Genomic DNA, 115,343 nt, shown 5'->3' with positions numbered 1-115,343 from the left:
GGAAGGATCCATAAGACGCTTAATCCTCAGCCTCTTTTTCTTACTTCTCTTAACTTCATCTAACCTTGTGATTAGTTGCTCTAAAAGTTCCCAAGGATCGTGGTATAGAAATGCTTCCCCTATTAAATCACCCAATGACCGTTCAAAGGAAAGGATGATGCTTTTTCCTTCTGACGATAAAACTCTCCCATCCTGTTTAATTCCTCCCCATTCCAGCCGTACAATCGACCCGACCGGAATTTTCACTGAAGAGCCCGTTTCGAAGAAATAGGTGAATGAGCCATCACTTGAAAGGAGATGGCCATTTGAAACTAAATATTTTGTACTTCCGTATTTCTTTAGATGCAGAATTTCAAGTTGAAGGGCCTGTTGCCATTCTTTTATATAATTTACCGTTGAATTCATTGTTCACGTTCCCTCACAATTTATGCTAATGAATGAAAAAGAAAGCTATACTAAAATACTTTTTTGAGTGAAATTCGACCACAAAAAAGTGTATACTCTCTCAACATACGGAATAAGACCCAATCAATGAAGATTGGGCCTCTCTTTTGCCAATAATCTTACTATAGCATCTTTTCATTCATCGTACCATGGGCTGTTTTGGAAGAAATGGGTACATTAGCCCTCGTTTAGCTCGGCAAATTGGTCAACCAAATCACTGAAAATTTTCATCGCATTTTCAATCGGTTCCGGTTTGGTTAAATCCACTCCGGTTTTCTTAAGCAATTCTAAAGGAAAATCCGAGCTGCCGCTTTTCAAGAACGTTAAATAGCTTTCAAGGGTCTCTTTGTCTCCAGAAAGGATTTTATCCGCAATGGTGATGGCAGATACATAGCCCGTAGCATACTTGTAGACGTAAAATGGACGATAGAAATGAGGGATGCGTGACCAACCATATTTCACTTCCTCATTGAAGATGATCTCCGGACCATTATACGTGCGAAAAATCTCTTCATAAGCTGTATTCAAAACCTCTACATTAAGAGGTTCATCATTTTCCGCCTTTTCATGGACGATCTTTTCAAATTCAGCAAACATGACTTGCGTGAAGAAGGTTCCTTTAAAGCTATCAATAAAATGATTGAGCAAATGCTTCTTCTTTTGAAGGTCCTCGGTCGTTTTAAGTAAATGACGTATCAGTAAAATCTCATTTACGGTTGAAGCTACCTCCGCAACAAAAATGGAATAACCAGCTGTGATTTTTGGTTGATATTTTGAGCTGAAGTACGAATGCATGCCATGCCCGGACTCATGAGCTAGTGTAAACACACTGTCAAGATCGTCACGGTGATTCAGCAATATGAATGGATGCACACCGTAAAGTCCCAAGTTATAGGCTCCAGACCGTTTTCCCGGTGTTTCCCTTACATCATAATAGCGGTTTTCCTTAAAGCTTTTTAGGATTTCCACATATTCCTCACCTAATGGCTTCAACGCATCGATCATTAATGCAAATCCATCATCATAGGTAATGTCTTCTTTAGCGCCTTCAACAAGTGGCACGCTTAAGTCATATGCACGCAATTCATCCACACCCAATACCTTTTTGCGCAAAGCGATATATTTATGCATGGGTTCGATATTTTCTTTTGTGGACGTGATCAGATTATCGTACACTTCTTTTGGCACTTTGTCCCCGAATAGGGATTTCTCTAAAGCGGATGGATAGTTCCGAAGCTTCGATAAGTTGACATTATTTCTTATTGCCGTTGAAAGAGTGGAAGCTATTGTATTTTTTAATTGTAGATAAGGTTGGTAATAAGCCAAATAGGCCTCTTTCCGCTTTTCCCTGTCATCATCTTCTATTAATTTTGAATACATTCCGCGGGTCAACTCTACTTTTTGACCTTTTTCATCTGTCACTTCACCGAATTTAATATCCGCATTGTTAATCATCCCGAAAGTTTTTTGCGGAGCTGAAAATGCTTCACCTATTTGGGAAAGTACTTCTTCTTGTTCCTTCGATAACACATGGGCTTTATAACGGTATGAATCAAGTAAATCTTCCTCAAAGTATTTTAATCCCTCTACTTCTGCTATGTATCTTTTAAGTGTTTTTTCATCTAAGCTTAGTAAGAATGGCATAAAGAAGGCAGATGCACTGCTAATCTTTCTGCCTAACTGACCTGCTCGGTCAAGTAGTGCCTGAGATGAGGTGACACGGGTATCCAAATCCGCTTGGAGCATGGCAAACACATAGAGTTTATTATAGGTATATCCGATTTCTTCACTTAAATGTAAGTAATCAAACAACTCTTGAGCTGTATGAATATGACCGTCAAAAGCCTTTAATGTATCAGTTACAGTAAGGACTTCTTGAAAATCCTTCTCCCAATCATCCTGGTTTTTATAAATATCAGTAAGATTCCACGTTTCTTCCTGTTTTACTTCTTCACGTGTCTTGAATGTTTTCATGATAACACTCCCTTTCATATCCCTTATCCTCTTATTATAAGCGACTTTCCGGAAAACCTGCACAGAAATGCATGGTTGAGGATTTTTTTTATTGTTATTTGGATTAAATCTCACTATCCATTTCAAGAAGCAGATAATGAAAAAACGAGAGCATCTTGCCCTCGTTTACTTGGAATCTTTATGATGAAACGGACATTTCCCAAGGATTGGTTCGCTATCATCACCTATGAAGAATTGTTTCCATTCATTGTGGTTGACATCTCCATAATGACTGATGTCTGGATGCGTGGGCAGGTTATCCCACTTTTCGACTCGTTCCCTTACCTTTTCACGTGACATGATTCCTCCCTTTTCCGTTCCTTCTAACCCTTCAAATATCATTCGAGGTTGAAATCCTAGGACGAGGCTATTACCCAAATCACGCGTTTTACGCTGTTTATATGCCGGTGCATTTCCAAAAATAAAGATGGGTTCCCCTGCAAAATGAAAGTCCCACAGATAATGTTCAGGATCCTTTGGCTTCTCTATCGGCCAAGGTGTATGATCATGGGCATGTAAATATTGAAGGATATCCCAAAATCGCTTACGATATAATTCCAAGTCACCTTCTTCTTTTTCCGGCTCCATGAAAACAAAAAGACCATGCCTAATATATGGAGGCTCCTGAAATAATTGCAGGAATTTTTCTACAGCCTTTGGGAGATTGGACCAATCTTCCTGAGTGATATATGCATAACGCAGTTCACCTTTATTTTCTGCCTTCATGCCAAAATAACAAGGAAAAGTCTTGTCTGTTACCGTATCATGGAAAGTTTGATATTCTTTAATCACCCATTGTGGTACTCTTTTTGGGTTCGTCATGTCTTCTTTCGTTAATAAACAAGAATTCGCAGTCAGCATTTCACTACTCCTCACAAATATTATTTATATTTATGTACCCGTTGCCTAAAAAGTAAAACGTCCGAGGTGACTGCAATTATTGACATTCCACGTTAAAATTTCCCTTTACCTTTCCTTTTGTTCGTTATTTGAAATGACAAATAGAAGAGTTCATATGAAAATTTTTCAATCGATCATTAGCATGAGCATATGATGTTTTTTTTACCTTTTGGACAGCCTAAAATAAAGGGGTGATAATCGGTGTCAAGAAGAAATAAAATCCTAGTAGAAGAAGCCCGAGCAGACCTTAATCAACTAAAAGCCAAAGTTGCTGGATCAAGAACCCATGAGGAGGCGAAATTTGAAGCTGCAAATGAAGTCGGCATTCCTTTAAAAAAAGGGTATAATGGCCAAATGACAGCAAAGCAAGCTGGTAAAATTGGCGGTCATTTGGGAGGTAATATGGTTAAGTCACTTGTTGAAATGGCCAAAGAAAACCTAAAAGTCCAAAAGTAATGTTATATAAAGTGTGGCTCCTCATTCCAGAATAAACATATCTTCCCCATTCTTAACTAAACTATATTGAACATGGTATCCTGTTATTCCAAAATTTTAAAAAGGGGTCTGGAAATAAATCATTCCAAACCCCTTTTGATGAAGGCAAAATGTTTTTTCCTAACATTCCGACTCATTTCTGTATAACTTCAAAATCTTAGAGAGTAACTTTTTCTTCAACTTTCGTAGTCCAACCCAATTCATCTTGAATTTTACCTGTTTGAATTCCAGTTAGCGTTTCATATAGTTTTTTGGATAGTTCACCCGTTTCACCATTTTGAACGACCATTTCTTCACCATTCCATAGGAATTCACCTATAGGAGAAATGACGGCTGCAGTTCCAGTACCGAATGCTTCTTCTAATTGACCTGATTTATAGGCATCATAGACATCCTGCATGGAAATTCGCTTTTCACTCACTGGAAGGTTCCAATGTTTTAACAATTCAATGATGGAATCGCGAGTGATGCCCGGAAGAATGCTACCATTTAAAGCTGGAGTAATAATTTCTCCATTGATTTTAAAGAAAACATTCATGCTTCCCACTTCTTCGATATATTTCTTCTCCACTCCATCAAGCCATAGAACTTGCGAATAACCAAGCTTTTCGGAAACCTCCTGAGCTTTAAGGCTCGAAGCATAGTTTCCTCCGGTTTTAGCTTCTCCAGTACCTCCATTCACTGCACGCGTAAAGGATGACTCAACCGCTATTTTCACTGGGTGAATACCTTCTTTATAATAAGAACCTACCGGCGACATAATGATGATGAATTTGTAACGGTCTGATGGAGAAACTCCTAAATAAGGTTCCGTCGCAATAATGAAAGGACGTATATATAATGATGTACCCTCTGCTCTAGGAATCCAGTCGTTATCAATACTAATTAACGTTTTTAACGCCTTCAATGCATAGTCGACATCTACATGAGGGATACATAAACGATCATTTGAATTATTTAAGCGTTGGAAATTCTTTTCCGGACGGAATAAGATAACTTCGTCTTCATCTGTTACATATGCTTTTAATCCTTCGAATACAGATTGTCCATAATGAAATATCATTGATGAAGGCTCTAATTCGAGCGGTTGATAAGGAACAATTCTTGGATCATGCCACCCTTGCCCTTGTGTATAGTCCATAATAAACATATGATCGGTAAATGTTTTACCGAACTCCAGCTGTTCAGCCTTTGGCTTTTCTTTCTTCGTTGTACTAAGCGTGATTTGCATGTCTTGTTCCTTCATTACCAAAACCCCTTGTTGAATATTTTTACAAGATTTCACTTCCATAAAACCTATCTTAATTAGTTTACTCCTATAAGGTTTCATAGTTCAAGCCCTTATAACTAAATTTTCCGAATTTTTTAAATAAAATTTCGTTTTCATCTAATTTTTTCGTCATTTAGAGGAAAATCCATTCTATTATGTAAGTTATTTGGTCATATCATTCCCTCCCATGCTATCGTTTATTGAATATTTATATGTTTTCAGCTAGCAAATTATCCAGTTTAATTGATTATTATCTCCTATCCCTACATATTAATTAAAAAAATTCTTTTCTCTCAAAATTTAATGGTGTGTATGTTTCTTCTATAAACTCTTTTACAAAAACACTCCCTTAATTAAGGCTTACTGTCATTTAATCTCATTTTTATTAAAAAAATTTAATTTAGTAGTTTACTAGTAAATAATAATCTTATATACTAAGGCAACGAGATAGATAAAATGCATATAACTTAACGAACCATAGATAAAACGCATGAATCTTTCTCATAACTGTGAAAAGGGGTACCAACATGACAAAAAACAGATGGTTAATCGCTTTATCAGCTATCGCTATCCACCTTTCTATAGGAGGGGCATATGCTTATAGTGTTTACAAAAAGCCCATAGTAGAAGCAATGGGCTGGTCAGAGACTGAAGTTACTTTAGCGTTTACTATAATGATGGCACTTGCAGGGACCTCTGCAGCTTTCTTTGGAAAGTTCGTAGAAAAAAATGGGCCAAGGAAGTCAGCCATGGTTGCCGCGGTACTATTTGGTTTAGGTCAAGCCGGATCTGGCGTGGCGATTATGATTGATTCGCTTCCACTTTACCTCCTTACCTATGGGTTTTTAAGCGGACTAGGAATGGGTATCGGTTACATATCACCAGTTTCGACCCTTGTTAAATGGTTCCCTGACAGAAGAGGACTTGCAACTGGGATGGCAGTGCTCGGTTTCGGTGCAGGTGCACTTATTACGGCGCCTGTTGCAGCTAGCCTTATGCAGTCTGTAGGAATATCTACTACCTATTATATTTTAGGCGCTGGATACTTCATCCTAATGTTTTTAGGTGCTTCTTATATTGCACCGCCCAAAGCAGGTTGGATTCCAGAAGGCATGAAACAAGACATCGAATCAGGAAAAAAGGAATTGAAAAAAGATTTAAGACAATCTACCGCGAAGGAAGCGGTTAGAACAAAACACTTTTGGATGTTATGGTTCATGAAATTGATCAACACTAGTGCAGGAATCATGATGATATCAGTAGCTTCTCCCATGGCTCAGGATGTAGTCGGGCTTTCAGTTGCTGGGGCGGCTACCCTAGTTGGTATCATGGGGATTTTCAATGGTGGTGGAAGACTTGGCTGGGCAGCCGCTTCCGATTATATCGGTCGTCCTAATGTTTTCGTCATTTTCTTCATCATCCAAATTGCGGCATTCCTATTACTTCCGACCACTACCAACTCCTTATTATTCCAAGGTCTGATTTTACTCGTTGTTAGTTGTTATGGAGGAGGGTTCTCTAACCTCCCTGCATTTGCCGGTGATTTATTCGGAACGAAAGAAATCGGTGCAATCCATGGTTACCTTTTAACAACTTGGTCTCTTGGTGGAGTTTGTGGACCTATGTTGGTAACTTATATCAGAGAAAGTACAAATAGCTACATTCCTGTGTTTTACGTTTTCGCAGTCTTGATTACGATTGCATTCGTCATCTCCATATGGCTTCGTTTAGATATCAAGAAAATGAGAAACGCACAGGAACAACAAGGATTCAAGGCTACAGTGGAAAAGATCTCCTGACATGAGCCTTGATTCATCAACTGAATAAGCTAAAAAAGGCATTATCGAAGCAGGCCCTTTGGGCAACATGCTTCTGATAATGCCTTTTTATCTGCCTGAGGATTACATCCTTTACCAAGGCACACTATGCATCTGGTTATTTTTTCATTATTTTATTTTTTCAATATATTTATTAATTTTTCTCAAAACCCCAAAAACCCCATTAAAATCTATCTTTTTTTTAAAAAAAATAAAAAAATGTTATTTTGTTATAGAAAAATCTAAATAGAAGTGTATAATAACTGATGGTATTGTTTATATGGTAAGTAAGTCCTTGCCTCTTAACTACTAAAAAATAAAAAATAGAGAAAGTATTTTTCAAGGGGGAGCAAAATGAGTTATAACAACCCGCAACAAATGGCGCAAATTGCAATCAATGCAGGGAAAAAGAAAGCCACGTTGCCACTAAGAAGCATTTTAATTTTAGGATTCCTTGGAGGCGCGTTTATTGCCTTAGGTTTTCTATTTTACATCCGCGTTACGGCCGGATTACCGCCAGAATGGGGTACACTGAATAATCTTATAGGCGGATTAGTTTTCCCGCTAGGATTAATCCTTACGGTCGTTGCAGGCGCAGAATTGCTAACAGGAAACATGATGGCAGTCTCAATGGCAGCACTAGCTAAAAAGGTCACTGTTAAACAATTGACGATTAACTGGATTTTAATTGCCGTTACAAACCTAATAGGCTCCGTCTTTGTAGCATACGTATTCGGACACCTTCTTGGTTTGACCGAAACAGGGGTTTTCCTGGATAAAACCATTGCAGCTGCCAACTCAAAGGTTGATGCAAGTTTTATTGAATCTTTCATCTCTGCAATAGGATGTAACTGGCTTGTAGCATTGGCTATTTGGATGAGCTATAGCGCAGAAGACACTACTGGTAAAATTGTTGGTTTGTTCTTACCAATTACAGCCTTCATCGCTATTGGATTCCAACACGTTGTAGCCAATATGTTCATCATTCCAGCTGGTATTTTCGCAGGTGCACTTACTTGGGGAGATTATATCATGAATTTCATTCCCGTATTTCTAGGTAACGCTGTCGGTGGGGGAATATTGGTAGGATGTCTTTACTACGGTGCTTTTGGACGTTCTGAAAAACAACCCGCAAAAGAAGTACAAAGTTTGAAAAAGTCATCATAAGGTTCGGATTAGATCTCCATTTTACATGGAGGTCTTTTTTATATAGGCTTTGTTATAGTTTAAGTTAAATTTTGATTTTAAAAAAGTAGAACTTCTTAAAAACGGAAGTTCTATTAAATTATTTATTTAGTTCTTCGGTAAGAATGTTGATGGCTTCCATAACTTCTTCAACATTTTCCTTGTCATTCATTTCATTTCTAGCGTGAAGTAATACTGGTCGAACTGACTCAACTGAACGCCCGAATATACATCCATTCATATCTTGGAACCATCCAAGTATGAAAATGATGGGTGGTGTCCTCATTGTAAAAATAATAGACATATTCAATTCCTAAAACGTCTCTTTGTGCTTTTCTTATCCTTGCTAAAATGTTTATATAGTCTAATCTTTCAGACTCGGTTAAATCATCTAGACATTTGATGTGTCTTTTAGAAGCTAAAATTATTAGCCCTCTAATTGGATATGCGACATCTTGATGGGCGTGAAAGAGCTCTGTTTCAATGATCACGCCGCCATCTGGTTCAACTACTCCACTTGTTAATGCACAACTAAGACACTCAACTTCTACCGTTCCTCCATTAGATAAGGTGATTTTTCTCAAGTGTTTTCCCCCGAGCAAAAAATATTTTACTTATTCCAGATATAACTCCATTTGGTTAAATATATAGTTTATATCTTAGGTGTAACCAAGCGAGGTAATTATTTAGACATTTGGTTGCTACACCGTTAAATCGCTGTATCCATCCTTTAAGGCTGCGGTGGTAGGCACAACCGATGCTTTTCTGCTGGATTACGTTTTTGGATGAATTTAAGGATTTCAGTTGCTCTCATAGTTGTCTCCATTCATATTTGATAATTCCATCATAGAACATTTAAAGTGAATATCAGACCTTTAACAAGCCTTTATATAAAATATTGAAGAATTTGTCCATTCATTTCTACTCTATCGAAAACCACTGAAAATGGCATAAAAGTTTAGTATAGCGTCATTCAAGGGAAATAGTGATAGTAAAAGTAGATGTAGAAGGGGGAATTCAATTGTGTGGATAAACAAACCTTTTTTTAAATATGCAACAGGGATTATTTTAACCATACTTATCATTGTATTACTTGGTAAGATAGAATATGTTTTTAGACCCATTCAAAATATCATTGCGGCCGTATTTTTCCCCATCCTATTAGCTGGATTGTTATATTACATATTAAGGCCGGTTGTTCAGTTTCTAAGCAAGTTCATTCCTAAAACTTTGAGTATTTCCTTAGTTTTTCTGATAATATTTAGTGCAATTGGTTATGGCAGTTACTTTGGAAGCCCAGTTCTCGTTGATCAATTCCAAAAATTATCGGATCAATTCCCAGGTAAAGTCAAGGAACTTTCTGAACAATCCGAAGATGTCGAACATGTGATAGAGAAAAATGATTTTGGCATGGTAAATATAAAAACCCTTAAAGAGAACTCCGTAACCTATTTTAAGAATTTTTCAGATAAGATCATGGTAAATATCAACACCATTTTCACTACAGTAACAAGTGTTCTAACTGTTATAGTCATAACCCCGTTCATTTTATTTTATTTTCTGAAAGATGGCGAAAAATTAAGGCCGTTCTTATTAAAGTTTATTCCAAAAGAAGTGGAGGCAGAGGGAAACACTATATTAAAAGACGTCGATAAGACTCTATCGACCTATATTATCGGCCAATTCATCGTATCAATCGTAATTGGGGTCTTATTATATATCGGATACCTCATCATTGGACTCGATTATGCATTAGTATTTGCCCTTATAGCTATGGTATTTACGATTGTACCCTTCCTAGGCCCACTGATAAGTGTACTTCCAGCTATATTCATCGCTTTGCAAACAGATGTTGGTTTGGCGATAAAAGTCATCGTTGTCTTTATAGTGGTTCAGCAAATCGAAGGTCACCTAATTACTCCAAACATTATGGGAAAGAGACTTAACATTCACCCATTAACGATTATCTTGCTGCTCCTCGTTGCCAGTTCAATATATGGATTCATCGGTATGTTAATTGCAATTCCTGTTTACTCAGTCCTAAAAACGACCATCGGTAACTTTAGGAAGTTTTATAGATTGAGAAAGAAACGAACATAAATATATATGTTCTAAGAAGTGAGGGCCCATTATTGGTCCCTCTTTCTGAGGTTTTTTTCCATACACTATTCCCATACCTTCGCTAGATTGCTCTTATCGTGATTTCTTTAGTACTTTTTTTACATATCTCTTAATCCTTGCTTTCAAACTATTCTTCTTAACAGTTTTAGGTTTACTCTTTTCTTTCTCTTTCTCAATATAAATATTCCCTTTATCAATAGCATTTTTTTCGGCCAATACCAGACCTAAATCGGAATTGTATTCCTTATTTAAAACAATCTTGTACGGAATCTTATATTGATTAGATAATTTAATGTATTTCCCTAAGTACTGATAATCCATTTGACCATTCAGAAGTAAATTAGCCCGTGGATATTGTTTCATCCTATTTTCTATTTCTGGATATAGATTGTTTTCAAAGACTTGTGATTTTGTTAATACGATAATGACTCTTTCCCGTAACGTCCCAAGAAACTCCCTGCGTTCACCCGGCTTGATTTCTTTTGTTCCATAAATTCCTTGTTCGAGGTAATCCTCCACTTTGCGAGACAAGCACTTTTCACCTCCTACATTCCTTCTTCATTATATGTCATTTGCCCTCTTACGGTGCCCAATTTCCTGTATGCTTCTAAATAAGTATGTATAAAAAACATGAAATTTAACCTCCATTCTTAAAGAGGCGTTAGAACTATGTAGAACTTTAAGAACAAAGAACTGTGAGGGATAAAAACTCTTAGCAGTGATAAACTAAAAATCCAATGACTAGTAGAATGATACATTTTTATACATTTAGACACTTTTCCCCAACTAAATTTATGAATTTCATGTTATAATTTACAAATAAACAGATGTTGATTTAAGCATGATCACACACTACATATAAGGAGGAAATACAGATGTATGATGGACTTCTCTTAACGATTATTGAATCAGTTTTTGTTGTCGGAACTATCTCCATGTTTGTTATTTTAGGATTTGTAAAGGGCCGCGTTTTTTAATTTCCACTACTATTCATTCTATTCTCACATGCCTGATTACTTACTCTTGTAATATTGGTAATCAGGTTAAACTTATTTACAAAAGAAAAAAGCATATCCATTGCGGCATGCTTTTCTTTACCAATTATCCGTCTTATCTAATAACTTATCAATGTCAAATGTATAGAGATGAACTGGAATTGATTCTTCGGCCATTTCTTCAGTAGCTAGTAATAACTTATCAATGTCTATAGTAGCCAAATAAACTTCCTCCCTTTTTTAGTAACCTATACCCGATATTTTTATATACTAAACATTACGTTTTGATTTTTATTTTTTTGGGGGTATATTCAACTGTTTATACAAAAGACATTATTAAGAATTCATAGGACTTGGATCATCTTGTTCTGCTGGGGCAAGTGATTGAATTAATTTCACCAACTTATATAAAGTCCCGCTGCAGATGATGGCACCAGGGATATTATGGAATATTGATTTTTTGTTAATATGATAATTCTCTTTTTCAGGCGAATACACAACTATTTTTTTATTTAAAGAAAGGGCATATCCTAGTTCATAAAGGTTTCCCTTTCCCGCAGTAAGAAAGATTAACATAAAATCCGCTTCATCTATTCCTTCCTTTTCATAATCCCCTAAACTATTAGTGGTTTCTTTATTACCATTCTTGTCAAAAAGATTCCACTCATTTACACATGAGAACCCCTTTGCATTCAATTTCTTTATTAATGATTTAACTTGCTTTATATTTTTTTCATCCGATGCTATATAATACTTCACTAATACACCTCCATATTATTGATACTTTTTACCTATATTATCTACACTATACATATTCGTTATAAAGAACTCAATATCCTTTCAAAAATAAAAATAATTGTTTCTATTCTCTATATAAATCGGCTAGTATCAATAACACCATTGATGCATCAAGTTAATATGACAAAACTAAGCTATAATTTCTTGGTCTCCCAGTGGAAATGAATACTTTTCTACCTAAGAATGATTAAACGAAGTAATTACCATTTTTCAATAAATTCGAAGAAAGACAGGCATGATAGCCTATTTAAATAACCCCTCATACATCTTATTCCTAAATGCTCGCCATTTGAAACCGTTAAAGTGCGAAGCTCTACTACCCTTTCGGAGGTACGTTCAAAAAGAACCTCTGCCATTCAAAATGAATTGTCATTATACTTTCCATAACCGTAGATTAAATACAGAAATCCCTTTTTCACACAGAAAAAAAGCCTTATCCTCTTCGTAGGGTAAGACTTTGTCTTTCTTTTTCATAAGTAATATGTTCAATTTCAATGCGAAATGGGTCAGCCTTGCAAATATTAATTCCTCGATCTACATTCACTTTTTCCATTTTAGTTGCATCAGGGATTAGTTTCTTTGAATGGATAAAATGTTCGACCATCGAACACAATAGTTCTTGAGCACAAGCTAGAGCGTCGCCCCTATCTCTTCCGCTAACGGAAGATGTGAAACCCTTTCTCTTAAAATCAGGAAAACACACTTGAATTGAAAATGAATCCATGATTAAAGGGTGCTTTTCATAATAAAAAACAGCAGGATACTTAAATATCTGATTGGACAAAAACAACATCCCCCCTTAATATTTAGTTCATGTCAATCATAACATATTTTCCCAAAATAATCCTTATGAAGTATTTCCTTTATCTTCATATTTTCAAATTAGATAAGTAGAATTATCGCTATTTTATGAAGGAATAGAAAATAAGAGGATAATAAGGACTATGATCATATTAAAAATGATCCCCATAATACTGCATACTTTTCCTGCTGTCGCCAAATTGATACCAGGCTCTCCCGAATGTACAATTTCTTTTGTACCATTTGAAGCAAAAATCAGACCTATTATCCCTAATATAACTCCGATAAAGGGAATGAGAAGGGATAGAATTCCTAGGATTAAAGAGGCTAGTGCTTTGCTATTGGTACGCTTAATTTCAGACAGCTTTTTCACCTTCTTTCCTCTTCATATATATACGATTTTGAAATGCATATGATTCAAATTATCGCTCATTACGAGTCCCCTCCTATGGAATAGAAAGAAAAAATAGCTGAGATATGATAAAAACTCCGACTCAAATATGAGTCGGAGGATTTAAGTACGTTTTAATTCTAGTCTCCTGGCCACTAAAGATAAGCTAAAATTAACGGCAAAATACATTAGGGCTACTAAAATTAAAATTGGAATCAAGAAATTTTGACCTTGCCCATAGATGATTTGCCCTTGATGGGTCAATTCTGGCAAAGAAATCACTACCGCTAATGAGGTGTCTTTCAATAGAGAGATGAATTGGCTCACTAGAGGTGGGACCATTCGGCGTAGTGCCTGTGGAAGTATGATATGTATCAAGGCTTGCACATAACTTAAACCAGATGAACGAGCTGCCTCCATTTGTCCTTTATCAACTGATTTCAACCCACTTCGTATTACTTCGGATATCATGGCTGATTCAAAAACGGTCAAAGCAACAATCGCAGCTGGAATAATTTCCAACTTAATTCCTACTTCAGGCAACGCTAAATATGTAAAAAGAATGATTAACAACAATGGTAAATTACGGATGGTTTCAACGCCGACAGCTAAAATTTGTGATACAACTGGTATCTTTGCATAACGTAAAATGCCGACTAGTCCCCCGATGATAAAACTTAAAATGATAGATACAAAAGCCACCTGAATCGTTACCCAAAAACCTTCTAATAAAAACTTTAAATGATCTGGTGTGTATGCTCCTAAAAAATCCATGTCTTATACCTCCCTTAATTAGCTAGACGTTTTTCTAAATAACCAACGCCAAGGCTTAAAGGAATGGTAAGAATTAAATAAAACGCTGCTACGAAAATGTAAACATCGAACACTACAAAGGTTCTTGAGGATATTAAATCACCGTGATACATAAGATCTAATCCAGCAACGACTGCTAAAATGGAAGAATTTTTAACGAGATTGATGAATTGGTTCCCAAGAGGGGGAATGACAATTTTCACGGCTTGTGGCAAGATGATGAATCTCATCGCCTGTCCATATGTCAGTCCTGAAGAACGGGCTGCTTCCATTTGTCCTTTCGATACCGAAAGAATGCCGGCTCTAATGGCTTCCGCAATAAATGATGATGTGTATATAGTCAAGGCTAACGTACCTGCATATAACCCACTTAATTTCAGGCCAAGGAAAAAGAAAAATGTGATGATCAATAAGGGTATATTCCGTATGAACTCCACATATGCGGTCCCAAGCCAATTCAGAGGCTTAATCGGAGCGATTCTCATGATAGCAATAAGCACACCAAGGATTAAGCTTGATACTAAAGCAATTAAACTAGATATGATTGTATTTTTAAAACCCATTAAATACATATCTAAATTCTCTGTCAAAATGGAGAAATCAAGCAAGACATCCACTCTCCTCTAACTAATCAGGATGAGCAAATTGCTCATCCTGACAGATCCAAATATTATTCTTTTAGTAGATAAGTAAAAATCCAATTTCTTCTTACCACATGTAAATGAATACGTTATTGCTTAATCCACTTATCATGAATTTCATCATATTTCCCGGAGTCTTTAATTGATTTAAGAGCTTTGTTCAATTCATCTACAAATTTTTCATTTCCTTTTTTAACTGCAATTCCATATGGCTCATCCGTAAATGTGCCGCCAACAAGTTCGTAATTTGGATCTTCATCAGCCATACCATAAAGTATGGAATCATCTGTCGTCAATGCATCACCTTGACCTGATTTAAGTGCTGCGAATGCTTCCGAATAATTTTCGAATTCCAAAACATTTGCTTCGGGAGCTTTTTCGCGGATATTTATGGCTGAGGTAGAGCCTTTTACAGCCAATACCTTTTTACCTTTTAAATTATCAATACCTTTGATGTCACTTCCTTTTTTAACAAGTAATGATTGTCCAGCATCGAAATAGACATCAGTAAAGTCAACTTCTTTTTTACGTTCTTCCGTAATGGTCATAGTCGCAACAATCGCATCGATATCCCCATTGTTCAATAAAGGCATTCTTGTTTTAGACGTTACTTCTTTGAATAATACTTTTTCTTCATCACCAAGGATCTCCGCTGCAAGTGCTTTCGCAATGTCGATGTCAAATCCTTCTACCTCTTTTGTATTTGGGTTTTTCAATCCAAACAGACGCGTATCATTCTTTACCCCGAATACGATTTTATCGTTATCCTTAATTTGAGTTAGAATATCTTTATCTTTGTTCCCGCTTCCACCATCTTTACCTTCATCAGAATCCTTTTCCCCGCCACAACCTGCTAATAGTATGACAGCCAGTACTGAAAGCAATGATAATTGTAACCATCTCTTTTTCTTCAACATGTAAATCCCCCCTATTTTTTATTTAATGATTTAATATACGGCTGAGAAATAGACGCGCCCTCTCTTCGTGAGGGTTTTCGTAAAAATCAGCCGGTATTGCCTCCTCCAAAATCCTGCCCTCATCCATGAATACGATTCGGTCCGCCACTTCACGGGCAAATCCCATTTCGTGTGTGACCACGACCATCGTCATTCCTTCTAGAGCAAGCTTTTTCATCACATCAAGTACCTCGCCGATCATTTCTGGATCCAAGGCTGAGGTAGGTTCATCAAACAACATGATTTCTGGTCCCATTGCCAGTCCTCTGGCAATGGCAACACGTTGCTGCTGTCCACCGGAAAGCTGTGAAGGATAAGAATTCGCCTTATCCGAGATCCCGACTTTTTCCAAATACTTTTGGGCAATTTTTTCCGCTTGCGCATTCGTTTGTCCTAAAACCTTCTTAGGTGCCAACATAATATTTTCCAATACGGTTTTATGAGGGTAAAGATGAAAATGTTGGAAAACCATACCGATGTTTTGGCGCAACTTATTAATGTCTGTTTTTTTATCCGCAACATTCATCTCATTGATGGACAGCGAACCTTCCGATATGGTTTCTAAGCGATTAATACAACGAAGAAGCGTACTTTTTCCTGATCCAGATGGACCGATTACTACGACCACTTCTCCCTTATTAATTGTTAGATTAATATCTTTCAATACATGAAAATCACCAAAATACTTATTAACCTGATCAAAAACTATCATAACTAATCCTCCCTAGCCTGCAACATTTTTCAAAAAAAAAACAAAAATAGTCCAAATAATCTGAATTAAAATGCGAAAAATGCAATAATTTTGATACCGGCCATCTTAGTTTACTTCATTCTATACCTATGTATAATTTTCTTAAGAGAGAACTCTTCTGAAAGTTATATCAAACTATTAATTCTAAAAAAATTCATTTACTATAACACTTTTTATTATATCCAATTCTTCATATAATTTCCATAAAAACTTATATTTGTTATTTTTTCTACCTTATTCATTTTTAATAAAGTCGAATTTTATCATATTTCGTACAGAACAACACGTTATTAGACTAAATGAAGGAGTGCTGCTCTAAATAGATCTTTTTCTAGTAAAGTAATGGAAAAAGAAGAGGCAGAAATAATAAATCGTTTCTGCCTCTCCTTTTTATACCCCTTCAGACTCCTTGTTCTCACCATTTATTCCTTTATAATAGAATCCTCAAATGGTGCTGAAAATAAACCCTTTGGACCTAGCATATCTGTTTCTGACTCTCGCTCATCACCTTTAACTTCATAAGAACCCGCAGGAAAGAAATCAAATAATTCACTATCCTTATGTAATTCCAGAAAGTACTCAGAAAGCTCATCCATAAGTTGCTGATATTCTTCGTGTTCGATGATTTCACCGGACTCATCAATTCGAAAATTCATATTAATCGCATCCTGTAGCCGTGCATGGTTCGAAGCTGCAATATATAAATCTACGTCTCCACATTCCATACATAACAATTCTCCTTCTTCCCTTGCCTCTTCATAAGAATTTCGAACCATTTGCTTAAGAATACTATCTATTTCATTAAGGTTATCTAGTTGTCGTATAGTCTTCATCACACAATCTCCCCCAAAATCTTAAAAATATTTTTTCGATTTATTACGTTTTATCTACTGCAAGGAAAATAGAACTAAAACTATGTTACTACCTTCAATTACAAAACGTTTTGTTGTTTTTTCAATTCATGTGCAACACGGAGATTAGCCTACCGGTATAATTGTATACCATAATAATAGCATGATAGGAGAAAAGAAGAAAAAAAACCTGTACTCAAGTACGTACAAGTTTCGAGATGCTTATTCATATCGCAAGGATTCAATCGGATTCATTTTGGAAGCCTTATTCGCCGGTAAAATTCCGAAAACAATGCCTATTGTCATGGAAAAGGCTACACCGCCAAGGACAACCTGCCAAGAAATAAGAGAGGGAAGCCCCGCAAAAAGAGAAATTAGCGTGACAACGATCCACCCTAAAACGATGCCCAACAATCCACCAATCAGTGTTAAGATGATCGATTCAATTAAAAATTGAGTTAGTATCTGTCTCCTTGTGGCTCCTAGCGCCAAACGAATGCCAATCTCTCTAGTCCGTTCCGTAACGGATACAAGCATGATATTCATTACACCAATCCCCCCCACGACGAGCGAAATGCCTGCAACAGAACCGATTATCAAAGTCATGATCCTGGTAATTTGACCAATTGCCGAAGCGATTTCTTCCATATTTATGACTTGATATGATTCCCCTGCATTGTGAATAGAATTAAGTTTGGCAGAGGCTTTTTTACCGATAGTGTTCAATTGATCAGTATTTTCTGCCTGCAACAGAATAGAGGTCACATCATTTTTACTGAAGACCGTCTTCCATGTATTAGATGGCATATACAATTGCACTGTATCAAAAGCAAGGAGCCCTGTTGATTTTTCCATTACTCCAATAATTTCAACGGGTTGCGTTCCAATCCGAATGACTTGTCCAATTGGTGATTTCCCATCAAATAAATCCTCTTGCATCGTATGGCTTGCAATGGCAACTCGCGCTCCACCCAAAAAGTCAGCAGAAGTGAAATTTCTTCCACTGGCCACATTAAGTCTATTTAAATCCAGAAAGGCATCATTTATGCCTACCACAGAACTATCGATGGATTCCTGTTTGTGGCTAACTTTTGTAAACTCTGAACTTGAAGCAACCACCCGTTTAACACCGTTAAGATTTTCAAGTATTCGGATATCTTCCTGATTAAAAGCAGCTTCATAGATAATATTCGGATTCGACTGCATTTCTTCCTCTGAGGGCTGATAAAATAATTCAACCGTATTACCCGGACCTACAATTTCCGATTTCAGCATCGCTTCCCCACCTTGCCCTATTGCAACTACGATAATGACAGCGGCTACTCCAATTATGATGCCCAACATCGTTAACATAGAACGCAATTTATGAGCTTTTAGAGAACTCAAAGCCATCGTGACATTTTCGAATACACTCATTAATCCTCCCCTCTTTCTATGAGGGTAGCAGGAAGAATTTCACCGTCGCGTACAAATATGGTCCTAGAAGCGTATTCGGCAATTTCGGCTTCATGTGTTACCACAACAATTGTGACTCCCTCTTCATTCAACTTCCTGAATTGTTCCATTATCGCCACACTTGTGATTGAATCTAGTGCACCAGTTGGTTCATCCGCTAAAATTAATTGGGGTTGTGTGACAATGGAGCGTGCAATAGCAACACGCTGTTTTTGCCCTCCAGAAAGAGCATTCGGTAGATGACTCATTCGGTCTTCAAGTCCCACCTTCTTTAATGCTTCTTCTGAACGGAATTGACGTTCTTTTTTTGAAACGCCGGCATAAATCATCGGTAACTCAACATTCTTCCAAGCAACTAGTCTTGGTAATAATTGAAATTGTTGAAAAACGAATCCTATGGAAGTATTTCGGACCCTAGCCAATTCGTCTTCTGAATAACCAGAGATATTTTGACCCGAAAGCCAATACTCTCCAGTTGTTGCTTGATCTAAACATCCGATTATATTCATCAATGTGGACTTTCCCGAGCCTGAAGGTCCCATAATCGCAACGAACTCTCCATTTTCAATGTAGACATTCACGTTTTTCAACACATGGACATCCTCTTTACCTAATTGATACGTTTTTGTTATTCCTTTTAACTCGATCATTCAACCGTCACTTCCATTCCTTCTTCAATCTTTTCCGAAGGATTGATAACAACTCGGTCATTTTTGTTTATGCCTTTGATTACTTCGATTTTTTCTCTGGAAATGATACCAGGCTTTATTTCCTTCCTTTTTACGAATTTCCCGTCCACCATATAGACGAACATACGGTCACCCTCATCGATAATCGCATCCATTGGGAGTACAAATGCCTTCTTTTTATCTGTTTCAATTTCCATGAAAAGCTGAAAACCAGGCTTTAAAACATCCGTTTCACTTATTAGTTTAGCCGTTACAGGATATTGGACAGCCTGGGAATTCCCTTGACTGAGATCTGTTTTCTGAGGAAGGGAATGTATATTCACAATTTCTCCTTTCCACTTCTCATCCTCAACGGCATCAGAACTAAAACTCACACTTTGCCCTTTCTTTATTTTCAATGTGTCGTATTCAGAAAGAACTCCTGAAACTAGCAAGTTACCAAGATTGCCGATTTGGATAAGAGGTTCAGCCGTACCTGTTACAGCTAAGGACTCTACCTGTTTACTTACGGTGAGCACGACACCATCCACCTTACTCTCCACTTTCAGATCCCGTATCTGTTCATTCAACTGTTTTTCCTTCAAAAGCACCTGTTTCAACTCAATATCTGCTAATTTTGTATCCGTATCAATTTGATCGAATTCTGGTTTTAATTGTTCTTCTGCTCTATCATCCCCAACTTGTTTACTTAGTTGTTTTTCCTTTTCTTCAAGTTGTTCCTTCTGCCTTTTTAACTGATTGATTTTCAAATAAGCAGATTCTTTTGATAGGTTGTTTTGTTCTAATTCAGATTCTAACTGAGGATTTTCATAAGTCAGCAGAAGATCACCTTTTTTCACTTTCTGACCTTCTTTGACTTCAACCTTTTTAAGTTCTCCCTTTTCTGTGGAGAAATAAACCGTCTGTTGATTTTCCATCGCTACACTACCTGGAATCATGATGGTGGAAGAAATATCCTCCATTTTGGGAACTATCACCGAGACCGATGGTCCTTTAGCCAAAACCTGCCGGTAAACGCTAACAGTGACCATTATTACAATGAGTAGACTGACTCCTATAATGATCCATATCTTTTTCATTACATGCCACTAATTCCCGAGAATAAACTACCGATGAACGCCATACCTATTTGAAATAGGAAAAAAATAATAGCTATCGTCACAGCTACTCCCTTAGAGAGGTTCGCCACTTTATTTAGACCAATGGCCATCAAAACAGTGGCCCAGATGGTAAAGACCTCAAAGACTCCCAAAATCTTAGAATCCGAGTTCAGTAAACCTGCCAAACTCGTAACATACACTTCAGGATTTCCACCAATCAGCAAACGTATAAGTCCGTTTAAAAAAAGTCCTATAGCTGTGATTAAATAAATAAACGTCTTCATTGAAAATATTTGTTTAAAACTCACTTCTGAATTTGCGATTTTAGCCACTGCTAGCAAAACAGCACTGGAAATTAGAACCGATATCACTGGTGAAAGAACACCGGTAATAACCATGGTAACTAAAGTAACCATCTTAACAATTTCAACTTGCCCTGAAGGAACTTCTTCCCCAATTAATTCATTGATGTCTAATGATAGACTTAAAAAATATGTACCAATTAAAAAAAGTAAAGTGATCAATAGCATTGGAACCCAAATCTTTGGCTTGCTTTTGATTCTTTCGAATTGTTCCACAGGACTTGTAATCATTCCAAACAAAGAAGGACCCTTTATCTGCTCCTGATTTAAATCTCCCAACCTTTTTTCCATATAAAAACACCTCTTCCTTAAATTCACTTACACTTATTCTACGAACAAATTTTCATTAAGTTTCAAAAAAGTATAAATGTAAACGGGGATGGACAACTTTTTAAAAAACTACAATGGAGAAGTTGATGAATTCACGATTTTACCGAGATGACTCGCAATACATAATCCTTTTTACCTCCCTTATTATTTCTTCCATAATAAATTTCTCAAGAATGAATCATTTAAAAAATTATTTTCAAAAATGCGTTCAACGATTTCCTAAATATGTTATATTATATATAAATTTCATGTTATGTAATATAACACAGATTTTAAATATAAGTCGAAGGGGTGTTTTAGATGAATATAAAATTTATGGAAATGGCAGTGCAACTGGCTACTGAAAATGTGAAGAAACAAAACGGTGGTCCTTTCGGAGCCGTGATCGTAAAAGATGGGGTCATTATAGGAAGAGGCTGCAATAATGTCACTACGGCGCTTGACCCCACTGCACATGCTGAAATCCAAGCTATTCGCGATGCTTGTAAAAACCTGAACAGCTTTCAGCTTACAGATTGTGAAATCTATACTAGTTGTGAGCCGTGCCCGATGTGTATTGGTGCTCTTTATTGGGCACGACCTAAAGCAATCTATTATTCTTGTACAAAACAAGATGCAGCTCAAATCGGGTTTGATGACGATTTTATTTATCAAGAGCTTGCGATCCCAATGGAAAACCGCTCCATCGCCATGCATCGTATAGATTTCACCGACCATGATTTACCATTCCGCACATGGGAATCTCAAGCAGTTAAAGTGGAATACTGACAATAAGCCTAAGTCCAGATGAGGAGGAGGTCTCTTTGAAATCACACTTAATGAAAAAGAGAATGGACGTTGCAGCAGGTAGAATACCTGCTGATTACGTCATTAAAAATGGGAAAATCATTGATGTATTCAATGGGGAAATTTATACTGGCGACGTTGCTATAGTAGATGGTTATATTGCAGGTATTGGGAATTACGAGGGAATCTCTGAAATAAATGCCGCAGGTAAATACGTATCACCTACATTTATCGACGGACATGTTCATATTGAATCATCCATGGTACGGCCTTCTGAACTGGCCAAAGTTCTACTTTTACATGGAGTAACTTGCGTCGTGGCGGACCCACACGAGATCGCCAATGTATCAGGAAGGAAAGGGATACAATATATGATTGAACAATCGGATCACCTCCCTTTCGACTTTTACTTTATGATGCCATCTTGTGTTCCGGCAACTGACTTCGAGGATGCGGGCGCTGTTTTAAAAAGTGAAGACTTATATTCTTTTTACAAAAATCCGCGGGTGCTTGGTTTAGCTGAAGTGATGAACTTCCCAGCCGTATCCAATGCAGATGATGATATGATTCAAAAAATCCTCGATGCATACAAGAATGAAAAAAAGATTGATGGTCACGCTGCCGGACTTACTGAACAGCAACTCAATGTATATATGGCTGCCGGTATCCAAACCGATCACGAATGCACCACCGCAAAGGAAGCAAGAGACCGACTACGGAAAGGAATGTATCTTATGATTCGGGAGGGAACTGTAGCAAAAGACTTACGAAATCTGCTCCCTGCCGTTACTGAACAAAATTCCCGCCGTTGTTTATTCGTCACCGATGATCGCCACCTAGATGATCTTGTAACTGAAGGTAGCATTGACCACAATGTCAGAATTGCCATAGAAGAAGGAATCCCCGCTCTGACCGCGATTCAGATGGCAACAATAAATGCCGCCGAATGCTTCGGGTTAAGAGAACATGGTGCCATTGCACCTGGATATAAAGCCGACTTTCTATTATTCGAAGATCTCCAATCCATCCAAATTCAATCCGTTTTTAAAGATGGCAAACTAATTTCTAAAGATGGCCAGTTAGTGAACTTCCCTGAAGCCCCGAAAAACAAGTTGGAGGAAGAATTAACACAGACGGTACACCTTCAAGATTTGTCAGATATAGATTTTCATATAACGTTACACAATGCCCTTGCCAACCTTATTGAAATCATACCGAACAGTCTAGTTACAAAACATATAATCGAACCGGTCGCTCTCAATCAAAATGGCCTATTTCAATTTTCCCCCTCCATGGATCACGTAAAGCTTGCTGTTATAGAACGGCATCAAAAGACAAAAAAAATCGGCCTTGGAATCGTCAAGGGTCTTGGCCTACAATCAGGTGCAATCGCCACAACGGTTTCCCATGACTCGCACAACTTAATTATCGCTGGTACGAATGACCAGGATATGCTGGTAGCTGCTGAGGAAATAAAAAGAATGCAGGGAGGATTAGTCATTATCCAAGATGGTAAAACTCTTGCCTCCCTACCTCTTCCGATTGCTGGACTAATGAGCACAGGGACGTATGCGGAAGTTTTACACAACTTAAAGGAAATGAATCACGCGTTATTGAAGATTGGTGCCAACAGACACTTTAATCCATTCCTGACGCTTGCTTTTTTAGCGCTTCCCGTTATACCTGAAATTAAATTAACAACACAAGGCTTATTTTTAGTTTCATCATTTCAACATATATCAAACCAAGCCAGTACATCTAAAAAAATCGAAACCATATAAAATCTTCAGTAAACGAGTACCTTTTTCTGTTTCAGCAAAATTTTATTGTTAATTAAGATTCAACTCCATTAAATTCGGGGAAAGATATATGAGTTCATCGTATGTTAAAATAAACTCATTATCTTTCTAGGAGGGAATCAATATGGAAAATCCGAAACAAACCTTTACCGGATACATCGGTACTTATACGAAAGGAGACAGTAAAGGCATTTATCGTTTCACACTTGATAGTAACGAAGGGAAGATTACAACGCCCGTCCTTGCTGCTGAATTAAAGGATCCTACTTATGTAACGATTAGTGAAGACAAACAACATTTGTACGCCATCTTAAAAGAGGCCGGCAGCGGCGGTGTTGCTGCATACTCTATTGATGAAGGATCAGGTGATCTTACTTACTTAGGTAAGGAGCTAACTCCTAATGGATCCTATTGCCACATTAGTATCGATAGCAAAAAAAATGTTTTGGTCACAGCCAATTACGGAGATGGGATTATCGAAGCTTACAAACTTAACCCCGACGCAACACCTGCTTCAGTATCATCCACGATACGCCATACCGGAATGGGACCTAACAAAGAGCGTCAGGAAAAGGCACATGCACATTATGCAGGCTTTTCACCTGATGAAAAATACATTGCCGTAGTTGATCTTGGAATCGATCAAATAAACACATATGGAATACATAATGGAGTATTGGAAAAAGTTAATAGTTTGGCAGTCACCCCTGGAAGCGGGCCAAGACACCTAACCTTCCACCCTAATGGAAAAATCGCTTATGTTATGACAGAACTTGCACCTGAAGTCATTGTATTGGCGTACGATTCCCAAAATGGAAGTTTTTCAGAATTGCAAACCATCCGGACAGTCCCAGAAAATTTCCGTGAAAACAATCAAGGAAGTGCGATTCACATATCTGCGGATGGGGAGTTCGTTTATGCAGCAAATCGTGGGCATGATAGCATCGCTGTCTTCCAAACCGATAAAAAAACCGGAAAACTAACCTTGGTTGAATTAGTTTCAACAGAAGGACACTGGCCACGTGACTTCGCCCTTGATCCTAGTGGGAAGTTCCTTGTTGCCTCTAATGAGGAATCAGGGACCTTGACGTTGTTTTCTCGAAATGATATAAATGGTAAATTAACGTTACTTCAAAAAGATATCCAAGTTCCATTCCCAGTTTGCGTGAAGTTTCTTTAAACCCTTTTCATACCATATAAAAAATAAAAGGATTGAGGCAGTGGAAGCTGCTCAATCCTTTTTGAGTTCATTATCCTGTAGGCTTCTTTCAATATAACATTCAAGAGAGACCCTAACATCAAGTCCATACATATTTTAGTTCGTAAAACAAACGTCTTTTTAAGTCCACTCACCTGCCATTTCGGGGAAATCGATAAATGGGTTGCGATTCCCTTGTACTTCGAATATGGCCTGATTACGATGTTTTTCATATAAGTTAACCGGAAAACGATGATGCCAGTCCAATAATAGATTGATATCGATATTCTCTTGATCAATAATCCCTTCATATCGCAGTAAAAAATACAAAGTGGCCCTCGCTACGATTCCTTTTCCATATTCAGGCTCAAATTTTCCTTTTTCAGCTTTGCCACATCCGGCTTTTATCCCTCGTACTTGAGGTTCTGGGGAATAGTCCACAAAGTCATGATAAGGGGAATTCCCGCGGCTACTATTACAAGTTGGCTCACAGGCAAATAAATGATGTAAGTCCCCCCTCATAGGTTCTTTTTTACTAAACCATGATTGTGGAACGACATGTTCACAATTAAGAGACATACTATTAACCTCAAAGGATTGACTTCCTTTCGTTAACAGTTCAAGAACTCGAAAATCTGCTTCTATGACTTCGACAGGATCCATACCTTTACCGGAATACAAGCTTTTCAGCTTTCCATCTTCCTGAAGATCAACCCATGGATATAAAAAACGATGGGGTGAGTAACTCGGCTGGTTTACATGAGAACTTCTTAACAAGGAGTTTAAGTGTTCCCTAGTCCGGGGACCGCCAAGATAATAAATTTCCCGACTTTTCAAATCTTTTATTTCATCATAGTACTCATGGCTCACTTTATATTTTTTAAGCTCTGCTATAGATTGTTCTCGTTCAATTTCCAATCGTCTCATCGTGTATCTCATCCCTCATCCCCCTCTTCATCAAAAACCGTTTTTTTACCATATATATAGTTTATTTGGATTTACTGACAAAGAAAAGGTGCTTTAGAAGGGTCTAACGTAGAATTTTAATAAAGTGGGTAAGTATGGTTGCCGTCATTCCCCAAATGACACGGCCTTCATATTGGTAGAAATATTCTTTCGTCTGTCTTGGTTGCCATTTATAATTCTCTCCACCAACAACTAAATCGTGTGGAAAGTTTTCTAATGGCTCGACTTTAAAATTCACATGATATATCTCTGGGGGCTTTTCCATGAAAAACGAAAGTGGAACAGTAAAGACCGTTTCGACTTCAGATGGGTTGGGTGCCAATGGTTGATCACCTCGGATAAATCCCACATATGGGTACACAATCATCCCAAAAGGGGATACAAGATAATCGATTGGAAATACATTATATATATCCTCTTTTGCCACACCTAGTTCTTCGTACGTTTCACGAAGGGCAGCCGTCTGCTCATCCATATCAAGATGATCAATTCTTCCACCAGGAAAACAAATATCCCCCGGTTGCCTTCTCAATTGATGTGAGCGCTCTTCAAACAGGACGTGTATGCCATCCTCCTTTTCGATAAGCGGTACTAAAACTGCATATTTTGCAAAGTCCCCACTGCCTAAAATAACAGGCGTATGTAAAGTTAATTTTTTCGTTATTTCTTCATTGTTCATGAACCACACCTCTTCTGAGAGTTAATCATTTTTCTAGTTCTTGTCTACATACTTTTATTATGTACCAAAAAGACCATTTTTTTAAACCAAAAAAGTTGATAGCCCCTTCCATTCAAATGAAGTGCTATGAAACTATCAATTTAATAAAGAAAAATGGCCTGTATCTCTTTACTTTACAAGAGAGCTAACTTAACGCTAAGCACCCTTAAACAAAATATTTTTTATAGTATATCATTTCCAATGGCTAATAAACAAAAAGAAAGAACAGAATGAGATATCTTCTGTTCCGCCTTAATACATTTCCGTTTCTATCTTTAAAACTCAGCTAAAGTTCGCTTTAAGGTTGTTACGATGAAAGAATAATCCTCTTCGGTGATACTTAACGGGGGTGCTAGTGTCAATACATTATTAAAACCTGCTACCGTATCGCCATTTTTGCCGATGATCAATCCATTTTCCTTGCAAGAAGCAATAATTTTATTGATTTTGGATAATTCAATCGGTTTTTTCGTTTGCTTATCTTCCACAAGTTCAATTCCGACTAACAAGCCTTTACCACGTACGTCACCAACATTAGGGTGGGATTTCATTTCATCTAAATCCTGCAAAAGGCGAAGGCCTAGTTCTTTCGAGCGTTCAATCAAATTTTCTTTTTCATAGATTTCCATATTTTTTAAGGCGAGTGCGCAAGAAGCAGGGTTACCACCGAATGTATTTACATGCCGAAAACGGTCATAATCTTCTGTACCTACATATGCCTCATATATTTCCCGTTTGACAGCCGTTGCGGATAAAGGAAGATAGGCACTTGTAATCCCTTTTGCCATCGTAATGATATCCGGCTGTACATCATAATTCATAAAACCGAACTTCTTACCCGTACGACCAAAACCACAAATCACCTCATCTGAAATCAGCAAAACGCCATTTTTATCGCAAATATCTTTAACCTTCTTCATATACCCCTCTGGAGGCATAAGAATACCTCCACCTGTAATGATTGGTTCCATAATAACTGCAGCAACAGTTTCACTCAATTCCCATGTGATGGCACGTTCAATTTCAGAGGCACTTTTCTCTCCACTTTCGTCCTCTGGATTTCGATATGAATCAGGAGGCGTCACATGAAGAAAACCTGGAGCAAGCGGTTCGTATTTATATTTTCTCTGTGCCTGACCTGTTGCTGCCAACGCCCCCATTGTATTCCCATGATAGGACCTGTAACGAGAAATGAATTTATAACGGCCATGTTCCCCTTTTTGCTGATGATACTGCCTTGCAATCTTAAATGCTGCTTCATTCGCTTCTGAACCACTGTTGGAAAAGAAAATTACATAATCGCCGCCGAGCCAATCATTCAATTTTTCTGCCAGTTTAATAGCTGGAATATGACTATTCGTTAAAGGAGAATAGGGAAGTTCCTTTAACTGTTCATAAGCTGCTTCAGCAAGTTCTTCCCTTCCATATCCTACATTGACACACCATAAACCAGACATTCCATCCAGATAACGATTTCCATCAATATCAGTAATCCAAGCCCCTTTACCTTTTTCAACTACCATCGTTCCTGGATTTGGTCCAGCACCTTTCATATTATGCCAAATATACTTTTCGTCCATTTGTTGTAAATCCTTCAATTCTTTTTTAACTTGCATAATCCTCTGCACCCCTTTCTATTCTATAAAGAAAGGTCGAACCTGATATGTTTCGACCCCTATTTCGTATGAGTATTTAGCCATAAATCGCTTTTTTCTTTACGGTTGCTGGATCCCACTTTTTCATTCTTGACCTCTGATTCCATCCGAAAGATATTTCTTGTTTTCATTATATTTTTTAAACGGATTTTTTACATTAGACGTTTTGTATAGTAAACGATTGAATATTTAAACATTTTGTTCGCTGTGATAAACCATCATGGTGAATATCAAAGTTTTTATCTCCTCTTCAAATTTCCCTCACATATAAATAGCCTATAAAAGGCACTATCATTGTATTCCCAAAGAAGTTTACGTATAATTCAGAAAAGTGAATTAGATGGGAGGATTTAAATGAATAAGCGGAAAATCATTATAAGCCAGGACTTGAATGAACAGTTGCTGAATCAAATTAAAGAGTTGATTCCGGAGTGGAATATTATAATAGGGAGAAATCCAGCGATATGGAAGAATCATATTCATGAAGCTGAAATAATTGCAGGTTGGAAAGCAGAAATGAAGCAACCCATTATACAAGGGGAAGGAAAAAATTTAAAATGGGTACAGACATGGAGTGCAGGAGTAAATGCTTTGCCACTGGATATCCTTGAAAAAGATCATGTTCAGATTACGACAGCAAATGGAGTTCATGCCTACCCTATTTCTGAAACTATTTTCGGCTTACTCCTTGCTTTCACTAGAAAAATTGATACGTATGTTAAACAACAACAGAAAAAAAACTGGCATCACGCTCATATGAAACAGGAAATTCACAATAAGACTATCGGAATCATAGGGGTTGGGAAAATTGGTAAAGAAACGGCGAAGATTGCCAAAGCCTTCGGGATGACGGTCATCGGAGTTCGCCAGTCAGGTAGGCCAGAAGAATTCGTGGATGAAATGTTCAAACAGGACCAATTACAAGATGTTCTTCCTAAATGTGATTACGTAATCGTCACTTTACCTCTAACCTCTAAAACAAGGAATATGTTCGGCACAGATGAGTTCAACTCGATGAAGTCCTCTGCTTTCTTCATTAATGTTGGTCGTGGCCCAATCGTAATTGAAACCGAATTGATACAAGCCCTTGACGCTCATCAGATTGCCGGTGCGGGGCTTGATGTATTTGAAACTGAACCACTTCCAGAAACTAGCCGATTATGGGAGATGGATAATGTCATCATGACTCCACACACTTCAGGAAATACTGAATTTTACGATCAACGTCTAATTGAAGAAATCTTTATACCGAATTTAAAGAACTACCTTTCTGGTGAAAGCCCTGAAATCAATTTATTAAATTATAAAAAAGGTTATTGACGGGATTTACCATGTAAATAAAAGGATCAATACTATATCCATTGCAAAATCCGACAGTATCTGTTATTCTTAAAAAGAATTATTTTTGTTCTTGAAGATTGATAAGTGAAACACTTTCCTTCTGAAAATTGAGCAAGGGTAGTAACACAATGTGTGGATTCACACTAGGAGGCAACAAAAATGGAACAAGGTAAAGTAAAATGGTTTAACGCAGAAAAAGGATTCGGCTTCATCGAACGCGAAAACGGAGACGATGTATTCGTACATTTCTCAGCTATTCAAAGCGAAGGCTTCAAATCATTAGACGAAGGTCAATCAGTTACTTTTGAAGTTGAGCAAGGTCAACGTGGACCCCAAGCTACTAACGTTCAAAAAGCATAATAATATCCATCATATATAATGGACTCTACTCGTAGAGTCCATTTTTGTTGTTGTTTTTTATAGAAGTCAAAAAAACCCCATCAAATTGACGGGGTACACGAAACAAGTTTAGTAAATGGTAACCAAAGTATAACACACTAAGAACGGAAACCCTAATTATTCCGAAAAGTACAATAACAAGCCTGTTTACTTCATTATATTATCGAAATTGCTCCTATTCATTCGACACCCCATGGATAGAACGGTGGCATATCCGTACTGCTCTTCATCGTAAATTTTGCTTTCCGATTTTCCAGATAAGCTCCAATCCCTTCTTGTGCATCCGCTTGTTTCCCAGTCCAATGGAGCATCTTAGATTCAATTTTATGTGATTCATGGGGATGATTGGCCCCCAGCATCGTCCACATTAGTTGCCTAGATAATGTAACAGAAATAGAAGAGGTATTTACCGCTATCTCATTGGCAATTTTCATGGCTGTAGCCATCAACTGATCAGGCTCGACAACTTCGTTTACTAATCTTGCTTCATACGCTTCTCGTGCGGAAATCATTCTACCGGTAAACACCCATTCAGTTGCCTTACCCATGCCCACGAGTCTTGGCAGGAACCATCCACTACAGGCCTCCATCGTAATTCCCCGCTTTGCAAAATCAAAGCTCATTTCCGCATCAGATGAAGCAAGCCGGATATCCATCGGTAAAGTCATAGTGATTCCAATCCCGATAGCAGAACCATTAATTGCGGCAATAATTGGTTTTTTCATATCAAATATTCGTAATGATAAGACCCCACCAGCATCTCGATATTCCACTAAAGGAGTATGGTCCATAAATGTTTCCACGCCTTTTTCCAAATCCATACCAGAACAATACCCTTTTCCGGCACCGGTCATTATAATCGCCCGTACTTCATCATTTTCATCCGCTTTATCAAAGACTTGAATCAGCTCTTGACACATTTTTTCATTAAAAGCATTCATTCTTTCAGGGCGATTGAGTGTAATTATCATAACATGATCAACAATTTCAGCTTTTATTGTAGAATACACTTTTATTCCTCCTTATCTCACAGAGCATAAAGACACCGAATAATATTTTTACATATAATAACATTTTATATGTTTGATTTCCCAAAAGATAGAATTAAGTATAAGAGTCCTTAATTTTTTCTGTCTATTTAGTTGAGATTCATCCCTTGGATGTAAAAAAGACCAGTTGCACAAAGGCCAACCGGTCTTGCTATTTGATTCACCAGTATAAATGGCAAGCAACGAAGTGCCCTGGCTTTTGTTCTTTCCATTCTGGTATGGCACTGGAACACACTTCCATGGCTTTTGGGCAACGTGTACGGAATACACACCCACTCGGTGGATTGATTGGACTAGGTACATCACCTTTCAAAACAATCCGCTCCCTTTTAACTGTAGGATCCGGAATAGGTACAGCAGATAGTAGCGCTTGAGTATAAGGATGTAGCGGGTCTTTAGTAAGAGAATCACTATCCGAAAGTTCCATCATCCTACCTAAGTACATAACTAAAATACGGTCTGAGATATACTTTACCATTGATAAATCGTGAGCGATGAATAAATAGGTCAACCCCATCTCCTTCTGCAATTCTTTGAGTAAATTTACTACTTGGGCTTGGATGGATACATCAAGAGCTGATATGGGTTCATCACACACAATGAATTTTGGATTTAGCGCTAACGCCCTTGCAATCCCGATTCGCTGACGTTGTCCGCCACTGAATTCATGTGGGAACCGACTGATATGTTCAGGATTTAGACCAACCAGCTTTAGCAAGTCTTCTACTCTCTTCTTTTTTTCTTTTCCTTTTAAAATCCCATGAATGGCAAGAGGTTCTCCTATTAGTTCCTCTACTTTCATACGAGGGTTTAGCGATGCATACGGATCTTGGAAAATCATTTGGATTTCTCGACGGACTTTCGACATTTCCCCCTGTTTATAATCAAAAATATTTTTCCCTTGAAAAAGGACTTCTCCATCTGTCGGCTCATATAGTCGTGTGATTGTACGTCCTGCCGTGGATTTACCACAGCCGCTCTCCCCAACTAGACCAACAGTCTCCCCCTCAAATATCGTAAGGTCCAGTCCATCAACAGCTTTCAACGAATCGGAACCGATAGGAAAATACTTCTTCAAATTTTTTATTTCAACAAGACGAGATCTTTTGCTGAGATCTTTTTCTTTTAATGACTCATTTTTCAGTGAAACCATGACTCTCCTCCTTTATACCGTAGTCGTAGATTGATCTCTTGTTGCTTTTGCCATCGGATGATGAAGCCAGCATGCTGCCGTCTGTCCCACTTCCACCTCTTCAAGTTCCGGGTTATGGTCTTTGCATACTTTCATTGCATATTCACATCTTGGATAAAAGGGGCAGCCCTTTGGTGGATCTAATAAATCGGGAGGAGACCCAATGATTGGAATCAACGGATCCGTTTTTTCCATATCTAGCCTTGGCACGGTTTTGAGAAGACCCTTTGTATAGGGATGCTGTGGATTTGCAAATATCGCTTCTACCGTTCCAGTCTCCACAACCGTGCCCGCATACATTACAATTACGCGATCACAGGTTTCTGCAACAACACCTAAATCATGTGTTATAAGGATAATAGAAGTATCCATCCTTCGCTGAATATCTTTCATAAGTTCTAAGATTTGTGCTTGAATCGTTACATCCAATGCAGTTGTTGGCTCGTCAGCAATTAATAATTGTGGATCACAGGCCAGGGCTATCGCAATCATTGCCCGCTGACGCATCCCCCCCGAAAACTCATGCGGATATTGTTGCATCCTTTTTTCCGGTTGTGGGATGCCCACCAACTTTAAAGTATCTAAGGCCCTTTCATATGCATCTTTACGAGAGATTTCTTTATGTTTTAAAATAGACTCCATGATTTGAGTGCCTATCTTGGTTGTCGGGTTAAGCGAAGTCATCGGATCTTGAAATATCATACTGATATCATTGCCTCGAATTTTCTGCATTTCCTTTTCATTGGCTTTAACGAGATCTTTTCCATTAAATAGTATCGATCCTTTTTCATACTGCGCCGGTGGTGTTTCCAATAATTTCATTATGGACTTCGCCGTTACGCTTTTTCCGCACCCAGACTCTCCTACAATCCCAATGGCTTCCCCTTTTTCCACCTGGAAGTCCACACCTCGGACAGCCTGCACTTTACCCGCATACGTATGGAAGGTGATGTGCAGATCATTGACCTCTAACAATTTCCCCATTAACGTCCCTCCTATTCTAGTTTCAATATCTTTATGATTAGGACTCTATTATTTTCTAAGCTTTGGATCCAGTGCATCCTGAAGCCCATCACCCACTACATTGAAGGCAAACATCGTCACCGAAATAAGGATGGCTGGGATTAAAAGCTGATAGAAATTACCGACTAAAATACTTCCCAAAGCATCACTTGTAAGGGTACCCCAACTAGCTTGAGGAGCTGGCACACCTAGACCTAAAAAGCTCAACGTCGCCTCGGCAAAAATTGCAGTAGGAACGGTCAATGTTAAATTTACTAAAATAGGTCCCATTGTATTGGGAATCATATGTTTCCTTAATGTCCAATTCGTATTGGCACCAGAGATAGTGGCTGCATGGACATATTCATTTTCCTTTAGCTGTAATACCTGGCCCCGGACCAATCGAGCCATTGGGATCCAGCCTGTGATCGTCATTGCGATGATAATTGGTAATATACCAGGATCTAAAACTACCATCATTAGAATGACCATCAGTAAATATGGAATGGCATAGATGACTTCGGCAAACCGCATCATTAAATTATCCGTGCGCCCACCACGTATAGCTGAAATCCCACCATAAATGACACCGATTATAAAATCGATAAGAGCAGCCATCAATCCTATAAATAAGGATATCCTCGCCCCATACCAGGCTCTCGTAAATAAATCTCTTCCGGCTGTATCCGTACCGAACCAATGTTCAGCGTTTGGTCTAAGATTCTTTTTTGCAAAATCTTGTTCGTAATATGAATATCCATTCATGTAGGGCCCGAAAATAGCCATAAACACTAATAGGACAATAAGAACAAAACCTGCCATGGCCAGCTTATTTTGCTTAAACCTTCGCCATACATCAGACCAAAATGATATGGTTGGCCTTGATATTTTTTCCGCTTCCTTAAAATTATCTTCTGCGGGCGAGAACATTTCTTCGGTTAAATGCACTTTTTCTGCCATTATTTACTCTCCCCCGTCACTTTAATTCTCGGGTCAATCAACGTATAGGCTACATCCACTATGAAAATCAATATGACAAGCACTGCACTATACACTATTGTGGAACCAAGAATAACCGGGTAATCCCGATTGAAGATTCCTTTTACAAACATCTCTCCCATCCCCGGAATTCCAAAAATGCGCTCAATAATGAAACTTCCCGTTACAATGTTGGCCGTCAAAATGCCAAGAATCGTAATGACAGGTAAGATGGCATTTCGAATCGCATGTTTGATAATAATGCTACTTCTTTTCAAGCCTTTGGCCTTAGCGGTCAATATGTAGTCCTGACCCATGACTTCCAGCATGCTCGTCCGCATTAACCTTGCAATAAAGGCCAGTGGCATCATGGACAGGGCGATAGAAGGTAAAATCGTATGTTTCCAAGTCGCCCATGTAGCAACTGGAAACACTTTGAATTCTATAGCGAGATAATTAATCAGCACTGTAGCTAAGATAAAGTTCGGCACTGATATACCAACAATCGCAATGATCATTGATAGATAATCAGGTATTTTATTTCGATATAAGGAAGCCACTACACCTAGAATCAGACCAAAGAAAACGGCAATGGCCAACGCTTGCGCACCTAAATGTAAAGATACTGGGAACCCGTTCACAATATAGTCATTCACGGAAATGGATGAAGATTTTAAGGAAGGACCAAAATCAAACCGAAGCACTTCCAATAAATAATTTCCATATTGGGCTAATAGTGGTTTGTCTAATCCATAATGGGCTTGTAGATTTTCATATACTGCAGGAGGCATTGTCCCTTCTTTAGCAAAAGGATTTCCTGGTATGGAATGCATAATGATAAAAGTGATTGTAATGACCGCCCATAAAGTTATAATTGCCCATTTTAATCGATTCATCGTATATCTCAACATGGTAATCACCTCAATTCTCGTTTTCATAGAAGTTTAAAGCAGAAATGAATTCATGAAATTTTCAACTGAAAAATGGGGTATGTCCGAATAAGGACATACCTCCCATCACTATCGTGCCTTTATTTTTTGTCTGCGTAAATAAAGTTCGGATATTCGTTGATTGGTGCATAAATTCCTGTAACATTCGATTTAACCATGTATGGTTTAGTATAGAAGTAAATCGGGATAATCGGCATTTCATCAATTAATACTTTTTCAGCCTTGTGTAGAATAGGCATGCGATCTTCCGGTTTCAATGCAGTTTTTGATTCCTTAAGATACTTGTCGTATTCCTTGTTAGACCAATCGGCATCATTATAAGCGCCATCAGTCTCCCAAAGCATGAATGTCATTGGATCGACATAATCACCAACCCAGCCAGCACGTGAAATTTGGAAATCTCCCGCTTTTTCACGGTCTAATTTAACCTGGAATTCAGCATTTTCCAATTTGACTTCAACACCTAAATTTTTACGCCACATTTCTTGTACAGCTTCGGCAATTTTCTTATGGGCATCTAATGTGTTAAATAAAATGGAGAAATCAGGCATTTTTTTCATACCCTCTTCTGCAAGGCCCTCTTTTAATAACTTTTTAGCTTCATCTACATTTTCTTCAAAAAGGTTTCCTGTATTTTCCTGGAAATCACCAGTGGCATCAGGAATACCAGGAGGAACGATACCATAGGCTGGCTGTTGGCCACCTTGAGTAACATTATCCGTGATCATTTTACGGTCAATGGCCATGGATAAAGCTTTTCTGACTTTAATATTATTGAATGGTTTCACTTTAGTATTTAAGTTGTAATAGTAAACGGCAAGTTCTGGACCATTTTGGAATTCTTTATCTCCAGAGTTAACCAGCTGGCCTTGTTTGTCCACTGGTAATGGATATGCCAGGTCAAGTTCACCATTCTCATACATTTGCCATGCTGTATTTTCGTCTTCAATTAGAGCGAAATTTACAGCATCCAATTTAACTTGATCTTTATCATAATAATTTTCGTTCTTCTCGATTTTAATGCTCTCTTTATGTTTCCATTCTGTTAATTTGAATGGTCCGTTCGAAACATGCGTCTCTCCCTCTTGAGCCCATTCAGGATTTTCTTCTTGGACTTTTTTATTGATTGGGAAAAATGCATAGAATGATGTTAAGTCCAAGAAATATGGAGTAGGCTCTTCTAATGTAACTTCTAATGTAAGATCATCCGTAGCCTTTACACCAACATCCTCTTCCTTGCCTTTTTTCGCGTTGTACGCTTCTCCCCCTTTAAGATAATAAAGTTGGTAAGCATAGTCAGCCGCAGTGTCAGGATTCAAAGCATATTTCCATGCATATTCAAAGTCATTGGCGGTAATGGGATCTCCATTCGACCACTTTAAACCATCTTTTAATTTAAATGTCAAAGTTTTACCATCTTCACTAGTCTCCCATGATTCTGCAACCGCTGGAACGATTTCGCCTTCCTCGGTCTTCTTAGTCAACCCCTCGAAAGTATGATTCAGAATCCAAGAATCATGAGTTCCTTGTGCTTTAGCAGGATGTAGTGAACCAGGTTCGGATGAGTTATTCAGATTTAACACCTTTGGTTCAGTGGATTTATTTGTGCCTTCCTCTTTTTCATTCGAAGTTTCCTTCGATCCTCCATTACACGCGGCCAGTACCAGTATCATGGCTAAAAACAATGATAGTACTGAAAATTTAGACTTTTTCAAATAATTTCCCCCTCTGTAAGATTTAATTGTGGAGTCACCCAAGCTCAGGCCCCTCCCATTTCTACTCTATCAACTGCCGGCTTATTTCATTCCGGAAATTTTCTGCGAGGATTAGTTAGAAGTTTAGCGTTCATCATTACACTTAGTCAGCAAACCGATTACACTCGTTTTGCCCTTTTCCTCGGAAAACCCAAAAAACAGCAGTTTAATAGCTTAAAACCACCTTCCTTTCAAACCTCGCAAAAGGATAATATTATTATATTCGACCATAATTTGCTAAACCCTTCAAAATATTACAAAATTAAATAATCTATTTTGTACCCCTTATACTACATTTTTAAATATATACGGCTTTAAAAATGGACTAAGTTCCCGGATAATCTGGATTCAAATGGCTGGATGGTTTATGATTCTAACAAAATGATGAATGGATGGAACTTTGGACGTTCATCTATAAATGTTCACATATCAGGCACAAAAAAAGCCCATGATTGGGCATTTTCTCTGATGCACTAAACAAAACTCTCTGTTTTAGTCCCTATAGAAAGCGGGGGGCAATGAGCCAGAATTCAATGCACTATATTCACTATTCAATAACGAAAAGATCCGGACATCTTGAGATTCTTTATTAAAATATAGATAATTTCTAAGCGTTCCTTCTTCCTGAAATCCAACTTTTTTCAATAAGTTAGTCGAAGGCATGTTATGCGGAAAAGCCATCGCGGCAATGCGATGCAACTCAAGTTCATGAAAAGAGAATCTCAATACTTCTCTGACCGCTTCCCACGTATAGTACTTTCGCCGATAATCAGGGTGAACTTCGTAACCTATTTCTGCCCTTTTATTAGACTTATTCAAATGATTTAAACCTACCGTCCCAATGAACCTTCCTGTATCTTTTAAGACCATTCCCCATTGGATTCCTCTTTCATTAATGTATGAGCTTCTAAAAGAATGAATAATCCTCTGTGACTCTTCTAAGCGAAGCAATGTTTCAATGCCCCCATACCGGGTTACCTCTTCCCTTGAAAGGATATCAAACAGACTTTCTGCATGCTGCTTACCTATTTCTATCAAATACAGCCTATCCGTCTCTAATTCAGGAAACTTCATTCCTTTTACCCCCAGTAATCATCCTTTCCTCTATTATTCTATACTCTAGGGCGTGTTTCCTGTTTAACCGACAGTTCCTTTCATAAGAGACCTTTCCTTTAAGTATAGGTTTGAATCGGGATGGCAATTCTTTGTTATCAAATCTCTAATGATTTGTGAGAGAATGACACTATAAACTGTACCATTTCCACCATACCCCATTAAGAAATAGCAGTTAGGGTAATTCGGATAGATCCCAATGGTTGGTAAACCATCATGTGACTCACCAAAGAATGCACCCCAATAATAATCTGCTTGGACCACGCCCTCCAATTCTGGGAATAAACAGACAAGTTGACTCAACAATTCATCCCGCTTATGTATGATTTTTGAATCTCTCTTCTCGGAATAGGTTGTTCTTTCGTCTAATCCACCTATGATGATCCGGTTATCAACCGTTTTCCTTGCATATAAATAAGGCCTTGCCGTTTCCCAAATCATCATTCCTTCATCCCATTTGGCAAGATTCGCAATCTGATTCGTTGCAATGGCATAGGAACTGAGAATCATAGCATTCGGATCATTCACTTCTTCTTGGGCTTCATAGCCTGTGGCAAAAATAACATGATGTGCACGGATAGAATGACCTGTATCGGTGATTAACTCCGTATGATCATCTTTTAAGATTTTTCCATTGATTTTCGTATTGGAAAATATACGCACACCTTGTTGATAAGCCTTTTTCAGTAATAAATGAGCATGCTTATAGGGATTTATTTCGGCGTCATTCCCTGTGACAAGCGCCCCTGCTTTAAAAAAGGAAAAATGTTTTCCTATTTCGTTTTCCGAATAATATTCTACTGGAAAGTTGCGGTTTTGAAGGTTCTGATACTCTTCTTTCAACATAGAAACATCCTCTGGATTAGAAGCATAATACAAACTCTTTCTAATCTTAAAGTCTGAGTCATCAGCTAAGCTTGGGACAACCTTTTTTTCAAGCGTACGTATGGCTTCCAAGCAGAGCTGGACATGTCGAGTACCAGCTTCTTCTCCAAAACTATGAATCAGAGAAGTTAAGGATTTATCATTTGAATATTGTAAAAGACCCGTGTTAGCCACCGTACTGCCTGTACTTAAGTCCCTCTTATCTACAAGAACCACATTAAGTCCCGTCTCAGCGAAAAAATAAGCACAATGTGCTCCGGACGAACCAGATCCCACTATGCAAACGTCACACATAATGTCTTCTTCCAATATTGGATATTTCATTTCTTCATGGTAAGTCTCATTCCAATATAACTTTCCGGATTTCAAATCCATCCTTACCTTCACCTTCCTATTAATGTACGATTTGTACTTGTTTTAGTTCTATATCTATACAATAGAGTCTTATAAACTAATCCTTCTTTACCCTTATCATGGTAAAATGCAAACAAAAAAATAATTCTTTCCGAACAAATATTGATGGATATCATACGGAGACAATGGACTAGCTATACCATTACGCCATCCAAATCAAGATAGTATGTACCTACTTTCTTTTTAGATAGAGCTAATTCTTTCATCCTGGTTTTCCCCTTTTCAAAAATTAACCAGTTTACGTTATCCTAATTTTATAGCATACTAGATTTTCATTACTGAATTTTGTAAAAGGAGGAAGTTCAATGAAGATAATAATTTTACCGTCTGTACTAACTTTATCGCTACTTTTCCCAACTGTGGCTTTAGGGTCCAATTCCTATACAGTGAATAATGGAGATACTTTAACGAAGATTGCTACTGAACATAGTATCAGCCTTTCCGATTTGCTTATGGCGAATCCTATTTTAGATGATCCTAATCAAATTAAAATTGGCCAGGCTATCTCCATACCCACCACCAAAAATGAAACAACCCACGAAAGTAACTCTTCAGTTGAACAACAAGTTCTTGACCTAGTAAATTCTGAACGTTCAAAAGCTGGACTGAAAGACTTGGAATTGGATCAAGAGCTCTCAAATGTTGCAAAAACAAAATCAGGGGATATGCGTGACAATCATTACTTAAGCCATACAAGTCCTACCTATGGTTCCCCTTTCGACATGATGAAGTCCTTTGGTATTGGTTATACATATGCAGGGGAAAATATTGCAGCTGGCCAAACAAGTGCATCTGCAGTGATGAAATCATGGATGAATAGTCCCGGACATAAAGCCAACATTTTGAATGGGAATTATACGCATATTGGAGTTGGATATGTTCAAGGCGGAACCTACAGCCGTTATTGGACGCAGCAATTCATCGGAAAATAAGAAAAAATGCAGCTTATTCGCTGCATTTTTTTCTTTACCCTTTGGCTTTAATAAAAATCCCCCTGAATGTATAGATGGCTCCTTTCATTGTTTGCATCTTTTTTTAAACTTTTATATTATACTAGTCTTTAACGGCTGATATTATACTCCGTTCGCTAAATAAAAAATTTCAGATAGTAGTATACATTGGAGGAAAAGTAATTGTCTAATAGAGTAGGTTTAGTTCTGGATGTTGAGACGACAGGATTGCGACCGGGATCGGATGAAATTATCGAACTCGCTTTAATCCTTTTCACCTATAACAGCGAGACTGGAAATATTTTAAGTCTAATTGAACAAGATTCATTTTTAAGAGAACCACTCTCATATCAAGCAAAACGGAATTACGGTCAAGCATACAGAGTTCATGGAATATCCTATAGTTCTGTAGAGGGGAAAAGTTTTCATGATGAAAAAATCAAATCATATATAAACCGTGCCGATTCCATTTTCGCCCATAACGCCTCCTTTGACCGCAGTTTTCTCTACCAGATGTATCCGGAAATCAATGATCATAAGTGGTTTTGTACAATGCGAAATGTCCCTTGGAAACAATATGGTTTCCTAAATAGTAAACTATTAACCCTGCTTCAAGCCCATGACATCACTAACTTTCAAACACATCGAGCCATGGATGACATTTCATACTTAATGCAATTGTTGCAAAAATCAAATCCATTAGGCCTTCCTTATTTAAAGGATGTTATCGCTAAAAAACCAATGAGAAAATATTCGCCTTCTTCTCAAAAATCTCATGTATAAAAAAAGCAGGAAAATCCCCAGTGAATTTTCCTGCTTTTCCACGTGTATTCCGTTCTGCAAAAAAAGCCAACACTCTTTAAAACGATATAACGAATGAGACTGGCTCACCATATTGTCGTTGTTATCACCTACACCCATTCAAAAAAATAGCGGACTCAGATTGAGTCCGCCTTCCCTTATACCGCTAACTCTTCTTCTTTAGCTAATGCATTTTTTTGCTTTTTGAACCTTAAGCTGTAGTAAACGATAGATAGAATCAAAGCCACTACCAAGAAAATCGCCAAAGTGCCAAGATTATGCCACATGAAACCATAATCGCCTGTGGAGATAACCGCTCTAAAAGCATTAATTGAATAAGTCATCGGTAAGAATGGTGTAAAGTGTTGCAAGAAATTAGGCACCAATTCATTCGGGAAAGTCCCCCCGCTACTAGTCAGCTGAAGAATCAAAATAAGCAAGGCTATAAAACGCCCCGGGTTATCGAAAGCTGCACCTAGGAACTGGATGATCGCCATAAAAGTGAAGCTGGCCATAATGCTAATCATGAAGAATAGCGGGATGCTTGTAACTTCAATTTCTAAGCCTAATATCAATATCGTATCCACCAAAATGGCTTGACCTAGCCCGACTAGAGCCATGACACTATATTTACTGATAAACCAACCGAACCCATTTTTAGGAATGACGGCTGGATCCCTCAACGGGAAAATAATCGTCAATACGATTGCTCCAATAAACAAGCTCAATGAAACCAAATATGGTGCAAAACTTGTACCATAATTCGGTACATTATTTATTGGCATTTTATCGACTTTAACCGGACTTGCAAACATATCATAGACATCATCATCCGCTTTGATGTCACTTGCATCCTCCGCTCCATCTTTCAACTCATCATGTAATTCTTTTGATCCATCCGAGAGTTTGGCAACGCCATCTTCAAGCTTAATGGCTCCATTGGCCAATTCTCCCATTCCATTGGTCAGGCTCGATGATCCGTCTTTCAATTTATCTGTTCCAGCAACCAGACTTTTCGATCCTTCTGAAAGTTGGGAAGTTCCACTAGATAATTGCTTGGAACCATCTTCTAATTGGTCAAGTCCCGTGACCAAATTATTGCTGCCTTCCGTTAATTGACCAAGTCCATTCTGAGCCGTATCTATGCTTTCACCGAATGTCGTTAAACCGGCTACCAATTGTCCCTGTCCACTTTCTAGTTCACTTGCTCCACTAGCCAGTTTTCCTTGTGCTTCGGACAATTGGCTGAAACCATCACTAAGCGCGTCCGTTCCTTTTCCAACTTGACTGGCACCATCGCTAAGACTTGTACTGCCTTTGGAAATTTCAGAAGCACTAGCTGAAAGTTTACCTACTCCCTCGGAAACTCCCTTGCTTCCCTCATTAATTTTAGTCAATGATGTAATAAGACCTTCCAAACGCGCTTTTTCAGCTGGGTCTTCCGAAGCCTGAGATTGTTGTTTCAATCCGGAAATAACTTCATCGAGCCCCGCAGAAACTTGAGCCGCACCTGTTTTTGCTTCACTGGCAGCAGCACTCCAATCGTTCAATGAAGATGAAAGTTGACTTGCACCCGCCGCTACACCATTAGCTCCTTCAGACAGAGTTGGAAGTTTTCCTTCAATCTGATTGAAACCTTCCAAGGATTGTTGCAACCCTGTTGCTAACGTACCCGTTCCTGCTTCAGATTTCTTTGCTCCCTCTAAAAGTTCCGTTTGTCCTGCTTTCATTTGCCCGAAACCAGAACTGAATTGCTGTAATCCTTGGTTTAGCTCTTTTGAGCCACTCGCTGCTGAACCGACACCATTCGAGAAGGTCACCGATTTTTCGGCCAACTTTTCAAGGTTATTTTGGATTTCAACCGATCCTGACTGAACAGAACTAATTCCTTCATCCACTTTCTCTGCGCCTTCTTTGGCAGAGTTAATTCCGGTACCTAGTTCTTTTGTTCCGTCTTTCACACTATCCGTACCATCCTTCAGCTCACCTGCTCCATCGCTAGCATCTTTAAGGCCGCTGGCAACATCTTGCAAACTATCGAACATCGACTCCGCATAAGTTTTCGTAACTGCTGAAGAAACCTCAGCCTTGATTTTTTCGGATGCGGCATCACCAATCTTAGTGGAAATGTAGTTATAGCCTTCATTAGATGTGTAAATCAAATCCAATTTTTCCGGTTCATCATCTTGCAAAGTGGTTGCATTCTTAGAGAAATCCTCTGGAATTTCTATTTTCATATAATAGTCCAGATTTTTCAGTCCTTGATCCGCTTCTTTTTGACTAACAAAATGCCAATCAAAGTCTTTCTTTTCCTTCAACTCTCCCACTAAATCTTTTCCAATGGTGAGTTCCTCTTCATTAAATTCAGCCCCAACGTCATTATTGACAATGGCGACCGGCAGTTGGTCAACCTTTCCGTATGGATCCCAAAATGCCCACAAAAACGTTCCGCTATAAAGAAGGGGAATACTGATGATCCCTATGATTGAGATTAGTATTATAGGATTCTTTATAATCGCCAAAAATTCACCCTTTAACGATTTAAACATGATTTTCAAATCCTCCTCCAAGAAGTACTGACCAATTCATTCATTCGGTCATTATCTGCGAGTAATATACCATTTCTTATGTTATTTTTCAACCTTTTAATCGTTAGAATTCAAAATGATAACGATTTTCCTGAATGTGGTCATGGATAGGATTTTGGGCTTTGCGTTATTCAGCTATCATCAGAATTGTATATAATGCTCGGAAATTATCCATTCCAAATCACTACCAAATTCATGCAATAGGATCATGTCCAATTAAAATAGAGGGCCCAGTATGGACCCTCTACAACTTTCACAAATCAGCTAAAGCGCTTTCAATTCATCTAGATATGATTCCTTTTATTTTTCCGGCCTGTTCGGTTAATCTTCCAAGGGAATCACGATACTCATTTTCGAGTTGCTTGATAATACCAGCTGTTGTATCAATCTGCTTTATGGCGCCGACACCATGACCTGCAGACCAGATATCACGCCATGCTTTAGATTCCGATGATTTTGACATGCTATCAAAATCGACTTTTTCTTTTTTGGCTAATTGCTCTGGATCCAATCCTTCTTTTCTAATACTTGGTTTAAGCATATTGCAGTTAACACCTGAAAATGCATCAGTCAAAATAATATCATCTTGATTAGACTCTACAAGCATTTGACGGTATTGGTCATTCGCCATGCTCTCTTTTGCCACGATAAAACGGGTGCCCATGTAAGCCAAGTCAGCTCCTGCAGCCTGGGCGGCCAATATACTATGACCCGTACTAATTGATCCGGCGAGTAGAATGATTCCATCCCAGAATGTCCTGACACTGTCCACAAAAGCAAAGCTATTTATTTCACCTGCATGTCCTCCTGCACCTGATGCTACAAGGATTAAACCATCCACGCCGGATTCAGCGGCTTTTTTTGCAAAATCCACACTGCTGACATCAGAAAAAACCAGGCCTCCATAGCTATGTACAACATCCACAACATGTCTTGGCGATCCGAGTGAAGTTATGATGATGGGAGGCTGATGCTTTTTGACCAATTCCAATTCTTCCTCTAGGCGACTATAGGATTTATGGACTATCATGTTCATCGCCCACGGCGCGATTTTGCTGTTTGGATCCTTGTCCCTTGCCGAAATGAGTGTATCATTAATATCACCCATCCATTGGTCCAAGACTTCGATAGGCCTTGCATTCGGAGCTGGAAACGAGCCTATTACCCCATTCAAACAACACTCTTTTACTAAATCCGGACCAGAAATTAAAAACATGGGTGCAGATATGACCGGTAAAGAAAGTTGACTCCACCAGTGCTCAGGAATAGATTTGCTCATCATTATAACCTCCCAATGTTAATATATTACCAAAATATTACACTACAAGAGTATCATACTTCTAAAATACAAAATTTTCAAGAAATAATTGTCCATTTTAACGTGTAGAAAAAAACTGCATATGGAAGGCGATTCCACATACAGCATCGTTTTCATTATTAAGAAAGTACCCATTTACGTATCGCTTTTGCCACTCCATCTTCCTGATTGGTCGAGGTCACCCAATCGGATTCTTCCTTAACGATTTGTTGGGCATTCCCCATAGCTACTCCTATTTTTGCTTCTCGAATCATGGCAAGGTCATTTAGACTATCCCCTACTGCCATGACTTGGTCCATAGTAAGATCGAGCATTGAACAAACACGTTCAATTGCCTTTGCCTTATTTACGCCATGAGCATTCACTTCAATATTCGTTGGGCTGGAATTACTGATTTCAAGATTCTCTTTTGTCCTAAGCTCTTCCATAATCAGTTGACGGATGGCATCGTCCTTGGTATCGAATCCAAATTTAAGCCATTGTGATTCATTAATTTTTTCGGGCATCTCAGCCCGGTAGACACGATCACAGCTGGTTGCCCAGAAATGGGTTCCATGCTTTTGGCTTAATTCCCACATCCATTGTACATATTCGCTATCGACAATATGCCTTTCCACCAATTCACCATCGTTATTGTATATTTCACTGCCATTGACCGTTATTAAGTATGATTGAAGTTCCATGGACTTGGCAAAGTCATTACATGTAGCAAAGGATCTTCCCGTACTCAAAATTACATGAACTCCCCGCTGTTCTGCTTCTTTAATCGTACGTCGATTTTCTTCTGAAATCTCCCCTTTTTCATTTAAAAGCGTCCCATCCATATCGAGTGCAACTAATCGTATGTCTATGTTATCCATGAATAAACACCCTTTCTCTTTTCTATGTAGATACCTATAGCATACTGTATCTTGCTGTTCCAAGGAAGAAATCTGATTGTATAGGTAAAAGATCTCATCTTACTTACTCAAAAATTTGCTCATCTCTTCTTTTTCTCTTCCTTCACTTTGGAATGAATCTTTTCCTGCCAATTTGCAACACCGTCATTTTCATCGAACTCTATAATGACATCCGTGACTCCTCTTTCTTTGAAGATTTCTGCAATCAATCTGTCCTTTATCATATCTGCTTCAGCAATCGTTATATGCGCATCCAGCTCAACCTCAAGTTCCACATGAAAGTTTTCCCCTTCTTTAATAACGGCAAGTTTCTGAATATCACGAACTTCTGGATCTTTCATGACCATCGTTCCGATTTTCAGGCGCATATCAACGTCAGCTTCACCTAGTGCACCTGCTGCATTTTCAAGGAATACCCGACCCACTACGTAAAACATTCCGAGTCCAATGAATACAGAAGCTATCCCTTCTGCTTGCCTAAAAGGAGTGAAGTTCGCCAGTAAAATCGCTATGATTGCGAGTAGACCACCACCTGTCGCTACCATATCTTCCATAAACACCAGTTTTGTGGCTGGTTTTGCACGCCTTAAACCCGAAAAGCTTTTAACTATAACCGCAGCAGCCCCCTTTGCTTCGATATTCACTTCTTTAACCACTTCTTTCATTGCTTTAAACAGGACATAGGATTCAAGGACAACCGCTGCGAATAAAACGGTTAAGTTAATGACAATCCCAGTTGATTCAGTAGGATGCAAAATATGATGGAAGCCTTCCTTTATCGTTTCATAAGACATGATCCCAACAATCAATACAGCTCCTAAAAGCACCAGGTTCACCAAACGGCCAAAGCCTTCCGGGAAGCGCTCTGTCGGTGCCTTTTTACTTAAGGCAGAACCAATGAAAACGAAAAACTGATTGGCAGCATCCCCCAAAGAATGGAGTGTTTCGGCGAACATCGCGACATTTCCGGTCATAAAATAGGCAATTCCCTTTAAAATGGCGATGATACTATTAACACAGGCTGCAATAAAAGCTGATTTATTGCCCTGCTTAAGCAATAACATTAATTTTTTCATATCAGGCATACCCTCTTCACTTTTTATGATTTCATAAGTTGTATTATCTCCAAAGCCATTTAAATGAATCATAATAAAAGCAAAACGGGATTGTACTTACAAAGGGCCATCCGACGCCGTATTTTGAATCTTTTATAACACAAAAAATGGTAGTAGACCAAGGGCCTATTACCACTTTTTTAAAAAATATGATTATAGAATCAAGCTTCCGTGCTTTTAACCAGTTTGGATGGGTTGTTCACTTTATAACGAATTTCCTTATTGTATTTCTTCTCTACGACTTTTCCGTCAAATTCTAGAGCGTCGCCTTCTATAAGTTCAGCTTTTTTTAAAGTTTTGCTATAACCACACCATGCATCCCCAATGAGAAGTTCTGGATCCGAGGTAACTTTTACGTTTTCTAATAAGATGACTTCATCCTCTTCACCCGTAAAATGATTCATTTTGGCTGTAAACTCTTTGACTGTTGCCGTAAAATGAACTTTTTCAGCAGGTAAGTCCAATTTCGGTTTAGCCGGTTCCTTTTTACTCTTTGACTTTTCCTTTTTTTGTGTAGCTTTCGGCGCTTCAGTGCTGCTCTTTCCAGGGTCCTCTGTTCCCTTACCTTTCGCATCCTGTACAACTTCGGTCAAAGACCCTGGAGCAGCAGGACCGCTCAATAATTCTTTCCCAAAATTCGAACTTTGCATTTCCTTTAAATAAGCGGGATGAATACAGCTAAGCCTGCCATTATCAAATTCGACAACAATAGTATCCAGACCATTTCCATATTGTTCATAACCGGCCAACTTTACTTTTGTTTGAAAGCTTCCACTTTTATATAGTAATTCTTTTTTTACTGATCGAGCAGTGAACAGTTTCCACTCTACCCCTCTTGCAATATAATCCTCTTCATCTGAAAAAGAGATATAATCTCCTTTTGGTTCAATATAGTGAACCAGTTCCTTAGTTTCTGCTGGAGTTTCAGCCACAGTCAACACTCCTATTTTTTCTGTATGCTTATATATTAGCAAAGGAATGGCAAGTTGCAAATGAATGGGCATGATTTACTAAAAACTTCTGTCATTACTCTGTATGCTTTGAGTGGTATTACATAAATTATTTCTGTCTCTCATCGTTTCCCTATTCGTATCGAAAAAAACTGTATAACTATTTTATTATCAAAATATTCTCCTGTATATATGCCCAATTCTGTGGAAAACGCAAACCAATATGCCAATAGGTGGTACCAGCCAGTTCATATGCATCAATCACTTGATATTTTGCAGTTATTGAGCGAATATCTTCAAACCAAACGATATGTTCTGAGTTTTCTTTTGTATATGAGTAAGTAGGAGAGGCGGCTTTCCTATCAAAGCGAATTTCTGAATTTGTTGCGATTGCTAAGTTTTGGGCATTTTGTGCTGACATCGCGCTCGTCTCATTGCTAGGGACGAGCCAACCATATCCGTACATAGGAATGGCTACCTGTAATTTATTCGCAGGCATCGTAGATATAGCATACTGGATGACCTCAGTCATCCACCAAATAGGGGAAATTGGTTCTGGGGGGCCGGTCGGGTAACCATAATCGATGGTCATTACGGCGACTAAATCGGCAACCTTTCCAATGCCCTTATAATCATGTCCGCCAACAATTCGATTTTCTGGATTATCTTCCGTTTTCGCATGTACATTAACTTGTAAAATCAGTCCGTTCAATTCCGCTTTTAGCTCTTGTAAAAAAGTCACATATTCCTCCCGTTTACCTGGAGGGACGAATTCCAGGTCCATACTCACTCCGCCATACCCTTTTTCCTTCACGAAATTCATCATACTTGTGATGAGATTTCTACGATAAATGGAACTGGTGAGGACATCACCCGCCAAGTCCGCATCAAAATTCCCGTTCTGAAAATTCCGAATCATCAATAAAGGTGTCACTCCATTTTGCTCACATTTCTCTATAAGGGGTAAATCGTCACCTTCTATATAGGCAAAGCCTGCCTGCGTAAATGAATAGGCTACAATAGCCAGATAGGTTAGCTTATCCCCGTTCTCCTCAAGCATTTCAAACACTGTACCGCTTGAAACTGGAAAAGAAAAGCCCATCGTAATCAATCTTTTCTTATAGGGGGAAGGAACGAGTATTCTTTCCCCTATCTTAAGTATGGCTGATAGACCCGGATTAGCTTTTTTAATGGCTGATACGCTCGTCATATATCTCTTTGCAATCCCTGAAAGCGTGTCATTCTGTTTGATTAGATATGTACGGTTTCTAACTCCTGTCTCGGGGATATATAGGGCTAAACCAGGAACCAGTGCTGTCGTTTCCAGACCATTCACTTCCACTATCCTTGCAGAATCAACCTTGTACTTTTGAGCTATGGCCTCTAAAGTATCTCCTCTTTTGACGACCTGGATTGTCATCTCACCCTCCACTCCTCACAAAAGTAAATGTAAAGTTATACTAGTGTCACTACACTTTTCATTTTGACCTTTATCATTAATGTATTCTATTGATATGGCCTAAATGTGTAATTTCATCTAATTAGTTTTAACATGAGGATAGCAGGGATATAGCTTGTACCCTTAGACGCTGTTATGTAAATAGGAGCTTAGTTTCACACATAGAGGAGAGGCTTTGATTTTTCAACAATTCCATGGATAATCAGGTTCTAAGGAAGGCAAAAGGGACCTTCTATATGGAGGTCCCCTTTTACTAGAGCTTATTTGCTACCTATTCATAAAGATCAAAGTAATTGATTGAGTTCGTAAAACTTCCCATTTTCCAACTTATTGACCTCTAACAATTGCAACAGTTTTTCTGCCACGAGTTCTGGGCTCCTCAACAGCCCCTTTTCCTTATAGTCATGAAATTTAGTTCTGTCTGAAAAGTCCTTTTCATCAGCAGAACGGATGGTTTCTTGCATTCCTGTATCCATCACCCCTGGTGAAAAAGATATGAGCGTCGTCGGATAAGTTTCTTTCTCCTGTTCTAGTCCAGCTACACGGGTGAACATTTCAAGACCCGCTTTTGTACTGCAATAGGCTGCCCAGCCATGATAAGGATTCTTGGCTGCTCCTGATGAAATATTGACCATCACCTTTTTTTGTTTCCATTCCTTTGTACGTTTGATGAATGCATCCGCCAACACAACAGGTGCCATGAAGTTCACACGTAGGCTGAGTTCTATATTTTCTTGTGCTAAATTCCCAACTGTCTTGATTGGATCAATAACACCTGCGTTATTGATAAAATAAACATCACTATCTTCATCCAATTCTGTAAAAATCTTATCGATTAATGGCGCAAGTTGTGAACCGTCGAATAGATCCATATAGATGAAACTAAGCTTCGCTCCGGCCATAACTGCTTTTTCAGCCATTTCAGGATGTGGGGTACGAGAAATTAAGATACAATGATTCCCGTCGCTCAAGCACTGCTCTGCTAGAGCTGCTCCTAGACCTCTTGAGGCCCCTGTGATTATAAAAGTTTTCACCGCAATATCCCGCCTTTTTCTAAATGTATTTTTATCCGATACACCACATTATAAAATCGGTGATACCAGTCTCGCGATGGACTCCTTAAATCGAATCCACTTAGAACGTTTTTCAAATTCTTCTATGGTTAACGGTTTGGAAACCTCTATATCTCTATAAAAAATCTTCGTCAATTTTTCGGCAATTCCTTCGTCATAAATGAAAGCATTCACTTCAAAATTCAGTTTAAAACTTCGGACATCGATGTTTGCCGTCCCGACCGAAGAAACTTCTTCATCCACGACAATCATTTTTGCATGGATAAAGCCCTTATCATAGATATATACTTTAGCCCCTGCCTTTAATAACTCTCCAACATTATAGAGGGTTGCCCAATATACGAAAAGATGGTCAGGTTTATTGGGAATCATGATATTTACATCAATACCCGATAAACTTGCAATTCGGAGCGCATCCAATAAGCTTGCGTCCGGAATGAAGTAAGGAGTTTGAATAAGAATTGAATGTCTCGCTGAAGAAATTAATTTAATATAGCCATTCTTTATTTGTTCCCATTCCGAATCGGGTCCGCTGGTTACAATTTGCAAATCGGTAGTACCTTGATAAACAGGGGTCGGAAAATAATGCGGTTGATAGGTTATGTCATGATGCTTCGATGCTTGATTCCAATCCAGAATGAAACGGGTTTGGATGGCTTTAACTGCAGGGCCCTTGATTCGAAGGTGTGTATCACGCCAATATCCAAATTTGGGATTCAACCCTAAATATTCATCTCCTACATTAAAGCCGCCAACATAACCGACTTCCCCATCAATAATGACGAGTTTACGATGATTTCGAAAATTCAAGCGTAAATTTATGAATTTCAACTTAGATGGAAAGAACGCTTCCACTCGCCCACCTGCTTGTCTAAACTCCTTAAAAAAGCCTTTTGTCAATTTCCTCGATCCCAATTCATCATATAATAAGCGGACCTTCACTCCTTCATTGGCTTTTCTGGTCAAAGCCTCGATGAACCGCTTGCCCAGAACATCTCTTTGGATAATGTAATATTGAATATGTATATGATTTTCAGCCGCTTCAATATCCTTAAAAAGTTGTTCGAACTTTTCTCTTCCGTCCGTAAAAATATCAACCTGATTATCTTCCGTTAATACGGCATCATTATATCGAAGGTGCATATAGATCAAATCACGATAATGGCTCGATGAATTATTACGATATGGAAAATCGTCTGTGCTAAGGTCAATCATTTGTTTTTTTAGGATTTCCTCAATCCCGATCTTCTTTTTGTCCTCCCACTGAAACAAGTGGGCATGTCTCAAACTCGTCCCGAAAAGGAGATATAAAATAAAACCAACAACGGGAAGGAAATACAAGACTAACAGCCAGGCCCATGTGTTGCTTGCTTCTTTTCTTTCAAAAAATATTACGACCGTGGCAAATAATATATTTAAAATAAGAATGAGACCGAATAATACGGATGTAATTTGCGTTATTTCCATGGCAATTCCCTCACATAATTTTTATCCCTTTAAGAATAACACGCAAATCCTTTTATAACAAAGCGATATCGTGCTCTAACTGGCCAAGATGTAGTTGCATTTCCCGAGATTTCAAATAAAAAATCCAGCTTCCCTATATAAGCGGTGCTGGATCCAATCCATTAATGAAAATTGATGATACCTACGTAATACTCTACCCATATTATGATTTGCCTCTACCATGTAAAAGTAAGAAGAATCTTTAATCATCAGCGACTTTTCACCAACAAATTAACTGCTTCTTTAACAAGATCATCAGGGTTCTTGTCTCCAGACTCGTTTGCTTCGCGTACACACTCTACAAGATTGGAGCTTACAATTACACCTATCGTCCGATCTATGGCAGATCTTGTAGCAGACAATTGGGTGATTACCTCCCTACAATCCTTATTATCTTCCATCATTTTCAAGATACCCCGTAGTTGACCCTCTATCCGTTTAACACGGTTCTTCATTTGCTTTTCATATTCCATGTGAGGTTTACCTCCTATTTCACTTTACATCCTTTATCTTACCACGTGCTTATTACTATGTTCATCCCTTTTCCCAGAGTTTAAACGTATTTTACATCTTATACCCCATGAGAGATGTTTTAGCCAATGTACCAAATCACCTTTTTTGCAATTGAACCCTTTGAGCAATGGTTTCAGCAAATTCAACCGTCATTTGTGGGACATGGGATTTCATTAATGCGTTGATAATAGGGGCCTTTGCTCCTTTTGCTGTAATATCTAAGCACCCAGTCATCTTTGTTCGCTTCATTTCTACACTTTCAGCCAAAAAGTAACCATATCCATCAAACTTCTCGTTTATTCCCTGAAGATTGAACGTGATCTTATTTGGTACTTGCCATTCCATTATCTCAACTGCCAACTTGATTTTCTTTTTCATTAAACCGAGATCACTCTTAAACTCCCAAATAAGGGTGCGTTCATTTAATAGTTCGTGCTTGATATAGCCTGGCACTAGCGGTGCCCATTGTTCAATATCACTGACAAATGCCCAAACTTTCTCAATAGGTACGGATAAGTCAATACTATGTAATCCTTCTGTCACTGGGGGTCCCCCTTACATATTTTACTACATCATCAAACCCTATGCCTTCCATACATTATTAGAACCACTTTAAATCCAGAATGTACTTGAAAAAATGAGCCATGCCACCTGAAATGGTTACCTAATTCATAAGAAATCTTCTCTATGAAAAAGGACGATATCTATTGATAGATATCGCCATTTGTCAAATTAAGGGTCGAGGGGGAATCAAGGACGTTGTAGTTCAAATAACTCCCCAAGTTTCGTATAAGTTTGTCCAGCCAAACGAGCTACCGGCTTAAGGCCATTCTGGTCGATTCTTCCTTCATGATAGATGCCTTGGTTGATATGATAGCAGACTACTCTACCTATTAATAAATCACAGCCTGGATCGTCCACTGAACCCGCTAAAGGAATAGCTCGTTCCAATTTACATTCAAAACGCACTTTTGCTTCTTTCAAGCCAGGCACTGCCACTTTATCACTAGCAACAGTGGTAAATTTAGTGAGAGTTAATTCACTCTCTTCAGGTCGGAGCTCTGCCGCCGTTTGGTTAACATCTTCAACAATGTCCTCATCTGTGATATGAACGATGAATTCCCCACTTTTAATCGCATTTCGGGCGGTATCCTTTTGGACTCCTTTTTTTCTTTGAACAGAAACAGAAAGCATGGGAGGATTGGAACTGACTATATTGAAAAAACTAAAAGGTGCTGCATTTATTATGCCAGTTTCTGATTGTGTCGTAATAAGAGCAATGGGTCTTGGAATTATACTCCCCGTCAGAAATTTATAATTTTCCCGCTCACTTAAGCTTTCAGGATTTATTGAAATCATTTTTTATCCCCTCTCAATTATCATTAGTGCTCAGATCAAAGAATAGCCATGATCACTTCCACAAAGAGTGTGAATGGACCACCTCATTGCCAAAGCCTGACTGAATTCCTCTTATATTTTCATACTCTTACTCAGAAATACTTATTTTTATGATTCGTGATCTCTTCTTCGCGAAAGAACATCTCCTATGTACTCGGACCATAGAAAAGTTGCACCGCAAACTAACAAAATGCCTAGGCGAGCGATTCCGTGTCTCAATTGTAAACACCCCTAGGCTTAATGAATCCCTACGACCATGAAAACTACGCCGAACCTGTAGAATTCGTTGAAACACCGGGCGGTCTCTATGAGGATCGAGTGAAAGCTATCTATAATTCTATTATATAGAAGAAAAACAAAAAGTCAGCCTGCAATTGCAGAATAAGACGGATTTTACTCGCCGCTTATACCCCACTTACCTACCCTCACCAATGCCAAAAGTAAACACCATTGGCCTGAATCCATTAATTTCTTAACATATTCCTACCATTACGAGGCACCATAATTATGTAGTAGATTTAATGGAGGTTAGTAGCATGAAGAAAGATTTTTGGCAGGCAATTGAAGATAGACGGTCCTATTATGGAATCAGCAAAGAAGCGGTTGTCCCAAATAGCAGAATTAAGGAAGTGATCGATCATGCTGTTCAATATTCCCCAACAGCGTTCAATTCTCAAAGTGCAAGAGTAGTCGTTCTAACAGGTGAAAGCCACGATCAGTTTTGGGATATCACCAAAGAAACCCTCCGCAAAATCGTTGATGAAAAAGACTTTAAACAAACAGAAGACAAAATGCTTTCCTTTAAAAATGGATATGGAACTGTACTATTTTATGAAGATCAATCAATAGTGGAACATCTTCAGGAACAATTTAAATCATATGCGGATAAATTCCCTATATGGTCCAATCAATCCTCAGGCATGTTACAATTTGTGGTTTGGACCGCCTTGGAGGGTGAAGGATTTGGAGCCAACCTCCAGCATTACAATCCATTAATTGATGAGGAAGTTACAAAAACATGGGATTTGCCGAGGAAGTGGAAACTAATTGCGCAAATGCCATTCGGAAAACCAACTGCTGAACCAGGGGATAAAGAAATCGTTCCGCTTGATGAGAGAGTGAAATATTTTCCATAAAGAAAGGCTGGTTCATGAGTGAGCCAGCCTCATTTGTTCTAAATTAAAGTTCCGCAAAAAACCTTGAGAATATGACCGATGCAAATCCTAAATATCCCAACACTGACGTAACTTTATATTCGTTATTTTCCTTTATCATGGTATATAACCCCTTCCTCCGTACTATTTTACTTTCTTGATGGGTGATGATCGCGCAGGAAGCCACTCTTTAAGATACTGGGGTAGCTTACCGGCATAGTTGTTGGAAGCATGTCCACTTTGAAGGAGTTTGTAGGTTTTGTCCTTGCTTTTTAGAAGCCTCATTATGGGGGAAATCATTTCCTGTGGTACTAAACGGTCGTTTTCACTTGCAACAACTAGAACGTTTGCATCAATATTCGTCATTTTGGCTTTTTTACCGTTCACTTTCAATTGTCCCTTAACCAGACGGTTATTGATAATAAGGTCATCTGTTAGTTGTTTTGCAACTGCACCAGATAAAGGGACATGACCATTCGTCCACGCGTTGAACCTACGCCAGTTTTGAACATATTGTTCATTATCCGCTTGATTTAGCAAAGATAAATATGGAGAAAAGTAAATAGGTGAAGTGATTAATCGAATGCCATCTTTCACCCCACTGGCAGGTATGACTTTCATGATGTCAAGCACTTCATCAAAATTGGCACTTCCATCCCTCATCGAGGCCTGCCATTGATCGAATACTTGCGAATCACTAAAATCGATGGGTGTCACCGAAAGAATCAGGTTTCTAATTGGCTCATTTGCAATAGCAGCATACATCGTAGCTATCGTCCCACCCAAGCAAAAGCCCATTATGGAAATTTCCGATGCACCTGAGTGAAGAAGCGCACGCCGTACCCCACTCCGGATATATTTTATAATATAATCATCTATCGTCGTATCTCCGTCTTCATAGCCTGGACTACCAAAATCAATCAAATACACTTCGAAGCCTTCGTTAACAAAAGCTTCTATCAAACTATTTCCTGGTCCTAGATCAAGAATTACAGGTGTATTAATCAATGAATAGATGAGAAATACTGGTACTTTATATTTTTTTTTGATCGGCGGATAATACCATAATGTTGATTTGTTCTTGTTCCAAACCCGTACCCTCGGTGTAGTGCCCATTTCCGGCATCGGCTGATTTGGAATATCCAAGAAGTGTTTCCATTTAGGCGTCGCCATAGTTTTACGACCTGATTTATTCATTTCCTTCATGTTCATAAACCTTTTACTTGTACCTTGGCGTTGGATAATAAGGAATCAAAAAGAAAGTCACTGATCTTCTTTTTATCACGTACCTGCCCTGTACTTTCCCTTTTTTTATTTCGTGAACTTCTTCTACTGGATCGTTTTTCCCCTTCAGTGAGATGTAAAAGTAGCTCTTCAACCTTGTCTACTTTTTCCTCAAGTTGAATGACTAATTTGGCTACATTAGCAACATCCTGTTTGGTTGGGTAATTCATGATGATGGACATTCTCTCCGAAGCTTCCTGAAACTTATTTATACGCGGAACCTGTTGCTTTGAATTGTTGCTGATGGATTCAATAAATCTCCTATTATTAATGAACTCACGAATTTTATCATTTAACTCTTGTTCTTTTTGAGTGCCCAAGAGTTTTAACCCTTTATAAAAATCTGTTTTTTTTGGCATTAATGTTTCCCCTCTTCTTTGTTTAGATTGTAGCGGCGATGCCTCCATCAACGATCAGAACATGCCCCACTATATAGTCTGAAGCTTTCGACGCTAAAAGTATTGCCGCTCCTTTTAAATCCTCACCATTACCAAATCGATGTGCCGGAGTTTTTCCAAGAATGTCATAATCGGATTCTTCAAGGATTTTCTTTGTAATCTTAGTTGGAAAAAAGCCTGGTGCTATCGCATTCACCTGAATACCATGTTTAGCTAATTTGACACCAAGATCTTTTGTCAAGGTAATGATAGCTCCCTTGCTAGTGTTATAAGGAATGGTCACCATCAACTCAGGGTGAGTGCCTCCAAGCCCTGATACCGATGCGATATTAATAATTTTCCCAGATTTTTGTGCCATCATGATTTTTGCTACGGCCTGTGAAAACAAGAATGTACCTGTAACATTAACGTTCATTACCTTTTCCCATTTATCCTCGGGAATATCTTCTAACGGACCAGACCATGAGGTCCCGCTATTATTGACAAGAATGTCAATGCTACCGAAATGATCCATTGTTTCTTTTACAACTGAATCAATATCGCTTTTGTTCGTAATATCACATTCAATGGCCAACGCCTTCGTACCCATTGAATGTAAGTATTTACAAGTTTCTTCACATACAGAAAGTTTCCGTGAAGCAATTACAATATTTGCACCTGCCATAGCCAGTGCCAACGCTATTTGTTTTCCGAGACCTCTCCCGCCTCCTGTTACAATAGCCGTTTTATTCGTCAAGTCGAATAGATCCAATGTAGTCAACTCCCCAGCCCCTTCATTATAAAATCATTTCTTTTACAATCTATATTATTATAGAAAAGCCTATACGATATTGTGCTTAAAATAGTCTCATGCCCCAGCCTGTTTGGAATTATCATTTTCAACAGCTTATGGATGGTGCATACTCTACACGAGCAAAATCCTCCAATAAGGTTTAAACTAAAGAAATGTAAGGGGGGAGACTTATGACATTACATCATTTTCATTTACGCGCGAATTGGCCTGGTGGAAGAAATGGCAGTGGTACGATACAGGCAGGTAATCTACAAACGGAAATTAGTGTGCCTCCGGAAATGGATGGTCCGGGGATTGGGACCAACCCAGATGAAATGCTGCTCGGTGCAGCATCTACTTGCTATATTATTACGCTTGCGGCCATGCTTGAAAGAAGCCATATTGAAAAGGCCAGTTTGACGATGGAATCCGAAGCCTTTGTGGATGTTACGAATGGGGTATTCACATACAAGAAAATCATTCATCGACCATCTCTTGTTTTAACTGATGAAGCTACGGATAAGGACTTGGAAAAAGCCCGAAAACTTGTGGATAAATCGGAGGCCTCTTGTATGATATCGCGTGCCATCAAAGGCAACGTGGAAGTAGAGGTAGAACCGGACATTTCCATCGCTCCACGTTAATGTAAAAAGAGTGCCTAACCACGATTCAAGGATAGGCACTCTTTACTTATTGGATGGAGTTCATTTTGTTTTCTACCTGACGGCATACTTCATCAGCCGTTAAACCGTCTGCATCTATAATGGAAGCTTTGATGGAAGTATCGCTGATTCCCATTACGTTCGTTTCCAAACCTGTTACAACACAACAATCCAAGTTCTTCGCATCTGCTTCTTGCTTGATTTCAACTACATCAAAACCTTTATCGCGGAGTGCTTCTTGGATATTCGTTAATGATTCTTCAACACCGATTTTTGACATCTTCACACACCTCCTCTACGTTTAATGATTTCCTTTCCTTGGGCAATTTATGTATGGTCCTTATTTTCCTTAAAGACAGGAAGAGACCTAATATCGGTCTCTCATTCTTCATAAATTTTGTTTAAGGATTTCTTCTTGTATTTGCTCATTTTTTAATGGTTCATCACCATTTGTCCCTGCCTTTGATTTTCCTCCCACAGCTCGCTTCGGTTTCATATCACTAGTCTTTAGATTATTATTGGGAGCTGCCTGTTCATTCCATTCAGTCATCGCATTCACCTCTCTTACGTTTAAAGTTCCCCTTGTTTCGCGAATTCATGAATGCTTTTTCTTCATAACAAAACCGGCTTCACTAGAAAGCCGGTTGTTTTAAAAATATTTCTTTTTCCAAAATATAAAGGCTGTTGTGCCTGCCAGACTGATAGCAATTAATAAAGTGAAGATAAAAGCATATGGGTTATGCTCAAATGGTAGATTCACATTCATTCCATAGAAACTTGCCACCATAGTCGGGAGCGTTAGTATAATCGTAACCGATGTAAGGAACTTCATGGCATTATTGACGTTATTGGATATAATGGATGCGAATGCATCCATCATCCCGCTCAAAATTGATAGGTACACTTCTGCCATTTCAATCGCCTGGCCATTTTCAATGATTACATCCTCTAATAATTCTTTATCTTCTTCATACATTTTCAAGTAATTAAAACGGAGGATTTTGTCGAGAACAACCTTGTTTGACTTCAAGGATGTCGTGAAGTAAACCAGACTTTTTTCCAATGCCAAGAAGGTGTACAGTTCTTTATTTTTCATGGACTGATGCAGTTCTCGTTCGGCTTCATTAGTCATCTTGTTGATTTGCTTAAGATAACGTAAATAATAGGACGAGATTTCAAATAATATCTGCAGGGCAAATCTTGTTTTCTTATTAGAGTAAAAACCTTTGATTTTATTATTTTTAAAATTGGTTAAAATGGGTGAATCTTTGAGAGATACCGTAATGAAACAATCATTCGTAAAAATCATGCCGATTGGTATCGTTTCAAAAATGGGCAAGTCCGCTTCATCCTTTGTCAAATAAGGGAAATCGACGATAATCAGTAAATGATCATCCTCTTTCTCTATACGAGGCCGTTCCTCATCATCTAATGGATCTTTCATGAAGTTAATCGGTACTTGCAAAGTGGAGCAAATATATTGTATTTCATCTTCTGTCGGTGCCACTATGTTCACCCATGAACCTTTCGTCATTTCATCGGTTACGTTCAGCATGCGGCTTTCATTCGTCTTGTATATCTCAATCATTCAAACGACCTCCTCTTTCTTAGAGAAAGCTCAATTTACCATCTTCGAGTAGATACTCATGGAGAATAACAGTCTCGACGTCTAGCATCATATCGGCTTCCTCTTGCTTACTGGGTTCAGGGTCGTCATAAGAACTGATGCCCACTCGTATCACATCCTTTCAATTCCTTTATCTTAATCCTAAATCTTCTAAAGCACAATAAATAATTCCCCAAGCTCTTTTCACAACATATGAAAATGCTGACTAGTTTCTTAAGCGCTATAATTGGTTAACTTTCTAAAAAAATCATTTCATAAAAAAATCGCTTGGGATATTTCCCAAGCGATGGTGTTTCATTTAAGTGTGCTTCACAGTATTATAGTAATTTACGCTATACATAGCGCCTTCATCCACCATTTTATTGTCTTCGTGATCATATGGGTCAGGATGTCCTGCCTTTTCAATTAAGGGATCTACCGATTGTCGTTTATTCCAAAAACTCATTGCCTTCGTTTTTGCACTGGACCATACATTTTTCGCTTTCCCTCGGTTCGTTTTAGATAAAAACGAGACTCCGGCAACTCCGACTCCGAGCAGTACTACATTCTTTGCTAATGCCATCATTACCTTCCTCCTTAACGTTGGATTAATATATATGTACCCTCACCCATTAAATGTAAACATTCATTTAACGTAAGGGGCCTTTTTATAAAAGAAGTTGGGCTTAACGATTTCATTTTGATACGATTTATGAAAAACATGCGTCGTTGCTGGAGAGACAGGTGGAATTAGCCATGTCCAGTCCCCCGTTACATTCCGTTTACATGATGCCTCCCTTTCTTCGAAAAGCTTAAATTGCTTGGCGGCTGTATGATGGTCAACCATACTCACACCAGCTTTTTTAAACGAATATAGAACCGCTTCATTCAGTTCAATCAGTGCCCGATCCTTCCATAATGTGGAATCTCTTCGAATGTCCAATCCCATTCTCTCTCCGATGCTGGGAAGCATATTGTAGCGATCCTCATCCGCAAGGTTTCTAGCCCCAACTTCAGTCCCCATATACCATCCATTAAATGGAGCCGCCGAGTACGAAATACCGCCAATCTCCAGTTTCATTCCGGAAATAATGGGCACAGCATACCACTTGAGACCCAAGTCCTGGAACCAGGAAAACTCAGGATGGCCAATTGGTACTTCTTTAATGATTTCTTTCGGGATTTCATATACTCTTGGAACTTTTCCGCCTACTTGAATCACGAGTGGCAAGATATCAAACGATCCATACTTCCCCTCCCATCCCAAGGCCTGACACTGTTTGGTGAAAGCTATCGAACTAGAATCCCCAACTATGCCCGTTTCCGTCTCATATCCGGCATATCGTATAAGCTGATGATTCCATATCTCTATCTTATTTTCAATGTCCTGCTGTTTAAAAACGGTGATGATTGGCCTGATATTTCCATCATTCGTTGCCCATTCAATATGCTCAATCAAGGCAGACACAATATCATCCTCACTTTGGAGAGCCCTTTTATCTAGCACCCGCAATGAATCCCAAAACAATCTACCAATACAGCGATTACTATTTCGCCAGGCCAATTTAGCCCCATATTCCAATTCTTCCGGCGTATGTTTATAACTACCCGTATCTTGGATTTCCTTTTTAATTTGACTAATTCTATCCATCGCTTCTTCATCTGTTTTACCCATTTCATCAAGATATATCTTGATGAAGGAGATGGCTTCATGTAGTAATTCACTCATTTATCCCACTAATCCTTCCATCTATACTGACCTGAGATACTAATAACGTATCATAGATCTTATCTCTATCTCTAAAAGAATACCTTAAAGAAATAGTATTTCTTTAAAAGATGTGACAATTTCTGGTCAACACAACCCATCAATCTTACTATATGTAAGTAGCTATACTTTTTTATATAACAACCTATACAGTAACTAAATAATATTCAGTAAAGTTGTTACATGCGAGGTAAATGCTTTATAATGAATACCAACGGGGTGATATGATGAATAATGTGACACTTTGTCCTCGATTTGAAAAAGGCATGCAAATCTTGAGTAAACGTTGGACAGGATTGATCGTCAATCAATTACTTAATGGACCTCAACGGTTTTGCAATATTGAATCTGCCTTCCCAATCAGTGGCCGAATTCTTTCTGAACGGTTAAAAGACTTGGAATCTGAAGGCATCGTAAAAAGAGATGTTTACCCAGAGACACCTGTCAGGATTGAATATTCTTTAACAGAAAAAGGCGAAGCGCTTGCACCGGTGATTCACGAGATACAGAACTGGGCACAAGAATGGATCAAACCCATAGAGGACCAATAGGCTATCCTATAAAAGAGAGGAACCATATATAGAGGTTTCTCTCTTTTTTATGTCTTACCTTTGTTTATTCGTATATGTTCAGTGGTATATTTTTCTCATAAAGGGTAACTCCTAAAAGCAGGCGGTGAAATTATGAAAAAAGTGGACTGCATCATTATTGGAGGAGGCATCGCCGGTTTACAGGCTGCCATCCAACTCGGAAGATACAATCACAATATAGCGGTGATAGACGCTCAGAAAGGCCGTTCATTGATAGCTAAAGACTATCAAAACATTCTAGGTTGGCCTGAAGGAGTGAGCGGAAAACGGTTAAGGAGCCTAGGGAGACAGCATGCAGAAAAGTTCGGAGTCGAGTTCTTCGACGGTACCGTGACCTCACTCGAGAAAAAAGAGGATCTTTTTATAATGTGCACAGATGATGATATCCATTACGAAGCGAAAACGATTTTTCTTGGGACAGGCGTTACCGATAACATTCCAGCTATAAGGAATCTCTATCCTACTCTTGGTATCTCCACTTATATTTGTCCAGACTGTGATGGGTATGAAATTAAGCATAAACAAACAGTGGTCATTGGCGGGGGAAATACGGGGGCTAACATGGCGCTCACCCTTTTATATTGGTCAAAAGCTATCATCTATGTAAACCATTCAAAAACCAAGATCAATGAAACGTTCAGAAAAAAGCTAGAGGATAACCAAATACCTGTATTCGAAGAAGAAGTAGAGGAAGTTAAAGTCGATGAATCTCAAAATCTTCAAGCTATCCAATTGGTAAATGGGAAAAGGATAGAAGCAGAAAAAGCTTTTGTAGCATTTAAAGGGAACAAAATAAATAATGCACTTGCCAAACAACTTGGTGTTGATGTAAATGAGACAAATCATATTCATGTGAACCCACGTACGAAAGAAACAAATATTCTGGGAGTATGGGCTGGAGGAGATCTTGCCGCCCATTCCGAGCAAGTAACCATTTCAATGGGGGACGGAACTCAGGCTGCCATTTGGATTCATAAACGCCTGATGGGTGAGCTGCCTCCTGATTAGGGGACAGAAAAAAGTATCGGTACCCTCATTCAAGGAAACCGATACTTTTTTTATAATTTATAAACTGTGTATTACTAATACTATTTAGCGCTACGCTCGACGTCTACCTTCGGCGTATACCTTGAAATACTTTTACCAGGATCAATATGACTGCAATGATAAGCAGGATGTGGATAAAACCCGCCGCAATTTTAAATACCAAACCGAGAATCCATAATAAGATGATGGCACCAATTATCGTCCAAAGCATTGTACTCTCTTCCTTCCTTCATTGCAAACACTTACAGATATCCTTCTAAGCCATTGCCGTAAGCGTGTGCAAATTTAATCTTACATATAAAATACCCCAATCTTCCACTAACAAACCTACTCTTCCGCCAACAAAAATATACATAAATCTGTTAATACTGTAAAAGATAATCATGTAAAGTTCTTGATCAGGATAATTTCCAGATTATATTCATGGGTGGTACCCTTATGGTGAAAAAAATTTAAAAGGAGTGTTTTAAATGAAAAAAATAGGTGTAATGGTTGCAATCTTTTCCCTATTACTTTGCATGCCGATCCTTCCTGCTTCAGCTGAGGAAAACCAACAATCCGTTAAGCAGGATAACGTACAATTCACAGAGTCCCAAAAAACAGAATTAGCCACTATCCAAAAAAGGATACTAGCAGACAAAAAGGAGTTAATTGAAAAATATGTGGAATATGGTGCGCTTTCTAAAGAAGAGGGAGACAAAATGTACGCACATTTTGAACGACACTACAAAATGATGGAGCAACATGATTTTCAAATCCCTTCGCACCGCCCACATACAAAACACATGCCAAAGTAATGAAATGACTGATTTTTCTTCTATTCCGGCCTATACATAGGACGGAATTTTTTCATCCTAGGCACTTATTCATTCTCGTGCCTGAAAATTCGCTGTGTACTTGTTTCCAAAGTGTAAAATATTTACTAAAGGATTTGGAATTCCCTGTAGCGAATACATAGAGACGAGAAATGAAAGGATGAAGAATATGCACAAAAAAGGAATATCAGCAGAAGACCTATTTCAGATGAAATCTGTAACCGATCCAAAACTTTCACCCGATGGCAGCATGGTCATTTATGTACAAACCACCATCGATGAACGAACGGAAAAATACATCTCCAACTTATATATGTATAGCCTGATCACCACTGAAACAAAACAATGGACATTCGGGAATCACCGTGATACCTCACCAGGCTGGTCACCAGACGGAAAGTACATTAGCTTCTTATCAGACCGTTCTGGAAAAAAACAAGTTCATATCATTCATTCAATCGGTGGGGAGTGCCGACAGCTGACGCATTTCCTCGATGGAGCAACCAATCCCATCTGGTCCCCTTGTTCGAGAAAACTGCTACTATCCACTATGGTACCTGAAAATAAGGCGGTGTTATCCGAAAAAGAAGAAGAAACCTCATGCAAAGATGTACAGCGTTATGATCAGATAAAATACAAATGGGATGACAGAGGATATTTCAATCATCACTATAGTCAACTCGTCTTGGTAGATATAGTAAATGGTGAGTTCATATTACTAACGGAAAATCTGACGAACAGTCACCCAAATGCCTGGTCTCCAGATGGATCTCAAATCGCTTATATTAGCGGTGCACCGGGGAAAAGTGATTTGGACCTATTCACAGATATCTACATTATGGATGTCAAGACGAAAATTTCCCGAAAAGTAACTGGCAGCTCTGGATATTACCGTGATCCAAAATGGTCCCCTAATGGTGAATTCCTTTCCTACATTGGCCACAACAAAGAATTTGCCGGTGCAACCTCTTCAAAAATCTGGTTGTACTCTGTTTTGGATGAAACCATACAATGTTTGACGGAAGGTTGGGACGTTGAAATAGGAAGCTCCGCCATCGGTGATTTCCAAATGGGCGCAGTGGATCCTGGCATTCTGTGGACGAATGACAGCCAAGGCTTTTACTTCTTAATAAGTGATTATGGAAATACCGGTGTTTATTATGGATCGATTGAAGGGGCCATGTACCCTTCCCTCCTCGAGCCTCAACATGTATATGGGTTAACAATCAACCCGGATAGCCATCATGCCATCGTAGCCATAAGTACACCTGTTCATCCCGGTGATTTATTTGTTTATAACCTCATGACTGGCGATAAAGAACAGATCAGCTTTGTAAACGATGAATACTTACAGGATAAAACTATAGCTATTGCCGAGCCCATTTCCTTCCGTTCAACAGATGATACCCTCATCCACGGCTGGATCATGAAGCCATGTGAATTTGTGGATAATAAAAAGTATCCCCTCATTTTAGAGATTCACGGTGGGCCTCATGCAATGTATGCGAATAACTATGTTCACGAATTTCAGACTTTGGCGAATGAAGGCTATGTTGTATTGTTCATCAATCCACGCGGAAGTGTTGGATATGGACAGGAGTTCGCGGATGCCAACCGTGGTGATTATGGTGGAATGGATTATGAGGACTTAATGGCTGCTGTAGACTATGTTCTAGATTTCTACTCCTTTATTGACGCTGAAAAGTTAGGTGTAACGGGTGGCTCCTATGGAGGGTTCATGACCAATTGGATTATCGGTCATACAAACCGCTTCAAGGCGGCTGTGACCCAGCGTTGCATAAGCAATTGGATAAGTTTCTATGGAGTCAGTGACATCGGATATTATTTCACCGAATGGGAAATTTCAGGAGATGTCATTAACTCACCAGAAAAATTATGGGAACACTCCCCATTAAAGTATGTAGCAAATGTGCAAACTCCTTTGCTATTACTTCACGGGGAAAAAGACTATCGTTGTCCTATTGAACAGAGTGAACAATTTTTTGTAGCATTAAAAAGGCAAAAAAAAGAAGCGGTGCTTGTTTCCTTCCCAAATGAAAACCATGAAGTATCCCGAAGCGGGTCACCCAAAATGCGTCTTCGTCATATAGTGGAAATCAAGGAATGGTTTAATAAGTACCTTTAAAAACAAAAGAACTCTGCTAGCGTTCCCGCTAGCAGAGTTCTTTTGTTTTTAATGTTGAATCTGATCTCGGTTCTCAGAAATAGAATGTAAAGCGATACCCGCTTCGGAAATTGTCTGGTTGTGAACGGCAAGGTCGCCTAAAGCGATAATACCAACCAATTTTTCCTTTTCTACAATCGGCAGTCTTCTTACTTGTTCACTCGCCATCAAATCCTCTGCTTCTTCCACTGACATATCCGGCGAACCCGTAACAAGGTCTGTGGAGATAATATCGGTGATTTTTGTTGAATTTGGTTTTTTCTCTGCGACAGAACGGGTAACAATGTCCCTATCTGTAATAACACCAATTAAACGATTGTTTTCTAAAACGGGAATAACTCCAACATTACCATCCTTCATTTTTAAAGCTGCTTCGTATACATTATCTTCAGCCGTACAAAAATCCACATCGGATGTCATAATATCTCTTATTTTCGTCATATAATTCCTCCATCTAAATGAGATCTTACTTTATTCGAAAAATAGTCTTTCTTATTTATTCTACGTATTCCCCGTAATCTGGCCTTGCAATAGAATCAAAGTTCCTTGCTAGGTTTGCTAAACCTTTCGTAAGTTCCTCTCCTTCAATCGGATAACCATGACCCGTTATCGCAAGCCTCGGCTTTAAATCAGCTAGGGTTAATACCGATTGTTTGGCTGCATCCCAATCAGTTGTCAAATAGCGTGGAGGACCAGTCAATTCTTTTTCCTGAGTGATGACTTTATAAAGGGAATCTTGTCTGACGTTAACAAAAGCATCACCCGCAATCAAGCTTCGATCGCCTTCTCTAAAAAGAGAAACATGCCCAGTTGAGTGTCCAGGAGTATGGATCCATTTCCAGTCGGGAAGTCCGGGAACACTATGGTCATCCGGCAGGGGCTGAACTTGCTCAGCCAAATCAATTCCCTCGTTTGGAAACAGCCAAGATATCTTCGCGACCAAACCACCTTCCACCGTGGGATCAGGTTCTGGATAATTCTCTTTGCCGGTTAAATAAGGCATTTCATTTAGATGTGCATAGACCGGAACCTTCCACACTTTCAATAAATCTACTAGTGCTCCGATATGGTCGAAGTGTCCATGAGTGAGGATAATGGCCTCTGGAGGATGATTCTCACCATAAATCTCTTCAGCTTCTTTCTTGATCATATCTGCTGAACCGGCCATACCCGCATCAATCAGGACCCACTTCTTTTCATCTGGTGACCCTATGAACACGACATTCACAATTTGAATAGGAAAGCAATATAAATCCTTATTCACAAACTGACCTTTCCCACTGGATACTGATGTCATTGGAATGATTTTTTTGTTCAAATTATTATTATCCATAAGCCCCTCCACTTATTTATTTATTAAACGTTGCTTTCATTTAAAAGGATACCCGCCTTTGAATAATAAAAACCGGCCTTGGTGCAACACGCCTTCCTCGATTAAAAAACATCCTTCCGTGTAAATACCGAAAAAGATACAAGCAGGGCAATGGCCCACCAAGCAAGTAGAGTAATCATAGATGATGATAAGGTCATACCCTCGATAGGAGGTGCTGTCCCACTAACATATGAGGTCAACTTTAAATTCACCATAAAGAAATATTTAGCCGATTCCCAAGAAGAAACCATGTTGCTTAAAATGGCTCCGGATATTAGGGAGGCGAGCATGATACCCATCCCTGCAGGTGTACTTCTAACTAGTACTGACAACATGAATGAAAGGGTTCCTACCACTACGGCCACCAGCCAGACTAGGCCCATATCCATCAAAAGGAATTTCCATTGTTGGACCATTCTTACCTGGCTTATATCCACTTCTCCGCCATTTATGCCAAAACCGGTAATGGTCGGCGCATTCCAGCCATGATACCCAAAAACAAGACCTGATAAAAAATAAGCGAGAAGAGCGGTCATCGCCACTATCAAGGAAACAGCCAATAACAAAGTAATATATTTACTCAAAAGTATTTGCCATCGTTTCACAGGCCTAGTGAGCAAGAGTTTAATCGTTCCCTGACTACTTTCCGAGGATACGAGGTCACTGGCTACAATCATGATTAAAAGGGGAATGAATAGGTCTATTGAATTCTCCAAAAACATACGTGTAAAAGTTGCAGCCCCAGGTTCTGAAGGGTTAATGTCGTGGTCTAGATAATATTGCTGCTGTTTTAGGGTGACCTGAAGCTGCTCTCTCCATTCATCCAACATCCTGCTTGAGCTCAATCTGTTCTGAGTATCGATGATTTGCTGTTGAACTGCAGTACGCCAATCATCAGTACCTAACTTCTCTCTTTGCTCCTCCACTTGTTTATATTGTGCGTATGTAAACATCAACACTAGTATACCTACGATAATTCCAATGATGAGCAGCCGTTTCTTTGCCAATAACTTCATCATTTCATTTTGAATCAGGTTACTCAATTCCAGCACCCCCACTTCCGGTTATTTGTAAAAATAACTCCTCCAAGGCTGGAAGTCTACGATTCATTTCAAGTACCTTCACACCCGCAACATTCAGGGCGGCATTCCATTCGGGAGTCCTATGTTCATCAAATTTTGTGACGATATAATCGTATTCCACCATTATATCCGTAAACGCACTAAGGATTTCGCTTCCCTTTTGCAATGGCTCAACACGCCAAATCATCTTTTCCTGAGTCTTTAATAAATGTTCTACCGTATCAGTTTGGATGATTTCACCTTTTGTAATAATGGCCACTCGATCACAAAGAAGTTGTATTTCCCCCAGTAAATGGGAAGATACCAAAACACTCATGCCTTCTTCTTCTGCAAGTTTCCTAATGAACTGGCGCATTTCACGGATTCCTGAGGGATCAAGTCCATTTGTCGGTTCATCCAGGACCAATATTTTAGGTCTGTTTAGCATAGCTTGTGCTATACCAAGCCGCTGCCTCATACCTAACGAGTATGTCTTCACCTTTTCATGAATCCGAGCCTTAAGACCAACTAACTCAATGACTTCATTCATTCTTGATTCATCAACACCCGGTAGCATTCGTGCAAAATGGAGCAGATTGTCCCAACCACTTAAATATGGGTAAAGTTCTGGATTTTCTACTATACAGCCTAAATTCTTCATGGCTTCCGTAAAGTTTTTACGTACATCGTACCCACATATTTCAATGGAACCTGATGTTGGCTTAATTAGGCCAACCAACATTCTGATTGTCGTCGTTTTCCCGGCCCCATTCGGACCTAAAAAGCCGAATACTTCACCCTCTCTTAGCTCAAACTCTATTCCCTTTATGATTTCCCGCTTGCCAATCGTTTTTTTTAGATTCTTCACGCTCAATGTCACATTCCTCATTTTGCTTCCCCTTCCCATTGAATTAAAGGAGAGATCCTATCCGCGATCAAACGATACCCTTCCTTATTGGGGTGAAATCTATCCGAATACAAATACTCATTCACTGATAACTGAAATAAATCAAAAGTCGGTACGAATACGGCATTTTCATAGGTCGCAATCACCTCAGCTGTTTCGTTATTCCAATCCCGAACAATTTTATTTGTATCAAAGTCTTCATCCAATTCGATGAAGGGGTTGTACAAACCGACCATGAATATGGTGGCTGAATCATTTAATTTAGTGATTTCCTTTAAAGTCTCATTCAAATTTTCCAAATAGTCCTTTTGCAATTCACTGGTAACCTCAAGATCATAATCAAATAAGGTCTGACCTTGCTGAAAAAGATCATTCCCGCCGATTGTAATCATGATGACATCCGCTGACTGTATTTGGCGACCTATCTCCGATTGTTTCACCTGTTCAGCCAATTCTTTGGATACTTGCCCCTTTACTCCAAGGTTATGAACAAGGGGTTTGCTATTAAAGCGACTTTTCAAGTCTTCGACCACAAGGCCCACATAGCCTTTCCCTGTCTCATCGCCAGTTCCCCGAGTCAGAGAATCTCCTAAGGCCACTAAGGTGAAATCATCTGGAACATTTTTTTCTATTGATTTTGAATTTGCTTCTTTCAATTCCACTTCAGAGGATTTTTCTCCATAGTAATCGTAAAGTGTCCACCCTACACAAAACAGAAAAAACAGTCCGATAAGCGCTGCTATAATAGTTGTTGCAATAACCCTGACTTGGCTCAATCACATTCATCCTTCCGATGGTTTACTTAATTCCATTAAAACACATTATTTCCAATAATAAAAAGATGTCGACCCCGTTAACTAAACTGTCCGTTCTTTTTTTCATAAACGCATGACAACCATGAGCCGATTCCAGTAGGCTTCCACGGTAAAAACAAGATAACCTACCAACTAGCACCGTATTAAACTCAATGGATTAGCAAACAAAAAAAGACTTATTCACAAATGTGAGCAAGTCCTTTAAAAATTATAAATTCTTTACTATATGGGCTGACCTCCCGTCTTTCCCTCCATTATCATAAGCCATACCGTAAGTATGATACCAAGCACCGAAAGACTTCCAAAAAAGAGATAAACCATGTAAATACCTGATGTATCCATGATCATGCCACCGAAAAATGTACTGAACCAATTACCGAACCCGTTCCCTATCGCAGAATAAAGTGTGACTGCCGTAACGGTTATATGAACTGGTACAACCTCTTTAATATATTGCAGACCTGCTGGAATAAATAATCCAAGTGAAAAACCTTGCATGATAGATGAAATATAAACAATGGCTAAACCAGGTTCCATAAAATAGAGAACCCATCGGACCAGCGAGGCACCCCCTGCCAATAACGTGATTGGCAGCAACCCCCATTTATGAATCCAACTTCCTGCGAGACGTAAGAATGGAATTTCGGACAGCACCGCGAGCAGAAATGCAATGCCGATTCCTGTATAGGTTCCACCCCTAGCCTCCACGAATAGGCCATAATAGACGTTATTCGCCAGGTTGGGACCAAAAATCAGGAATGTTACGGCAAGAAAGACGACAAAACGTTTCATAATAAAAAGTTCCTTTATTCCACTGAAAAGCTTTGCTTTTTTTTGCGGTGACTCCTCGGGTAAATGCAGAGCTAGAAAAGCAGCAAAAAGAAGGCTGATAAAAAATACGTAGAAAATAACGGATGGGCCTATGAAAGTTTCCGATAACCTCCCCATCACAAAAACGGCAACTCCAAAACCAAGCGAACCATATAAACGGATTTTCCCATAATTCGCGTTGATACTCGTCGTATATTGCAAGGTGATGCTATCAGACACAGGGATAAGGGCACTTTGAAAAACTGCCAGTCCCACTGAGATGCATACTAAAAATAGAAAAGGTTCAAATAAAACATATCCTAACCCAAAAATTCCAGCAAATAAGGTAGTCAACGCCAGTATCCTAGTGGGTTTTCCAGTCCAGTCACAAATCAGTCCCCATATAGGTTGAAAAAAAATCATCACCAGTGGTCCAACAGACATGATGAACCCTATTTCAAATCCATTCAGTCCGACCTCATTAGCTAAATAGACACTTAAAAGTGGTGTCAAGCTACCTACCGCAAAAAAAGAAAGAAGATAAAACCCTTTTAATCGTGTTATATGAACCTTTTCAAGTTTATTCACTAAAATATCCCCCATGAAGTCATCTAAATACTATTACAAACACTAGACAGTTAGTCCCAGTTCCCTTTCTTGTCTCTTTCTTTCTTGCAACAACTCCAGAGGGAGGACAATGTTAAATACAGTCCCTTTATCAACTTCACTTTCTACAAACACTCGTCCTTGATGACTTTCAATGATTTTAAAGCTAACCATAAGACCCAGCCCATTCCCGGATTTTTTTGTAGTGAAAAACGGTTCACCCAATTTTCTTAATTGATTGGGAGGGATTCCTACTCCTGTATCTGTTATAGAAATATGAACCTTCCTTTCCCTTAATTCCATAGTGACCCTGATTTCTCCTCCTTGCGGCATCGCTTCCATTCCATTCTTAATGAAATTCAGAAAAACTTGTTTCAAACGATTTTCATCGCACTGAACATGGATTTCTTCTTGGAAACTAGTAAAGAAGAGTATAATATTTTTCTTCTTCGCATCATACTCAGTTAGCGAGATAACATTCTGTAAAATCGGGACGATATTCTTTGTTTTCAGATTCAAGGACTGTGGTTTTGCCAGATCCAAAAATTCTTCAATAATCTCATTTACCCGGTTGATTTCATCTAAAATGATATCCAAATATTCTTGTCGCTCACTATCCGTTTCATCTAATTGTAAGAATTCCGTATACCCTTTAATCGATGTAAGAGGATTTCTTACTTCATGGGCCACTCCTGCAGCCAGTTGTCCGACAGCTGCCAATTTATCCTGGCGATAAAGCATTTCTTCTGTTTGTTTTCGCTCTGTGATATCATAGCGAATCGCGAGAAATTGATAGGGTTTGCCTTCAACTGTATAAAAAGGGACAATCGTGGTATCCACCCAATAATAACTACCATCTTTCGCTCTGTTTCTAATTTCCCCTTTCCATACTTTGCCCTTATGTATGGTCTTCCACATATTCTCGAAAAACTCACTTGAATGATATCCGGAATTCACCATTTTATGCGTTTGTCCAATTAACTCGTTTCTCGTGTACCCAGAAATTTCAGAGAATTTTTCATTAACCTCGACGATGATTCCTTCATCATCAGTTACGGCCACGATAGACGATTGATTAATGGCATAGTACATATCACCCAATTCTTTAATAGAAACCTTTAAATCCTTCTCAGCCTTTTTCCGACTGGAAATATCAGATCGTATGGATATATATTGATATGGTTTTCCTTTCTTCATAAAGGGCACAATCGTGGTATCCACCCAATAGAGCTCCCCGTTCTTTGCCCGATTACATATCTCACCATGCCATGTCTGTCCATTACTGATCGTTTTCCATAGATTGAAAAAAAACTCTTTAGAATGATAACCCGAGTTAATGATTGAATGATTTCTTCCAATCAGTTCATGCTCTTCATATTGGGATATTTCAATGAATTTTTCGTTAACATAGGTTATGATGCCTTTTGCATCCGTAATGGCCACAATCGAGGATTGATCTAAAGCATAACGGATATCACTCACTTGGTTGTCACTCTTCACCAACCGTCTTGCAACAATTGTGCTCGAGCCAATTAAATTCGCTAGTATGAAAAGCGAAACAAAGCATACGAGATAAAGCATAAAGGGTGTTAATTGAGCGAGTCCTTTCATATTCACCATTTCTGGAGTAAGTGGAAGCCCTCTCAAAAAAAGAAAATGTCCTCCAATAATTGCTCCGCTCATAATGATCGTACTGACTGGTTTTAGGAAGGGTTGACTCCCTTTTCCATTATAAAATAATAGTGAAAATCCGCTTACAAACAACAAAAAAATTATAACTAGCGTACTACCTAACAACCATGGATTAAGTTCCAAGGACTTACTCAATGGATACAGGCCAATTAAATAATTTGATAAAAGAGCCATCGTAAACATAAAGCTACAGAAAACCATTTGCAACATGGAAGGGTTATGGGCAATGGCCAAAAGGCCAATCCCTACAAATATGGCTCCTAATATTAATGAAAGCATGATTAAGGAAAAGCTGTAAGCCGTAGTCCTGTCACTCTCATAAGTAAAAACATATACAAAATTCATCGTCCACATAGTCACTCCCATGGAGCAAGTACTTCCCAAATACAAAAGACGTTTATATTTTTCTGCCGAAATATATGTTGTCAGCAAATCCAAGGCGGTATAGCAAGCCATGAATGTCAGGAGTGCTGCAATTATAAATAGGATTGGATTGGATGATACAATTGATTGTTCCATTAACCTTCTCACCTCTATCGTTCTATTATCCTATATTGTAATGTAAATTTCGAATTGCTTAAAGACTTTTATTTCTATTTACCTGTCTTCCTGAGTTATTTAAAGTTATTTTCTGTATATTCAATAAATAAATCTTCGACAACTATGTAAAAAAATAATAGAATGACAAATATTTTTCCTATGTATCGAGTAAAATAAAAAGTGTTTATCAATCGTTCTCCTCCTGAGAACAATGATTACAATTCATGAGTACGTGCAAAACAAACTACGTTCGGAGAGCTTATTTCTTTTTTTAATCCCTTTTATACGTTTATAATTAAATAGAGAATATATATAAAAAGGAGTGGGGGCATGATAATGTCGGACCTAGCAAGCGCAAATACAGCCGAAATTATACAAAAGAAGACGCAGCATAAAAAACTGACGCGTAGGCAAGTTTTACAAAGAGGTCTACTCATAACGATTGGTGCCGTATTAATGGCTGTCGGCCTTGAGATTTTTCTTGTTCCGAATAACGTTATCGATGGAGGCATTACCGGTATTTCCATTATGTTATCTTATATCACCGGCATGAAACTTGGTATCTTTCTTTTTGTTTTAAACCTTCCTTTCTTTTTTATTGGATATAAACAAATCGGAAAAACCTTCGCTTTATCTACCCTATATGGAATATTAATCCTTTCTTTAACTACCACATTGCTTCATCATGTACCAGCTTTCACTCAGGATATTCTCCTTGCTTCAGCTTTTGGAGGCATGATACTTGGAATTGGGGTTGGAATGGTAATTCGGTATGGTGGTTCATTAGATGGAACTGAAATCCTTGCCATTCTAGCTAGTAAGAAACTTCCTTTCTCTGTTGGTGAGATTGTCATGTTCTTCAATTTATTCATCCTTGGCAGTGCAGGATTTGTTTTTTCCTGGGATCGTGCCATGTATTCGATTCTGGCTTATTTTGTAGCGTATAAAACGATGGATATCGTTATAGCCGGTTTGGATGAATCTAAATTTGTTTGGATTATCAGCGATGAATTTTTGGATATAGGGGATGCAATCATGCATCGCTTAGGACGAGGCGTAACTTATCTAGCTGGAGAAGGCGCCTATTCAGGGGACGATAAAAAAGTTATATTCTGCGTAATAAACCGTCTTGAAGAAGCAAAACTTAAAGATATCGTAAAAAGTTTCGATCCTTCTGCTTTCCTTGCCGTCGGTGATATTGCCGAGGTTCGTGGTGGACGGTTCAAGAAGAAGGACATCCATTAAAAATATCCTTCTTACATTTGCAATATTCAGTTATGGTTATGCAGCAAAAAAAAAGCTGAAGGGAAGAATCCCTTCAGCTTTTTTAATGGTATTAATAATTTCTCGGATTATTAATTGCTTGTAGCATTCTTGTACCTTGTTTCATTTTACTACCGCATAATGGGCAAAGGTGCTCATCATTGCTCGTAAAGTTATCCCGAATCCACCCTTTACAATCTTCTGATGTGCATTCCCAAACCTTAGTTTCTTCAGGAATGATTTCTTCCGTATTATTTCTTCTATACATGTATCTCACTCCTTAGATTTAAATTGACTTAGCACAGATTTTTTGTGCCGGTGCCATAAAGATAAAGAAGAATAGCTAGCGATTAATCTAAATAAATGTGAGTATAGCCCATTTACTTATCTAAGATTAGTTACTATACACTCAAGATAAATGAGTGGAAATAACAGGAGATCACAACCAATTTTAAATATCTCATTATACATTATAACATATTTCTTCATAAAATATTTAAGTAAAGCTTAGGATACCTACAATTCCAAATCCAAGTATTCACAATCCAGCCTTTGACTACCTCAGAGCTTATAAAGACTGGACTGTATTCAAGAATCATAATCATGATTCTTCCAGCTTGTTCGCTTAGTATAAAGTCGAATCAAGCATGAGAGTAATTTTAGTGCCATAACCTAAAACAATGAAAGCCCTGCCTCTCTCTCATCCATACGGCTCCTAGACCGTGCCTGTGAGAATCAGGTGAAAGCTGATAAGTACATGTTTATTAATTAAACCGTCCGTAATTCCAATTGGGAAAATTAAATCCAAAAGATAAATGGCTACATAGAAGTAAGTTAATGAAGAACAAAATGAATCGAGGAAAATACCTGGTGATTAAAACGTATTTCTTTCTAGTTGTTTTAACTTGTTTCTACTTCATCATAAAAACGATGAAAATTATTATATTAATAAAAATGTATCTTTTAAATTACCCTCTTAGTATTTTCTAATAACAACACTGAAATTTAATTATAGCACACGTTTCTTATGATGTAAAGAGTAGTTATTATATCTTCATGAAGCCTAATTACATTCCCAAAATAAAAAGAGGTAAGTACTTACCCCTTTTATTTATACGCATTATATTCATTTTCAATTTTCGGAAGTTCTCTAACTTCTTCAATTAATTGACTTCCACACATTGGACAATCATAGTTTACTGAGGCAAAGTCCTTCCTCATCCAGCCATTACAATCCGCTGATCCGCACGCATATACAATAGTATCTTCCATTATGATTTCTGGTTCCTCTGAATTCTTTTTGCCAAAATACATGAGCAACCTCCTTTTTCAAATTACACACCAAGTTTTAAGCCAATGAACTTTTCGGCTGTTTTACTTCTATAGTATACGTATCAAATCAACTTCTTATTTATCCAGCGCTAAAAAATAACCATTATTTGATCAATTAGTTAGCTAATGTGGCTTTTACCATGATCGCTTTTATCTGAAAGTATGAAAAATGCTCGGGAAGGGCCTCTTTAAGAGGTTTTAGCTTTCCGGAATCAAGTTGTTTAGCAGTTTCCAGTACTAAATCGTACTCTTCTTGATTGAAGAAACCCTCCCATTTGATATCCATTTGTTCTTCCGCACACTTTAATAAATGATTTTCGATGGAAATTGTAGACAGGCCTCTTATCGTTGCAATTTCTTTGATTGACTTTCCTTCTTGATATAAACGATAACTTTCGATATGTGAAGGTCCTGTACTGCTTTTCGTCGTTTCTTTTTTATATATTCTATTCGACTCAATGTCAGGATGTGCTTGTAAATAATTCGAAACTACCTCTAAAAATGTCCTACCAAAACGATTGTATTTTTGTGAGCCCACGCCTTTGACCTCAAGGAAATCTTGTTCTGTCACAGGTAACCTTGTTGCCATATCCTTTAAAGTGGCATCCGAAAAAATAATGAATGGCGGCACATTTTCCGTACTTGCGATGTCTTTTCTTACACGTCGTAATTCTTCAAACAAACCATGATCCACATTAATGCTGGTGACTTGTTTCACTTCTTTGCGTAGCACTTGCTTCTGATTTAGCAACACTTCCCTACCAGCATTTGTTACTTTAAGAACAGGAAATTGCCCACCTGTCATTTCGATAAATTGCTTGGCGGTCAAAAAATCTATGAAATCGGCAACATCTTTAGCTGACTGATTATTGATAATTCCATATGTCGAGAGCTTATGGAATCCAAATTGTTCTATCTTTTTGTTTTTTGAACCTGTAAGCACTTGACTGATCATCGTCTTGCCGAACCTTTCCCCCATTCGCAACATGCACGAAAGGACCATTTGCGTCTGAGTTGTCACATCTACGGCATCACGTTTATCCGTACAGTTTTCACAATGACCACAATCTTCCGGATTCTCTTCACCAAAGTATCGAAGGATAAATGCTTGTAAACACCCTTCTGTAAAACAATAATCCTTCATCCTATTCAGCTTCTTCAGTTCTTGGGCTTGCCATTCTTGAGAGGGATTGGATTGGTCGATTAAGAAACGCTGAATCTGCATGTCTTGAGGTGAATAAAGCAGAATACATTCACTATCCAATCCATCACGTCCTGCACGACCTGCTTCTTGATAATAACTTTCCATATTCTTCGGCGTTTGGTAATGGATGACATAACGAACGTTTGATTTGTCAATGCCCATACCGAAAGCTGAGGTTGCAATCATCAAAGATATATCGTCACGAATGAATAGCTCCTGTTGTTCAGATCGATCATGTTCATTCATTCCAGCATGATAACGCCCTGTTTTAATACCCGCTTTGTTGAGTTTGGCATGTAATGAATCGACTTCTTTTCTTGTTGCAGCATATATAATACCGGACTCATTTTTATTCTTCTCAATATAACGCATTAAATATCGACTGCGGTTCTCTTCCTTGACGACGGAAAAAAATAAATTTTCCCTAGCGAATCCTGTGGATACCGTATGGTTTGCAGTAATTCCCAATGACTGACAGATATCTTCTGTTACATGCGGGGTTGCTGTCGCTGTTAAGGCAAGAATGGTCGGAGCAGTCGGCATTTCTTTCAAAAAGGTTTTGATTTTTAAATAACTTGGTCTAAAATCATGACCCCATTGAGAGATGCAGTGAGCTTCGTCTATCGCGACCATCGATATATCCACACTAGCCAGATCCCTCTGAAAAATATGGTTTTCCAATCGTTCCGGTGCCAGGTATACCAGCTTGTACCTTCCCTGCTTAATATCTCTCATCCTATTGGAAGCTTCCGTACCAGATATGGAGCTGTTGAGAAAAGTGGCATCGATGCCGTTTTGTTCGAGGGCATCAACCTGATCTTTCATCAAGGAGATTAACGGGGATATAACGAGTGTGACGCCTGGCAAAAGTAGGGCTGGAATCTGGTAGCAAATTGACTTTCCTCCTCCAGTCGGCATAATTCCAGCTGTGTTTATTCCATCTAAGACTTGCTCGATAATCTTTTCTTGGCCTGTCCTGAATGATTCATAACCAAAATACTGCTGTAAATATTCGCGTGCTTTTTCTATCAAAGTGTGACTCCCCCAATTGACTATTGTTTTAATATCTCTATTGTACTCGTTTTTTTCATACACCAAAAGAATAAAAAATAGACACAGATATTATCTGTGTCCATTCCTTCTTTCATATAGAGCAATTGTCAGTTCTTAATTAAGGATTTTTAGATTAACGTTTTTGACGCCCCAGTTTAGAGCATCTTCTTTATTTGGAATGAAAATATCGACCTTATTTCCTTTAATCGCACTACCTGTATCAGCTGCCGTTGCATAACCGTAGCCTTCTACATATACTTTTGTTCCTAGCGGTATGACAGATGGATCAACGGAAATGACTTTTTGATTTGGATTTGCTTTCAAATCCACCCCTGTCGCTGTGACGCCGCTACATCCTTGGCAATCTGCTGTATAGGCTGTTGCCCTTACAGTCATTTCTTTTGCTACATTGTCTTGATTTGATTCATTTTGCGATACATTATTCTCTTTTTCTGTTTTTTCAGGTTGTGTAGGTGCAGTTTTTTGTACTGGTGCAGTCTCTTGTGCTGGTGCAGCTTGCTCTGCCTTATTATCTGGACCTGTACTTGCTGCCTCCACCTTATTTGCCGCTGGTTTAATAACTAGGGCCTGTTTTGGATGAATTGTATCTGTATTTAAATTATTCCATGATTTAAGGTCCTTAATCGAAACATGATATTTATTCGCTATTTTCGATAATGTGTCTCCAGCCTTTACGGTATATTGCTCTTCTTGAGAAATATGTAAAGAGTCTCCCACATATATATAATCTGACGTTAATTGATTCCATGATTTAATATCTTCTACTGAAACTTTATGTGATTGAGATAATCCCCATAGTGTGTCACCATTTTTGACTGTAACTTCCTCAGCTTGAACCGGTATTGTAAATGCTCCTGATATGGCCACCACGGCCGTTAACGATAAAATTGATTTTTTCATATATCGTACCTCCTTGTGAACTCTTTCAAAAGCTATGTTCTAAATACTATCACAGATTGTTCCTATACAAAGAACAAACAGATGAAGAATAGATGTCAAACATCACAGAAAGATAACAAGAGGATAACAAGCCCAAAAATACAAAAACGATTCCAAGTAGAGTCTGTCCTACCTTTTGGCCGTTTTTCATTAGGCATATTTTATTAACAACAGCATAATTATTAATGGCTGACCTTATATTGAAAGGAGGGGTTTCCTTGGCAAGTGAAAAGACTTTTACCTTAATCAAGTCCTATAAGCCTTTTCATAGCAAATTCGATCCATGTCCACCAATCGGAAGAAAGTATTACCGTACGCCTCCGAATTTGTATATTAATTTTCAGCCGCCTAACCTGGAACAATTTTCTCCAGAAGAAGCTTTGAGGTATGGTACGCTTTGGAAATTTTTCTACGATTTTTATGATAATCCATATCGTGAAAGGGAGAAATAGTAATGAATAGGAAACTGGATGATGAATATTACCAGTTACTCGGCCAAATACAAGCTGCCGATTTCGTGTTAGTCGAGCTGACTCTGTATTTGGATACACATCCCCATGATCAGCAAGCTTTACAACAATTCAACCAATTTCAACAATACTCAACCAAATTGAAGGCAGCATTTGAACCTAAATACGGCCCATTGTTTCAATTTGGAAACAGTCCAGATGGTGAAAATAAATGGGAATGGGGCCAAGGACCCTGGCCATGGCAGGTTTAAGGAGAGATATCTATGTGGATATATGAGAAAAAGCTACAATATCCAGTAAAGGTTGGTACTTGTAATCCCACACTGGCTAAATATTTAAGAGAACAATATGGAGGCGCTGATGGTGAATTGGCTGCCGCACTACGATACTTAAATCAACGCTATACAATTCCGGAAAAAGTTATCGGATTGCTCACCGACATTGGAACGGAAGAATTTGCCCATTTAGAAATGATTGCAACGATGATTTATAAGCTTACAAAAGACGCCACACCGGAACAAATGCTAGAGGCCGGTCTTGGTGACCACTATGTTAATCACGACAGCGCCCTCTTCTATGAAAATGCAGCAGGAAATCCATGGACGGCTACGTATATTCAAGCAAAGGGCGATCCCATAGCAGATTTATATGAAGATATTGCAGCAGAAGAAAAGGCCAGAGCAACCTATCAATGGTTGATTGACATTTCGGATGATCCGGACATCAACGATTCATTAAGGTTTTTAAGAGAAAGGGAAATTGTTCATTCCATGAGATTTCGTGAAGCGGTGGAGATTTTAAAAGAAGAAAAGGGGAAAAAGAAAATCTTTTAATAAGAACCATAAAAAAGCAGCGGAGAAGTTCATTCCGCTGCTTTTTTATCATTTACGATCAGAAGAGTATGTCCATCCTTCTTCTTGATAAATCTTTCCTTCTTTCATCAATTTACCAAGAGCACGTTTGAAGGCTCCCTTACTTAAACCGAAATGGAACTGGATATCACTAGGCGGAGTCTTATCACCATATGGCATGGCTCCACCGCGATTCATTAAATAAGTATAGATGATATCAGCATCTTCTTCCATTAGATCTTGCTTGAATGGAAATAGAGAAACGTTAAGTGTGCCATCTTCCTTACTGTCGATTACACGCCCCTCAACAAATTCTCCTAGGCGCGGCTCTTCTTTTCTCTCACTTTCATGAATAAAGCAACGATACCCTTCCTCCGAAACAAAGAAGGAACCGACCATCAGCAATCGATATACATTCCCTTTTACGGTAGTATTGCGGACTCCTTTTAATGGAGCTGGAACAGTGATTTCTTGAATGATATCTTCCGTTGTAAGTCTGCCGAATAAACGATCATTCCGATCTGTTTTCAGGCAAATATAGAGACGATCCCCCACTTCCGGCCATAAACGATCGATGTTCGGAAGGTCGTCTAAAGATACAAGAATATCTTTAGAAAGCCCAATATTCACAAAGACGCCTAGCTTCTTTTGTACATTGACGACTTCTGCCCAGCCATATTTGTCAATCTGTATTTCCGGAATATTCATGGTAGCCGTTAACCGTGCCTGTTTATCATGATAGATAAATACTGTAACTTCATCACCAATTTCAAGTTCAGTACCTTCATTCGCTTCATTATGGTGTAGCAAGACATCTTCCGAACCATCAGTCAAGAACCATCCGAAATCAGCCTTACGTTCTACTTGTAACTCTACAGCCAAACCGGCCTGAATTTTTTGCATGTATAAAAATCCTCCTGTAACTTACCTTTACCTACAATTGTACCCAAATATTTATTTTTCCATCATATTTGAATCTATCATTTTTTTATCTTTCTGTACACCTATTCTAACATTTTTATTTTTTCAAAGGCTTCTTTCGGCTTCCCAGGATGGACGTGGGACCATAATCTGGCCTTTTTTTCCATTGCTTAATAACGTATGCATGATCACCTTTGATAATTGACTTGGTTTGTAAGGTTTAACCAAGTATTCCTTTGCCCCAAGCGAAAAACCTTTTTCTTTTTCATCAAGCGCAGTCGATACAAAAATGGGGATGTCCTTTAACTCCGGTCTTCCTTTCAACTCTTTCATGATTGACCACCCATCCATTTCCCCCTCTTCAAGGAGAATGTCAAGGACGATGGCATCCGGAGGCGATTGCTTCAATTTCTGAAGCGCCTTCTTTCCGCTTTTGAAATAACTGACTTGAAAACCGCTGTCAACCAGTTCGTATCTTAATAACTCCGCTAAATTGAAATCGTCTTCAATGACCATGATATCATAGCTCAATTTTTTTGAATGTCCATCATTCGGGGTACGTTCTTCCTTAAGGGTTATCTTAGGGAATGAAAGAGTGAATGTACTTCCACGACCGTACTCTGATTTTACGGATATATGCCCACCATGCGATTTGACGATTTCCTCCACGATGGATAACCCTAAACCCGTTCCTCCTATCCGCCTGCGGTCCGAATTGTCCACACGGTAAAATTTCTGGAACAAATGTTTAAGGGATTCCTGTGGGATTCCCAACCCCTCATCCACGATATCGATGGATAACGTTTCTTTCTTGCTGTACACCCGAATAAGAACTTTCCCTCCATCTGGAGAGTATTTAATTGCATTACTCAATAGATTCATGATAGCTTGTTCGATTTTTGCGCGGTCACCTATAATCACGAGATCATCAGTTTCCGCAAGAAGACGAATATCATGGAGTGATGTGCTAATTTCAAGGTTCTCTATGACCTTTTGCAACAACGGTAGAATCTCAACATATTTCTTCTCATATGTTTGTTTACCCGATTCCATTCGTTGCACATCCAGAAAGTCATTGATTAAAGCGGTGAGCCTCTTCGCCTCATTATAAATAGTCTGTAAATACTTTGTTTGTCTTTCCGGTTTTAACGGTTTATTTAACATTAATTCGGTAAAGCCTAGAACACTCGCAAGCGGGGTACGCAATTCATGACTGACGGTACTGACAAACTCGGACTTCATTTGGTCCACTTCATATTCTTTCGTAATATCACGAAAAACCAAAATGGTGCCATAAGCTTCTTCACCATACTTTATGATTTCAAAGTATACCTTGAGAACTTGGTTGTTTTCTTTCTTGTGAAAAGTGAACGTGCGCTCTTCAGAGTCCGCCTCTTCATCCGCTCTTTTTAATGCTTTTTCCAAGGTATCCAAGAAATCTTCTTGGGCAATCCGGCTATCCATTTCACTACTCCATCTTTCCCATGGAGATCCGATGATATGTACTGGTTCCGACCCCGGTTTGAATAGGTCACAAAATTGTTGATTCACTTGAACAATCTTTCTATCTTGGTCTATTAATTGAATGCCTTCCTGTATCGTGCTCAGGATATCCTGATTTAACCGGCGATTATCTTCCGTTTGCTCGTACAGCTTGATTTTATCAAGTGAAGTTGAAATCTGCTTAGCCAATGTTTCACATTCACTCATTTCTTCTTCTGTATAAGCGGACCCATAACGGCTGAAAACCATGATTGCGTCGACCTCTTGCAAAGCCGATAGAACGGGAAGAAATAAATCATAACTGTAATTCGTATTTTCATGGTATCCCTTTTCACTGACATGTTGCTCTCTTTTAACAGTGAATGGCTTTTTTCCTTCTATTAAGCGTTCATTTAACCCAGTATTGATATTCTTTCGGTATTGCTGTACTCCATATTCCGATATGCCGAAAGAAGAATATGCATCTTCATTAATTAGAGTGATCATACCACGGTCAGCTCCAATCAAACTGCTCATATTACAGACAATACTTTTAAGAACGTCATTTTTATCCAAAGAAGTGGAAATACCATTTATTAGTTTATTTCTTCTAGTCAGTTGTTTCTCATTCTTCGTTATAAGCCCCAACGTTTCTTGTAATTCATTCTGCTGGGCCTGAAGTTCATCTTGCTGAGCAAGCAATTCTTCATTATGAGCCATCAATTCCTGCTCTTTATCCTGAATGCTTGCAATCATCTTTCTAAAGGCAATGGCCAAAACCCCTAATTCATCTCCCCGGCCTTCATCTACTGAAATGATGGCGTCCCTACCAGCTGCAATCTCATTAGCTGCAAATGAAAAATCAGCCAAAGGCTTTCCGATATTCCTAATAATGCTTCTCACGACTTTCTGAAAGACCAATAAGAAAACAAGTACGAATCCGATAAAGGTCCCTTGTAAAATGGACTGTTCTTTTGCCAATGCATTCACATTCTCATCAAGCTTTTCTGAAAGCGCAGACGAATACGACCTTACACTGTCGCGAAAATCCGCAACTTGGGCAGTGATCTCATTTTCTATTTGCTTACCCTTATCCCTACTCCCGTCCATTTCCATATTCGAAAAAACAGGCTTAATGGCATTAAAATAATAATCAGTAAAATTCACGAGATTGGTGTGGACTTTTTCATCGGCTTTTGAACTTGATAGGTCCTTGAAAGTGGAAATATCATGTCGTATCTTATCTTCCCTGTTCCAAACTTTGTCTTTATATGTCTCATTTCCAAATGCAATATAACCTCTAGCATCCAAAAAGACATTATTATATTGCTCGTAAATTTCATCCAACAACAATTCTTTCTCAACAATTCCATTTCTTTTCTGGATATATTCTGCATTCACAGTCTGCAACACATAAAATAAAATCCCTGTACCAACTATGAATAAAATGATACAAGCAGTCATTAGACTGACTACTTGACGAGAAAGACTCTTATTTGAATAACGTTTCAGCTTCATGTAAAATGGCCTCTATTTTCTCTAAAAGCTTCATTGGACTAAAAGGCTTGGCCATGAAATAGTCCGCTCCCGCTTCTAAAATTCTCTCTTGTTCAAATTGCTGGCTTTTCGCCGATAGCATCAGGATTTTCCCTTTATTTTCAATTTCAGTTGATTCGATTTTTTCAATGATTTCTAAACCGGTATAGCCTGGCATCATATAATCCAAGATGATGAGATCATAGCTATTCTTTTCAAGTAATTGAACCGCTTCAATACCATCAGAAGCTTCATCGACTTCGTAATCTTCATCCTCTAATGTATCCACAACAAGCATACGCAAAATTTCTTCGTCTTCAGCTAATAAAATCCGTTTCACTTTTTCATTCTCCTTACGATCAGTACTGCAATAGAAGGATCAATTCGTTTCAAATGGATGTGACTCTTTGAAACCGCAACCCTACTTTCTCTTTTATTTTCCTATCGAATAGAAAAATGGTCTACTGCTTACATTATTTTTTTTATCAGACGTTCCATTCTTACCTGAAGATCAGTAATATTAAAAGGTTTTGTGACATAATCATCCGCTCCTAATTTTAATGCTGTGGCAATGTCCCCCGAACTTTTTCTACCGGTTAACATCAAAACGGTAAAACAATCGGCATTGCTACCCTTTTTCACTTTCTTCAGTACGTCAATGCCATCCATAGTTGGCATTACTCCATCAAGTATCAAAAAATGGGCGATGTTTTCGTTTGCCCGGTTTGAATTCAAAAATGAATCCCCATCTTCATATACGGCTATATGTAAATCATAAAGAGGAAAATCCATCGACTGCAATATTTTCGTTAAGATCGTTCTAATAATGATATCGTCATCTATCACTGATACATTAAGGTATTTCTTTTTAATGCTAGTTTTTTGAATGCTCTCCACCCGCGCTCGCCCTAAACGCTTTGCTTCATACAAGGAACTATCCGCTTCCTCAAAAGCCTCTTTAGGAGTAATGCTCTCATCATGTACCGTATAAACACCAGCAGAAAAAGAGACAGAAAAATGTTGTTGTTCATAAGTGAAACTTTTGGTAGAGAAAATCTTTATTAATTCTGTTAGTTTATTCCTGGCTTCCTCATTTGCTGTCTGAGGAAATATAATGACAAATTCTTCACCGCCATACCGGCAAATCAAATCGGAACTACGGATGTTGTTTTTAATAAACTGGGCAAACTCCAACAAAACGACGTCACCCATCGCATGTCCATATGTATCATTTACTCTTTTAAAGTGATCCAGATCTATGATACTAATCGAAAACAGATTTCCGTTTCGTTTGAAATCCTGAAAATAACGCGGTAGCACATCTTCAAAGAACCTACGATTATATACTTGAGTAAGTTCATCAATTAGGACGGATTGATCGAAAATTTTCTTGCGCTGAATATGTCTTTCTATTTTTACAACAAATTCTTCAATATCTATAGGCTTACTAATGAAATCATCCGCCCCCATTTTATATGCTTTAATTCGTGATTGTTTGTCATTTTGAATGCTAATCATGATTTTAGGGATGAAATATTTTTCATTATGAAATTGGATATCCTGCAGAACTTGATAACCATCTTTCGTAGGTAATTGAATATCTAGAATTAAGCAATCTGGCTGCATCTCAAAATATTGTTTTGTAGCTTTAACCGGATCAGAACTCGTTATGACCATCCACCCTTTTTCTTCAAGGATGTCCTTTAATAAGATCAGCATCGATATATCGTCATCAATGATTTGAATGAGTGGGGCCTGTGTATCATGGGCTGGCTTCTCTTTTATCTCCACTTCTGCAAAATGCTCATATTCATAGGTATGTTCAATTAAAGCAAATAGTAGATTTTCAAGGTCATCTTGTTTCCATACTCCATCACTGTCTTCATCGAGCTTTCCTAACAGATTTTCAGATATTAACATGAGACCACCTAACTCTATGGTGCCTGCAGTCCCTTTAATAGAATGAAGAAAACGGTGTACCTCATTTGTAGTAACCATCTTCGTTTTATCTAATTCCAACCAATCAGAAAGCTGTTTTTTAATATTTCGATAGAGAGTATTTTTGTATTTTTCCATATTGACTATGTGCAATTCTAATCACTTGACCCTTTCTAACCTACGTAAATAAACATATTGCATAGAAAAAAAGATAGTCGACTTTCACACAAAGCCTGTAAATAGTCGAGCCCCAATTCCATATTTTTATTTCAATTAGGTCTAAAGTATATTCTTTCAGGAATATTTTACATCAAAAGGTTTTTTCTATAAATAGCATAATGACGGTCTCATGAATTTTTTTGAATCTTTGTCATAAAGACTACATATTTTACTGTAACATCCGATAAAGGTTCCTTATTCCATTAATATGGTTGGGGGTGATATAATTTACTGAATAAATATGGGATAGGGGTTATTATGACAAAGAAACTATATTATGAATCATCCAAGGTATCTGAATGGGACGCGAAGGTCCTCGACATTTTTGAAGAAGAAGGCTTTTATTATATACTGCTCGATGAAACAGCTTTTTACCCTGAGGGTGGAGGTCAACCTGGGGATATTGGTAGCATAGATGGTATATCAGTTCTTGAAATTTCAAAAAATGAAAATGAAGATATCCTTCATAAGGTTGGAAACAGCCCCGCTTCCCTTTTCGTACATTGCAAGCTTGATTGGGAACGCCGTTTCGACCATATGCAGCAGCATAGCGGACAGCATTTACTTTCAGCCGTCTGTAGGGACCTTTTCAACGCAAATACCGTCAGTTTCCATCTTGGCCAAGACATTGTCTCCATTGATATTGATACACCTTCCTGGACTGATGTCCAAACAGTTGAAACGGAACGGATCGCCAATCAGTATATCTATGAGAATCGTAAGTTACTTACATACTTTGTGTCTGAAGATCAATTGAAGACCATACCCGTAGTCAAAATGCCTACGGTGACAGAAAACATTCGAATTGTAGAAATCGAGGGCATTGAATTTAATCCTTGTGGTGGAACGCACGTGGAACAAACCGGAGAAATAGGAATTATTAAAATCCTCAAAACGGAAAAACAGAAAGAAAGTACACGTCTCTATTTTAAATGTGGCTTAAGGGCGTTAAACGACTATACCGACAGCTTGACCTTACTTTCTACGTTATCATACAAATTTAATACAGGTCGTATAGATATCCTTAATAGGGTGGAAAGATTGGAAAACGAGCACGACAAGCTATCAATGGCTTATGAAAAGCTTAAACTGGAAAACATGGAGTTTCTCGCTTCATCGTTGTTGGCAAATAGAGAAGATGGGTCGTTGATCGCGCATGTTTTTGAAGACCATACATTGAAGGATCTACAACTGCTCTCTTCAGCTATACATCGGAAAGAAAGCTCACTTCTCCTATTTATAACGTTACAGGAACAAAAGGCTCTGCTTTCACACGATGGCACCATCTCCATTCATTGTGGACAATTCTTTAGGGAATGGCTTTCTTCACACAATGGTAAAGGTGGGGGCAATGAAAAATTGGCTCAAGCGGGGTTTTCTTCGCGGGAAGATATGATGGCATTTTATACATTTGCCGTTAATAAGCTAGGTAACGCTCATGGAAATACCTAATAACTGATTAATTAAATGGAGAAATTGGGTTAATGAAAGGGAGAGGAATAATTGAGGTTCCTCTCCCTTTCATGTTTTCTTCATTTTTCAATTTTCAAATGTTCCAGACCATTCTCTTCTATATACAGATGGTATTTCTCTTCAAGTTCAAGTACTCGTAAAAATGCTTCCTCTTGGCTGAAATTTTTGAGCTTCGATTCCTTCACAAACTCGTTTCTTGCCATGTGATAGGCAATCTTATCCAGGAAAACGCCATCTTCATATTCATTAATTACTTCTTGGATTTTTTCTTCAAGCTCACGACTCACATCGTAAATCCCATACTCTTCTATATATTCAATTCCTTTCACGCCAAAATCCTTCGCATAGGAATTCAAATACTGCTCTAACTCACTGAATTCTTCATTTTTTTCCATATCAGATGCTATCCAATATCCATACTGCACCAATTTAATTAATGTATTATATTGGTTGTTCGTAAAATTAATTTTCATGACTGACTCCTTTAAAGTATTTCTATCTCAAAAAAAAGAATAAACCGTATCGGAACAAATGTCCAATACGGTTAAAAATCAATCAGCTATTTCTGTCACCGAGAAGTATGCAGCCTTTTCAGTGTCTACCACATAATGTGTATCGCCTTTAACTAAATTATAAAAGCGGTGCTTCTGAATATTTGAAATGATTTGTGTACTGTCATCCCCATCGACCTCATGCTCAATCTCTTTACCACCTGGAAAATAAAAACCAACTTTCAATTTCATCTTTCTCAACCTTCCCTTCATCTCGTTGAATGACTCTTTTATTTCTTTTCCTTTATAAGAAACTTTTAAACATAAATCTGAAGTTTAATCTCATCTGTCATGATATTCTATGGGAAACTACTAAATGGAAGGTGATTTCACATGCAAATCAGAAAGGCTACAGAAAACGATATAACTGGGATAGCCCACGTTCATATAAAAAGTTGGCAATCCACTTACAAAGGAATTCTCCCAGAGTTATATCTGAACTCTTTAAATTTAGAAACCAGGAAAAAAAATTGGTCAAGAAATCTAAAGATGCTTCATAGTGCAACTTATATAGCTGAAAATGGTGATGGAAAGATCGTAGGCTTTGCAGCAGGTGGCCCAGAACAAACGAATCATCTTCATATCCAAGGTGAGGTATACGCCATTTATCTGTTAAAAGAGTACCAACGGCAAGAGATCGGAAGAAAACTAATGAAAGCAGTGGTAGATGAACTTGTACAAAAGCAACATGCTAATTTAATTATATGGGCGTTAAAGGACAATCCTTCGAGGGGTTTTTACGAAGCACTTGGCGGCCGCATAATCAGCGAAAAAACGGTTAAAATGGCCGGAATCGAGTTAGCCGAAGTTGGTTATGGCTGGGATAATATCCTAGATATCCTAGTGAAATTATAATAGGCAGGACAAAATAGGAGGCACAGACGTCTATCGGCCTCCTATCTTATCCATCAAGCTAAAAGAAAATCTTCTTTTTCACTTCCAAAAAAGTAAAGGCGATGTAAAGGTCTTGTCATGGTGACATAAAGCAATTTCAAATCAAGTTCATTCTCCAGAAGAAATGTCTCTTCCAGAGATAAGGCCACGACAACATCGAATTCAAGACCTTTGGATTGATAGGATGGGATTATCATCGTTTTATGCTTCGGAATCATACCCTCTTCATTAATTAAATGAAAATCATTGGACAGCTTACTCAATTTTTCATTCGCGAGCACGCAATCTTTCATCGTTTTGGCGATGATGGCAAATGTATGATACCCTTCCTCCTTTAACTTTTCGATAAGATCAATCAATTGCCCCTCCCAATTGCTTTTGATGGATATGAATTCAGGTTCGTTTCCATGACGGACCACAGGCTCGACCTCAGGGAAATCATAAGGTAACATTTTTAGAATCCGATTGGCCTGCCCCATGATTTCAATGGTCGTCCGGTAGCTTTTTTGCAGTTCTGTATAAGTCGCTCTAGGAAAAATGGAACGATGAACATCTTCCCATGTTTGAAGTCCCCTATACGAATGAATGCCCTGGGCAAGGTCTCCAACAAGTGTGAACATATCCGTGTCAAAGGCTGTCTTCAATGCTTGCAATTGCATAAAACTATAATCCTGGGCTTCATCTATGACAACGTTTTTGGCTTTATGGTCTTTATTAACACCAAAAATTAATTCCTGTAAATATAACAAGGCACCTAAATCCTCGATTTCGTAGCTTTTTTCATGAAACAATTTTTGGTTATATTCACATAACGTACGTGCATCCTCGAAGCTTAGTTTACCGTTGCTGTAAAAGGCCATACGCTCAGGATCCTGATATAACTCCTGATAATACTGTAGCAAGCCTTTGTTTGTGAATGGTTTAAAATATGCTTTAACTGACGTACGAATCGCCTTTTTCATCCGTTCGGTCCGTTCTATCATTTTGTCATGGCACTTTGTGACAAATTCCTTCCGCTTTACCGGATCAATGTTCCTGGCGAAGGCTTTATCAATTTTCGTTTGATAAAAATCAGCAACTCGATCTAACATTTTTTTCTTTTTCAATTTCACTTCATTTTGTAAGATGTCCTTTAACTTATCAAGGCGTCCATAAAGTGGCAGGTACCAATAATCCTCTTCTAATAATCTAATAAACTTCTTGGCAGAATATAACCGGTAATTATCACAATAAAAATCTTCCACTGGGTGAAAGCTCCGGAAGATATCTTTTATATATCCGTCCAAAATCAATTTAAATAAAGGAGATCCTTTTAAACCTGATATCCAGATTGCCACTTTGGTTTCGTCATTGTTTTCCTCCAATATACGCATCAATTTATCATCATGTATTAGATTTAAAGGCCGCCCAATTGCCACCTGGACGTATTCAGCAAATGTGAACTGTTTGACTTTATCGACTCCCAGTTCCGGCAAAGCTTCGGATATGTAGTCGATGAATACTCGGCTTGGGGCAAGGATCATTAACTGACGTGGGTCAAATAAATCTTTGTAATGGTAAATGAAATAAGAAATCCGGTGTAAGGCAATCGTCGTTTTACCACTACCAGCCGCCCCTTGAACGATAATGGGTTTATTTAAATCGGCACGAATGATTTTATTTTGTTCTTCCTGAATCGTCGTGATGATGTCTGTCAAGCGATTGCTTGAGCTTTTAGAAAGGGATTCCTGCAACAATTCATCCGTTGTAGTCAAGTCAATGTCCCTGACCTCTTCCAACTCGCCATCCTCAATCATCAGTTGCCGCTTTAGCGTGATATCCCCGCTGAATGTTTCTCCTTCCGCTTGATATTTCACTTCTCCAATTCGGCCCTCATAATATAGATTGGCAATGGGCGAACGCCAATCGACGATAATCTGTTCTTGGCTTTCACGTTGATACAAGGATGTTTTACCAAAATAAAGAATTTCTCCTTGAGTATTGTCATGCCGGACAAAGTCTACTCTTGCAAAGTATGGTTTGTTCCTTGCTATTTTCAGACTATCCAATTCAGACTGAGACATTTCAAAGAAATTGGCGGTAGTCAGTAACTGGGAGTATAAACCTGACTCCGACCAATCCGCATCACCAAAAGCCTCTTGCATATTCTTCTGGAATTGACCCTTATTGCTCTCTGAAGTTTTGATGACTACATCAATGTACCTTTTTGTAAAATCCAACCGCTCACGTTCTTTTTCGAAATCGGGATGTCGTATCATTCTGATCCTTCCCCTCTACATGTTAGAACATGTGAAATTAAACCATGCCCTCGGAAATGGACATACATATTATCAAAGAAAAAAGGAATTGACAATTACATTCAACCTTTTTATTTATCTCAGACGGGTTTTTTAAAATCTTTTTTAATGCAGTGCATCCAGTTTACGTTATATTTCGAATGAAAAACTATATATTCCAGAAAAGAATCTATTAGAATTAAATATTAGGAAATATCATTGTTATATTTATATCGGAGATATGATAGTTACGGCTATCTAGATGGGCTGACGGGAGCAAATATTTCTTTATTAAGCCAAAATAAAAGAACTAGTACCAAGTCATCCACATCACTCACATAAAGGATTAGAGTTTTCTTATAAGAACGGTGTATAGAGCAAATTGCCAAATTATCATGCATATATCACTTTTCCCTTATGTTAACCTAAAATATTTTTATTGACCCCTCTTTCATGTTATAATTTTAAAGATATTGTCATTGGAGGAATGTAAATAAATGATTACAGTAAATAACGTTGGTTTGCGCTACGGCGATCGTAAACTGTTTGAAGATGTTAATATAAAATTCACGCCTGGTAACTGTTATGGATTGATTGGGGCAAATGGTGCCGGTAAATCCACATTCTTAAAAATTCTTTCCGGAGAAATTGAAGCACAATCCGGTGATGTGCATATGGGACCTGGCGAACGCCTGGCCGTTTTGAAACAAGATCATTTTGCTTTTGAAGAAGAAGAGGTCCTTAAAGTTGTCATCATGGGCCATGAAAGACTATACGAAGTCATGCAAGAAAAAGATGCAATCTATATGAAAGAAAACTTCACTGATGAAGACGGTATGAAAGCCGCCGAACTTGAAGGTGAATTCGCAGAACTTAACGGATGGGAAGCTGAACCTGAAGCATCCATCCTTTTAAAAGGTCTTGGCATCTCTGAAGACCTTCATACAAAGAAAATGGCTGAATTAACTGGTGGCGACAAAGTGAAAGTATTGCTTGCACAAGCCCTGTTTGGCAAGCCTGACGTTCTTTTACTTGATGAGCCAACCAACCACTTGGACATAAAAGCAATTAGATGGCTGGAAGAATTCTTGATTGGTTTCGAAAATACCGTTATCGTCGTTTCCCATGACCGTTACTTCCTTAATAAGGTATGTACACATATTGCGGATTTGGATTTCGGTAAAATCAAAATTTACATCGGTAACTATGACTTCTGGTATGAATCAAGCCAACTAGCTCTTAAATTGACACAAGATGCCAATAAGAAAAAAGAAGAAAAAATTAAAGAACTTCAAAATTTCATTGCGCGATTCAGTGCCAATGCTTCTAAATCAAGTCAAGCCACTTCACGTAAAAAATTATTGGATAAAATAAGTCTAGATGATATTCAACCATCATCCCGCCGTTATCCTTATGTAGGTTTTTCACCAGAGCGTGAAATTGGGAACGACCTCCTACGTGTAGATGGAATCACAAAGACCATTGATGGTGTGACCGTGTTGAATAACGTAAGCTTCATCATGAACAAAGAAGATAAAATTGCATTTGTCGGTAGAGATGAAATTGCTAAAACGACCATGTTCAAAATCCTTGCTGGAGAAATGGAACCAGATAGCGGTACTTACAAATGGGGTGTTACCACTTCACAAGCGTATTTCCCGAAAGACAACTCTGAATTCTTCGAAGGTGTCGATTTGACACTTGTTGATTGGTTGCGTCAGTACTCTCCTAATGATCAAAGTGAAAGCTTCCTGCGAGGTTTCCTAGGCAGAATGCTATTCTCCGGTGATGAAGTGACGAAAAAAGCCAGCGTACTATCAGGTGGAGAAAAAGTCCGCTGCATGCTTTCTAAAATGATGCTAAGTGGTTCAAATGTCTTAATGCTTGATGAACCGACCAACCATCTTGATTTAGAATCTATCACTGCCTTGAATAATGGACTGATCAATTTCAAAGGAGCTATGATTTTCTCTTCTCATGATCACCAGTTCATTGAAACAGTTGCCAACCGCATAATCGAACTTACACCTAAAGGAACTATCGATAAGCAAATTAGCTATGATGAGTACCTTGAAGATAGTAAATTACAAAAGCAAATCGCTGAAATGTATAAATAATAGAATATCAAAAAAAGCACACCTTTTTTAGGGTGTGCTTTTTTTTTACATTTTAAAACGAATTAGGATTCAGTTAATCCATTTTTTGATTGGAAAAGGAAAACCCAAACAGTATTACTTCTATCCATGCTTTACACGTAACCGTTCACGAATGATTTCAATTGCTTCATCCACATTTTTAGCCTGGATTGTGATTTTTCGATCATCGGGAAAATGGTCAGCGGTATGTTGATACATAGGGTCATAGTAGTATTCAAGTAATAGTGCGACTGCCGACGAATAGTTACCGGATTTCAAATCATTTTCTATTTGAGCAGCAATGGGAGTGTGAATTCGTCTTTTAATCCTTAAAAAGGCTTCAAGACACTCCTGTTCATGTTCCCAAGGTTGATAGTCCTCTAAAATATGAAGAACTCTTTCTTCTATGGGTAAATCGATGAATACCTGTATTCCTTGTTCCTTTTTTGCTAAAACGGAATCTGGAATTATGACTTTACCAATCCTTTTACTTTCTCCTTCAATAAGAACAAACGGTGATTGCTGAACTTTTTGGACACTCTCGAAAAGTAATGAATCGAATTTTTTTTGATTATTCGGTTCCAGACCAATCTGGCCAAAAACAGACCCTCTATGATTTGCCATACCTTCAAAATCTAAAATAGGGTATCCATCTTCCCTAAGTCGATGCAGAATTGTCGTTTTTCCTGTTCCGGTAAATCCGTTCAATACATAGGCTTCGGGTTTCATGTCCAGCGTTTCTAAGTGATCTACCACCCAGTTACGATAGTTACGATACCCTCCATCCAATCGAAGGGCTTTAATTCCCATTAAGGATAGGACAGTGGCAGTGGTCCTGCTTCGCATACCCCCACGCCAACAAAAAACGGCTTTTTTGCCTTCTATCTTAGCAAAATCCTTTATAAACTGTGGTAATTTTACTGAAATAATTTCTAAACCTCGTTCTTTAGCAGCCTGGGCACTCACTTGTTTATACAGCGTTCCAACCTCGGCTCTTTCTGCATCATCAAAAAACGGTATATTTAAACTGCCAGGAATGGTGGCGTCTTTATATTCAGATGGGGAACGTACATCAATTACCGTGAGTTCTTTCTTATCCTTTAAATCGAGCAATTCATCAACTGAAATATCTTGGAACACAATGTTTCCACCTTTCTGGATCTGAAAGAAAAACTTGAATATCTTCAAACGTTGAGAAATGAGAATGGAAGAAATCAGCTTTCGTCGATTTCTTCCAAGCAAATTTTTCGTTCATTATATGACAACAATGTGCCCTGGATTCTCTTCGGTTACTTCACCAATTATTGCGGCTTCCACTCCCGCATCTTGTAAATCGGATAATAATGCATCTGCTTCTACACCTGCTACGGAAATCAAAAGTCCTCCAGATGTTACGGCATCACATAATATCCATTGATCTATCTGATCCATTGTTTCTGGGAAAGTGACATCACCTTGAAGATGGGCAAAGTTATTTTTTGTTCCCCCCGGCACGGCACCAGTTTCAGCTAGCTCTTTAACCCTCGGCAATATTGGCACTTGGGCATGATGGATACGAAGACCGGTATTACTTCCTTTTGACATTTCTGAAGCATGCCCTAATAGACCAAAACCAGTAACGTCCGTACACGCATGGACATCATAGGATTCCATCGTTTCTGAAGCTATTTTATTTAACGTGGACATTACTTTTGTAACGTGGGCGATTTCTTCCTCTGTTAGAAGGTCCCTTTTAATCGATGTCGTTAAAATGCCAACACCAATAGGTTTAGTCAAAATAAGTTTATCCCCTAGTTTTGCCCCTGCATTTGTACGGACCTTGTCAGGATGAACAAGTCCCGTCACGGCAAGACCGAATTTTGGTTCATTATCATCGATTGAATGTCCCCCGACAAGAGTGGCACCTGCTTCTTTTAACTTATCTCCTGCACCTCGTAAGATATCAGTTAAGACTTGTTTGTCCAATTTGGAAATTGGGAAGGCAACAATATTTAGCGCAGTTAGCGGTTTTCCCCCCATTGCGTAAATATCACTGATGGCATTGGCTGCCGCAACTTGTCCGAATGAATATGGATCATCAACGATGGGAGTGAAGAAATCAACGGTTTGTACAATCGCCAATTCATCATTTAAACGATAAACACCAGCATCGTCACTTGTATCTAAACCAACTAATAAATTCGGGTTAGGAAGAGTAGGTGGTAAACCACGTAAAACCTGAGCCAAGTCTGCTGGACCGATTTTACAGCCACAACCTCCTTTTGAGGATAATGAAGTAAGCTTAACACTATTTGAATTTGTCATAATTAAATCAACCTTTCTTTTCGTCTTAATTATTATAAAACACATAGTCAATAAAAGCATAATTCAGGCTTAAATTTGTGAAATTTACTATTTCACCAAAATAAATTAAAGATTAGTGGTATAATATATTGTCTTTTGAAATTTTTTTATTTTATTGGGAGGTAACCATGTCACAGCTAAGACCTACTCTACATGAACAACACTCGTCAAATACTAAAGCTTTGTGGTTTATCGTTTCATTTTTAGTAATCGCTATTGTAGGATTACTTTATATAAAATGGTGGCCCTATTATCAAAAAGGGATGCTAGCAGCCGATACACATTCCATTGGAACATCTATTTTGGGAGATCAGTCAAGCGCCACCCTATCATGGAAATCTGCCTGGGATTATGCACAGGTTTATTTCTCGTCCGTATGGAAAGCGGCCATACTAGGAATCCTGCTCGGCTCTTTGGTACAAGTCTTATTACCAACACAATGGCTTCTTAAATGGCTCGGGAAAACATCGTTCGGCAGCACATTCATCGGAGGGCTAGCTTCGGTCCCTGGTATGATGTGTACTTGTTGTTCAGCCCCAGTGGCGGTTGGACTACGTAAAAAAAATGTCTCGGTTGGTGCAGCTTTAGCATTTTGGATTGGAAATCCAACCATCAATCCTGCGACGCTTGTCTTTATGACATTTGTTTTATCATGGAAGTTCACCTTGATTCGCCTATTTTTCGGACTGATTTTAACTTTCGGAATCAGCTATTTAGCTAATCGCTTTGTTAAAGACAAACAACCGGTTGATATAGACCAGATAATAACGGACACTGAACCTACCGGAAACTTCCTTTCTAGATGGTTAAAAAGTTTAGGAAGTATGGTTCTTTATATTGTTCCTGCATATGTTTTATCTGTATTGCTTATAGGGGCTGCGCGTGTTTGGCTATTCCCTCAAGTAGAATCATCTACAAACGGTCTAATCGCCATTGTCATCTTTGCAATAGCCGGTATGCTTTTCGTTATACCTACTGCTGCTGAAATTCCAATTATACAAACGTTTATGTCTTTAGGACTTGGTGGAGGACCTGCTGCTGCCTTGCTACTAACACTACCAGCAATCAGTCTACCATCTTTAATACTTGTCGCTAAGTCATTCCCTAAAAGGGTCCTATTGTTTGTCGTGGCCTCTGTAGTGATTCTTGGAGTTATAAGTGGATTGGTAGGAATGGTCCTCTTATAAGCATGATTTTAATCGTTATTAAGTATAGGTTTTGGTAAAAGCAAAGAACGGAATGGATTAGCTTAGGGCTAGTTCAATCCGTTCTTTTTTTACATCTCTTCTGTATGAACATTATCCCCATCTGACAACCCTCTAAACGTGAAAAGACTTGGACGATATAAGATCTGTCATAATCTAGAGGACTACCACTTAAGTTACCTTTTCGTTTGCCCCACTTCAAAAAAACCCACAGAGAGAATGAAACTCTCTGTGGGTTCTCTTAAAAACAGGCCGACTTCTCAATTACTTTTCTTTTATTTCCTGGAGTTCAAACCTTATGGTCTTTTTATTAGAAGAATCAACAGATTCCTTTAAAATCTGACCTACACCCTTTGCATAATAGGTAAGATTGTATTCATCTGAACCATTTTCAGTCGTTCTAACCTTTACGACGTTATTAAAGGTTCCTGCCGGAGTTGTAACCGTTTCATCAACAGATTCAATGTTGAAAGTAAAAGGCTTGACATCCCACTTTTTGCCCACCTCTACCGGGTAAGCCAGTAGTTTATCGTCACCGTAAAATAAGCCATACTTGTTTTCCTTCTCTAAATAAGTATCCGCTCCATACCATGTATCATACCCTTTAGATGTTCCAATAAAGCTTAGTTCAAATTTAATATCTTTCTTTTTCTTTGCATTGTATTCCTGGACTATATATACTTTTTCCGTATCTTTCAGATAACTTGAATCTTTAGAAATTACAGTCGTATCAGCAGCTTCTTCAGAATTATTATCCGAGTTAAAAACTACCTTAGACACAAAAAACATCAATATAACAATAATAATGAGTGAAAGTGCAATTATGAGTTTTACTGGTTTTTTCAACGGTATCTTCCTTTACTCTAACTTTTTATTTTTTAAATCTTTTCAATCTTACCATATAAATATGATAGTGATAAAGTAAATACCATTTCTGTTTATTATTCCAGTATATATCATGTCATTTAATCATTTAATCATTTATTCCATTATCTTTGAATAGCTAAAAGGATATAAAGGTATATTGTTTTAAAGGAGTGAATACAGGTGGAATTAAATTTAGTAAAGCAAATTTTTGAAGATACAGGCTTTCATTCATTATATGATAAATTCAGCTATCAACTTTATGTAACAGGATTATTCGACCTAGTAGATCAACAATCCATTATTGAAAAATTTCTGGATTCGTATGATTTCAATGAAAATCATACACTCCTTTTTGATGATTTCTCTTATTTCTTTAGAAGTTTTCATTACTCCCTTCAAAAGGCTGAGTATTGTTCTATTCTACAACCTGAATGGGATTAACAGTCCTACTTTAATGAAAAAGGTACCAAAGATGTACTGACGAGTTATGTATTCGACCATTAATTATCTAGTGTGAATACGGTATTGGACCAAACCCATGCTAGCTAACCTTTTTTAGATACAGCCTTTTTCCTGAAATAATCGTAGAGATATTCATTAAGTTCTTCATTCTCTATTCAGTGATCAAAATAATTATTCAAAAAGTGAAATAAGCCAAGGCATCTTTGGGAAAGTGCTTGGCCTATTTTGGTATCGAATTTTCAAGTGAAAATAATTGTATTCCCTATAGAACTTATTGAACTTTAGAGGTATATCCATTCGCCCTCTTTATAAACGTTACAACGACTCGCCAAGGATCATTAGCTTTTCTTGGGGTGACGGCATATCCTTTTGTTCAACCGACTGATGAACTCATGGGTTGTTAATGGATTATACTGCTACTAACTATAAGTATAGAAACCTTTTCCTGTTTTCCTTCCATATTCTCCATTAAAATATTTTTCTTTGATGACCCTTTGCGGCTTTTTTGATTCGTCGCCAGTTTCTTCATATAGGATTTGTCTGATATAATAATTCACATCAATTCCGGTTAAATCAAGCAAAGCAAACGGACCTATCGGGTGATTAAGCGCTTTCTTACAAGCAAGATCAATTTCCTCTACAGTCGCTACATCATTTTCTAGTAAATAAATTGCTTCATCAATTAGTGCACCCAAAATTCTATTAGCGACAAATCCGGAAATTTCCTTTTTTAATAAAATTGGAGTCTTGTTGATTTGTTTTACAAACTCAACCGCAGTGGCCGCTGTTTCGTTTGACGTATGGAGCCCCTTTACAACCTCCACCAATTCCATTACTAGCACAGGATTAAAGAAATGAAGATTACATACCTTGTGTGGACGCTTTGTCGCATCCGCTAGTTTCGAACTTACAATCGTCGAGCTATTCGTCGCGATAATCACATCCTCTGAAACCAATTTGTCTACTTCGGAAAATAATTGCCGTTTTACTTCCAAATTTTCCACAATGGCTTCAATCACAAATTCTGTATCGTTTAGTGCTTCTTCTAAAGACGTTACAAAATGCAGTCTTGAAAAAGCTTCTTCTACTTCTTGAGAAGATAATTTACCTTTGAGTATTCTTTTTTTCATATGACCATTCAATGATTCTTCTGCTTTTCTTAGGCTTTCTTCACTAATATCTCTTAAATAAACATCTATACCAGCAAGGGCTGAAACCATCGCAATTTGTGATCCCATAGCACCTGATCCAATGACAGTAAGGCGATTGATTATTTTTTTCAAAAACTCACTCCTCTTGTTCTTTGATTTTATGATTAACAATGCGTGAAAGTTGTACGTTGTTTATAAAATGCTTTGACACATTTTCTATCCTTCTTCAAGTGGAAGTATTTATCCCTTCCGTTTAGAGACTTTTTGAGTCTCATTTAAACCTATAGATTACCTGCATGAGTTAAATGTTAGTAGATTCTTTCTATAATAGTTCCATTAGCCATCCCACCACCTTCACAGATAGCTTGAAGTCCAAATCTACCACCAGTGCTTTCGAGTTCATGCATCATCGAAACCATAAGACGAGCACCTGTAGCACCAAGAGGATGACCTAAAGAAATTGCGCCACCATTTGGATTCAATTTTCTAGGGTCTGCTTTCATTTCTTCTAACCAACACATTGGAACAGACGCAAATGCTTCATTCACTTCATATACATCCATATCTTCAATCGTTAGTCCTGCTTTATTTAATACTTGTTTAGAGGCGTCAATAGGTCCCGTCAGCATTAAGATAGGATCAGAACCAATCACTGCACGGGCAGCGATTCGGAACCTAGGTTTAAGCCCTAATTCCTCCGCCTTCTCCTTAGACATAAGTAGTAATGCTGCAGCCCCGTCACTCATTTGACTTGAGTTGCCTGCATGAATTTTTCCATCCTCCGCAAATGCTGGCTTAAGGGTTCCCAGTTTTTCAATGGTTGATCCTTCACGAGGACCCTCATCTTGTTTAACCTTGATGACTGTTCCGTCTTCAAGTTTGACCTGTAGTGGCATTATCTCCCTCTCAAACTTTCCTTCTCTTTGGGCGTTCAATGCACGATGATGACTTTCTAAGGAAAATTCATCTAACTGTTTCCGGGTAAATCCCCATTTGTCAGCAATCTTTTCCGCAGATAACCCCTGGTGGATCATGTCGAAGCGAGAAGTCAGCATCTCACTCCAATCGGTATTTTTCCGCGATGATCCCATTGGGACACGAGTCATACTTTCCACACCGCCAGCGATCACAATATCCATATCCCCACTCATAATTGCTTGCGCCGCAAAATGTATCGCCTGTTGACCAGATCCACACTGGCGGTCAATTGTTGTCCCTGGTACCTGAATTGGAAAGCCTGCCATTAAGGCAGATATTCGGGCAATGTTATATGTTTGTTCTTCTATTTGGGTTACACAACCCAATATGACATCTTCTACGAGACTAGTGCTTATGCCCGCACGTACTACTACTTCGTTTAAAACATGAGCAGCTAATTCGTCCGGACGAATAGAACTGAGAACCCCTTTTCGTTTTCCAACAGGAGTCCGAACTCCCTCTATAATGACCACTTCACGCATATACATTCCTCCTAGTATGGATACTTAATAACTTTTATATGAAACTATTACTTTATTATTTTTTGTTACTCCAATACTTTAGATGAGACATTTTCAATAATTGTTTCCGATTTAAGATGGTTTACTCTTGCTATTCGAATCTCCTTATACCACCTTTCTATTGGCAAGTCACCAGCAAAACCAGCACCTCCATGAATTTGTAAGACATCATCCACAATTTTTGAAGCAGTTTCTGTAGCCTGAAGTTTCGCAGTTTGAGCAATTAGCTCCCAATCCTCTTCATTCTTATCGATCCTTTTTGCAGCATCTTGCACTATTAATCTAGCCGATTGCAACGAGATATACGCTTTCCCGAGCATATTTCGAATTGTTGGAAATTCAGCAAGCGGTTTTCCTCTCGTAATCCTCTTTTTCGCGAATTCTTTCCCATATTCAATAGCTTGAACGGAAACACCTAAGCATTTTGCGGCAAGTAAAACTTGTGATTCGGCTAACCACTGTTTTATAAATCTCGTTCCATCACCTATCGCACCAATACGTTGATTGTCACAAATTCGTGTTTGATTAAAAATAATAGAGTGTGCAGAATGTACATCAATTAAAGTCATTTCTTTCCTTTCCAATTGGTCAACAGAATCTAATAGAAAAAGAGTTGGTTTAAGCTCTCCACTTTCAAGTTGACAATTTACAAGGATAACACCAAAACCCGATGTATCTAGGTTTTGTATATAGGACTTTTCACCAGTGATGATCCAACTGTCTTGATCTCGAATAGCTGATGTGGTTAATTTGGTTAAATCATTATCTTCAGCTTCCTCCCAAACGGCGATAAAACAGCCTCTTTCAGTTTTCATGGCAGGCTTTAGAAAATAGTCCCGCTGTTTGTTCGTACACTCAGTTAAAAAACTTGGAAATGCCCCTCCGAACACATCTGCAGCTGGATGGTAAAGACCAAATGGGTGCTTGGAAGCTTCCTCTACTAATTTCGTTCTATCAAGTAAGGATATCTCCGTGCCGCCCCATTCCTCATTTGTACCGATTCCATCTAAACCATAATCATCAACTACTTGTTTTAACCGTTTAACGATTTCATTCGACAACTCTTTTCTATCTCTTTTGGATGACTGCTCAGCATTTTCTGCATAATCGCATAAAATGGATGATAAAATTTCTTTTACATTTTCTAACTCCGGTTTCAATAACTCGTTAGCCAAGGTCATTCCACCCCCATCATAATTTGGATTATTTTCTTAACTAATGGATACAGAAGAGTCTCAGCGAAGCATTTCTTTTCTCTGCGCCTTAGTGGCTTGTTCTAATAAATTCTTGATCCCTATATCCAATTTTCCAAACCGCTTATCTTTTGCCTCCCCGATTTGCCAACGATAATAGATTTGCTGAAGAATCACGGCAACTTTGTAAAAGGCGAAAGTCAAGTAATAGTCAATATGTGTGATATCCCGACCGCTTTTTTCACCATAAAGTTCTAATATTTCTCTTCTGGTAAAAAATCCAGGATTCATTGTAACGGATGATAACCCTGTCACTTTATCATCGGGTTCGGTCCAATAGGCAAGTGTCGTACCTAAGTCGGTTAGTGGATCACCAATTGTACTTAACTCCCAATCAAAAACACCAATTACCTCTCCAGGGTCATTAGCTGCAAACATCATATTATTCAATTTAAAATCATTATGAACAATGGTTGGCGAAAGAGAAGGTGGTATATTATCAAGAAGCCAATTTTCCAAAGAGCTGACAGCAGGAATATCATTTGTTTTTGCTTGGTGGAACCGCTTGATCCACCCATTCACCTGTCGACCTAAATAGCCATCTGGATAACCGATGGTATCTAACCCAGCAGTTTTATAATTAACAGCATGCAATTTGACTAGTGTATCAACCAAAGCTTTTGATGCACGTTGTCCTACGTTTTCCTTATTTTCATATTCATTTGGGATAGTTTCATCAAACACACACCCCTCTTTTTTCTCCATCACATAAAAGTGGCGTTCCATAATATTTGGGTCCGCACAGTATAAATATGGCTTTGGTGCAAGCGGGAAAGCACGATTCAATTTTTCAAGTATTTCGAACTCTCTTTTCATATCATGGGCCTTGGGAGGAATGGGACCAAATGGTGGCCTTCTCAAAACTCCTTGCCAGTCCCCAATAGAAATAAGGTAAGTTAAGTTCGAATATCCTGCTGAGAATTGGTTTACCTCAAGGGGGGAAGAACTGAGCCCTTGTATTTCTTGACGGAGATACTCCTCGACAATGGACCAATTAATCTCATTGACTTGTAGTTTGCTCATATAGTTTCTCCTTTGATTGGTAATTCTTTAATACCTGTCGAGCAACCACCATTCGATGTACCTCATCCGCTCCATCATAAATTCGAGCGGCTCTTGCTTCTCTATATAACCCTTCTAGTGGTGTATTTGGCGTCAATCCCAACATTCCTAGATTTTGAATAGCTCGGTCGATGACATTATTTAAGACTTGAGCACCATATAACTTAGCAAGTGAAACTTCTTTCCTTGCTTGGTCCCCTTGGTCCATTTTCCAGGCAGCTTGTAGTGTTAGTAATCTGGAAGCCTGAATTTCTGCTTCTGAATCTGCAAGATCGTTTTGAATAATTTGCGAATCTGCCAGTGTTTGAGCCCCATCTTTTTTCGTTAAAGAATAGGCTATCATTTCATTCAAGGACCGTCGTGCTACACCTAGCCAGCGCATGCAGTGGGTAATCCTCCCAGGACCTAATCGAAGCTGAGCTAGTTTGAATCCATCTCCTCGTTTCCCCAGCAAATTATTCTCTGAAATTCGGCAATTATGAAACCGAACTTCACAATGTCCTCCTATATAATGATCTCCCATGACAGGCACTTCACGCACAATCTCAAAGCCTGGTGTCCCAGTATCTACAAGGAACAAGCTCGTGCGATGATGAGGCTCGGCTTCCGGGTCTGTTACGACCATCACAATGGCAAAAGCAGCTCCCTCTGCACCAGTGGTAAACCACTTATGGGCATTGATGATCCACTCGTTTCCATCTTTTATTGCTGTTCCTTGGAGTGTTCTTGGGTCAGAACCTGATACTTCCGGCTCCGTCATAGCAAAACAGGAACGAACTTCATAATCTGCCAGTGGCTTTAAATATTTTTGTTTTTGTTCCTCAGTCGCTGCATGAACTAAAATCTCACCGTTACCAGCGTCAGGAGCCATTGAACCAAAAACATATGGGCCGATAGGACTTTGACCAATCACTTCTGACAGCAATCCTAATGAGACAAAACCCATTCCCATTCCACCTACATCCTTTGGTAGATGTCCAGCCCACAAACCATTTTCCTTCACAATTTGTTGTAATGGCTTTAAAATTTCCTGAGGTAATCCACGATGCGGGATCATATATTTTTCATTTGGAAAAACATAATTGTGCATAATTTCGGTTGCTTTATCTACCATTGCTTTTTGCGCTCCATTTGGGGTAAAGTCAAACAAGATTATCCCTCCTTTTGTTTTTTTCTTCATTTATTTCATATCATGATAAGGAAACATTGCCTTCCCCAAAGAGAATACAATACTTATTGAGCTAACCATCCACCATCTATATAAATCGTTTGCCCTGTGATAAAACTGCTAGCCTCCGAAGCTAACAAAATGACAGCACCTGTTATTTCTTCTGGTTCTCCTAATCGATTCATCGGAGTCTTCCCAATCAATTTTGCTCGGATTTTTGGATTGCTTAACTCTTGTCTATTCAACTCTGTTTCAATGTAGGCAGGTCCAATCGCATTCACTTGGATGCCATGTCTTACCCATTCAAGCGCCAACGACCTTGTTAAATTAATTACTGCAGCTTTACTTGCCGTATAAGGAGCTATCCCATAATCACCGACAGCACCTGCTACAGAGGCAAGGTTGATAATTTTTCCATATCCTTGCTCTTTCATTACCTTCCCCGCAGATTGGCAACAGAAAAACAGTGATTTTACATTTAAGTCCATTACCTTATCCCAATCATTCTCGGAGATATCGAAGGCCAACTGTGTATGGGAGATTCCTGCATTATTAACTAGAATATCGATTTTTCCGAAGTGTCTAACTACTGTTCCCATCATTTCTTTGGTTGCTGAGATATCCCGAAGGTCCGTCGGAATACTGATTACCGCTCTTCCATACTCTTTCACTTCGGCAACTACTTCTTTATTTTTTTCTTCATTCCGGCCGACGATCACAATATCTGCACCAGCTTCCGCTAGCGCTAACGAAATCGCTTTTCCTAATCCGCGGTTGCCTCCAGTCACTATTGCCACTTTATTCTCTAAGTTAAATCTTCTCACTGATTCACATCCTTTTTTATTATTAACTAGAAGTGAATTTCCCTCCTTTACAAACAACGAGGCTAGATCAGTAATCTAAGTAACAAAAGAAAAAAATATTACACCTTATTGGTAAGAACCCGTAAAATTAGGTTTTGTTTTGTCAATGAAAGCACGAACCCCTTCTTGATGATCCTGTGTATTAAATACAATCCCTTGGACCATAGCTTCTTCATTGAGAATATCCTCCAATGAAGATTCCATACTGTGATTTAACATTGTTTTGGTTAACCCAATGGCAATAGGCGGATTAGCGACAAATGAATTCGCTAAGTCGGTGCAAAAATTCAACAGATTATCTTCCTCAACAACTTCTAGGCATATGCCATAATCTTTCGCTTCGCTTGCGGAAAGAATTCTATCTGAGAACGCAAGCTCCTTTGCTCTTGCCATCCCAACAATTCTTGGTAAATGATAGAGTGCCCCTAGATCAGGAACTAGGCCAACTTTATTAAAATTCAATCCAAATTTGGCCTTAGACGAGGCAATCACAATATCACATGCGATTGCAATACTGAAGCCCGCTCCGATAGCAAATCCATTAACCGCCGCTATTACGGGTTTTTCCATATTAACCAATTCCTTTAGAAAGGAACTATGCTTTTGCATATATTTTCTCCCGCTGGCTGCAGAAGTCACTTTTGAAAACCCTTTTATATCGCCACCAGCACAAAAGGACCTCCCATTTCCTGTTAAAATAACAGCACGAATAGAAGAATCATTTTTTATAGAATTGAAGAAATGGTTCAACTTCTCAATGATTGCACCTGAAAGGGCATTTAGAGAATTAGGTTCATTCAGAGTTATTGTGGCTATCCCATTATTTACTTGCATTATGACCGCCTCATTTTCCATTGTAGTGCTCCCTCCCGGAAAGTTGTTTTAATCATGATAGGGATATATATTTAGAAGTAAAGGAATTTTGTAGTTTGATAGAAAAGGACCCTGACGGTCGCTATTGGTCAAGCAACCGTCAATGAAATCAACAACAAATAACGCTCATCTGAATTTTTTATACTAATATAAATTTGGTCGTTATCAGTGATATTAGCCCTTAGAGGCCCATTCGCTTTGCAATGATGGTTTTCATAATTTCATTTGTACCGGCATAAATGGTAGTTGCTTGAACATCTCTAAACCGTCTAGCAATTTCATATTCTTCCATAAATCCATAACCACCATGTAATTGCATACAGGTAGTAGCAACTCTTTTTGTCATCTCGGTAATCCACCACTTTGCCATTGAAACTTGGGTAATGACATCTTTTTTCTCCATATGATTAACGATTAAATCATCTACAAAGGTTCTTGCAATAACAATCTCGGTTGCCATTTCGGCTATTTTAAACTGTGTATTTTGCAGTTTACTAATTGCTTTTCCAAAAGCCTCCCTCTGTTTAACATAATCAATCGTGACTTCAAGCATTTTTTCTGCTGTAGCCACACTCCCAACAGCAACTAATAACCTCTCTTGTTGAAGTTTTTCCATTAAGTAATAAAATCCTTTACCTTCTTCTCCTAATAGATTTTCAGCTGGTACACGAGCGTCATCAAAGATGAGTTCAGATGTATCCGAAGAGTGTTGGCCAACCTTTTCTAACTGGCGTCCTTTAGAAAAGCCAGGCGTATTGCTCTCCACTACAATAAGACTTACTCCTTTATGTGCAGGTGTAGCCATATGATCCGTTTTACAGGCAACCACAAATAAATTTCCTACAATGCCGCTTGTAATAAACGTTTTTTCACCATTTAAAATATAGTAATCACCTTCTCTAACCGCTGTAGTCTTTAAACTTGCAACATCAGAACCTCCGCCTGGTTCAGTCATTGCAATTCCAGTAATGATATCGCCTGTAATACATCTAGGAATCCAACGTTGCTTTTGTTCTTCAGTTCCAAATGTATTTATATACGGGACTACAATGTCATTATGATTATTGATTCCCACTAACCCGCCACCGACTCTTTCCAACTCTTCATTGATAATTACCGAATATCCAAAGTCTGCATTAGCCCCGCCATACTTTTCATCCGCCCATGGACAAAGAAAACCTTGTTCCCCCATCTTTTTCCAGAAGGAAAGCGAGACCTTTTTTTCTTTCTCCCACTGTTCAAAGTATGGTACTGCTTCTTTTTCTAAAAACTTCTTTAAAGCACGTCTGAATATTTCATGATTTTCACTCAGATAGCTCTTACTTATTCTTCCTCCCGCTCGACTATTTTTAGATGCTGTTTTAGAATCAATCATTTTTACTTTTCCCCCTATCTTTTTAAGATGGTGACACAGGAGTTCCCTCCTGCCCCTTCGCTATGACATAATGCAACCTTCGCTCCTTCTACTTGATTAGCACCCGCTTCTCCTCTTAGTTGCCAAGTAACCTCAGCAATTTGTCCAAGAGAAGATGCCCCAACAGGTTCACCCCTGGAAAGAATTCCACCACTAACATTTATAGGAATCCTGCCTCCGATGGAAGTCTCGCCAACCTGAGCTCTCGGCCCTCCCTCTCCTATCGGACAAAAACCTAATCTTTCGGAATAGATAATCTCAGAACCTGCATCCACATCTTGTATTTCAGCTACATCAATTTCTTCAGGACTAATTCCTGCCATCTCATAAGCTGCGTGAGCTGCTCGTTCAGCAAGTGTTGGATAAGACGTGTGGACAGGTGCGGAAACAGCCGGTACGAACATATCCCCTCTTCGTCTCGTTTCCAAAACGGAAGCAGCAATAGTGACATAGTTCTTTGTAAACTTTTGGGCCGTTTTCTTCTTACAAATGATAGCAGCTGCTGCACCATCATTTGGAGCACACAACATGTAAAGTGTTAAGGGATCTGAGACCATTCGTGCATTAAGTATCTCTTCAATCGACAGTTCTTTTCTAAACATCGCATAGGGGTTATGAACTGCATACTTATGACTTTTAGAAGTAATATAAGCTAATTGTTCTTTTTTCGTTCCATATTCCACCATGTGTTCATGAATACTTGTCGCGAAATAAATGGGATTTGCTCCCAACCCCGTAGCTTCCTGCCAATAATCATATCCAGCACCATGTAAAAATCCCCTTGGGCTTTTTTCAAACCCAACTGCCAGGACTATATCGTAAACCCCTGATTCGACTGCTTGGCACGCAAGACGTAAAGCAGAAGCACCGCTCGCACATGCATTTTCTACATTCACAATAGGGATACCTGGAAGACCTAATCTTTCTAGTACGTTATGGCCTGATGCGGAAATCTCATACACATTTGCAGAGAAAGCCGCTTGGATATCTTTCATGGTCATATTAGCATCTGCTAAAGCACGTTTTGCAGCTATTGAACCTAAATCCCTGTAACTCTTATCATTAAATCGGCCAAACTCATGCATTCCTACTCCAGCAATCACAACCTCATCCAATAGAAACCCTCCTTCCCTATGGAACTGGTTTATACTTAAACGTTATAAATTCTTGGCCTTCTTCCACAAATGCCAAATCAAAAATGATTTCAACTTCCATCCCTGCTTCTAAGTGGTCAATTGTCTTTTCTGTAGTTAGGCCCATTATTCTGATTCCTTCTTGAAATTCAACGACACCAATTGTATATGGAACTTCCCCTTTGTATCCTGGTGTAGGGGAATAAATCCCAGTAAAACTTTTCAATTTCCCCCGAGAATGTAAAATAAATTCTTCCATTGTTTCTGTACAGCATTCTGGGCAGTAAATCTGTTTTGGAAAGGCCATTTCTCCACATTCAGAGCATTTTGAAACAACCAGACCATATGGTTCTTTTATAGAATTAAAGAGCCCGGGCTGTACTGGAAGTTTCTCTTTCGCTTTTTCCAATGTTAACCCTCCCACGAAAAACGGTATTATAATTACGTTTTTCCCTTAATTATTTGCATCAGGTTTTCATTTTAAATATTAAAAGGTGAATCAACTTTCATGTTTTGAAAAGTGAATAGGTATTCTACTTTGCAAATAAATAGAATATGGATATGGGGTGAATCATTAAAGATTCACCTTTTATACGATCTCAATGTTATTCGTTACTAGACTTTAGAAATTCATCGAACTATTAATGTCAATTCTCATTTACTACTTTATTGACATCCTCTTATATAATACTGCTTGGGCTGCACTGATAAAATCTCTTCCACCTCTCCACGCTTCCACTAGTGATGCTTGCTGTACTTCCGGATTAAATTGGTCTTGAACGGAGCACAGCAAAATCCTCCTAGGACCTTTCAGTTGTTGTACACCTCCTTGTACTTTAGGAGAGGACTGATTGGTTCCAATTAGACGGCAAGCCTTTATAGATTCGTTTTCCTTTAATATGGGAAACAATTGGTCATTGTACCAATGATCCAATTTCTCCTCTCCATATTCTTCCGGATCAAAGAATAGTGCCCACACATTTTGAGCTGTACGGTCCGTATCATTCAACCAAGTATCAGTAAGAGGTTTATAGGTTCCCCCCATTATACTAGTAATGTAAGTAAGCATTCTTTTTGTCCATTCAGGCCGCATTCCTGGACCTGTAGATGTTCGGTTAATATGATAAGCCTCGGACTCTAACACTTTTTCATCATAAAGCTCATAGAAACTCAAATATCGTGGGGCTGGAAATCTAGGATTTAAAGGTGACAGTGAAGAGGATTCTACCTGTTCATATCGATTGCCGCTTATAAATCCTGGCACTTGCACTAGTGAAGACAGATGTTCTAGATTGTACCATTCGTTCCACTCTGCAGTTATTTCCGGCTGACACTCTAGTGCCCACAATAACATTGCCTGTCCTTTATCAAACATTCGTATCACCACTCTTTCAAAAAATCAGATATATATTCTTGAGTTAAAAAATTTTATCATATAATTTGCGAGTTTTTCAGAAGCTTGAATTTGCGGGAAGTGTCCAGCTTCTTCCATAATAGTAGGTTTGACAGGTGGGTTTAAGAGTTGACCAACCTCACCAACAACCTCAGGTGTGAAGGATGGATCGAGCATACCCCCAATTAAGATAGTACGTGAGCGAATGCTCTTTATCCGTTGGGTCAAAACTGTACCTGCTCCAGCAATTGCACGAGAGCAAACGGCATAATGATAAGGATTATTACTTGTAAATATTTTTCTGTAATCCGCAACAATTTCGGGAAAGCGTTCTCTGAAAGAGGACGGAAAGGAACTTTCCAGGCTATAGTTTACTACTGCCTCCATCCCTTCCTTTTCTACCTGATTTGCACGATTAAACACATACTCAGAAACCCCCTGACTAATGTGCGGTCCAATCGCGATCAGCATGACTGAAGTGATGCGCTCTGGAAAATTTGCAGCAAGATAGGCAGCAACAACCGCTCCATACGCTACCCCAGCTAAATTGATGGTCTCTATCTTTAAGTCATCTAATAAATCAATTAGACTTCGAGCCACATCATCTAGGCTCATGACTGAATTGACAAGGGGGCTTTCGCCAGCACCTGGCAGGTCAACGATTATTCTCCTGAAGTTATTTTCAAGATATGGATCAATCCACTGCCAAGAAGAACGGCTCCCGCCTAGTTCATGTAAAAGCAGAATTTCTGATGCACCTTCTGGTCCTTTTAAGTCATATTTTATATTCGAAACCAAAACAATTTCCTTCCTTCCAAATCAGGTTATTAAAACAGGTACAAAAACTTCATGTTATGTTCCTCTAGCATTCGATAGCTATACTAGATTAAGATAAAGGAAGTTTTCGATGGCAACACTAATAGATCGTAACCTGTGCAGCAGCTGCTAACACTTTATCGAAAATGGAACTAACTTGTCCAAAAGACCATTATTTTAATTGTTTATTAAAATTGGTCAGAAATTCACTTCTACTTTTGAACATTAAAAGCAATATCCACACTACCCATCTGTTTACGTATTGCATCTACCGATTAACACATCCTACTTTTTCAGGAAATACCAGTTACAGATAGGTAAAAGAATCTTATGAGCAAGTCTAATTATTTTTCGATAGATTTAAGCATGAGTTTGATCTTCTTTTAAGACAATCTCCCTCACCCGGTTTTTATCCACTTTACCAAAATCGGTTTTTGGGAGAGATGGTACAATAAATAAAAACTCTGGCCACTTAGCTTTAGAAATCCCAATTTCTTTTAAACAGGAACATATGTCATCTAAGATTAACTCATGATTAGCTCGGACCGATACAACAGCACAGATTCGTTCACCTAGCAGTTTATCTGGACGACTAACAACAGCTGCTTCAACAATTGCCGGATGTGTCATCAAGGCGGTCTCTACTTCTGCTGCATCAATTTTGAATCCCCCACGAATAATTTGGTCCTTAATTCTTCCAACAACCCTAATGAATCCTTCCTCATCACGAATGATTAAATCCCCCGTTAAAAAAGCATCGTCTGACGTTCGCTTATTTTGTTCTGCCCCTAGTCCTGGCAAGTAGCCCTTAAAGAGAGACGGACCTCGGACTCCTGCCTCTCCAATTTCCCCTCGCGGAAGACTTTTTCCTTTACTGTCATATGCTTCCAAATGAGTTCCTGGGAACGGCACGCCATCAAAAATGAGTTTACGTTCTTCGAGATCAGTTAAACGGACCGATGCATGTCCTAAGCATTCAGACATTCCATACATGCGGAGTACTTGAATACCTAGTAACTTGTTTGCATTGATGACGATATCTACGGAATTAGGACTACCACCTACTGATAAGGCTCTCATCGAAGGAAGATGACGGGTCCATTGTCCTGAGTGGACTGCCTCCATCATTAGAAGAAGATGGGTTGGTACACACATCCCCCAAGCACTTTTATGCAAATCCATTAGTTCAAGTGCCTTAAGTGGATTCCATTCTCCCATAAGAATTAAAGGATGTCCCATAGACAGCGCGATGTGAACGTTAAATGTCCATCCGGCAGCAGAGGTGAGAGGCGAAATAGCCATGATTGGCTCACCCTGCCTTAAACCAACAATGCTTGAACAAAACTTACTTGCATAATTAAGTGAACTAGCAGTATGTGGCACTGCTTTGGGAACACCCGTAGTTCCTGAAGTAAAGCCGATTAAAACCGTTTCCTCTTCGGACGTTGACTCTACAATCGGAGATGGCTGTACATACAGGTACATATGTTTCAACCCAACTAACTCGACAGCAGCTTTTTCTTTCCTTTGGCTAAGATAAGCAGTTGGACGTAGTCGTTCGAGAATTAATTGGCGTTCTTTGTTAGCAAGCTTGTAATTAACCGGACAGATGATTGCTCCTAATTTGGAAAGTGTAAGTCCAATAACAACTGTATCAACTGATGTATGCGAATCAAAAAGAACTCTGTGACCAGCCCCAATGCCCGCTTGTAACAGCTGATCCGCTAAAACTATTACATTACGGTAAATGTCAATTCGCTTTATCGGACTTTCCCCATCAAATACCGCTACTGATTCTGGGTCCATTTCAAACCACCTGGCGAACTGTTTCCAGAGGCTTTCTGTCCCCCATGTTATATCACCGATTTCATTAATCAAAAGGACCCCTCCTATCCAATCGTCTGTCCACCATCAACAACAAGTGTTTGACCTGTCATAAAGCTGGAAGCCTCTGATGCAAGGAAGGCAATAGCTCCTGAAATTTCTTCTGATCTTCCAAAACGACCCATAGGTATACGGTTACGTAACCAGGATTGTCGTTGTTCATCAATTTCTTCCGTGAAACCTGAGTCGATGGATCCTGGTGCAAGGCTGTTAACTCTAATTCCATAATGCGCCCAGCTTACAGCCAAGTCCTGGGTTAGCTTTATCACAGCAGCTTTTGACGTTGTATAAGGAACAACCTCACCGGCTTCCGGCGGGAAGGACATTAGCCCTCCCGAAGAAGTAATATTAATGATGGTTCCTCCGCCATTTTTAATCATATGTTTTGCAGCTGATTGACAGCATAGGAAAGTTCCGGTTAGGTTTACATCAATCACTTTAGTCCAGCCATTTAGAGGAATCTCTTCTGGCGGACCCGACCAAAACGTCCCTGCACTATTAATTAGAATATCTATGGTGCCAAAGCGGTTTATAGTTTCCGTTACTGTGTTTTCTACTTCTTGTTGATTGGTAATGTCACAACGGAGACCAATCGCCTCTACATTGTAAGTTTTGGTTATTTCCTCTGCCAAACTAACGCATAGAGATTCCTTACGAGCAGCTAAGGCAACATTACAGCCTAATTCTGCAAGTGTTTTAGCCATAGTACTAGCTAATACCCCGTGCCCCCCCATTATCAACGCTGTTTTCCCGCGTAAATCAAACGTATCGAGAACAAATCGAGAGCTACGGGAAGCTGCTCTAGGTGGTTGTGTAGCTGTACCAATTTCTTCAGCCAATAAATCCACCTCATCCATAATCAATGCAATTCGCTTCCCTCCCATTGATGCTGTATCCTCAACTGCAGCTACCCACTCAGGTGATATCAACATTCGATTTAAGGCTTCCCGATCCTTAAAATAAAGTTGCGCAAGTCCGTCCCATTCCGGTTCCCCATTACGTTGATCGAAATCTTTTTCTACCTTTCCATGAGTGTAAGCTAACACCCCTGGTAATTTCTTAGCCATATCTGCATGAGGACCACGCCACCATTCCAAGAAACGTTCCTTTTCCCAATCACTCGGACGTCGTGCTAAGACAACAAATTTAATCATTTTTTTCCTCCTAACTCTTACAATCCAGTCCACACCGGTTTCTTTTTGTTCAGGAACGCTTGAACTCCTTCTTTTGCATCCTCACTTTGATGCACAACATTACAAGCAAGATGTTCTAGCACCATCAATGTATCGGTATCCGCATCTAAACCGCGGTTTGCTGACATTTTCGTAATCCACATAACGAATGGGCTTTTGTCAGTTAAATCACCTA

112 protein-coding genes and 1 pseudogene (1 of these 113 cut by a window edge) are annotated in these 115,343 nt (G+C 38.6%); 26 read left to right on the top strand and 87 right to left on the bottom strand.

Features of this window, described 5'->3' with window-relative positions:
* The 3 genes from ACIQXR_RS03495 to ACIQXR_RS03485 form a co-directional block, all read right to left on the bottom strand.
* On the bottom strand, positions 1 to 405 hold the 5' portion of the coding sequence (locus ACIQXR_RS03495) for an AAA domain-containing protein (RefSeq protein ID WP_402868610.1). It extends 1,842 nt beyond the left edge of the window; only the first 405 of its 2,247 coding nucleotides appear in the window; it begins with the start codon at positions 403 to 405; the stop codon falls past the left edge of the window.
* Between the two features lie 216 nt (positions 406 to 621).
* Positions 622 to 2,418, bottom strand: coding sequence for an oligoendopeptidase F (gene pepF, locus ACIQXR_RS03490; protein ID WP_402868612.1), 1,797 nt, complete (start codon positions 2,416 to 2,418; stop codon positions 622 to 624).
* A gap of 165 nt (positions 2,419 to 2,583) precedes the next feature.
* Entirely contained in the window at positions 2,584 to 3,318 is a 735-nt protein-coding gene (locus ACIQXR_RS03485; protein WP_402868614.1) for a YqcI/YcgG family protein, read from the bottom strand.
* Positions 3,319 to 3,558: 240 nt separating this feature from the next.
* On the opposite strand from ACIQXR_RS03485, the gene ACIQXR_RS03480 reads away from it, so the two are divergent.
* Complete coding sequence (locus ACIQXR_RS03480; RefSeq protein ID WP_402868617.1) at positions 3,559 to 3,813, top strand: alpha/beta-type small acid-soluble spore protein; 255 nt, start codon at positions 3,559 to 3,561, stop codon at positions 3,811 to 3,813.
* Positions 3,814 to 4,009: 196 nt separating this feature from the next.
* On the opposite strand, the gene ACIQXR_RS03475 is transcribed toward ACIQXR_RS03480, so the two are convergent.
* Positions 4,010 to 5,098 (bottom strand): branched-chain amino acid aminotransferase, encoded by a 1,089-nt coding sequence (locus tag ACIQXR_RS03475; RefSeq protein WP_402868619.1) that lies wholly within the window; start codon positions 5,096 to 5,098, stop codon positions 4,010 to 4,012.
* A gap of 551 nt (positions 5,099 to 5,649) precedes the next feature.
* Between ACIQXR_RS03475 and ACIQXR_RS03470 the strand changes: the two genes are divergently transcribed.
* Positions 5,650 to 6,921: an L-lactate MFS transporter gene (locus ACIQXR_RS03470; RefSeq protein ID WP_402868621.1), complete on the top strand. Its 1,272-nt coding sequence runs from the start codon at positions 5,650 to 5,652 to the stop codon at positions 6,919 to 6,921.
* A 372-nt stretch (positions 6,922 to 7,293) separates the two neighbouring features.
* Positions 7,294 to 8,106 (top strand): formate/nitrite transporter family protein, encoded by an 813-nt coding sequence (locus ACIQXR_RS03465; protein ID WP_402868623.1) that lies wholly within the window; start codon positions 7,294 to 7,296, stop codon positions 8,104 to 8,106.
* A gap of 118 nt (positions 8,107 to 8,224) precedes the next feature.
* Here the strand turns inward: ACIQXR_RS03465 and ACIQXR_RS03460 are convergent.
* A pseudogene (locus ACIQXR_RS03460) lies at positions 8,225 to 8,708 on the bottom strand (HIT family protein).
* A gap of 439 nt (positions 8,709 to 9,147) precedes the next feature.
* Here ACIQXR_RS03460 and ACIQXR_RS03455 point away from each other — a divergent pair.
* Complete coding sequence (locus ACIQXR_RS03455; RefSeq protein WP_402868625.1) at positions 9,148 to 10,224, top strand: AI-2E family transporter; 1,077 nt, start codon at positions 9,148 to 9,150, stop codon at positions 10,222 to 10,224.
* Between the two features lie 93 nt (positions 10,225 to 10,317).
* Here ACIQXR_RS03455 and ACIQXR_RS03450 read toward each other — a convergent pair whose 3' ends face one another.
* The 14 genes from ACIQXR_RS03450 to yknW form a co-directional block, all read right to left on the bottom strand.
* A complete protein-coding gene (locus ACIQXR_RS03450; protein ID WP_402868627.1) occupies positions 10,318 to 10,776 on the bottom strand; it encodes a YueI family protein in 459 nt (152 codons plus the stop codon).
* A 563-nt stretch (positions 10,777 to 11,339) separates the two neighbouring features.
* Positions 11,340 to 11,462, bottom strand: a complete 123-nt coding sequence (locus tag ACIQXR_RS03445) for a hypothetical protein (RefSeq protein WP_402868629.1) — start codon at positions 11,460 to 11,462, stop codon at positions 11,340 to 11,342.
* 114 nt (positions 11,463 to 11,576) lie between these two features.
* Complete coding sequence (locus ACIQXR_RS03440; RefSeq protein ID WP_402868631.1) at positions 11,577 to 11,999, bottom strand: nucleoside 2-deoxyribosyltransferase; 423 nt, start codon at positions 11,997 to 11,999, stop codon at positions 11,577 to 11,579.
* Positions 12,000 to 12,471: 472 nt separating this feature from the next.
* On the bottom strand, positions 12,472 to 12,822 hold the full coding sequence (locus ACIQXR_RS03435; protein WP_402868633.1) for a hypothetical protein: 351 nt from the start codon (positions 12,820 to 12,822) through the stop codon (positions 12,472 to 12,474).
* Between the two features lie 123 nt (positions 12,823 to 12,945).
* Positions 12,946 to 13,212: a DUF4190 domain-containing protein gene (locus tag ACIQXR_RS03430; RefSeq protein ID WP_402868635.1), complete on the bottom strand. Its 267-nt coding sequence runs from the start codon at positions 13,210 to 13,212 to the stop codon at positions 12,946 to 12,948.
* Between the two features lie 141 nt (positions 13,213 to 13,353).
* Complete coding sequence (locus ACIQXR_RS03425; protein WP_402868637.1) at positions 13,354 to 14,004, bottom strand: amino acid ABC transporter permease; 651 nt, start codon at positions 14,002 to 14,004, stop codon at positions 13,354 to 13,356.
* 14 nt (positions 14,005 to 14,018) lie between these two features.
* A complete protein-coding gene (locus ACIQXR_RS03420; protein ID WP_402868639.1) occupies positions 14,019 to 14,651 on the bottom strand; it encodes an amino acid ABC transporter permease in 633 nt (210 codons plus the stop codon).
* Between the two features lie 122 nt (positions 14,652 to 14,773).
* On the bottom strand, positions 14,774 to 15,601 hold the full coding sequence (locus tag ACIQXR_RS03415) for a transporter substrate-binding domain-containing protein (RefSeq protein WP_402868641.1): 828 nt from the start codon (positions 15,599 to 15,601) through the stop codon (positions 14,774 to 14,776).
* Positions 15,602 to 15,623: 22 nt separating this feature from the next.
* On the bottom strand, positions 15,624 to 16,352 hold the full coding sequence (locus ACIQXR_RS03410) for an amino acid ABC transporter ATP-binding protein (protein ID WP_402868643.1): 729 nt from the start codon (positions 16,350 to 16,352) through the stop codon (positions 15,624 to 15,626).
* A 461-nt stretch (positions 16,353 to 16,813) separates the two neighbouring features.
* Complete coding sequence (locus ACIQXR_RS03405) at positions 16,814 to 17,224, bottom strand: hypothetical protein (RefSeq protein WP_402869851.1); 411 nt, start codon at positions 17,222 to 17,224, stop codon at positions 16,814 to 16,816.
* A gap of 240 nt (positions 17,225 to 17,464) precedes the next feature.
* Complete coding sequence (locus tag ACIQXR_RS03400) at positions 17,465 to 18,658, bottom strand: ABC transporter permease (protein ID WP_402868645.1); 1,194 nt, start codon at positions 18,656 to 18,658, stop codon at positions 17,465 to 17,467.
* Positions 18,658 to 19,347 carry an ABC transporter ATP-binding protein gene (locus tag ACIQXR_RS03395; protein ID WP_402868646.1) on the bottom strand — a complete coding sequence of 230 codons (690 nt, stop codon included), beginning with the start codon at positions 19,345 to 19,347 and terminating at the stop codon, positions 18,658 to 18,660. Before ACIQXR_RS03395 ends, ACIQXR_RS03400 begins: the two co-directional genes overlap by 1 nt.
* Positions 19,344 to 20,465, bottom strand: coding sequence for an efflux RND transporter periplasmic adaptor subunit (locus ACIQXR_RS03390; protein ID WP_402868647.1), 1,122 nt, complete (start codon positions 20,463 to 20,465; stop codon positions 19,344 to 19,346). Before ACIQXR_RS03390 ends, ACIQXR_RS03395 begins: the two co-directional genes overlap by 4 nt.
* Positions 20,465 to 21,139: a YknW family membrane protein gene (gene yknW, locus ACIQXR_RS03385; protein ID WP_402868649.1), complete on the bottom strand. Its 675-nt coding sequence runs from the start codon at positions 21,137 to 21,139 to the stop codon at positions 20,465 to 20,467. Before yknW ends, ACIQXR_RS03390 begins: the two co-directional genes overlap by 1 nt.
* A gap of 339 nt (positions 21,140 to 21,478) precedes the next feature.
* Here yknW and ACIQXR_RS03380 point away from each other — a divergent pair, with 339 nt between their 5' ends.
* From ACIQXR_RS03380 to ACIQXR_RS03370, 3 genes are all read left to right on the top strand, one after another.
* Entirely contained in the window at positions 21,479 to 21,946 is a 468-nt protein-coding gene (locus ACIQXR_RS03380; protein WP_402958745.1) for a nucleoside deaminase, read from the top strand.
* Positions 21,947 to 21,981: 35 nt separating this feature from the next.
* Entirely contained in the window at positions 21,982 to 23,745 is a 1,764-nt protein-coding gene (gene ade / locus ACIQXR_RS03375) for an adenine deaminase (protein WP_402868652.1), read from the top strand.
* A 136-nt stretch (positions 23,746 to 23,881) separates the two neighbouring features.
* A complete protein-coding gene (locus tag ACIQXR_RS03370; protein WP_402869853.1) occupies positions 23,882 to 24,943 on the top strand; it encodes a lactonase family protein in 1,062 nt (353 codons plus the stop codon).
* A 159-nt stretch (positions 24,944 to 25,102) separates the two neighbouring features.
* Here ACIQXR_RS03370 and ACIQXR_RS03365 read toward each other — a convergent pair whose 3' ends face one another.
* From ACIQXR_RS03365 to ACIQXR_RS03355, 3 genes are all read right to left on the bottom strand, one after another.
* Positions 25,103 to 25,900 (bottom strand): endonuclease I family protein, encoded by a 798-nt coding sequence (locus ACIQXR_RS03365; RefSeq protein ID WP_402868654.1) that lies wholly within the window; start codon positions 25,898 to 25,900, stop codon positions 25,103 to 25,105.
* 91 nt (positions 25,901 to 25,991) lie between these two features.
* Positions 25,992 to 26,606, bottom strand: a complete 615-nt coding sequence (locus ACIQXR_RS03360) for an NUDIX hydrolase (RefSeq protein ID WP_402868655.1) — start codon at positions 26,604 to 26,606, stop codon at positions 25,992 to 25,994.
* 314 nt (positions 26,607 to 26,920) lie between these two features.
* Positions 26,921 to 28,261 (bottom strand): aspartate aminotransferase family protein, encoded by a 1,341-nt coding sequence (locus ACIQXR_RS03355; RefSeq protein WP_402868657.1) that lies wholly within the window; start codon positions 28,259 to 28,261, stop codon positions 26,921 to 26,923.
* 393 nt (positions 28,262 to 28,654) lie between these two features.
* Here ACIQXR_RS03355 and ACIQXR_RS03350 point away from each other — a divergent pair, with 393 nt between their 5' ends.
* A complete protein-coding gene (locus ACIQXR_RS03350) occupies positions 28,655 to 29,620 on the top strand; it encodes a D-2-hydroxyacid dehydrogenase (RefSeq protein ID WP_402868659.1) in 966 nt (321 codons plus the stop codon).
* Positions 29,621 to 29,800: 180 nt separating this feature from the next.
* A complete protein-coding gene (locus ACIQXR_RS03345; RefSeq protein ID WP_071349777.1) occupies positions 29,801 to 30,001 on the top strand; it encodes a cold-shock protein in 201 nt (66 codons plus the stop codon).
* A gap of 218 nt (positions 30,002 to 30,219) precedes the next feature.
* On the opposite strand, the gene ACIQXR_RS03340 is transcribed toward ACIQXR_RS03345, so the two are convergent.
* The 8 genes from ACIQXR_RS03340 to ACIQXR_RS03305 all read right to left on the bottom strand — a co-directional run bounded on the left by ACIQXR_RS03340 (position 30,220) and on the right by ACIQXR_RS03305 (position 39,338).
* Positions 30,220 to 31,050, bottom strand: coding sequence for an enoyl-CoA hydratase-related protein (locus tag ACIQXR_RS03340; RefSeq protein ID WP_402868662.1), 831 nt, complete (start codon positions 31,048 to 31,050; stop codon positions 30,220 to 30,222).
* A gap of 199 nt (positions 31,051 to 31,249) precedes the next feature.
* A complete protein-coding gene (locus tag ACIQXR_RS03335; RefSeq protein ID WP_402868663.1) occupies positions 31,250 to 32,242 on the bottom strand; it encodes an ABC transporter ATP-binding protein in 993 nt (330 codons plus the stop codon).
* Between the two features lie 12 nt (positions 32,243 to 32,254).
* The gene (locus tag ACIQXR_RS03330; RefSeq protein WP_402868665.1) at positions 32,255 to 33,265 is read right to left on the bottom strand and encodes an ABC transporter ATP-binding protein; all 1,011 of its coding nucleotides are present in this window, start codon (positions 33,263 to 33,265) and stop codon (positions 32,255 to 32,257) included.
* A 48-nt stretch (positions 33,266 to 33,313) separates the two neighbouring features.
* Positions 33,314 to 34,243 (bottom strand): ABC transporter permease, encoded by a 930-nt coding sequence (locus tag ACIQXR_RS03325; protein WP_402868667.1) that lies wholly within the window; start codon positions 34,241 to 34,243, stop codon positions 33,314 to 33,316.
* Positions 34,243 to 35,172 (bottom strand): ABC transporter permease, encoded by a 930-nt coding sequence (locus ACIQXR_RS03320; protein WP_402869855.1) that lies wholly within the window; start codon positions 35,170 to 35,172, stop codon positions 34,243 to 34,245. Before ACIQXR_RS03320 ends, ACIQXR_RS03325 begins: the two co-directional genes overlap by 1 nt.
* 119 nt (positions 35,173 to 35,291) lie before the next feature.
* Positions 35,292 to 36,926 (bottom strand): peptide ABC transporter substrate-binding protein, encoded by a 1,635-nt coding sequence (locus ACIQXR_RS03315; protein ID WP_402868668.1) that lies wholly within the window; start codon positions 36,924 to 36,926, stop codon positions 35,292 to 35,294.
* 531 nt (positions 36,927 to 37,457) lie between these two features.
* A complete protein-coding gene (locus tag ACIQXR_RS03310) occupies positions 37,458 to 38,039 on the bottom strand; it encodes a GNAT family N-acetyltransferase (protein WP_402868670.1) in 582 nt (193 codons plus the stop codon).
* A gap of 63 nt (positions 38,040 to 38,102) precedes the next feature.
* Positions 38,103 to 39,338, bottom strand: coding sequence for an NAD(P)/FAD-dependent oxidoreductase (locus tag ACIQXR_RS03305; RefSeq protein ID WP_402868672.1), 1,236 nt, complete (start codon positions 39,336 to 39,338; stop codon positions 38,103 to 38,105).
* A gap of 344 nt (positions 39,339 to 39,682) precedes the next feature.
* Between ACIQXR_RS03305 and ACIQXR_RS03300 the strand changes: the two genes are divergently transcribed.
* Together ACIQXR_RS03300 and ACIQXR_RS03295 are read left to right on the top strand one after the other, a co-directional pair.
* Positions 39,683 to 40,309, top strand: coding sequence for a CAP domain-containing protein (locus tag ACIQXR_RS03300; protein WP_402868674.1), 627 nt, complete (start codon positions 39,683 to 39,685; stop codon positions 40,307 to 40,309).
* A gap of 201 nt (positions 40,310 to 40,510) precedes the next feature.
* Positions 40,511 to 41,110 (top strand): exonuclease domain-containing protein, encoded by a 600-nt coding sequence (locus ACIQXR_RS03295; RefSeq protein WP_402868676.1) that lies wholly within the window; start codon positions 40,511 to 40,513, stop codon positions 41,108 to 41,110.
* Positions 41,111 to 41,286: 176 nt separating this feature from the next.
* On the opposite strand, the gene ACIQXR_RS03290 is transcribed toward ACIQXR_RS03295, so the two are convergent.
* The 11 genes from ACIQXR_RS03290 to ACIQXR_RS03240 all read right to left on the bottom strand — a co-directional run bounded on the left by ACIQXR_RS03290 (position 41,287) and on the right by ACIQXR_RS03240 (position 53,908).
* Positions 41,287 to 43,677 (bottom strand): YhgE/Pip family protein, encoded by a 2,391-nt coding sequence (locus ACIQXR_RS03290; protein WP_402868678.1) that lies wholly within the window; start codon positions 43,675 to 43,677, stop codon positions 41,287 to 41,289.
* A 319-nt stretch (positions 43,678 to 43,996) separates the two neighbouring features.
* The gene (locus ACIQXR_RS03285; RefSeq protein ID WP_402868680.1) at positions 43,997 to 44,995 is read right to left on the bottom strand and encodes an NAD(P)H-dependent flavin oxidoreductase; all 999 of its coding nucleotides are present in this window, start codon (positions 44,993 to 44,995) and stop codon (positions 43,997 to 43,999) included.
* A 158-nt stretch (positions 44,996 to 45,153) separates the two neighbouring features.
* Positions 45,154 to 45,894 (bottom strand): Cof-type HAD-IIB family hydrolase, encoded by a 741-nt coding sequence (locus ACIQXR_RS03280; protein ID WP_402868682.1) that lies wholly within the window; start codon positions 45,892 to 45,894, stop codon positions 45,154 to 45,156.
* Positions 45,895 to 46,013: 119 nt separating this feature from the next.
* Positions 46,014 to 47,009 (bottom strand): cation diffusion facilitator family transporter, encoded by a 996-nt coding sequence (locus ACIQXR_RS03275; RefSeq protein WP_402868684.1) that lies wholly within the window; start codon positions 47,007 to 47,009, stop codon positions 46,014 to 46,016.
* A 200-nt stretch (positions 47,010 to 47,209) separates the two neighbouring features.
* Positions 47,210 to 47,980, bottom strand: coding sequence for a hypothetical protein (locus tag ACIQXR_RS03270; RefSeq protein WP_402868686.1), 771 nt, complete (start codon positions 47,978 to 47,980; stop codon positions 47,210 to 47,212).
* Between the two features lie 178 nt (positions 47,981 to 48,158).
* On the bottom strand, positions 48,159 to 49,418 hold the full coding sequence (locus tag ACIQXR_RS03265) for a glycoside hydrolase family 18 protein (RefSeq protein WP_402868688.1): 1,260 nt from the start codon (positions 49,416 to 49,418) through the stop codon (positions 48,159 to 48,161).
* A 323-nt stretch (positions 49,419 to 49,741) separates the two neighbouring features.
* Positions 49,742 to 50,491, bottom strand: a complete 750-nt coding sequence (locus ACIQXR_RS03260) for a (S)-benzoin forming benzil reductase (RefSeq protein ID WP_402868690.1) — start codon at positions 50,489 to 50,491, stop codon at positions 49,742 to 49,744.
* 48 nt (positions 50,492 to 50,539) lie between these two features.
* Positions 50,540 to 51,997, bottom strand: a complete 1,458-nt coding sequence (gene cls / locus ACIQXR_RS03255) for a cardiolipin synthase (protein WP_402868691.1) — start codon at positions 51,995 to 51,997, stop codon at positions 50,540 to 50,542.
* Positions 51,998 to 52,245: 248 nt separating this feature from the next.
* Positions 52,246 to 52,509 (bottom strand): metal-sensitive transcriptional regulator, encoded by a 264-nt coding sequence (locus tag ACIQXR_RS03250; protein WP_402868692.1) that lies wholly within the window; start codon positions 52,507 to 52,509, stop codon positions 52,246 to 52,248.
* A 136-nt stretch (positions 52,510 to 52,645) separates the two neighbouring features.
* A complete protein-coding gene (locus ACIQXR_RS03245; protein ID WP_402868694.1) occupies positions 52,646 to 53,092 on the bottom strand; it encodes an SRPBCC family protein in 447 nt (148 codons plus the stop codon).
* A gap of 207 nt (positions 53,093 to 53,299) precedes the next feature.
* On the bottom strand, positions 53,300 to 53,908 hold the full coding sequence (locus ACIQXR_RS03240) for a flavin reductase family protein (protein WP_402868696.1): 609 nt from the start codon (positions 53,906 to 53,908) through the stop codon (positions 53,300 to 53,302).
* A gap of 575 nt (positions 53,909 to 54,483) precedes the next feature.
* On the opposite strand from ACIQXR_RS03240, the gene ACIQXR_RS03235 reads away from it, so the two are divergent.
* Positions 54,484 to 55,083: a nitroreductase family protein gene (locus tag ACIQXR_RS03235; RefSeq protein WP_402868697.1), complete on the top strand. Its 600-nt coding sequence runs from the start codon at positions 54,484 to 54,486 to the stop codon at positions 55,081 to 55,083.
* A 162-nt stretch (positions 55,084 to 55,245) separates the two neighbouring features.
* On the opposite strand, the gene ACIQXR_RS03230 is transcribed toward ACIQXR_RS03235, so the two are convergent.
* From ACIQXR_RS03230 to ACIQXR_RS03220, 3 genes are read right to left on the bottom strand one after another with little or no spacing between them, the layout of a single operon-like run.
* Positions 55,246 to 56,307, bottom strand: coding sequence for an alpha/beta fold hydrolase (locus ACIQXR_RS03230; RefSeq protein WP_403079464.1), 1,062 nt, complete (start codon positions 56,305 to 56,307; stop codon positions 55,246 to 55,248).
* Between the two features lie 2 nt (positions 56,308 to 56,309).
* A complete protein-coding gene (locus tag ACIQXR_RS03225) occupies positions 56,310 to 56,744 on the bottom strand; it encodes a hypothetical protein (protein ID WP_402868701.1) in 435 nt (144 codons plus the stop codon).
* A 22-nt stretch (positions 56,745 to 56,766) separates the two neighbouring features.
* The gene (locus ACIQXR_RS03220; RefSeq protein WP_402868703.1) at positions 56,767 to 57,543 is read right to left on the bottom strand and encodes an SDR family oxidoreductase; all 777 of its coding nucleotides are present in this window, start codon (positions 57,541 to 57,543) and stop codon (positions 56,767 to 56,769) included.
* 203 nt (positions 57,544 to 57,746) lie between these two features.
* On the opposite strand from ACIQXR_RS03220, the gene ACIQXR_RS03215 reads away from it, so the two are divergent.
* Positions 57,747 to 58,199, top strand: coding sequence for an OsmC family protein (locus ACIQXR_RS03215; RefSeq protein ID WP_402868705.1), 453 nt, complete (start codon positions 57,747 to 57,749; stop codon positions 58,197 to 58,199).
* A 46-nt stretch (positions 58,200 to 58,245) separates the two neighbouring features.
* On the opposite strand, the gene ACIQXR_RS03210 is transcribed toward ACIQXR_RS03215, so the two are convergent.
* From ACIQXR_RS03210 to ACIQXR_RS03185, 6 genes are all read right to left on the bottom strand, one after another.
* Positions 58,246 to 58,497 (bottom strand): YkuS family protein, encoded by a 252-nt coding sequence (locus ACIQXR_RS03210; protein ID WP_402868709.1) that lies wholly within the window; start codon positions 58,495 to 58,497, stop codon positions 58,246 to 58,248.
* 108 nt (positions 58,498 to 58,605) lie between these two features.
* Positions 58,606 to 58,767 (bottom strand): hypothetical protein, encoded by a 162-nt coding sequence (locus ACIQXR_RS03205; protein ID WP_402868711.1) that lies wholly within the window; start codon positions 58,765 to 58,767, stop codon positions 58,606 to 58,608.
* Between the two features lie 99 nt (positions 58,768 to 58,866).
* Positions 58,867 to 59,805 carry a magnesium transporter CorA family protein gene (locus tag ACIQXR_RS03200; protein WP_402868713.1) on the bottom strand — a complete coding sequence of 313 codons (939 nt, stop codon included), beginning with the start codon at positions 59,803 to 59,805 and terminating at the stop codon, positions 58,867 to 58,869.
* A gap of 19 nt (positions 59,806 to 59,824) precedes the next feature.
* Positions 59,825 to 59,950, bottom strand: a complete 126-nt coding sequence (locus ACIQXR_RS03195; protein WP_402868715.1) for a hypothetical protein — start codon at positions 59,948 to 59,950, stop codon at positions 59,825 to 59,827.
* A 192-nt stretch (positions 59,951 to 60,142) separates the two neighbouring features.
* Entirely contained in the window at positions 60,143 to 60,409 is a 267-nt protein-coding gene (locus ACIQXR_RS03190; protein WP_402988456.1) for a hypothetical protein, read from the bottom strand.
* Between the two features lie 60 nt (positions 60,410 to 60,469).
* Positions 60,470 to 61,552 carry a nitric oxide synthase oxygenase gene (locus tag ACIQXR_RS03185; RefSeq protein WP_402868718.1) on the bottom strand — a complete coding sequence of 361 codons (1,083 nt, stop codon included), beginning with the start codon at positions 61,550 to 61,552 and terminating at the stop codon, positions 60,470 to 60,472.
* Between the two features lie 266 nt (positions 61,553 to 61,818).
* Here ACIQXR_RS03185 and catR point away from each other — a divergent pair, with 266 nt between their 5' ends.
* Positions 61,819 to 62,142, top strand: coding sequence for a catDE operon transcriptional regulator CatR (gene catR / locus ACIQXR_RS03180; RefSeq protein ID WP_402868720.1), 324 nt, complete (start codon positions 61,819 to 61,821; stop codon positions 62,140 to 62,142).
* 132 nt (positions 62,143 to 62,274) lie between these two features.
* Positions 62,275 to 63,189 carry an NAD(P)/FAD-dependent oxidoreductase gene (locus tag ACIQXR_RS03175; protein WP_402868722.1) on the top strand — a complete coding sequence of 305 codons (915 nt, stop codon included), beginning with the start codon at positions 62,275 to 62,277 and terminating at the stop codon, positions 63,187 to 63,189.
* A 103-nt stretch (positions 63,190 to 63,292) separates the two neighbouring features.
* Here ACIQXR_RS03175 and ACIQXR_RS03170 read toward each other — a convergent pair whose 3' ends face one another.
* Positions 63,293 to 63,439, bottom strand: coding sequence for a lmo0937 family membrane protein (locus tag ACIQXR_RS03170; protein WP_402868724.1), 147 nt, complete (start codon positions 63,437 to 63,439; stop codon positions 63,293 to 63,295).
* A 259-nt stretch (positions 63,440 to 63,698) separates the two neighbouring features.
* Here ACIQXR_RS03170 and ACIQXR_RS03165 point away from each other — a divergent pair, with 259 nt between their 5' ends.
* Positions 63,699 to 64,025 carry a DUF2680 domain-containing protein gene (locus tag ACIQXR_RS03165; protein ID WP_402868726.1) on the top strand — a complete coding sequence of 109 codons (327 nt, stop codon included), beginning with the start codon at positions 63,699 to 63,701 and terminating at the stop codon, positions 64,023 to 64,025.
* A 187-nt stretch (positions 64,026 to 64,212) separates the two neighbouring features.
* Positions 64,213 to 66,189: a S9 family peptidase gene (locus ACIQXR_RS03160; protein ID WP_402868728.1), complete on the top strand. Its 1,977-nt coding sequence runs from the start codon at positions 64,213 to 64,215 to the stop codon at positions 66,187 to 66,189.
* 48 nt (positions 66,190 to 66,237) lie between these two features.
* Here the strand turns inward: ACIQXR_RS03160 and ACIQXR_RS03155 are convergent, their stop codons facing one another.
* The 7 genes from ACIQXR_RS03155 to ACIQXR_RS03125 form a co-directional block, all read right to left on the bottom strand.
* On the bottom strand, positions 66,238 to 66,669 hold the full coding sequence (locus ACIQXR_RS03155; RefSeq protein ID WP_402868730.1) for a CBS domain-containing protein: 432 nt from the start codon (positions 66,667 to 66,669) through the stop codon (positions 66,238 to 66,240).
* A gap of 55 nt (positions 66,670 to 66,724) precedes the next feature.
* Complete coding sequence (locus tag ACIQXR_RS03150) at positions 66,725 to 67,561, bottom strand: MBL fold metallo-hydrolase (protein ID WP_402868732.1); 837 nt, start codon at positions 67,559 to 67,561, stop codon at positions 66,725 to 66,727.
* A gap of 101 nt (positions 67,562 to 67,662) precedes the next feature.
* Complete coding sequence (locus tag ACIQXR_RS03145) at positions 67,663 to 68,643, bottom strand: ABC transporter permease (RefSeq protein ID WP_402868734.1); 981 nt, start codon at positions 68,641 to 68,643, stop codon at positions 67,663 to 67,665.
* The gene (locus ACIQXR_RS03140) at positions 68,636 to 69,550 is read right to left on the bottom strand and encodes an ABC transporter ATP-binding protein (protein ID WP_402868736.1); all 915 of its coding nucleotides are present in this window, start codon (positions 69,548 to 69,550) and stop codon (positions 68,636 to 68,638) included. Before ACIQXR_RS03140 ends, ACIQXR_RS03145 begins: the two co-directional genes overlap by 8 nt.
* Positions 69,547 to 70,344 (bottom strand): GDSL-type esterase/lipase family protein, encoded by a 798-nt coding sequence (locus ACIQXR_RS03135; protein ID WP_402868738.1) that lies wholly within the window; start codon positions 70,342 to 70,344, stop codon positions 69,547 to 69,549. The genes ACIQXR_RS03140 and ACIQXR_RS03135 overlap by 4 nt, the downstream gene beginning before the upstream one ends.
* 261 nt (positions 70,345 to 70,605) lie before the next feature.
* Positions 70,606 to 71,781 carry an MFS transporter gene (locus tag ACIQXR_RS03130; RefSeq protein WP_402868739.1) on the bottom strand — a complete coding sequence of 392 codons (1,176 nt, stop codon included), beginning with the start codon at positions 71,779 to 71,781 and terminating at the stop codon, positions 70,606 to 70,608.
* 42 nt (positions 71,782 to 71,823) lie between these two features.
* Positions 71,824 to 74,010: a PAS domain S-box protein gene (locus ACIQXR_RS03125; protein WP_402868741.1), complete on the bottom strand. Its 2,187-nt coding sequence runs from the start codon at positions 74,008 to 74,010 to the stop codon at positions 71,824 to 71,826.
* Between the two features lie 357 nt (positions 74,011 to 74,367).
* Between ACIQXR_RS03125 and ACIQXR_RS03120 the strand changes: the two genes are divergently transcribed.
* Complete coding sequence (locus ACIQXR_RS03120; RefSeq protein ID WP_402868742.1) at positions 74,368 to 75,276, top strand: YitT family protein; 909 nt, start codon at positions 74,368 to 74,370, stop codon at positions 75,274 to 75,276.
* Between the two features lie 91 nt (positions 75,277 to 75,367).
* Here the strand turns inward: ACIQXR_RS03120 and ACIQXR_RS03115 are convergent, their stop codons facing one another.
* The 4 genes from ACIQXR_RS03115 to ACIQXR_RS03100 all read right to left on the bottom strand — a co-directional run bounded on the left by ACIQXR_RS03115 (position 75,368) and on the right by ACIQXR_RS03100 (position 79,804).
* Positions 75,368 to 75,562 carry a cold-shock protein gene (locus ACIQXR_RS03115; protein ID WP_402868744.1) on the bottom strand — a complete coding sequence of 65 codons (195 nt, stop codon included), beginning with the start codon at positions 75,560 to 75,562 and terminating at the stop codon, positions 75,368 to 75,370.
* Between the two features lie 839 nt (positions 75,563 to 76,401).
* A complete protein-coding gene (locus ACIQXR_RS03110; RefSeq protein ID WP_402868746.1) occupies positions 76,402 to 76,608 on the bottom strand; it encodes a cold-inducible protein YdjO-related protein in 207 nt (68 codons plus the stop codon).
* A 133-nt stretch (positions 76,609 to 76,741) separates the two neighbouring features.
* Complete coding sequence (gene recQ, locus ACIQXR_RS03105) at positions 76,742 to 78,862, bottom strand: DNA helicase RecQ (RefSeq protein ID WP_402868747.1); 2,121 nt, start codon at positions 78,860 to 78,862, stop codon at positions 76,742 to 76,744.
* Between the two features lie 135 nt (positions 78,863 to 78,997).
* On the bottom strand, positions 78,998 to 79,804 hold the full coding sequence (locus ACIQXR_RS03100; protein WP_402868749.1) for a LysM peptidoglycan-binding and 3D domain-containing protein: 807 nt from the start codon (positions 79,802 to 79,804) through the stop codon (positions 78,998 to 79,000).
* A gap of 257 nt (positions 79,805 to 80,061) precedes the next feature.
* Between ACIQXR_RS03100 and ACIQXR_RS03095 the strand changes: the two genes are divergently transcribed.
* Genes ACIQXR_RS03095 through cotJC form a run of 3 tightly spaced genes read left to right on the top strand, consistent with a single transcriptional unit; the run spans position 80,062 to position 81,146 of the window.
* Entirely contained in the window at positions 80,062 to 80,295 is a 234-nt protein-coding gene (locus tag ACIQXR_RS03095; protein WP_402868751.1) for a spore coat associated protein CotJA, read from the top strand.
* A gap of 2 nt (positions 80,296 to 80,297) precedes the next feature.
* Positions 80,298 to 80,564: a spore coat protein CotJB gene (locus tag ACIQXR_RS03090; RefSeq protein WP_402868753.1), complete on the top strand. Its 267-nt coding sequence runs from the start codon at positions 80,298 to 80,300 to the stop codon at positions 80,562 to 80,564.
* 12 nt (positions 80,565 to 80,576) lie between these two features.
* Positions 80,577 to 81,146 carry a spore coat protein CotJC gene (gene cotJC, locus ACIQXR_RS03085; protein WP_402868755.1) on the top strand — a complete coding sequence of 190 codons (570 nt, stop codon included), beginning with the start codon at positions 80,577 to 80,579 and terminating at the stop codon, positions 81,144 to 81,146.
* Between the two features lie 48 nt (positions 81,147 to 81,194).
* On the opposite strand, the gene ACIQXR_RS03080 is transcribed toward cotJC, so the two are convergent.
* The 4 genes from ACIQXR_RS03080 to ACIQXR_RS03065 form a co-directional block, all read right to left on the bottom strand.
* Positions 81,195 to 82,067: a CvfB family protein gene (locus ACIQXR_RS03080; RefSeq protein WP_402958689.1), complete on the bottom strand. Its 873-nt coding sequence runs from the start codon at positions 82,065 to 82,067 to the stop codon at positions 81,195 to 81,197.
* A 123-nt stretch (positions 82,068 to 82,190) separates the two neighbouring features.
* Entirely contained in the window at positions 82,191 to 85,085 is a 2,895-nt protein-coding gene (locus ACIQXR_RS03075; RefSeq protein WP_402868759.1) for an ATP-binding protein, read from the bottom strand.
* Entirely contained in the window at positions 85,060 to 85,443 is a 384-nt protein-coding gene (locus ACIQXR_RS03070; protein WP_402868760.1) for a response regulator transcription factor, read from the bottom strand. Before ACIQXR_RS03070 ends, ACIQXR_RS03075 begins: the two co-directional genes overlap by 26 nt.
* Before the next feature lie 128 nt (positions 85,444 to 85,571).
* Positions 85,572 to 87,023 (bottom strand): GGDEF domain-containing response regulator, encoded by a 1,452-nt coding sequence (locus ACIQXR_RS03065; RefSeq protein WP_403079462.1) that lies wholly within the window; start codon positions 87,021 to 87,023, stop codon positions 85,572 to 85,574.
* 495 nt (positions 87,024 to 87,518) lie between these two features.
* Between ACIQXR_RS03065 and ACIQXR_RS03060 the strand changes: the two genes are divergently transcribed.
* A complete protein-coding gene (locus ACIQXR_RS03060; RefSeq protein WP_402868764.1) occupies positions 87,519 to 88,712 on the top strand; it encodes an alanyl-tRNA editing protein in 1,194 nt (397 codons plus the stop codon).
* Positions 88,713 to 88,792: 80 nt separating this feature from the next.
* Here ACIQXR_RS03060 and ACIQXR_RS03055 read toward each other — a convergent pair whose 3' ends face one another.
* Together ACIQXR_RS03055 and ACIQXR_RS03050 are read right to left on the bottom strand one after the other, a co-directional pair.
* Positions 88,793 to 89,206: a hypothetical protein gene (locus ACIQXR_RS03055; protein ID WP_402868766.1), complete on the bottom strand. Its 414-nt coding sequence runs from the start codon at positions 89,204 to 89,206 to the stop codon at positions 88,793 to 88,795.
* A gap of 78 nt (positions 89,207 to 89,284) precedes the next feature.
* A complete protein-coding gene (locus ACIQXR_RS03050; protein ID WP_402958677.1) occupies positions 89,285 to 89,476 on the bottom strand; it encodes a hypothetical protein in 192 nt (63 codons plus the stop codon).
* A gap of 141 nt (positions 89,477 to 89,617) precedes the next feature.
* Between ACIQXR_RS03050 and ACIQXR_RS03045 the strand changes: the two genes are divergently transcribed.
* Entirely contained in the window at positions 89,618 to 90,139 is a 522-nt protein-coding gene (locus ACIQXR_RS03045) for a GNAT family N-acetyltransferase (protein ID WP_402868770.1), read from the top strand.
* 53 nt (positions 90,140 to 90,192) lie between these two features.
* Here ACIQXR_RS03045 and ACIQXR_RS03040 read toward each other — a convergent pair whose 3' ends face one another.
* Complete coding sequence (locus tag ACIQXR_RS03040) at positions 90,193 to 92,436, bottom strand: HelD family protein (protein ID WP_402868772.1); 2,244 nt, start codon at positions 92,434 to 92,436, stop codon at positions 90,193 to 90,195.
* Positions 92,437 to 92,951: 515 nt separating this feature from the next.
* Between ACIQXR_RS03040 and ACIQXR_RS03035 the strand changes: the two genes are divergently transcribed.
* A complete protein-coding gene (locus tag ACIQXR_RS03035; RefSeq protein ID WP_402868773.1) occupies positions 92,952 to 94,571 on the top strand; it encodes an ABC-F family ATP-binding cassette domain-containing protein in 1,620 nt (539 codons plus the stop codon).
* A gap of 120 nt (positions 94,572 to 94,691) precedes the next feature.
* On the opposite strand, the gene mnmH is transcribed toward ACIQXR_RS03035, so the two are convergent.
* The gene (mnmH, locus tag ACIQXR_RS03030; protein ID WP_402868775.1) at positions 94,692 to 95,729 is read right to left on the bottom strand and encodes a tRNA 2-selenouridine(34) synthase MnmH; all 1,038 of its coding nucleotides are present in this window, start codon (positions 95,727 to 95,729) and stop codon (positions 94,692 to 94,694) included.
* A gap of 114 nt (positions 95,730 to 95,843) precedes the next feature.
* A complete protein-coding gene (gene selD / locus ACIQXR_RS03025) occupies positions 95,844 to 96,893 on the bottom strand; it encodes a selenide, water dikinase SelD (RefSeq protein ID WP_403079460.1) in 1,050 nt (349 codons plus the stop codon).
* A 167-nt stretch (positions 96,894 to 97,060) separates the two neighbouring features.
* Between selD and ACIQXR_RS03020 the strand changes: the two genes are divergently transcribed.
* The gene (locus ACIQXR_RS03020) at positions 97,061 to 98,119 is read left to right on the top strand and encodes a permease (protein WP_402868779.1); all 1,059 of its coding nucleotides are present in this window, start codon (positions 97,061 to 97,063) and stop codon (positions 98,117 to 98,119) included.
* A 282-nt stretch (positions 98,120 to 98,401) separates the two neighbouring features.
* On the opposite strand, the gene ACIQXR_RS03015 is transcribed toward ACIQXR_RS03020, so the two are convergent.
* The gene (locus ACIQXR_RS03015; protein WP_402868781.1) at positions 98,402 to 98,983 is read right to left on the bottom strand and encodes a hypothetical protein; all 582 of its coding nucleotides are present in this window, start codon (positions 98,981 to 98,983) and stop codon (positions 98,402 to 98,404) included.
* Positions 98,984 to 99,184: 201 nt separating this feature from the next.
* Here ACIQXR_RS03015 and ACIQXR_RS03010 point away from each other — a divergent pair, with 201 nt between their 5' ends.
* A complete protein-coding gene (locus ACIQXR_RS03010) occupies positions 99,185 to 99,445 on the top strand; it encodes a hypothetical protein (RefSeq protein ID WP_402868783.1) in 261 nt (86 codons plus the stop codon).
* Positions 99,446 to 99,885: 440 nt separating this feature from the next.
* Here the strand turns inward: ACIQXR_RS03010 and ACIQXR_RS03005 are convergent, their stop codons facing one another.
* The 15 genes from ACIQXR_RS03005 to ACIQXR_RS02935 form a co-directional block, all read right to left on the bottom strand.
* On the bottom strand, positions 99,886 to 100,749 hold the full coding sequence (locus ACIQXR_RS03005; protein WP_402868785.1) for a 3-hydroxyacyl-CoA dehydrogenase family protein: 864 nt from the start codon (positions 100,747 to 100,749) through the stop codon (positions 99,886 to 99,888).
* Between the two features lie 176 nt (positions 100,750 to 100,925).
* Positions 100,926 to 102,077 carry a thiolase family protein gene (locus ACIQXR_RS03000; protein ID WP_402868787.1) on the bottom strand — a complete coding sequence of 384 codons (1,152 nt, stop codon included), beginning with the start codon at positions 102,075 to 102,077 and terminating at the stop codon, positions 100,926 to 100,928.
* A gap of 65 nt (positions 102,078 to 102,142) precedes the next feature.
* Positions 102,143 to 103,291: an acyl-CoA dehydrogenase family protein gene (locus ACIQXR_RS02995; protein ID WP_402868789.1), complete on the bottom strand. Its 1,149-nt coding sequence runs from the start codon at positions 103,289 to 103,291 to the stop codon at positions 102,143 to 102,145.
* A 60-nt stretch (positions 103,292 to 103,351) separates the two neighbouring features.
* Complete coding sequence (locus tag ACIQXR_RS02990; RefSeq protein WP_402868791.1) at positions 103,352 to 104,392, bottom strand: phosphotransferase family protein; 1,041 nt, start codon at positions 104,390 to 104,392, stop codon at positions 103,352 to 103,354.
* Positions 104,370 to 105,581, bottom strand: coding sequence for an acyl-CoA dehydrogenase family protein (locus ACIQXR_RS02985; protein WP_402868792.1), 1,212 nt, complete (start codon positions 105,579 to 105,581; stop codon positions 104,370 to 104,372). The genes ACIQXR_RS02990 and ACIQXR_RS02985 overlap by 23 nt, the downstream gene beginning before the upstream one ends.
* An 83-nt stretch (positions 105,582 to 105,664) precedes the next feature.
* A complete protein-coding gene (locus ACIQXR_RS02980) occupies positions 105,665 to 106,423 on the bottom strand; it encodes an SDR family NAD(P)-dependent oxidoreductase (RefSeq protein WP_402868793.1) in 759 nt (252 codons plus the stop codon).
* Between the two features lie 105 nt (positions 106,424 to 106,528).
* Positions 106,529 to 107,317, bottom strand: a complete 789-nt coding sequence (locus ACIQXR_RS02975) for an enoyl-CoA hydratase/isomerase family protein (RefSeq protein ID WP_402868794.1) — start codon at positions 107,315 to 107,317, stop codon at positions 106,529 to 106,531.
* 199 nt (positions 107,318 to 107,516) lie between these two features.
* Positions 107,517 to 108,710 carry an acyl-CoA dehydrogenase family protein gene (locus ACIQXR_RS02970; RefSeq protein ID WP_402868796.1) on the bottom strand — a complete coding sequence of 398 codons (1,194 nt, stop codon included), beginning with the start codon at positions 108,708 to 108,710 and terminating at the stop codon, positions 107,517 to 107,519.
* 14 nt (positions 108,711 to 108,724) lie between these two features.
* Complete coding sequence (locus ACIQXR_RS02965; protein WP_402868797.1) at positions 108,725 to 109,864, bottom strand: thiolase family protein; 1,140 nt, start codon at positions 109,862 to 109,864, stop codon at positions 108,725 to 108,727.
* A gap of 16 nt (positions 109,865 to 109,880) precedes the next feature.
* On the bottom strand, positions 109,881 to 110,291 hold the full coding sequence (locus ACIQXR_RS02960; RefSeq protein WP_402868798.1) for a Zn-ribbon domain-containing OB-fold protein: 411 nt from the start codon (positions 110,289 to 110,291) through the stop codon (positions 109,881 to 109,883).
* A 252-nt stretch (positions 110,292 to 110,543) separates the two neighbouring features.
* Positions 110,544 to 111,257: a hypothetical protein gene (locus ACIQXR_RS02955; RefSeq protein ID WP_402868800.1), complete on the bottom strand. Its 714-nt coding sequence runs from the start codon at positions 111,255 to 111,257 to the stop codon at positions 110,544 to 110,546.
* Positions 111,258 to 111,281: 24 nt separating this feature from the next.
* Positions 111,282 to 112,073 carry an alpha/beta fold hydrolase gene (locus ACIQXR_RS02950; protein ID WP_402868802.1) on the bottom strand — a complete coding sequence of 264 codons (792 nt, stop codon included), beginning with the start codon at positions 112,071 to 112,073 and terminating at the stop codon, positions 111,282 to 111,284.
* Between the two features lie 378 nt (positions 112,074 to 112,451).
* Positions 112,452 to 113,969 carry a class I adenylate-forming enzyme family protein gene (locus ACIQXR_RS02945; protein WP_402868804.1) on the bottom strand — a complete coding sequence of 506 codons (1,518 nt, stop codon included), beginning with the start codon at positions 113,967 to 113,969 and terminating at the stop codon, positions 112,452 to 112,454.
* A gap of 11 nt (positions 113,970 to 113,980) precedes the next feature.
* Positions 113,981 to 115,129 (bottom strand): SDR family oxidoreductase, encoded by a 1,149-nt coding sequence (locus ACIQXR_RS02940; RefSeq protein WP_402868805.1) that lies wholly within the window; start codon positions 115,127 to 115,129, stop codon positions 113,981 to 113,983.
* 17 nt (positions 115,130 to 115,146) lie between these two features.
* Positions 115,147 to 115,343 (bottom strand): enoyl-CoA hydratase/isomerase family protein (locus ACIQXR_RS02935; protein WP_402958651.1); only part of this gene is annotated, 197 nt, incomplete at its 5' end.

The sequence above is a fragment of the Peribacillus sp. NPDC097224 genome (genome assembly GCF_044761985.1).
Taxonomy (GTDB): Bacteria; Bacillota; Bacilli; order Bacillales; family DSM-1321; genus Peribacillus.
Note: the sequence above shows the minus strand (reverse complement) of the source record. Positions and strands in the feature narration are given on the sequence as shown.

What these genes read in the sequence shown, in the direction of transcription:
- pepF (WP_402868612.1), bottom strand. Translation starts at nt 2,418, where the DNA reads ATGAAAACATTCAAGACACGTGAAGAAGTAAAACAGGAAGAAACGTGG.
- ACIQXR_RS03485 (WP_402868614.1), bottom strand. Translation starts at nt 3,318, where the DNA reads ATGCTGACTGCGAATTCTTGTTTATTAACGAAAGAAGACATGACGAAC.
- ACIQXR_RS03475 (WP_402868619.1), bottom strand. Translation starts at nt 5,098, where the DNA reads ATGAAGGAACAAGACATGCAAATCACGCTTAGTACAACGAAGAAAGAA.
- ACIQXR_RS03470 (WP_402868621.1), top strand. Translation starts at nt 5,650, where the DNA reads ATGACAAAAAACAGATGGTTAATCGCTTTATCAGCTATCGCTATCCAC.
- ACIQXR_RS03465 (WP_402868623.1), top strand. Translation starts at nt 7,294, where the DNA reads ATGAGTTATAACAACCCGCAACAAATGGCGCAAATTGCAATCAATGCA.
- ACIQXR_RS03425 (WP_402868637.1), bottom strand. Translation starts at nt 14,004, where the DNA reads ATGGATTTTTTAGGAGCATACACACCAGATCATTTAAAGTTTTTATTA.
- ACIQXR_RS03415 (WP_402868641.1), bottom strand. Translation starts at nt 15,601, where the DNA reads ATGTTGAAGAAAAAGAGATGGTTACAATTATCATTGCTTTCAGTACTG.
- ACIQXR_RS03410 (WP_402868643.1), bottom strand. Translation starts at nt 16,352, where the DNA reads ATGATAGTTTTTGATCAGGTTAATAAGTATTTTGGTGATTTTCATGTA.
- ACIQXR_RS03405 (WP_402869851.1), bottom strand. Translation starts at nt 17,224, where the DNA reads ATGAAGACTATACGACAACTAGATAACCTTAATGAAATAGATAGTATT.
- ACIQXR_RS03400 (WP_402868645.1), bottom strand. Translation starts at nt 18,658, where the DNA reads ATGAGTGTATTCGAAAATGTCACGATGGCTTTGAGTTCTCTAAAAGCT.
- ACIQXR_RS03395 (WP_402868646.1), bottom strand. Translation starts at nt 19,347, where the DNA reads ATGATCGAGTTAAAAGGAATAACAAAAACGTATCAATTAGGTAAAGAG.
- ACIQXR_RS03390 (WP_402868647.1), bottom strand. Translation starts at nt 20,465, where the DNA reads ATGAAAAAGATATGGATCATTATAGGAGTCAGTCTACTCATTGTAATA.
- yknW (WP_402868649.1), bottom strand. Translation starts at nt 21,139, where the DNA reads ATGGAAAAAAGGTTGGGAGATTTAAATCAGGAGCAGATAAAGGGTCCT.
- ACIQXR_RS03380 (WP_402958745.1), top strand. Translation starts at nt 21,479, where the DNA reads ATGAATATAAAATTTATGGAAATGGCAGTGCAACTGGCTACTGAAAAT.
- ACIQXR_RS03365 (WP_402868654.1), bottom strand. Translation starts at nt 25,900, where the DNA reads ATGAGATACACGATGAGACGATTGGAAATTGAACGAGAACAATCTATA.
- ACIQXR_RS03360 (WP_402868655.1), bottom strand. Translation starts at nt 26,606, where the DNA reads ATGAACAATGAAGAAATAACGAAAAAATTAACTTTACATACGCCTGTT.
- ACIQXR_RS03355 (WP_402868657.1), bottom strand. Translation starts at nt 28,261, where the DNA reads ATGCAAGTTAAAAAAGAATTGAAGGATTTACAACAAATGGACGAAAAG.
- ACIQXR_RS03350 (WP_402868659.1), top strand. Translation starts at nt 28,655, where the DNA reads ATGAATAAGCGGAAAATCATTATAAGCCAGGACTTGAATGAACAGTTG.
- ACIQXR_RS03345 (WP_071349777.1), top strand. Translation starts at nt 29,801, where the DNA reads ATGGAACAAGGTAAAGTAAAATGGTTTAACGCAGAAAAAGGATTCGGC.
- ACIQXR_RS03335 (WP_402868663.1), bottom strand. Translation starts at nt 32,242, where the DNA reads ATGGTTTCACTGAAAAATGAGTCATTAAAAGAAAAAGATCTCAGCAAA.
- ACIQXR_RS03330 (WP_402868665.1), bottom strand. Translation starts at nt 33,265, where the DNA reads ATGGGGAAATTGTTAGAGGTCAATGATCTGCACATCACCTTCCATACG.
- ACIQXR_RS03325 (WP_402868667.1), bottom strand. Translation starts at nt 34,243, where the DNA reads ATGGCAGAAAAAGTGCATTTAACCGAAGAAATGTTCTCGCCCGCAGAA.
- ACIQXR_RS03320 (WP_402869855.1), bottom strand. Translation starts at nt 35,172, where the DNA reads ATGTTGAGATATACGATGAATCGATTAAAATGGGCAATTATAACTTTA.
- ACIQXR_RS03310 (WP_402868670.1), bottom strand. Translation starts at nt 38,039, where the DNA reads ATGAAGTTTCCTGAATTAGAGACGGATAGGCTGTATTTGATAGAAATA.
- ACIQXR_RS03305 (WP_402868672.1), bottom strand. Translation starts at nt 39,338, where the DNA reads ATGGATTTGAAATCCGGAAAGTTATATTGGAATGAGACTTACCATGAA.
- ACIQXR_RS03300 (WP_402868674.1), top strand. Translation starts at nt 39,683, where the DNA reads ATGAAGATAATAATTTTACCGTCTGTACTAACTTTATCGCTACTTTTC.
- ACIQXR_RS03290 (WP_402868678.1), bottom strand. Translation starts at nt 43,677, where the DNA reads ATGTTTAAATCGTTAAAGGGTGAATTTTTGGCGATTATAAAGAATCCT.
- ACIQXR_RS03285 (WP_402868680.1), bottom strand. Translation starts at nt 44,995, where the DNA reads ATGAGCAAATCTATTCCTGAGCACTGGTGGAGTCAACTTTCTTTACCG.
- ACIQXR_RS03280 (WP_402868682.1), bottom strand. Translation starts at nt 45,894, where the DNA reads ATGGATAACATAGACATACGATTAGTTGCACTCGATATGGATGGGACG.
- ACIQXR_RS03275 (WP_402868684.1), bottom strand. Translation starts at nt 47,009, where the DNA reads ATGAAAAAATTAATGTTATTGCTTAAGCAGGGCAATAAATCAGCTTTT.
- ACIQXR_RS03265 (WP_402868688.1), bottom strand. Translation starts at nt 49,418, where the DNA reads ATGACAATCCAGGTCGTCAAAAGAGGAGATACTTTAGAGGCCATAGCT.
- cls (WP_402868691.1), bottom strand. Translation starts at nt 51,997, where the DNA reads ATGGAAATAACGCAAATTACATCCGTATTATTCGGTCTCATTCTTATT.
- ACIQXR_RS03250 (WP_402868692.1), bottom strand. Translation starts at nt 52,509, where the DNA reads ATGGAATATGAAAAGCAAATGAAGAACCGTGTTAAACGGATAGAGGGT.
- ACIQXR_RS03240 (WP_402868696.1), bottom strand. Translation starts at nt 53,908, where the DNA reads ATGATTTCAATAAATCCTGAAAGCTTAAGTGAGCGGGAAAATTATAAA.
- ACIQXR_RS03235 (WP_402868697.1), top strand. Translation starts at nt 54,484, where the DNA reads ATGAAGAAAGATTTTTGGCAGGCAATTGAAGATAGACGGTCCTATTAT.
- ACIQXR_RS03230 (WP_403079464.1), bottom strand. Translation starts at nt 56,307, where the DNA reads ATGAAGGAAATGAATAAATCAGGTCGTAAAACTATGGCGACGCCTAAA.
- ACIQXR_RS03225 (WP_402868701.1), bottom strand. Translation starts at nt 56,744, where the DNA reads ATGCCAAAAAAAACAGATTTTTATAAAGGGTTAAAACTCTTGGGCACT.
- ACIQXR_RS03215 (WP_402868705.1), top strand. Translation starts at nt 57,747, where the DNA reads ATGACATTACATCATTTTCATTTACGCGCGAATTGGCCTGGTGGAAGA.
- ACIQXR_RS03210 (WP_402868709.1), bottom strand. Translation starts at nt 58,497, where the DNA reads ATGTCAAAAATCGGTGTTGAAGAATCATTAACGAATATCCAAGAAGCA.
- ACIQXR_RS03205 (WP_402868711.1), bottom strand. Translation starts at nt 58,767, where the DNA reads ATGACTGAATGGAATGAACAGGCAGCTCCCAATAATAATCTAAAGACT.
- ACIQXR_RS03200 (WP_402868713.1), bottom strand. Translation starts at nt 59,805, where the DNA reads ATGATTGAGATATACAAGACGAATGAAAGCCGCATGCTGAACGTAACC.
- ACIQXR_RS03190 (WP_402988456.1), bottom strand. Translation starts at nt 60,409, where the DNA reads ATGATGGCATTAGCAAAGAATGTAGTACTGCTCGGAGTCGGAGTTGCC.
- ACIQXR_RS03185 (WP_402868718.1), bottom strand. Translation starts at nt 61,552, where the DNA reads ATGAGTGAATTACTACATGAAGCCATCTCCTTCATCAAGATATATCTT.
- catR (WP_402868720.1), top strand. Translation starts at nt 61,819, where the DNA reads ATGAATAATGTGACACTTTGTCCTCGATTTGAAAAAGGCATGCAAATC.
- ACIQXR_RS03175 (WP_402868722.1), top strand. Translation starts at nt 62,275, where the DNA reads ATGAAAAAAGTGGACTGCATCATTATTGGAGGAGGCATCGCCGGTTTA.
- ACIQXR_RS03170 (WP_402868724.1), bottom strand. Translation starts at nt 63,439, where the DNA reads ATGCTTTGGACGATAATTGGTGCCATCATCTTATTATGGATTCTCGGT.
- ACIQXR_RS03165 (WP_402868726.1), top strand. Translation starts at nt 63,699, where the DNA reads ATGAAAAAAATAGGTGTAATGGTTGCAATCTTTTCCCTATTACTTTGC.
- ACIQXR_RS03160 (WP_402868728.1), top strand. Translation starts at nt 64,213, where the DNA reads ATGCACAAAAAAGGAATATCAGCAGAAGACCTATTTCAGATGAAATCT.
- ACIQXR_RS03155 (WP_402868730.1), bottom strand. Translation starts at nt 66,669, where the DNA reads ATGACGAAAATAAGAGATATTATGACATCCGATGTGGATTTTTGTACG.
- ACIQXR_RS03150 (WP_402868732.1), bottom strand. Translation starts at nt 67,561, where the DNA reads ATGGATAATAATAATTTGAACAAAAAAATCATTCCAATGACATCAGTA.
- ACIQXR_RS03140 (WP_402868736.1), bottom strand. Translation starts at nt 69,550, where the DNA reads ATGAGGAATGTGACATTGAGCGTGAAGAATCTAAAAAAAACGATTGGC.
- ACIQXR_RS03125 (WP_402868741.1), bottom strand. Translation starts at nt 74,010, where the DNA reads ATGGAACAATCAATTGTATCATCCAATCCAATCCTATTTATAATTGCA.
- ACIQXR_RS03120 (WP_402868742.1), top strand. Translation starts at nt 74,368, where the DNA reads ATGTCGGACCTAGCAAGCGCAAATACAGCCGAAATTATACAAAAGAAG.
- ACIQXR_RS03115 (WP_402868744.1), bottom strand. Translation starts at nt 75,562, where the DNA reads ATGTATAGAAGAAATAATACGGAAGAAATCATTCCTGAAGAAACTAAG.
- ACIQXR_RS03110 (WP_402868746.1), bottom strand. Translation starts at nt 76,608, where the DNA reads ATGTATTTTGGCAAAAAGAATTCAGAGGAACCAGAAATCATAATGGAA.
- ACIQXR_RS03100 (WP_402868749.1), bottom strand. Translation starts at nt 79,804, where the DNA reads ATGAAAAAATCAATTTTATCGTTAACGGCCGTGGTGGCCATATCAGGA.
- ACIQXR_RS03090 (WP_402868753.1), top strand. Translation starts at nt 80,298, where the DNA reads ATGAATAGGAAACTGGATGATGAATATTACCAGTTACTCGGCCAAATA.
- cotJC (WP_402868755.1), top strand. Translation starts at nt 80,577, where the DNA reads ATGTGGATATATGAGAAAAAGCTACAATATCCAGTAAAGGTTGGTACT.
- ACIQXR_RS03080 (WP_402958689.1), bottom strand. Translation starts at nt 82,067, where the DNA reads ATGCAAAAAATTCAGGCCGGTTTGGCTGTAGAGTTACAAGTAGAACGT.
- ACIQXR_RS03075 (WP_402868759.1), bottom strand. Translation starts at nt 85,085, where the DNA reads ATGAAGCTGAAACGTTATTCAAATAAGAGTCTTTCTCGTCAAGTAGTC.
- ACIQXR_RS03065 (WP_403079462.1), bottom strand. Translation starts at nt 87,023, where the DNA reads ATGTTAATATCTGAAAATCTGTTAGGAAAGCTCGATGAAGACAGTGAT.
- ACIQXR_RS03060 (WP_402868764.1), top strand. Translation starts at nt 87,519, where the DNA reads ATGACAAAGAAACTATATTATGAATCATCCAAGGTATCTGAATGGGAC.
- ACIQXR_RS03055 (WP_402868766.1), bottom strand. Translation starts at nt 89,206, where the DNA reads ATGAAAATTAATTTTACGAACAACCAATATAATACATTAATTAAATTG.
- ACIQXR_RS03050 (WP_402958677.1), bottom strand. Translation starts at nt 89,476, where the DNA reads ATGAAATTGAAAGTTGGTTTTTATTTTCCAGGTGGTAAAGAGATTGAG.
- ACIQXR_RS03045 (WP_402868770.1), top strand. Translation starts at nt 89,618, where the DNA reads ATGCAAATCAGAAAGGCTACAGAAAACGATATAACTGGGATAGCCCAC.
- ACIQXR_RS03040 (WP_402868772.1), bottom strand. Translation starts at nt 92,436, where the DNA reads ATGATACGACATCCCGATTTCGAAAAAGAACGTGAGCGGTTGGATTTT.
- ACIQXR_RS03035 (WP_402868773.1), top strand. Translation starts at nt 92,952, where the DNA reads ATGATTACAGTAAATAACGTTGGTTTGCGCTACGGCGATCGTAAACTG.
- selD (WP_403079460.1), bottom strand. Translation starts at nt 96,893, where the DNA reads ATGACAAATTCAAATAGTGTTAAGCTTACTTCATTATCCTCAAAAGGA.
- ACIQXR_RS03020 (WP_402868779.1), top strand. Translation starts at nt 97,061, where the DNA reads ATGTCACAGCTAAGACCTACTCTACATGAACAACACTCGTCAAATACT.
- ACIQXR_RS03000 (WP_402868787.1), bottom strand. Translation starts at nt 102,077, where the DNA reads ATGCGTGAAGTGGTCATTATAGAGGGAGTTCGGACTCCTGTTGGAAAA.
- ACIQXR_RS02990 (WP_402868791.1), bottom strand. Translation starts at nt 104,392, where the DNA reads ATGAGCAAACTACAAGTCAATGAGATTAATTGGTCCATTGTCGAGGAG.
- ACIQXR_RS02975 (WP_402868794.1), bottom strand. Translation starts at nt 107,317, where the DNA reads ATGGAAAATGAGGCGGTCATAATGCAAGTAAATAATGGGATAGCCACA.
- ACIQXR_RS02970 (WP_402868796.1), bottom strand. Translation starts at nt 108,710, where the DNA reads ATGATTGATTCTAAAACAGCATCTAAAAATAGTCGAGCGGGAGGAAGA.
- ACIQXR_RS02955 (WP_402868800.1), bottom strand. Translation starts at nt 111,257, where the DNA reads ATGTTTGATAAAGGACAGGCAATGTTATTGTGGGCACTAGAGTGTCAG.
- ACIQXR_RS02940 (WP_402868805.1), bottom strand. Translation starts at nt 115,129, where the DNA reads ATGATTAAATTTGTTGTCTTAGCACGACGTCCGAGTGATTGGGAAAAG.